Origin of the sequence: Pantoea sp. SIMBA_079, from assembly GCF_046940275.1 — a bacterium.
GTDB lineage: Bacteria > Pseudomonadota > Gammaproteobacteria > Enterobacterales > Enterobacteriaceae > Pantoea > Pantoea borealis.
In genome coordinates this window covers 285,213-400,555 of sequence record NZ_JAWRYR010000002.1, presented here as the reverse complement: position 1 = coordinate 400,555, position 115,343 = coordinate 285,213, and the positions used below count along the sequence as shown (strand labels likewise).

93 protein-coding genes and 1 pseudogene (1 of these 94 only partly in view) are annotated in these 115,343 nt (G+C 55.5%); 52 read left to right on the top strand and 42 right to left on the bottom strand.

Annotated elements, in window-relative coordinates:
* The first annotated feature begins 189 nt into the window (after positions 1 to 189).
* Genes iolE through SB719_RS05690 form a run of 3 tightly spaced genes read left to right on the top strand, consistent with a single transcriptional unit; the run spans position 190 to position 3,346 of the window.
* Entirely contained in the window at positions 190 to 1,110 is a 921-nt protein-coding gene (gene iolE / locus SB719_RS05700; RefSeq protein ID WP_412159031.1) for a myo-inosose-2 dehydratase, read from the top strand.
* Positions 1,107 to 2,282 carry a Gfo/Idh/MocA family protein gene (locus tag SB719_RS05695; RefSeq protein WP_412159016.1) on the top strand — a complete coding sequence of 392 codons (1,176 nt, stop codon included), beginning with the start codon at positions 1,107 to 1,109 and terminating at the stop codon, positions 2,280 to 2,282. The genes iolE and SB719_RS05695 overlap by 4 nt, the downstream gene beginning before the upstream one ends.
* A 23-nt stretch (positions 2,283 to 2,305) precedes the next feature.
* Complete coding sequence (locus SB719_RS05690) at positions 2,306 to 3,346, top strand: Gfo/Idh/MocA family protein (protein WP_412159015.1); 1,041 nt, start codon at positions 2,306 to 2,308, stop codon at positions 3,344 to 3,346.
* 314 nt (positions 3,347 to 3,660) lie between these two features.
* Here SB719_RS05690 and SB719_RS05685 read toward each other — a convergent pair whose 3' ends face one another.
* Positions 3,661 to 4,056, bottom strand: a complete 396-nt coding sequence (locus tag SB719_RS05685; RefSeq protein WP_065647310.1) for a prolyl endopeptidase — start codon at positions 4,054 to 4,056, stop codon at positions 3,661 to 3,663.
* Positions 4,057 to 4,154: 98 nt separating this feature from the next.
* On the opposite strand from SB719_RS05685, the gene SB719_RS05680 reads away from it, so the two are divergent.
* Positions 4,155 to 4,574 (top strand): bleomycin resistance protein, encoded by a 420-nt coding sequence (locus SB719_RS05680; RefSeq protein WP_304231477.1) that lies wholly within the window; start codon positions 4,155 to 4,157, stop codon positions 4,572 to 4,574.
* A 367-nt stretch (positions 4,575 to 4,941) separates the two neighbouring features.
* A complete protein-coding gene (locus tag SB719_RS05675) occupies positions 4,942 to 5,799 on the top strand; it encodes a manganese catalase family protein (RefSeq protein WP_065647312.1) in 858 nt (285 codons plus the stop codon).
* Between the two features lie 692 nt (positions 5,800 to 6,491).
* On the opposite strand, the gene SB719_RS05670 is transcribed toward SB719_RS05675, so the two are convergent.
* Positions 6,492 to 6,899 carry a MarR family winged helix-turn-helix transcriptional regulator gene (locus tag SB719_RS05670; protein WP_065647313.1) on the bottom strand — a complete coding sequence of 136 codons (408 nt, stop codon included), beginning with the start codon at positions 6,897 to 6,899 and terminating at the stop codon, positions 6,492 to 6,494.
* An 82-nt stretch (positions 6,900 to 6,981) separates the two neighbouring features.
* Between SB719_RS05670 and SB719_RS05665 the strand changes: the two genes are divergently transcribed.
* Positions 6,982 to 8,751 carry a chloride channel protein gene (locus SB719_RS05665; RefSeq protein ID WP_412159014.1) on the top strand — a complete coding sequence of 590 codons (1,770 nt, stop codon included), beginning with the start codon at positions 6,982 to 6,984 and terminating at the stop codon, positions 8,749 to 8,751.
* Between the two features lie 35 nt (positions 8,752 to 8,786).
* Here the strand turns inward: SB719_RS05665 and SB719_RS05660 are convergent, their stop codons facing one another.
* Positions 8,787 to 9,263 (bottom strand): glutathione peroxidase, encoded by a 477-nt coding sequence (locus SB719_RS05660; RefSeq protein WP_292968831.1) that lies wholly within the window; start codon positions 9,261 to 9,263, stop codon positions 8,787 to 8,789.
* A 138-nt stretch (positions 9,264 to 9,401) separates the two neighbouring features.
* Here SB719_RS05660 and SB719_RS05655 point away from each other — a divergent pair, with 138 nt between their 5' ends.
* The gene (locus tag SB719_RS05655; RefSeq protein ID WP_293004734.1) at positions 9,402 to 10,283 is read left to right on the top strand and encodes a LysR family transcriptional regulator; all 882 of its coding nucleotides are present in this window, start codon (positions 9,402 to 9,404) and stop codon (positions 10,281 to 10,283) included.
* Between the two features lie 25 nt (positions 10,284 to 10,308).
* Here SB719_RS05655 and SB719_RS05650 read toward each other — a convergent pair whose 3' ends face one another.
* On the bottom strand, positions 10,309 to 10,917 hold the full coding sequence (locus tag SB719_RS05650) for an NAD(P)-dependent oxidoreductase (protein ID WP_412159013.1): 609 nt from the start codon (positions 10,915 to 10,917) through the stop codon (positions 10,309 to 10,311).
* 267 nt (positions 10,918 to 11,184) lie between these two features.
* Here SB719_RS05650 and SB719_RS05645 point away from each other — a divergent pair, with 267 nt between their 5' ends.
* Positions 11,185 to 11,463 carry a putative quinol monooxygenase gene (locus tag SB719_RS05645; protein ID WP_292968826.1) on the top strand — a complete coding sequence of 93 codons (279 nt, stop codon included), beginning with the start codon at positions 11,185 to 11,187 and terminating at the stop codon, positions 11,461 to 11,463.
* Between the two features lie 119 nt (positions 11,464 to 11,582).
* Positions 11,583 to 11,789 (top strand): type II toxin-antitoxin system MqsA family antitoxin, encoded by a 207-nt coding sequence (locus SB719_RS05640; RefSeq protein ID WP_065647318.1) that lies wholly within the window; start codon positions 11,583 to 11,585, stop codon positions 11,787 to 11,789.
* A 34-nt stretch (positions 11,790 to 11,823) separates the two neighbouring features.
* Here SB719_RS05640 and SB719_RS05635 read toward each other — a convergent pair whose 3' ends face one another.
* From SB719_RS05635 to treZ, 6 genes are all read right to left on the bottom strand, one after another.
* Complete coding sequence (locus SB719_RS05635) at positions 11,824 to 12,153, bottom strand: hypothetical protein (RefSeq protein ID WP_065647319.1); 330 nt, start codon at positions 12,151 to 12,153, stop codon at positions 11,824 to 11,826.
* Positions 12,154 to 12,207: 54 nt separating this feature from the next.
* The gene (locus tag SB719_RS05630; protein WP_292968823.1) at positions 12,208 to 12,564 is read right to left on the bottom strand and encodes a hypothetical protein; all 357 of its coding nucleotides are present in this window, start codon (positions 12,562 to 12,564) and stop codon (positions 12,208 to 12,210) included.
* Between the two features lie 343 nt (positions 12,565 to 12,907).
* Positions 12,908 to 14,503, bottom strand: a complete 1,596-nt coding sequence (locus SB719_RS05625) for a methyl-accepting chemotaxis protein (RefSeq protein ID WP_412159012.1) — start codon at positions 14,501 to 14,503, stop codon at positions 12,908 to 12,910.
* Positions 14,504 to 14,677: 174 nt separating this feature from the next.
* Positions 14,678 to 16,753 carry a glycogen debranching protein GlgX gene (glgX, locus tag SB719_RS05620; RefSeq protein WP_065647322.1) on the bottom strand — a complete coding sequence of 692 codons (2,076 nt, stop codon included), beginning with the start codon at positions 16,751 to 16,753 and terminating at the stop codon, positions 14,678 to 14,680.
* A gap of 60 nt (positions 16,754 to 16,813) precedes the next feature.
* Complete coding sequence (gene treY / locus SB719_RS05615) at positions 16,814 to 19,309, bottom strand: malto-oligosyltrehalose synthase (RefSeq protein ID WP_412159011.1); 2,496 nt, start codon at positions 19,307 to 19,309, stop codon at positions 16,814 to 16,816.
* Positions 19,306 to 21,090, bottom strand: a complete 1,785-nt coding sequence (gene treZ, locus SB719_RS05610) for a malto-oligosyltrehalose trehalohydrolase (protein ID WP_293004726.1) — start codon at positions 21,088 to 21,090, stop codon at positions 19,306 to 19,308. Before treZ ends, treY begins: the two co-directional genes overlap by 4 nt.
* Positions 21,091 to 21,415: 325 nt before the next feature.
* Between treZ and SB719_RS05605 the strand changes: the two genes are divergently transcribed.
* Complete coding sequence (locus tag SB719_RS05605) at positions 21,416 to 21,625, top strand: CsbD family protein (RefSeq protein ID WP_065647325.1); 210 nt, start codon at positions 21,416 to 21,418, stop codon at positions 21,623 to 21,625.
* Between the two features lie 114 nt (positions 21,626 to 21,739).
* Here SB719_RS05605 and SB719_RS05600 read toward each other — a convergent pair whose 3' ends face one another.
* From SB719_RS05600 to SB719_RS05590, 3 genes are all read right to left on the bottom strand, one after another.
* Complete coding sequence (locus SB719_RS05600) at positions 21,740 to 23,023, bottom strand: MFS transporter (RefSeq protein WP_412159010.1); 1,284 nt, start codon at positions 23,021 to 23,023, stop codon at positions 21,740 to 21,742.
* Positions 23,024 to 23,152: 129 nt separating this feature from the next.
* A complete protein-coding gene (gene proP, locus SB719_RS05595; RefSeq protein WP_065647326.1) occupies positions 23,153 to 24,586 on the bottom strand; it encodes a glycine betaine/L-proline transporter ProP in 1,434 nt (477 codons plus the stop codon).
* Between the two features lie 378 nt (positions 24,587 to 24,964).
* Positions 24,965 to 25,855, bottom strand: coding sequence for an oxidoreductase (locus SB719_RS05590; protein ID WP_412159009.1), 891 nt, complete (start codon positions 25,853 to 25,855; stop codon positions 24,965 to 24,967).
* A 238-nt stretch (positions 25,856 to 26,093) separates the two neighbouring features.
* Between SB719_RS05590 and SB719_RS05585 the strand changes: the two genes are divergently transcribed.
* The gene (locus tag SB719_RS05585) at positions 26,094 to 26,801 is read left to right on the top strand and encodes an OBAP family protein (RefSeq protein ID WP_065647328.1); all 708 of its coding nucleotides are present in this window, start codon (positions 26,094 to 26,096) and stop codon (positions 26,799 to 26,801) included.
* 114 nt (positions 26,802 to 26,915) lie between these two features.
* Complete coding sequence (locus tag SB719_RS05580; protein WP_304231498.1) at positions 26,916 to 27,548, top strand: alanyl-tRNA editing protein; 633 nt, start codon at positions 26,916 to 26,918, stop codon at positions 27,546 to 27,548.
* Between the two features lie 54 nt (positions 27,549 to 27,602).
* Here SB719_RS05580 and SB719_RS05575 read toward each other — a convergent pair whose 3' ends face one another.
* Together SB719_RS05575 and SB719_RS05570 are read right to left on the bottom strand one after the other, a co-directional pair.
* Complete coding sequence (locus tag SB719_RS05575; protein WP_412159008.1) at positions 27,603 to 29,417, bottom strand: glycoside hydrolase family 15 protein; 1,815 nt, start codon at positions 29,415 to 29,417, stop codon at positions 27,603 to 27,605.
* Between the two features lie 76 nt (positions 29,418 to 29,493).
* Entirely contained in the window at positions 29,494 to 30,387 is an 894-nt protein-coding gene (locus SB719_RS05570) for an SDR family oxidoreductase (protein ID WP_065647331.1), read from the bottom strand.
* 301 nt (positions 30,388 to 30,688) lie between these two features.
* Between SB719_RS05570 and fdhF the strand changes: the two genes are divergently transcribed.
* The 6 genes and pseudogenes from fdhF to SB719_RS05540 all read left to right on the top strand — a co-directional run bounded on the left by fdhF (position 30,689) and on the right by SB719_RS05540 (position 38,144).
* Positions 30,689 to 33,661, top strand: a complete 2,973-nt coding sequence (fdhF, locus tag SB719_RS05565) for a formate dehydrogenase subunit alpha (protein ID WP_065647641.1) — start codon at positions 30,689 to 30,691, stop codon at positions 33,659 to 33,661.
* Positions 33,661 to 34,146, top strand: coding sequence for a DUF1641 domain-containing protein (locus tag SB719_RS05560; protein WP_412159007.1), 486 nt, complete (start codon positions 33,661 to 33,663; stop codon positions 34,144 to 34,146). Before fdhF ends, SB719_RS05560 begins: the two co-directional genes overlap by 1 nt.
* The gene (locus SB719_RS05555; RefSeq protein ID WP_304231500.1) at positions 34,139 to 35,506 is read left to right on the top strand and encodes a cytochrome ubiquinol oxidase subunit I; all 1,368 of its coding nucleotides are present in this window, start codon (positions 34,139 to 34,141) and stop codon (positions 35,504 to 35,506) included. Before SB719_RS05560 ends, SB719_RS05555 begins: the two co-directional genes overlap by 8 nt.
* Before the next feature lie 7 nt (positions 35,507 to 35,513).
* On the top strand, positions 35,514 to 36,461 hold the full coding sequence (locus SB719_RS05550) for a cytochrome d ubiquinol oxidase subunit II (protein WP_314689500.1): 948 nt from the start codon (positions 35,514 to 35,516) through the stop codon (positions 36,459 to 36,461).
* A gap of 195 nt (positions 36,462 to 36,656) precedes the next feature.
* A pseudogene (locus SB719_RS05545) lies at positions 36,657 to 36,773 on the top strand (alpha/beta fold hydrolase); the annotation flags it as partial.
* A 255-nt stretch (positions 36,774 to 37,028) separates the two neighbouring features.
* The gene (locus SB719_RS05540) at positions 37,029 to 38,144 is read left to right on the top strand and encodes a glycoside hydrolase family 5 protein (RefSeq protein WP_412159006.1); all 1,116 of its coding nucleotides are present in this window, start codon (positions 37,029 to 37,031) and stop codon (positions 38,142 to 38,144) included.
* 33 nt (positions 38,145 to 38,177) lie between these two features.
* Here SB719_RS05540 and SB719_RS05535 read toward each other — a convergent pair whose 3' ends face one another.
* The 3 genes from SB719_RS05535 to SB719_RS05525 form a co-directional block, all read right to left on the bottom strand.
* Positions 38,178 to 41,906, bottom strand: coding sequence for an FAD-dependent oxidoreductase (locus SB719_RS05535; RefSeq protein ID WP_314689505.1), 3,729 nt, complete (start codon positions 41,904 to 41,906; stop codon positions 38,178 to 38,180).
* Between the two features lie 516 nt (positions 41,907 to 42,422).
* A complete protein-coding gene (locus SB719_RS05530; protein ID WP_314689508.1) occupies positions 42,423 to 43,568 on the bottom strand; it encodes an amidohydrolase in 1,146 nt (381 codons plus the stop codon).
* A gap of 221 nt (positions 43,569 to 43,789) precedes the next feature.
* The gene (locus SB719_RS05525; protein ID WP_065647338.1) at positions 43,790 to 44,191 is read right to left on the bottom strand and encodes an H-NS family nucleoid-associated regulatory protein; all 402 of its coding nucleotides are present in this window, start codon (positions 44,189 to 44,191) and stop codon (positions 43,790 to 43,792) included.
* A 619-nt stretch (positions 44,192 to 44,810) separates the two neighbouring features.
* Here SB719_RS05525 and fhuE point away from each other — a divergent pair.
* The 9 genes from fhuE to SB719_RS05480 all read left to right on the top strand — a co-directional run bounded on the left by fhuE (position 44,811) and on the right by SB719_RS05480 (position 55,576).
* Positions 44,811 to 46,985 carry a ferric-rhodotorulic acid/ferric-coprogen receptor FhuE gene (gene fhuE / locus SB719_RS05520; protein WP_412159005.1) on the top strand — a complete coding sequence of 725 codons (2,175 nt, stop codon included), beginning with the start codon at positions 44,811 to 44,813 and terminating at the stop codon, positions 46,983 to 46,985.
* A 639-nt stretch (positions 46,986 to 47,624) separates the two neighbouring features.
* The gene (locus tag SB719_RS05515) at positions 47,625 to 48,824 is read left to right on the top strand and encodes a glycosyltransferase (protein ID WP_412159004.1); all 1,200 of its coding nucleotides are present in this window, start codon (positions 47,625 to 47,627) and stop codon (positions 48,822 to 48,824) included.
* A 188-nt stretch (positions 48,825 to 49,012) separates the two neighbouring features.
* Entirely contained in the window at positions 49,013 to 50,008 is a 996-nt protein-coding gene (locus tag SB719_RS05510; RefSeq protein ID WP_412159003.1) for an MsnO8 family LLM class oxidoreductase, read from the top strand.
* Positions 50,009 to 50,176: 168 nt separating this feature from the next.
* Positions 50,177 to 51,487, top strand: coding sequence for an LLM class flavin-dependent oxidoreductase (locus SB719_RS05505; RefSeq protein WP_304231514.1), 1,311 nt, complete (start codon positions 50,177 to 50,179; stop codon positions 51,485 to 51,487).
* Between the two features lie 20 nt (positions 51,488 to 51,507).
* The gene (locus SB719_RS05500; protein ID WP_065647342.1) at positions 51,508 to 52,440 is read left to right on the top strand and encodes an ABC transporter substrate-binding protein; all 933 of its coding nucleotides are present in this window, start codon (positions 51,508 to 51,510) and stop codon (positions 52,438 to 52,440) included.
* 9 nt (positions 52,441 to 52,449) lie between these two features.
* Positions 52,450 to 52,959 carry a GNAT family N-acetyltransferase gene (locus SB719_RS05495; RefSeq protein WP_065647343.1) on the top strand — a complete coding sequence of 170 codons (510 nt, stop codon included), beginning with the start codon at positions 52,450 to 52,452 and terminating at the stop codon, positions 52,957 to 52,959.
* 10 nt (positions 52,960 to 52,969) lie between these two features.
* Positions 52,970 to 53,896, top strand: a complete 927-nt coding sequence (locus SB719_RS05490; protein WP_065647344.1) for an amino acid ABC transporter permease — start codon at positions 52,970 to 52,972, stop codon at positions 53,894 to 53,896.
* Positions 53,880 to 54,674 carry an amino acid ABC transporter ATP-binding protein gene (locus SB719_RS05485; protein ID WP_412159002.1) on the top strand — a complete coding sequence of 265 codons (795 nt, stop codon included), beginning with the start codon at positions 53,880 to 53,882 and terminating at the stop codon, positions 54,672 to 54,674. The genes SB719_RS05490 and SB719_RS05485 overlap by 17 nt, the downstream gene beginning before the upstream one ends.
* A complete protein-coding gene (locus tag SB719_RS05480; RefSeq protein WP_304231518.1) occupies positions 54,674 to 55,576 on the top strand; it encodes an ABC transporter substrate-binding protein in 903 nt (300 codons plus the stop codon). Before SB719_RS05485 ends, SB719_RS05480 begins: the two co-directional genes overlap by 1 nt.
* On the opposite strand, the gene SB719_RS05475 is transcribed toward SB719_RS05480, so the two are convergent.
* Entirely contained in the window at positions 55,570 to 56,964 is a 1,395-nt protein-coding gene (locus SB719_RS05475; RefSeq protein ID WP_412159001.1) for a putative bifunctional diguanylate cyclase/phosphodiesterase, read from the bottom strand. The genes SB719_RS05480 and SB719_RS05475 overlap by 7 nt on opposite strands.
* A gap of 337 nt (positions 56,965 to 57,301) precedes the next feature.
* On the opposite strand from SB719_RS05475, the gene SB719_RS05470 reads away from it, so the two are divergent.
* The 4 genes from SB719_RS05470 to SB719_RS05455 all read left to right on the top strand — a co-directional run bounded on the left by SB719_RS05470 (position 57,302) and on the right by SB719_RS05455 (position 62,456).
* Positions 57,302 to 57,862: a non-canonical purine NTP pyrophosphatase gene (locus tag SB719_RS05470; RefSeq protein WP_065647348.1), complete on the top strand. Its 561-nt coding sequence runs from the start codon at positions 57,302 to 57,304 to the stop codon at positions 57,860 to 57,862.
* Positions 57,859 to 58,653, top strand: coding sequence for an SIR2 family protein (locus SB719_RS05465; RefSeq protein WP_065647349.1), 795 nt, complete (start codon positions 57,859 to 57,861; stop codon positions 58,651 to 58,653). The genes SB719_RS05470 and SB719_RS05465 overlap by 4 nt, the downstream gene beginning before the upstream one ends.
* A 71-nt stretch (positions 58,654 to 58,724) precedes the next feature.
* A complete protein-coding gene (locus tag SB719_RS05460) occupies positions 58,725 to 59,048 on the top strand; it encodes a YebG family protein (RefSeq protein ID WP_065647350.1) in 324 nt (107 codons plus the stop codon).
* A 1,467-nt stretch (positions 59,049 to 60,515) separates the two neighbouring features.
* The gene (locus tag SB719_RS05455; RefSeq protein ID WP_412159000.1) at positions 60,516 to 62,456 is read left to right on the top strand and encodes a methyl-accepting chemotaxis protein; all 1,941 of its coding nucleotides are present in this window, start codon (positions 60,516 to 60,518) and stop codon (positions 62,454 to 62,456) included.
* A 39-nt stretch (positions 62,457 to 62,495) separates the two neighbouring features.
* On the opposite strand, the gene cybB is transcribed toward SB719_RS05455, so the two are convergent.
* The gene (gene cybB, locus SB719_RS05450) at positions 62,496 to 63,035 is read right to left on the bottom strand and encodes a cytochrome b561 (RefSeq protein ID WP_065647353.1); all 540 of its coding nucleotides are present in this window, start codon (positions 63,033 to 63,035) and stop codon (positions 62,496 to 62,498) included.
* Between the two features lie 120 nt (positions 63,036 to 63,155).
* The gene (locus SB719_RS05445) at positions 63,156 to 63,953 is read right to left on the bottom strand and encodes an SGNH/GDSL hydrolase family protein (RefSeq protein ID WP_065647354.1); all 798 of its coding nucleotides are present in this window, start codon (positions 63,951 to 63,953) and stop codon (positions 63,156 to 63,158) included.
* Between the two features lie 574 nt (positions 63,954 to 64,527).
* Between SB719_RS05445 and SB719_RS05440 the strand changes: the two genes are divergently transcribed.
* From SB719_RS05440 to SB719_RS05430, 3 genes are all read left to right on the top strand, one after another.
* Complete coding sequence (locus SB719_RS05440) at positions 64,528 to 65,655, top strand: acyltransferase family protein (RefSeq protein ID WP_304231522.1); 1,128 nt, start codon at positions 64,528 to 64,530, stop codon at positions 65,653 to 65,655.
* Positions 65,656 to 65,875: 220 nt separating this feature from the next.
* Positions 65,876 to 67,858, top strand: coding sequence for an autotransporter outer membrane beta-barrel domain-containing protein (locus SB719_RS05435; RefSeq protein WP_304231523.1), 1,983 nt, complete (start codon positions 65,876 to 65,878; stop codon positions 67,856 to 67,858).
* A gap of 117 nt (positions 67,859 to 67,975) precedes the next feature.
* Positions 67,976 to 68,506: a DUF2058 domain-containing protein gene (locus tag SB719_RS05430; RefSeq protein ID WP_304231525.1), complete on the top strand. Its 531-nt coding sequence runs from the start codon at positions 67,976 to 67,978 to the stop codon at positions 68,504 to 68,506.
* Positions 68,507 to 68,518: 12 nt separating this feature from the next.
* Here the strand turns inward: SB719_RS05430 and SB719_RS05425 are convergent, their stop codons facing one another.
* Together SB719_RS05425 and SB719_RS05420 are read right to left on the bottom strand one after the other, a co-directional pair.
* Positions 68,519 to 69,205 carry an RluA family pseudouridine synthase gene (locus tag SB719_RS05425; protein WP_314687770.1) on the bottom strand — a complete coding sequence of 229 codons (687 nt, stop codon included), beginning with the start codon at positions 69,203 to 69,205 and terminating at the stop codon, positions 68,519 to 68,521.
* Between the two features lie 51 nt (positions 69,206 to 69,256).
* Complete coding sequence (locus tag SB719_RS05420) at positions 69,257 to 70,555, bottom strand: glycoside hydrolase family 10 protein (RefSeq protein WP_304231742.1); 1,299 nt, start codon at positions 70,553 to 70,555, stop codon at positions 69,257 to 69,259.
* Between the two features lie 139 nt (positions 70,556 to 70,694).
* On the opposite strand from SB719_RS05420, the gene SB719_RS05415 reads away from it, so the two are divergent.
* On the top strand, positions 70,695 to 71,015 hold the full coding sequence (locus tag SB719_RS05415) for a hypothetical protein (protein ID WP_065647360.1): 321 nt from the start codon (positions 70,695 to 70,697) through the stop codon (positions 71,013 to 71,015).
* A 29-nt stretch (positions 71,016 to 71,044) separates the two neighbouring features.
* On the opposite strand, the gene gabP is transcribed toward SB719_RS05415, so the two are convergent.
* Both gabP and gabT read right to left on the bottom strand, forming a co-directional pair.
* The gene (gabP, locus tag SB719_RS05410) at positions 71,045 to 72,439 is read right to left on the bottom strand and encodes a GABA permease (protein WP_065647361.1); all 1,395 of its coding nucleotides are present in this window, start codon (positions 72,437 to 72,439) and stop codon (positions 71,045 to 71,047) included.
* A gap of 100 nt (positions 72,440 to 72,539) precedes the next feature.
* Positions 72,540 to 73,796, bottom strand: coding sequence for a 4-aminobutyrate--2-oxoglutarate transaminase (gabT, locus tag SB719_RS05405; RefSeq protein ID WP_065647362.1), 1,257 nt, complete (start codon positions 73,794 to 73,796; stop codon positions 72,540 to 72,542).
* A gap of 109 nt (positions 73,797 to 73,905) precedes the next feature.
* Here gabT and SB719_RS05400 point away from each other — a divergent pair, with 109 nt between their 5' ends.
* Positions 73,906 to 75,420, top strand: coding sequence for a PLP-dependent aminotransferase family protein (locus tag SB719_RS05400; protein WP_206099876.1), 1,515 nt, complete (start codon positions 73,906 to 73,908; stop codon positions 75,418 to 75,420).
* A gap of 49 nt (positions 75,421 to 75,469) precedes the next feature.
* On the opposite strand, the gene SB719_RS05395 is transcribed toward SB719_RS05400, so the two are convergent.
* The 3 genes from SB719_RS05395 to SB719_RS05385 form a co-directional block, all read right to left on the bottom strand.
* Positions 75,470 to 76,936: a pyridoxal phosphate-dependent decarboxylase family protein gene (locus SB719_RS05395; RefSeq protein WP_412158999.1), complete on the bottom strand. Its 1,467-nt coding sequence runs from the start codon at positions 76,934 to 76,936 to the stop codon at positions 75,470 to 75,472.
* 12 nt (positions 76,937 to 76,948) lie between these two features.
* Complete coding sequence (locus SB719_RS05390) at positions 76,949 to 78,331, bottom strand: diaminobutyrate--2-oxoglutarate transaminase (RefSeq protein WP_065647364.1); 1,383 nt, start codon at positions 78,329 to 78,331, stop codon at positions 76,949 to 76,951.
* Positions 78,332 to 78,544: 213 nt separating this feature from the next.
* On the bottom strand, positions 78,545 to 79,300 hold the full coding sequence (locus SB719_RS05385; protein ID WP_304231532.1) for a prepilin peptidase: 756 nt from the start codon (positions 79,298 to 79,300) through the stop codon (positions 78,545 to 78,547).
* 460 nt (positions 79,301 to 79,760) lie between these two features.
* Between SB719_RS05385 and arnB the strand changes: the two genes are divergently transcribed.
* The 10 genes from arnB (at position 79,761) to SB719_RS05335 (ending at position 90,482) form a co-directional block, all read left to right on the top strand.
* Positions 79,761 to 80,909, top strand: a complete 1,149-nt coding sequence (arnB, locus tag SB719_RS05380) for a UDP-4-amino-4-deoxy-L-arabinose aminotransferase (RefSeq protein ID WP_304231534.1) — start codon at positions 79,761 to 79,763, stop codon at positions 80,907 to 80,909.
* Positions 80,899 to 81,885 (top strand): undecaprenyl-phosphate 4-deoxy-4-formamido-L-arabinose transferase, encoded by a 987-nt coding sequence (gene arnC / locus SB719_RS05375; protein WP_304231536.1) that lies wholly within the window; start codon positions 80,899 to 80,901, stop codon positions 81,883 to 81,885. Before arnB ends, arnC begins: the two co-directional genes overlap by 11 nt.
* A complete protein-coding gene (gene arnA / locus SB719_RS05370; RefSeq protein WP_304231537.1) occupies positions 81,882 to 83,861 on the top strand; it encodes a bifunctional UDP-4-amino-4-deoxy-L-arabinose formyltransferase/UDP-glucuronic acid oxidase ArnA in 1,980 nt (659 codons plus the stop codon). The genes arnC and arnA overlap by 4 nt, the downstream gene beginning before the upstream one ends.
* Entirely contained in the window at positions 83,858 to 84,748 is an 891-nt protein-coding gene (arnD, locus tag SB719_RS05365; RefSeq protein WP_304231539.1) for a 4-deoxy-4-formamido-L-arabinose-phosphoundecaprenol deformylase, read from the top strand. The genes arnA and arnD overlap by 4 nt, the downstream gene beginning before the upstream one ends.
* A gap of 13 nt (positions 84,749 to 84,761) precedes the next feature.
* Positions 84,762 to 86,417, top strand: coding sequence for a lipid IV(A) 4-amino-4-deoxy-L-arabinosyltransferase (gene arnT, locus SB719_RS05360; protein WP_412158998.1), 1,656 nt, complete (start codon positions 84,762 to 84,764; stop codon positions 86,415 to 86,417).
* Positions 86,414 to 86,746, top strand: a complete 333-nt coding sequence (gene arnE, locus SB719_RS05355; protein WP_304231542.1) for a 4-amino-4-deoxy-L-arabinose-phosphoundecaprenol flippase subunit ArnE — start codon at positions 86,414 to 86,416, stop codon at positions 86,744 to 86,746. The genes arnT and arnE overlap by 4 nt, the downstream gene beginning before the upstream one ends.
* On the top strand, positions 86,743 to 87,117 hold the full coding sequence (arnF, locus tag SB719_RS05350; protein ID WP_065647372.1) for a 4-amino-4-deoxy-L-arabinose-phosphoundecaprenol flippase subunit ArnF: 375 nt from the start codon (positions 86,743 to 86,745) through the stop codon (positions 87,115 to 87,117). Before arnE ends, arnF begins: the two co-directional genes overlap by 4 nt.
* Positions 87,118 to 87,239: 122 nt before the next feature.
* On the top strand, positions 87,240 to 88,061 hold the full coding sequence (locus SB719_RS05345; RefSeq protein ID WP_412158997.1) for a TIM barrel protein: 822 nt from the start codon (positions 87,240 to 87,242) through the stop codon (positions 88,059 to 88,061).
* Between the two features lie 25 nt (positions 88,062 to 88,086).
* On the top strand, positions 88,087 to 89,097 hold the full coding sequence (locus tag SB719_RS05340) for a Gfo/Idh/MocA family oxidoreductase (protein WP_412158996.1): 1,011 nt from the start codon (positions 88,087 to 88,089) through the stop codon (positions 89,095 to 89,097).
* A 146-nt stretch (positions 89,098 to 89,243) separates the two neighbouring features.
* A complete protein-coding gene (locus SB719_RS05335) occupies positions 89,244 to 90,482 on the top strand; it encodes an aromatic amino acid transporter (protein WP_065647375.1) in 1,239 nt (412 codons plus the stop codon).
* 40 nt (positions 90,483 to 90,522) lie between these two features.
* On the opposite strand, the gene uraH is transcribed toward SB719_RS05335, so the two are convergent.
* The 8 genes from uraH to malE all read right to left on the bottom strand — a co-directional run bounded on the left by uraH (position 90,523) and on the right by malE (position 98,875).
* Entirely contained in the window at positions 90,523 to 90,936 is a 414-nt protein-coding gene (uraH, locus tag SB719_RS05330; RefSeq protein ID WP_071668326.1) for a hydroxyisourate hydrolase, read from the bottom strand.
* 131 nt (positions 90,937 to 91,067) lie between these two features.
* Positions 91,068 to 92,171: an NADH:flavin oxidoreductase/NADH oxidase gene (locus tag SB719_RS05325; RefSeq protein WP_292968738.1), complete on the bottom strand. Its 1,104-nt coding sequence runs from the start codon at positions 92,169 to 92,171 to the stop codon at positions 91,068 to 91,070.
* Between the two features lie 344 nt (positions 92,172 to 92,515).
* Entirely contained in the window at positions 92,516 to 93,358 is an 843-nt protein-coding gene (locus SB719_RS05320) for a class I SAM-dependent methyltransferase (RefSeq protein ID WP_412158995.1), read from the bottom strand.
* Positions 93,346 to 94,626, bottom strand: a complete 1,281-nt coding sequence (locus tag SB719_RS05315) for a YcaO-like family protein (protein ID WP_412158994.1) — start codon at positions 94,624 to 94,626, stop codon at positions 93,346 to 93,348. The genes SB719_RS05320 and SB719_RS05315 overlap by 13 nt, the downstream gene beginning before the upstream one ends.
* Entirely contained in the window at positions 94,604 to 94,735 is a 132-nt protein-coding gene (locus SB719_RS05310) for a hypothetical protein (RefSeq protein ID WP_412158993.1), read from the bottom strand. Before SB719_RS05310 ends, SB719_RS05315 begins: the two co-directional genes overlap by 23 nt.
* Positions 94,736 to 95,193: 458 nt before the next feature.
* Complete coding sequence (malG, locus tag SB719_RS05305) at positions 95,194 to 96,084, bottom strand: maltose ABC transporter permease MalG (RefSeq protein WP_293005591.1); 891 nt, start codon at positions 96,082 to 96,084, stop codon at positions 95,194 to 95,196.
* A 9-nt stretch (positions 96,085 to 96,093) separates the two neighbouring features.
* Positions 96,094 to 97,626: a maltose ABC transporter permease MalF gene (malF, locus tag SB719_RS05300; RefSeq protein ID WP_304231561.1), complete on the bottom strand. Its 1,533-nt coding sequence runs from the start codon at positions 97,624 to 97,626 to the stop codon at positions 96,094 to 96,096.
* Positions 97,627 to 97,684: 58 nt separating this feature from the next.
* On the bottom strand, positions 97,685 to 98,875 hold the full coding sequence (gene malE / locus SB719_RS05295) for a maltose/maltodextrin ABC transporter substrate-binding protein MalE (protein ID WP_304231563.1): 1,191 nt from the start codon (positions 98,873 to 98,875) through the stop codon (positions 97,685 to 97,687).
* Between the two features lie 361 nt (positions 98,876 to 99,236).
* Between malE and malK the strand changes: the two genes are divergently transcribed.
* The 3 genes from malK (at position 99,237) to malM (ending at position 102,715) form a co-directional block, all read left to right on the top strand.
* The gene (gene malK / locus SB719_RS05290) at positions 99,237 to 100,361 is read left to right on the top strand and encodes a maltose/maltodextrin ABC transporter ATP-binding protein MalK (protein WP_065647383.1); all 1,125 of its coding nucleotides are present in this window, start codon (positions 99,237 to 99,239) and stop codon (positions 100,359 to 100,361) included.
* A 26-nt stretch (positions 100,362 to 100,387) separates the two neighbouring features.
* The gene (locus tag SB719_RS05285) at positions 100,388 to 101,689 is read left to right on the top strand and encodes a maltoporin (protein ID WP_040113487.1); all 1,302 of its coding nucleotides are present in this window, start codon (positions 100,388 to 100,390) and stop codon (positions 101,687 to 101,689) included.
* Positions 101,690 to 101,803: 114 nt separating this feature from the next.
* Positions 101,804 to 102,715 carry a maltose operon protein MalM gene (malM, locus tag SB719_RS05280; protein WP_412158992.1) on the top strand — a complete coding sequence of 304 codons (912 nt, stop codon included), beginning with the start codon at positions 101,804 to 101,806 and terminating at the stop codon, positions 102,713 to 102,715.
* Positions 102,716 to 102,803: 88 nt separating this feature from the next.
* Here malM and malQ read toward each other — a convergent pair whose 3' ends face one another.
* Entirely contained in the window at positions 102,804 to 104,864 is a 2,061-nt protein-coding gene (gene malQ / locus SB719_RS05275) for a 4-alpha-glucanotransferase (RefSeq protein WP_412158991.1), read from the bottom strand.
* Between the two features lie 2 nt (positions 104,865 to 104,866).
* A complete protein-coding gene (malP, locus tag SB719_RS05270; protein WP_412158990.1) occupies positions 104,867 to 107,269 on the bottom strand; it encodes a maltodextrin phosphorylase in 2,403 nt (800 codons plus the stop codon).
* Between the two features lie 275 nt (positions 107,270 to 107,544).
* On the opposite strand from malP, the gene malT reads away from it, so the two are divergent.
* The 3 genes from malT to SB719_RS05255 all read left to right on the top strand — a co-directional run bounded on the left by malT (position 107,545) and on the right by SB719_RS05255 (position 111,786).
* Entirely contained in the window at positions 107,545 to 110,247 is a 2,703-nt protein-coding gene (gene malT / locus SB719_RS05265) for an HTH-type transcriptional regulator MalT (RefSeq protein ID WP_412158989.1), read from the top strand.
* Positions 110,248 to 110,326: 79 nt separating this feature from the next.
* Positions 110,327 to 110,854 carry a phenolic acid decarboxylase gene (locus SB719_RS05260; RefSeq protein WP_065647388.1) on the top strand — a complete coding sequence of 176 codons (528 nt, stop codon included), beginning with the start codon at positions 110,327 to 110,329 and terminating at the stop codon, positions 110,852 to 110,854.
* A gap of 200 nt (positions 110,855 to 111,054) precedes the next feature.
* Entirely contained in the window at positions 111,055 to 111,786 is a 732-nt protein-coding gene (locus SB719_RS05255; protein ID WP_065647389.1) for a YoaK family protein, read from the top strand.
* A 480-nt stretch (positions 111,787 to 112,266) separates the two neighbouring features.
* Here the strand turns inward: SB719_RS05255 and SB719_RS05250 are convergent, their stop codons facing one another.
* The 4 genes from SB719_RS05250 to SB719_RS05235 form a co-directional block, all read right to left on the bottom strand.
* On the bottom strand, positions 112,267 to 112,572 hold the full coding sequence (locus tag SB719_RS05250) for a HigA family addiction module antitoxin (RefSeq protein ID WP_293005611.1): 306 nt from the start codon (positions 112,570 to 112,572) through the stop codon (positions 112,267 to 112,269).
* Positions 112,573 to 112,705: 133 nt separating this feature from the next.
* Positions 112,706 to 113,899, bottom strand: coding sequence for a formaldehyde dehydrogenase, glutathione-independent (gene fdhA, locus SB719_RS05245; protein WP_065647391.1), 1,194 nt, complete (start codon positions 113,897 to 113,899; stop codon positions 112,706 to 112,708).
* 371 nt (positions 113,900 to 114,270) lie between these two features.
* A complete protein-coding gene (locus tag SB719_RS05240; RefSeq protein ID WP_293005582.1) occupies positions 114,271 to 115,083 on the bottom strand; it encodes a Brp/Blh family beta-carotene 15,15'-dioxygenase in 813 nt (270 codons plus the stop codon).
* On the bottom strand, positions 115,080 to 115,343 hold the 3' portion of the coding sequence (locus SB719_RS05235; RefSeq protein ID WP_065647393.1) for a bacteriorhodopsin. Its footprint extends 450 nt past the window's final position; only the last 264 of its 714 coding nucleotides appear in the window; its start codon lies beyond the right edge, outside the window — the gene reads right to left on this strand; it ends in the stop codon at positions 115,080 to 115,082. Before SB719_RS05235 ends, SB719_RS05240 begins: the two co-directional genes overlap by 4 nt.

Genomic DNA, 115,343 nt, shown 5'->3' with positions numbered 1-115,343 from the left:
TGAGGGAGCCGTTATTCTGAATCTTATCGAATAACAGGTGACTGCTCTGGGTAATCTTATAGCGGTCACACTTTGATTATTTAGCATCAGCCCTTCATATAAATGATGGTTTTACCTCATTGAACCGATAACGGTTACGCTGATGCTCTCCTTATAGTGCTCTCACATTGACCTGTAAGGAGGGATATCCTGATGAATTCACGTATTCAGTTAGGTGTCAGCCCGTTAAGCTGGACCAATGATGTTTTGCCCGATCTGGGCGACACTATTTCCCTTGAAATCTGCCTCAAACAGGCCGCGTCTGCTGGCTATCAGGGTATTGAACTGGGCAGGAAATTCCCCCGGACGCACGCTGCATTGGCCCCGTTACTGCATGAGGCCGGTCTTCAGCTCGCTTCAGGCTGGCACAGCGGTTTTCTTGCCGATCGCAGCGTTGCTGAGGAAGCCGCGGCCGTACATTCACATGCAGAGCTACTGAAAGCGTCGGGTGCCAACGTCATGGTTTATGGCGAATGCGGCAGAATGCCAGGCGCTCATCCGCTGGACAAACCCCTGTCTTTTTCTCCGGCCTTATGCAGTCTGAATGTTGATGATTATGCCCGCAAGGTCAGCGAGTTTGCCGACATTCTGCTTAGCCGGTACGGCCTGAAACTGGCTTATCATCATCATCTGATGATGCTGGTTGAACAGCATCATGAACTGGATGAATTTCTGACAAAAACCTCCGAGAGCGTCGGTCTGGTTCTGGATTCGGGGCACGCTATCGCCGCTGGAGTTGATCTGAAACAGATAACAACGCGGTTTGGCCACCGCGTAGTGCATATACATCTGAAGGATATCCGTGCTGATATTCTTCATCGGGTGCAGAAGGAAGATCTCAGCTTCAATGATGCGGTACGTGCCGGACTCTTCACTGTGCCGGGTGAAGGCTGCATTGATTATTCTTCGCTAATTGATTTTGTTACGCATTCAGACTATCGGGGCTGGCTGATTGTCGAAGCCGAACAGGATCCGCAAAAAGAAGAGCCGTTTGCTGCCGTCTCCCGGGCATTTCGCTGGACACAAAACACTTTTCTACTGTCCCTGCCAGCAGAGGAAATCGCACAATGAAAGAAAAACTCAATATTGGTTTAATCGGATCGGGTTTCATGGGGCAGGCGCATGCTGATGCTTACCGCCGTGCGGCAATGATCTATCCCGATCTGCCAAAACGTCCTCATCTGTATGCACTGGCCGATCAAAATCAGGCGCTGGCTGACGCAAATGCCACGCGCTTCGGTGCAGAAAAAGCATATGGAGACTGGCGGGATTTGATCAACGATCCACAGGTAGATGTAGTGGATATTACCTCGCCAAATTATCTGCACTATGAGATGGCGCTGGCCGCGATCGCGGCCGGCAAGCACGTGTATTGTGAAAAGCCACTGGCCGTCAGCACCGAAGAGGCGCTGCAGATGACGCTGGCTGCAGAAAAGGCGGGCGTCAAAACGATGGTAGCATTTAACAACATTAAAACCCCGGCAGCCCTGCTCGCAAAACAGCTTATTGAGAATGGCGATATCGGTATACCGATCCGCTTTCGGGGCACCTTTGATCAGGGCTTTTATAACGATCCGCAACTTCCCTGGTCCTGGCGCTGCTCTAAAAAGCTGGGTGGCAGCGACTCACTGGGCGATCTGGGCGCCCACACCCTTTCAGTCGCGCAGTTTTTGATGGGGGATATCAGCGAGGTGACAGCCAGCGCACAAACTTATTTACGTCAGCGCCCGGTTCCCCGGACGGATGCCGGTTATGCCAGCCGCATTGATGAGCAGGCAGAATGGCGCGAGGTCGAGAATGATGACCAGGTTCAGTGCCTGGTGAGCTTTGAAAGCGGTGCCAGCGGCGTTGTTGAGTCTTCACGCCTGTCCGCCGGACGCATTTTTGGTGTGTTCTGGGAAGTTTCCGGAACCGGGGGCACTATTTATATGGATGGTGAACGTTTCAATGAGCTGCAGGTGTATCGCTTCAGTGACGACAAAAACGATCGCGGCTTCAAAACCTTGTATGCAGGCAGTCAGATCCCGGCTTATGCAGGCTTCTTCGGCTTTGATTTTGGTGGCGGCGGGCTCGGTTATTTTGATGTGAAAGTCATTGAAGTCCACGACCTGGTACAGGGAATTTGCAGTAAAGACGATTGCTATCCGAACTTTGCCTTTGGCCTGCAAAATCAGCAGATCCTGACCGCTATCGAGCAGTCCATTGCATCCCGTCAGTGGGTTGCTGTGGCAGATAATCGCTAAATCAGCGCTGAAAAGGAGTCACTATGTTCCCCTCTTTTTTACCCGTTCCGCGAATACCTTCTGAAACGTCTGTACCCGTACTGCGCTGGGGCATTATTGGCCCCGGCTGGATTGCTGAACATTTTGCCCGCGCACTGAAAGAACATACCGGGCAGCATCTGGTTGCAGTATCAGGAAGAAACAGAGTAAAAGCCCAGGCATTTGCTGAACGCTGGGCAATACCATCAGTTTTCAGCAATCCCGATGAAATGCTGGCAGTGGACGGTCTGGATGCGATCTACATCGCCACACCGCATAACCATCACTTTCCGGATGGCATGAAAGTGCTCAGTGCAGGCAAACATGTACTGATTGAGAAGCCTCTGGCTCTGAATGCCAGAGAGGGAGCGGCCCTGCAGGCACTGGCCCGGGAAAAAAGCCTGCTGTGCATGGAAGGAATGTGGTGTGACTTTACGCCAAAATATGATGTTCTGCGTCAGCTATTAGCAGATGGCGTATTAGGCGACCTTCATACTCTGACCGCCGATCATGGTGAGTTTTTTACGCAGGATCACCGCATTTTTAACGCCGATCTGGCCGGCGGACCAATGCTGGATCTGGGTAGTTATCTGGTTTCGCTGAGCGTAATGGTGGCAGGCGCGCCGGTTCGCGTTCAATCCAGTGGACAGCCGGCACAAGGCAATGTTAACGGACAGGCTTCGATGCTGTTTGAACATGCCAGCGGCATGCATTCCGTTCTGAACACAACCTTGTTCAGCAATACTCCAGGCGGTGCAGTGATTGCCGGGCGCGATGCTACCCTGGTTCTGGCGGGACAATTTTACGCGCCCGGTGGTTTTGTACTCACCTCAAGCCAGGGCAATCATTCACTGTTCTGGGAAGAACCTGCCAACCGCTACACGCAGCTGTATCATGAGATCCAGCATTTTTCCTGGTGTGTGGGGCAGGGATTAAACGATTCCCCGGTTCGGCCTTTATCCACATCACTCATGACCCTGACAGCGATGGATAAGGTGAGAGGACAGCTGGGGATCGTTTTCAATGAAGAACGCGGAAACGTGTGACAACAGGGGTTGAGGATCAGCAGCACCCGCAGCTTATCCTCACAGGAGTGGTCCTGATTTTTTCCGGAGTATCCTGCCATCGGGCATAGCATTCTGCTTGCCCGGAATTTTGCCGCAGCGCCTGCGACCGCCTGAGCTTACAGGATTAAGCCGGTAAATCAGCAATGTCTTCCTTATTCAGATACTGATGGCAACGGCCAGCTTAACTCAACAGGCTTACTTATCATTCGCGCAGCGAGAAAAGCCGATGGCAAAATGGTGACGACAGGGTTTTTCTGCCACATCAAATATAACCTTCCGGCCACGACTTTCTCTCAGCCTTTGCCCCAGTGCATATTCTGGATAACAACTCTGTATCGATCTCTATCTTCAAAGGTAACGCCATTGCGATCCCAGTAAGGATTAAATGATTTAACTCTGATGAAGCCAGCCTCATCCATATTTATACAGGTGGTTTGCCAGCTATCTTGCCCGGGAATGTACAGAATCAGGAGATCTTCATGTGAGGGTGAAGGCAGCACCGGATGATCATGGCACTGGGTAAACTCAAGGTGCCAGGATAACCCCTTCAGTCCTAACATGTATCCGCTGAATCCATCGTGGTTTGTGAAATCACCGATTTTTTCTAACCCAAGACCGTTACAGTACATTTCACAGCTTTTGCTGAGTGCGGTGACAGGTCTGGCTATCCTCATATGCTGCAATACCATAAATACCTTCTTTTATGTTGGCTTACCCTGGCATTCTGGCAACGAATTCTGTGAAAGCCATCGGGTGTATGCTGCTATAGTCAAAAAAGGATCAAGAAATGACTGAATCAAACAAACCTTACTGGAACCGAATGGTTCCCGAGCTGACCGTAACAGATCTGTCCGCGTCCCTGAAATTTTATATCGAAGTGGTTGGCTTTAGCATCATCATCAGACGCATGGAGCCAGATTTTGCCTATATCAATCTTGGCGAGGCGCAGCTAATGCTTGAGCAATATCATCCGGACGGATGGAATACGGCAGAACTCGTCAGACCGCTGGGACGCGGTGTAAATTTCCAGATAGAAGTGGATGACGTTGACCAGATATTCGCTCGTGTAAATACCCACAGCGTAACGTTATATCGGGGTCTCACCGATAACCACTACAGTACTGGCGAAACAACCGCCTGTCAGAGAGAATTTCTTGTGCAGGATCCGGATGGATACCTTCTGCGTTTCAGCCAGTATATTGAGTAGCACTCCTGCCGTTTTTCACGAACCTCTGCCGGCGTTCAGCGTTAACATGATAATACGCCCGCACCTGCAGACGTGCTCAGCCCTGATGATTTTGTCGTGCATACATGCCTGTGCACTGAGATCATGATTCCCGGGTGTATGCAGACCAGTTCCATACAATGATTTACAACAAAATCATGCGAAACGACACGGGACAGCAGGCGTGCCAGACGCAAGTTTTGATGCTGGTTTGTAGCCCGCATACGCGGTAAACGAGTTTTTCAACCACTCTTACAAACGGAAATGTGTCTCGTTACGCTTTATTTATCTGATTTCTCCAGCCAGGCTTTTTCCTGCATAACGTTTCTTAACCGACCAGGAGAAAGACATGTTCCATCATTCATCCAAAATGCAGTTCCCTGTACGCGTAGAAAAGCCAAATCCGGAATTTGCCATGCTGCTTCAGCAGGCGATAGGGGGCGTGGAGGGAGAGATACGTGTAGCAATGCAATATTTTTTCCAGGCCATGGGTGCCCGGGGCGATGCACGCATCAGAGATCTTCTGATTTCCACTGCAACAGAAGAGCTGAGCCATATTGAAATGCTGGGATATGCTGTTGCTCTGAACCTCGAAGGCGCGCCGCTTTCGTATCAGGAAGAAACAGCGAAAGATCCGGTAATGAACGCTATTCTGGGCGGTATGAATCCCCGCCATGTTCTCTCTTCCGGACTGGCCGCGATGCCGGTAAATGCCAACGGGATGCCTTTTGATATGAGTCACATCTACGCTTCCGGTAATGTGGCTGCCGACATGCTGGCGAATGTCACCGCTGAAGCAACCGGGCGTGTACTTGCAACCCGGCTGTACAATCTTACCGAAGATAAAGGCATGAAAGATTTCCTTGCGTTTCTGATTGCGCGCGACACGATGCATCAGCAACAGTGGCTGGCCGTGATTGAAGAAATGGGGGGACTGAACGCTTCACTTCCCATTCCAAACAGCTTCCCGCGAGGCAATGAAGCAGAAGAGCACGCTTATTATTGTCTGAATACTTCTCTGGACAAGCCTCTTCCCAAAGGTCGCTGGAGTGAAGGCCCGGCTTATGATGGGTACGGTCAGTTCACGGCTAAAGAGCAGCCGGATATTCTGGGAGATGAGCCAGTGCTGGGTAAAGCGCGTCCGGGCTCAGGTGCACAGCAGGAACAAATTGACGGGACGGTTCCGCCTGCAACCGGAGCTGTGTAGAGCTATTTTCATTCCTCATGACTTTATGCTGTAAAAAGGGTTTCAGGGCTGCATAGCAGCCCTGCTTTGTTATAGCCATCTTCAGGTTACCGCTATTTTAATGCTGAGGTATGGTTTACCGCGAGAAAGATAACTGTTTTACAGCCCATTATTTATCAGGGAGTCGTAAACAATTTCCTGCTTTATTTAAGAGCGCAGCCGCGTGTACTCGTCTTTATATCAGCTTCAGGCACACAGTCGGGTATATTCAGTTCAGTGTCTTCTGATATTTCAGGTAAGAACATGGCGAAATGTCGATCGGATTCACTGCGTTCGCAATCACATATGACATCATCCTCACCCGCACCTTCATCAATTTTAGAAAGAATCGTTTCAGCTTTCTTTGAGAGGTCGTGAATTTTTACGGCTCGGCTGGAACGGCCTCATCCTTTCTGGCAGTGGCAGTAGGCTAATTCCTGACGTTACAGTACTGAACTACAGGTTAGCAACAATACGCATTGTGCAGATGCAGTGTTATCACCGTCTATTTTTGTCAGCCAGTTCAGGGTTATGAATCATGTCACAGCTCATCCTGACTGACTTATTGCTAACGGATCACAGGATGGGGCTGTCAATCCTGCAAAGTGATGCCAAAAAGATTGAGGGGCCAGAGGTAAATACACTGGCTGAGGCGCACACGCCCCTCTGCATTACTAACAGAACTGATTTATCATCGACAGCAGCATCGGTTTTAAATTACTCAACTCCTCCAGATGCGCCAGCGAGAGTGACTCCAGCAGCTGCTCTGCCTCCGGCGTCAGGCGCAAAAACATTTTACGTTGATCGGCCTGATCCGGCTCGCGCAGCACCAGTCCCGCCTCTTCGAGGCGACTCAGCAGGCCGGACGCACTGTGCGGCTTCAACATCAGACGATCTGCCACATATCCCACGGTGGCGTTGCCCGGCGAGCTACCCCGAATTGTCAGCAGAGCCTGATGTTGTTGCGGCGTCAATCCTGCGTTACGTGCCTGAGTTTCGCTGAATGCCATGAACGAACGCAGAGTAGCGCGAAAATCAGCCAGCAGCGCGTAATCGGCATCTTTCATTTTAGAGTGTGACATGCTGAAACCCTTTCTGTATTGAATTTATATCGCATTGCGATGTAAATTGCGCGTTTTTGAAAATGTAATGAGGAGTAATAAGATGCGGGATACGTTGTCTGGTTCCCCACATCGGCGCACGCTTTCTGACTACAGCGTCACCGCGCGCGTGATTATACTCGCGCTAATGGCCATTCTGATAGGAACCGGCGGCGCGTTTGGTGCCATTGTGCTGCTGCACCTGATCGCCCTGATGAGCAATCTGTTCTGGTATCACCAGTTTTCGTTCAGCGAGAACGTCATGCCGGGCAGCGCCGGAACGCTTCATATTCTTGCGGCGCCAGTACTGGGCAGCCTGATTATCGGGATTATGGCGCGTTTTGGCTCAGAAAAAATCCGCGGTCACGGCATTCCGGAAGCCATTGAAGCCATTCTGTACAGTGAAAGCCGGATGTCGCCCAGGGTAGCCGTGCTCAAGCCGCTCTCTTCGGCCATATCGATTGGCAGCGGCGGTCCGTTTGGTGCGGAAGGGCCTATCATTATGACCGGCGGCGCAATCGGTTCTTTATTCGCTCAGTTATTTCACCTCAGTGCAGCTGAGCGTAAAACGTTGCTGGTAGCAGGGGCAGCGGCGGGCATGACCGCCATCTTTAACGCGCCCGCTGCGGCAGTATTGCTGGCGCTGGAGGTGTTGCTGTTTGAGTGGAAGCCGCGCAGTTTTATACCGGTGGTTACTGCAGTACTGGTCTCCTGGTGCTGGCGCGATGCGCTGACTGGCACCGGCGCCATTTTTCCTTTTGCGTGGTCATCGCCACTGCAACCCCTGCAACTTATCATGGCGGCGGGCACTGGCATACTCACGGGAACAATCGCAGTGGTGCTGTCGAAGAGCCTGTACCGTATTGAAGAGTGGTTTCATCGGCTGCCCGTTCACTGGATGTGGTGGCCCGCGCTGGGCGCAGTGGCTGTTGGTGCCGGCGGCATAATTCAGCCACGGGTATTAGGTGCGGGATACGGCAGTATTCAAAATCTGCTGGATGGTTCCCTGGCGCTCAACATTATGGTTTCACTGCTACTGGTAAAAAGTATTGTCTGGCTGATATCTCTGGCTTCGGGCACCTCTGGCGGCGTGGTAGCGCCGCTGCTGATCATGGGTGGCGCGACGGGTGCCCTGGTGGCTCATCTGCTGCCTGGCTACGGCGGAATGCTGGCAATGGCAGGCATGGCCGGGATCCTGAGCGGCGCAATGCGTGCACCGCTGACGGGCACGCTGTTTGCGGCTGAAGTCACAGGGCATTTTGATCTGCTGCCGGTAGCATTAGCGGCCGCCGTGGCTTCTTATGCGGTGAGCGTTTTGATGATGCCACGCTCTATCTTCACCGAACGTCTGGCGCGCCGGGGACACCATATTGTGCAGGAGTATGGTACCGACCTGCTGGAAACAACCAGAGCGCGACAAATTATGACCGACACGCCCGCCACTTTACCTGCTTCAATGCCGCTGAGTCAGGCCATCGCGATGATGAGCGATCTGCGTGCCCATCATCATTATCCGGTGGTTGATGCGCAGGGCAGGTTTATCGCCGTGGTATCGCGCAAAGAGATGCTGCACTGGCAGCAGCAAGACAGCGACACCACGCTGCAGATGCTAATGGGCGAAAAGCCGCAAATCAGCGCTCATTCTGACACCTTATGCAGTCAGATTGCCGACCATTTTTTCAATGAGGAAACGGGAATGGTCGTGGTCACAGTCGCGGAGACCGGACAGGTAACAGGCGTGATCACCCGCCATGATATTTTCCGTGTACGTTATCTGGCAAAGAAGACAGAAAATCACAAAATGAAATACCTGCGGTTACGCAAATCAGACTAATGAGTGTGACGGGCTGAATAAGCAGCCGCGTTGTTTTACAAAGCCGCAAGGATGGCCGCCTCCATCTTCGCCGGTGGGGTGATGGGGGCAAAACGTCTGAGTGGCTGGCCGTCACGGCCGATAAGAAATTTGGTAAAATTCCATTTGATTCGTCCGCCCGGCATGCCGGGCAATTCCGTTTTCAGATACTGAAACAGCGGATGGGCTGCGGCTCCGTTAACATCAATTTTTTCAAACATCGGGAAGCTTACCCCGTAATTGATATGGCAGGTCTGCGCGATGTCATCGGCACTGCCGGGCTCCTGCTTACCAAACTGGTTACAGGGAAACCCCAGTATCACCAGCCCCTGCGCCGCATATTGTCGCCAGAGTGCTTCAAGACCGGCATACTGGCGCGTAAATCCGCAGTGGCTGGCGGTATTCACTACCAGAACCAGCTTGCCCGCGTAGTCAGCCATTGAAACCGGCTGCCCCTGCAGGCGGGTGGCCGAAAATTGATAAAAAACGGTCATGCTGGTTCCCTCAGATCTGAACACATTCTGCGATGATATCATCAACATCCTGCGTGGATCATAGCTGGTTAATGATAATCAGACGGTACACTCTGAAAACAGGCATACTTCAGGCGCAGTGTTGCATGAGGTGAGTGAATGGACAGAATCACAGCGCTTATTGTATTTGCTGAGACGGCAAAGCGCGGGAGCATTACGGCAGCAGCAGAGCATCTGGGCCTGTCACGGGCCATGGCATCACGCTACATTACGCTCATGGAGGAGTGGACAGGTTCGCGCCTGATGCACCGGACAACGCGTAAACTCAGCCTGACCGTCGCCGGCGAGCAGGCGCTGCTGCTGTGTCAGGAAATCAGGACGCTGGCAGACGCACTGACAGCGATGGGCCCGGGTATTAGTGCCGTTCCGGGAGGCAAACTGAAAGTTACCGCTGACGCCCTGTTAGCCGAGTGTTGCCTGACGGGCATGCTGATCGATTTTCTGCAGATTTACCCGGAAATACAGGTTGATTTACAGATTGTGGGCAGGACACTCGATCTGGCAGAGGAGGGTATCGATCTCGCTATCCGTATCGCCGGCACGCTTGCCCCAACGCTTTACGCCCGACACCTTGGGTATTGCTCTTCGGTACTGTGCGCCAGTAAAACCTATCTGGATAAGCATGGCACGCCCGGCAGCCTGCGCGAGTTGCAGGATCATAACTGTCTGACCTACACCTATTTTGGTCATGCATGGCGGTTTCATCATGAAAATGAGGTGATCGATTTGCCCGTAACAGGCAGTATCAGCACCAATGAAGCAGCGATATTGCTGAAAGCGGTAAAAATGGGAGGCGGAGTGGCTGTGCTCCCGCTGTTTGCGGTGCAGGAAGAGATTGCAGCGGGCAGGCTACTCAGACTGCTGCCGGAATATGAACCCGATCGGCTGACAGTCAGTGCCGTTTATCTGACGCAGAAAAAGATGCCGCAGGCGCAGCGCGTGCTGATTGACTATCTGGTAAAGCACCTCAGGCTGCCCTGAGGTGCGTTTGTTTTTTGAGCGGCTATTAATAACCCACGGTAAAACGCTGATTAACGTGCGCCGGTGTTTCAATCTCATCAGCCATCGCAACGGCATAATCTTCAAACGAAATGCTGCTGCCCTGCTCATTGGTCAGCAGCGTATCTTTACCCAGACGAAATCTGCCGGTGCGTTCGCCAGCCGTGAACAGCGCTGAAGGTGAAAGAAAAGTCCAGGTAAGATCATGCTGTGTGCGGAGCTTCTCCAGAAAGCGTACGCCTGCCTCTGCTTCCGTTTTGTAGATCTCCGGAAAGGTCGGGGTATCGATCACTTTCACGCCCGGTGCAACTTCCAGGCTGCCTGCGCCGCCAACCACGTAATAACGTTTTACACCTGACGCTTTTACCGCGTTAATCAGTTTATCGGGATCGCTGGCGGAGAAGTGCACCGAGCTGATCGCGACATCGTGTCCGGCAAGCACACCAGCCAGGGTATCCGGATCATCGATATCACCAGTGGCCGGGATAACGCCTTTTGCCGGGGCAATCTTGTCTGCGTTGCGCGCGATAGCCGTTACGGTGTGGCCGCGTGCGATCAGTTCATTAAGGATGCGTGAACCCGCCTGTCCGGATGCGCCAATCAATGCAATGTTCATTTTGCTGCTCCTGAGTTGTATCGGGCCTCTGAGGCCGTGTGCTGACACCACACACTCTATCCGTGCGCAGCACAGGGATAAACAGCCTCCCGGGCGACAAACTGTTGCATAAACTGAACGAATCATATGCAGACCAGGGTATCTGCTGGTCGGCAGGTTGCTGTTCTTTTTTATTAAAAAAAGCGGCAAAACAGCGGCTTTGCACGCTGGATGCCTGTAAGGTCTTCTGACCGACACAGTCAAAACGTAATGAAAAGAGGCGAGGTAATGATGATTAAGCTCACCGGACGTCTGGTATGCAAAAATGCGGAAGAGATAGCGCAGGTTCGCCAGTACCTGCCTGAACATCAGGAACTGACGCGACAGGAAACCGGGTGCGTCTCTTTTGAGGTCACAGAAACGGCCGACCCGCACATCTGGAATGTTGAAGAGCGGTTTACAAGTCAGGCTGCATTTGATGCTCATCAGATCAGAACCCGTGCGTCACGCTGGGGCAGGGAGACGCAGGCAATTACACGGGAGTATGAAATTTCTGAAATTACGTAATTTTATGGCTCTGTCACACAGTGTTGATGCTAATGCCGCATAATCTGGTCAGCGGTTGCCAGCCGGGTTCATCTCTGTCGGCTATGCTTATCTCACCGGTTTAAAAAGGGAGTCATGACATGAAATGTCCGGCATGTGGATCTGAAGCTTTTGTTTACGACACGCGAGACGTACCGCTTAATACGGGTAATCCGGATGATATCGTACCTGATGTAAAAGGCAGCCATTGTATAGCCTGTGCACAGGTGATTATGGATAAGGCCGAGGCTGATTCTTATCTGGAAAAAGTCAATGCGCTGGAAGCTGCATCCGCTCATACCGACTGATTTGGAGAGCCCGCATTCTGCGGGCGCTTTTGCGTTATATCCACACCAGCTTAAATTCCTCAATATCACCAAGCGCAGCGCGAAAGGCCGCTTTCAGGCTTTCAGGCTGTGCCGGATGAGTCCAGAACGATGTTACGTGATACCGATCATTCTGGTCTCTTATGCGCTCTACCTGCACCGTTGCGATAACCTTATGCCGCATAAACCCTTCAACATTTGACGTTCTGGCTTCCATTAGCGCAATGCGTCGTGTTCTTACATCATAAATAACATGGCAGGGCGTGCCGGCTGCGTTAAACGAGGCAACCCGTTTAAAACAGCGCGCTATCGTATCGGGACTGTAGGAGAAGGGGATCAGGGTCATAAGTCGCTCCTTATTACCCGCGCCTGACGGGCTAATTCAGCATAAGCTATCTGCCTATAAGCCTACCAGCGTGATCCGTTTCTTTGTCGCAAGTGCCTTATAAAGTGCCGTTGCCAGACAACACGGCTCAACAAAGCCGACGCCTGATAGCGCGTCGTCCGGCTCAGCCCAAAACGACTTGATGCGAAGCACGGTGTTAATTCCGCCCACGCGCTCAAGCTCCAGCGCTGCCAGGGTACGGTAGCGCGTCTCGTGTTCTGCCTGCTCGCTGTCCATCTTAATCACGCTGGCACCAGGGGCCATACTGTTATAAATAACGTGGCAGCGTATGCCGTTCAGGTTAACGGTATCAATGACTTCATGATGAACCGGCAGGGCTTCTGTAGTACAGGGTACGGGCACAATAAACATAACAGCTCCCTCTGACGTGGAATTTTATTATGCAGCCAGCATAGGCTATCTCTTCGATGCGTAAAGGTACTGTTTTTGAAGGTAAAACAAGAGCGGGGGCGTGATGATTACAGCTGTTATCGCTACCTCTGGTTTTTACTGGTACTAATGGACAATAAAGCCTGGTGACTTTACCCGGGATAAGCGCGGATTTGACTTAAAAAGAACCCGCACGAGGCGGGTTAACTATTCCAGTATTTACCATCTTCATGCGCGCATGCATCCTGTGTACAGTGCGCGCTGAACAGATTACTGCTTAAGTCTTAAGCTAACTTTAAGATTATTCTTTGTCCGAAACGATCCATTACGAGAATGCAAATGCCGGGGTGACGGGCGAAACCGGCGTGATTTCGGGCGCGGCGGCAAGAACAAACTTCGCCGCCAGCTGGCTGAGCATCTCCGCCTGATCCTGCAGCGACTGCGAGGCGGCAGAAGCCTGCTCTACCAGCGCCGCGTTCTGCTGCGTCACGTCATCCATCTGATTGACAGCCTGCTGAACCTGCATGATGCCCTGACTCTGCTCAACGGCGGCGGCGGCAATCTCGCTCATCAGGGTACTGACCTGATGAATGGTCTCGTTCATTACCTGCATATTCTGGCTGACGTGGCTGGCCTGTGTGGCGCCGGCCTCAGTCAGACGATGCGCGTCATCAATCAGCACTTTAATTTCCCGTGCCGCAGAGGTTGAGCGCTGCGACAGGTTACGTACTTCGCCTGCCACAACAGCAAAGCCTTTGCCATGTTCGCCGGCGCGTGCGGCTTCGACAGCTGCGTTCAGCGCCAGAATATTTGTCTGAAAAGCAATTCCTTCAATCAGCGAGACAATATCGGTGACTTTACGTGAGCTGCTGCGGATATCATCCATGGTGGTCAGCATGGTGCTGAGTGACTGGCTGCTTTGCTCTGACAGCGTACTGGCATGTTCTGACAGGCTGCTGGCCTGACGGGTATTGTCGGCCGTCTGACGTACGGTTTCCCCCAGCTCGGTCATGCTGGCTGCGGTCTGCTCCAGCGAGGCCGCCTGCTCTTCTGAACGCGCCGAGAGATCCTGATTACCGGCGCTGATTTCTGCCGCGGCTCCGCTGACTGAACGTGAGGCGTACTGCACGGCTGCCAGCGAGGTTGCCACGTTACCTATCAGGGTGTTGAACGCCTGGGCCATATTCCCCACTTCATCGCGGCGCGTGGCGTCAGCGCTCAGCGTCAGGTCGAGCGTGTCACTGGCGCGCAGCATAATCCGGCCCGCGTTGCTCAGGCTGCGACGAATGCGCAGGACTGTCAGGGTAGCGAAAATACCAAAGACAATGACCGTTGCAATCACGCCAGCGAGGGTGGCCCACAGGACATGATGGAACGTTGTGCGGTTGGCGGCGCGCAGCGCGTTGCTGATACTGATGTTCAGTTCCAGCTGCTGCTGATAGCCGCTGATAAGCTGCCGGATAGCGGCACCAATCCCCTGTTCGCCCTCAATCAACGCCAGGCTGACCGTATTCTGATGCTGACGTGACGCGCTGAGAAAGGCGGGCAGACTCTCGTTTACACGCTGCAGGCTGGCATAAGCGACTTCGGTGAGACGCTTATCCTCTTCGCCCGATATGTCATGCGCCAGATAATCATCGGTTTGCGTTTTCAGCAGCCCGAGCTGTTTATGAATGCTGCTTTCCACTGCCGGCTGTGCGCGCTCATCAGGCTGAGACTGATGTTTATACAGCAGCAGCGCCAGCTGGTTGCTCTGATCCACCAGCTCACTGAGATTTTTTATCGAAGGGATGGCATTGTCCTGCACGAATTCAAAGCGATCCTGAAAGCCGGAGAGCAGCGAGATGGCCAGAGTAGCCTGTAATATAATCGCGCCGAACAGCATAGAGAAGGTAAGCAACAGGCGTTGCGAGATGGTCATATTATTATCCTTGATAGCATACACCCCGGCGGAAAGGCCTACAAAGCACAGGGTCGATGAAGGTTCATCGGCAGCAGGATAAAATAGTTAAGCGTTTTTTCGTGACGGTGTGAACAGGGATCACAACAGGCAGGTAAAAGCGCGGAGCTGACGATCAGCTCCGCGGAAAGTGCATTACGGACGACGGAACAGTGCCAGACTACGGCCTTCCAGTTCGAAATCCTGCTCCTGAGTGATGACCAGCCCTTCGTTGGCGGTCTCAGAAGTGGTCAGCTCCAGTACCCAGCCGCCTTCACCAAACTGCGGAATGCGGAACGGTACGTTACCTTCAAACGGGTTAAACAGCATCAGCACGTCATGCCAGATACCGTCTTCCGGCTGCAAATCAGGACGGCCGATGTAGACGCCCAGCGTGGAGCCTTCCTCCCACTGCTCCGACTGCTGAAAACCACCGCCGGCGTTAAACCATTTGATGTCCATACCGTCGCGCCAGCTTTCACGGCGCAGCAGCGGCTGCTTAGCACGCAGGGCAATAACGCGTCTGGTAAATTCACGCAGCGCATCAGCCGACGGCGGCAGGTTTTCCCAGTGCAGCCAGGAGATATCGCTATCCTGGCAGTAGCCATTATTATTGCCCATCTGACTGCGGCCAAACTCATCGCCCGCCAGCAGCATCGGCGTACCGTGAGAGAACAGCAGCGTGGCGAGGAAGTTACGTTTCTGACGCTCGCGCACCGCGATAATTCCCTCATCTTCGGTTACGCCTTCAGCACCGTAGTTATAAGAGCGGTTATCGTTATGACCGTCGTTATTATCCTCGCCGTTGTCGTCATTGTGTTTCTCGTTGTAGGAAACCAGGTCATTCAGCGTAAAGCCGTCATGGGCGGTGATGAAGTTGACGCTGGCCCACGGGCGACGACCGCGCTGATCGTAAAGATCGCCGGAGCCGAGCAGGCGTGCGGCGAAATCGGTAGAGACGTTGTCGCCTTTCCAGTATTCACGCACCGTATCGCGATATTTGTCGTTCCACTCTGCCCAGCCCGGCGGGAAGCCGCCAACCTGATAGCCACCGGGACCGATATCCCACGGCTCACCGATCAGCTTGAGTTTAGACAGCACCGGGTCCTGCGTCACCGCATCAAAGAAACCACCGCGCTGATCGAAGCCCTCCGGCTCGCGGCCCAGGATGGTGCCGAGATCGAAACGGAAACCGTCAATATGCATCGACTCCGCCCAGTAACGCAGCGAGTCAGTCACCAGCTGCAGTACCCGCGGATGCGAGGTATTTACCGTGTTTCCGGTACCGGTGTCATTAATATAGTAACGATGCTGGTCCGGCAGGGTGCGATAGTAAGAGAAGTTATCGATACCCTTAAAGGAGAGCGTCGGGCCAAGCTCGTTACCTTCAGCGGTATGGTTGTAGACCACATCAAGGATCACTTCGATGCCGGCATCATGGAAGCTGCGCACCATATCGCGAAAGCCCTGAATGCCGCGCGGACCAAAATAACGTGTAGCGGGTGCAAAAAACGCCAGCGAATTGTAGCCCCAGAAGTTTTTCAGGCCTCTGTCCAGCAGATGCTGATCGTCCGGGAACCAGTGTACCGGCAGCAGTTCTACTGACGTGATACCCAGGCTTTTGATGTAATCCACCGTGGCTTTATTACCCATGCCATCGTAGGTGCCGCGCATGTTTTCCGGGATTAGCGGGTTGAGCTGTGTGAAGCCCTTAACGTGGGTTTCATAGATCAGCGTCTGAGACCAGGGAATGGAAGGCCGGTTCTGATCCTGCCAGTCAAACTCATTCGGGTTTACCACCCGGCATTTAGGCGTAAACGGACCGCTGTCGCGGCTGTCAAACGTTAGATCTTTATCTTCATGCAACAGTTCGTAAGCAAAATGCGCTTCGTTCCAGTCGATATCGCCCTGCAGTTCCCGCGCATACGGATCGATCAGCAGTTTATTCGGGTTAAAGCGATGACCGTTTTCCGGATCATAAGGTCCGTGCACGCGATAGCCATACAGCGCACCCGGCTGCAGGCCTGGCACATAGCCGTGCCATACTTCATGCGTATATTCCGGCAGATCAAAGCGGGCAATCTCATGCTGACCGCTCGGATCATACAGGCAGAGTTCAACCCGCTCAGCATGTGCGGAGAACAGGGCGAAGTTAACGCCTTCCCCATCAAAGTTAGCGCCGAGCTGGTACCCTGTACCAGCCGTAATCTCAACAGGCTTACCGTTTGACATTTAATCCTCTCCATTCAGTGAACAGATATGCAGGCATAACTTCAGTTCCATCAGTCAGGGTTAGCTGCTGAGCAGGACCAGCGGTGCGCTGTAGTTCAGGTTTTCCAGCGCGATGCTGTCGGTGATAGCGTAGGTTTCTCCATTCAGAACGTTTAGCCACTTGCGGTGCGCCAGCGTTTCACTCAGCGCAACCGAGACGTCTGCCCACTGGGCATCAGCAAAGATCAGGCGCGGAGCAATTACAATCAGTGCACCTGTTTCAGACTGACGGGCATAGGCCACCACTTTTTCTGCATGTTCACCGCTGGCCTGCAGCGCTTCATAGTCGCCAAAACGAAAGAGCGCAGCGTGGTCGCGGCGCAGATGAAGCAGGCGCATAACCACCTGCTGTTTCAGGCTGCCGCTCAGCCAGCCCTGCTGACTGATAAAGTCAGGGAAGGCGTCCGCATCAAGCTGGCTGACCAGCGTTTCAAAATCGGGTTCGCGGCGGTTATCCGGATCGACCAGGCTGAAATCCAGCGCTTCGCAGCCCTGATAGATATCAGGCACGCCGGGTGCCGTGAGTTTGATCACCGTCTGGGTAAAGCTGTTCACCAGACCGGCGCGGATAAACGGCTGCAGCGCCTGGGCAAAATCCGTGAGAAATGCAGCGTTTTCTGCAGCGAACAGATGACGCACGTAATCCAGTACGGCGTTTTCATAGGCTTCATTACTGTCTGCCCAGTCGGTGCGCAGCTTCGCTTCGCGCAGCGCCTTTTCCACAAACGGAATAAAACGTTCGCACAGCGCGTCAAGACCAGCGCGATCGTCCGGCTGCAGCGTCGCAGGCCAGACACCGGCCAGCGCCTGATAGAGCATCCACTCAACGGCAGGCTCCGGGGCCGGACCGTCTGCCAGCTGCTGTACGTGGTCCTGATTGAGCTGCTGCCAGCGCGTTACGTTCTCTGCCCACTCATCAGGCGCTTCGCTCAGGGTATAGAGACGCGCGCGCGCATCCTCGCCACGCTTAGTATCGTGCGTCGAGGTGCTTGAGATAGCATCAGGCTGGTGCTGCAGACGGGTCTGCATCTCCTGATGAAAATGCGCCAGTGAAAAGGCATGCGGCAGCGGTTCTGCGCCCACTTCATTAATCGCAAGCGCCACGTGATTACGGAAAAACAGCGTATCTTCAACCGATTTCGCCATCAGCGGTCCGGTGAGCTGCTGGAAGCGGGCGCGGAACTCTGCCGCCAGCGCTTCACCCTCTTCGCTGACCGCACCCAGCAGCAGCGCCTGCAGGAAACTCAGGGTAGCAGGGGACGCGCTATGCTTTACGCCCTCAAGCACGCTCAGCAGACGCTCTTCGCCCGCCAGCGGCATACCTGCTGCCTGACCATAAGTGCGGTAGACCGGGAAGGCGATAAGCAGCTCGCGCAGCGCCACGTGCAGCTCCGCTTCACCAAAATTGCGGTGCTCCAGCCCGGCGGCATCGGTTGCCAGCGAGAGCAGCCGGCTGAATTCGCCCGCAAAGTTACGGTCCACCATTAGCTCGCGTGCCGCGCGCAGGCCGGCTTCAACATCATTGCGCTCGCGCGTGGCTGACTCATAGGCCAGACGAAGGGTATCGATGTGCGTATCATCAATCAGGACGTGTGACAGCGCCGCAATAAACTCATAACCGGTTGTACCGGAGATGGGCCACTCTTCCGGCAGCTGTTCGCCGTCGGCAAGGATCTTTTCTACGGTGATGTAGCATTCGTCGCCGGCAGCCGTGCGGAGCTGCTGCAGATAACCCAGTGGATCGGCGAGGCCATCCACGTGATCGACACGCAGACCGCTGACCGCGCCGCTGCGCACCAGCGACAGGATAAGCCGGTGTGAATCTTCAAAGACCACCGGGTCTTCAACGCGCACGCCTGCCAGACCGGTGATCTCGAAAAAGCGGCGGTAGGAGAGTGCGCTGCGCGCTTCACGCCAGTTCATGAGCTGCCACGGCTGCTCCTCGTGCAGCTGAGCAATGGCGGCGGGATCCGTCAGCGCCAGCAGCTCTGCTTCACGCCCCTGCCAGCTCGCAGGCGTCAGGGGATAGTAGCTGTCGAAATACGCCAGCGCCGGTTTACCGCTCTGCGGATCGGCTTTAATCGTGATATCACCTTTTTCCAGCACCCGGTCAAAATCATCACCGAGGAACGGCAGCGTCAGCTTGCGCGACCAGTCAATATCAAAATAGCGCGCGTACTGGCTCTCCTGTCCATGTTCAATCACATCGCGCCACCAGGCATTCTCCAGCGAAGCCGCCATATGGTTAGGCACAATATCGAGGATCAGCTCCATGCCGGCGCTCTGCAGCGCAGCACTTAGTCGATCAAAGCCCGCTCTGCCGCCGATAGCCGGATCAATTTCGTTGGCGTCGGTTACGTCGTACCCGTGCGTTGATTCTTTCGTCGCGGTAAAAATAGGGGAAGCATACAGATGGCTGATACCCAGCTTCTGCAGGTAAGGCACCAGTTCCGTTGCACGATCAAACGTCATGCCGTTGCGAAACTGAATGCGATAAGTGGAGGTCGGGATAGTCATGCTGCTGCTCCTGGTGCCAGACGGACAATGATGGCGTTTTGTGCGAGTTCGTGGTGCTCCTGCGGCCAGGCAAACAGGGTGTCGCCTGGCATATCAGGAAGTGCCTGAGCGGTGTTGCCCAGATTAAAGGCCATAGAGAGCGTGCCCTGCGGGAAACGCCACTGCACGGCAACGTAGCCGTCACCGGTCGCCAGCACCTGACCGCTATGACCGCCTGCCGTCGCCAAAAGCGGCACCAGATGCTGCTGACGCAGGGAGAGCAGCGTGCGCGTCAGCGTCAGCCAGGCTTTCCCCTCGCTGCTGGTGGTTTTCGTCCAGTCCAGCTTTGAACGCTGGAATGTCTCCTCCGCGTTGGGATCCGGCACGTCGTCGTCATGTCCGGCATGGCCGGTAAACTCACGTGCGCGTCCTTCACGCACCGCTTTCGCGAGATCGCCGTGAAAGTCGGTAAAAAACAGAAATGGATTGGTTTCGCCATACTCTTCGCCCATGAACAGCAGCGGGATATGCGGTGACAGCAGCAGAGCCGAATAGAGCACTTTGGTGCGCGCCTCTCCGGCCAGAGAGATCAGGCGATCGCCCTGTGCGCGGTTGCCCACCTGATCGTGGTTCTGGATAAAATCAACAAACGCCACAGGGGGCTGACCGGCGCTTGGTACGCCGCGCGTCTCTCCGCTCTGGGCCGAAACCTCGCCCTGATAGGCAAATCCTTCGGTCAGAATACGCGCCACCTTTTTCTCCGGCGCATCGGCAAAATCCTGGTAGTAGGCGTGAGTTTCACCGGTTGCCAGCACATGAATAGCGTTGTGAAAATCGTCGTTCCATTCCCCGCTGAAGAGCGGAGTATTGCCCTGTTCATCGCGCGGATGCAGGAAAATCACGTTACGCGAGTCTTCTGTAGTGAGGTGTGCCGGACGATCCGGGATTTCACGGCGGATGCGCTCTGCAATATCAATCAGCACATGTTTATCTGAACTGTCTTCAATCTGATCGATGGCGTCAAAACGCAGACCGTCAAGGTGATACTCTTTCAGCCAGTAGAGCGGTGCCTCTGAGATGTAGCGGCGAGCCGCATCCACATCGTAGGCGATCCCGGCACCCCAGGGGGTCTGGCGCTCTTCATGGAAAAACTGCGGAGCCAGCAGCGGCAGATAGTTGCCTTCAGGACCAAAGTGATTCAGCACAATGTCCAGCACTACGGAGAGATTAAGGGCATGGGCCGCATCAACAAACGCTTTGAAGTCATCCGGGCTACCGTAAGCAGTATGTGGCGCATAGAGCAGGACGCCGTCATACCCCCAGCCGCGATTACCGCCAAACTGCGACACCGGCAGCACCTCAATCATGGTGATCCCCAGCTCAGCCAGCAGCGGCAGTTTTTCAATGGCTGCACGGAAGGTTCCTTCGGGCGTAAAGGTGCCGATATGCAGCTCATATACCACCGTTTCGTGCCACGGTCGGCCCCGCCACTCAGTCTGCTGCCAGCGGTAGCTTTGCGGATCAATCACCAGTGACGGGCCGTTTACCTCTGCTTTTTGCGCCCGCGCAGCCGGGTCCGGTACCACGCTGCCATCGGCCAGCACATAGTGATATTCTGCACCTGGCTTGACTCCCGTCTGCGACAGAGAGTACCAGCCATCTTTTTCCGCCTGCATAGGATAATCAGTGCCGTTCAGGCGCAGGACTACCTGCTGCTGACCGGGCGCCCAGAGACGAAAACGCACGGTGCCGTCAGCAAGGATTTCAGCACCCCAGGATTTTTCCAACGTTGTGGATTCCATTCTATTGCCTCGTTAAGCCCCGCGCGGGGCAATGGACGACATCAAGCGATTTGCATTCCCGAAATCATTTACTCTATGAAATAAAAGACTAATCACCCCGGTAATGAAGAAAGGTCTCAGGTAAAGTGCTGAGTACCCTGAAAATCATAGCCTATATTTAGAAATATAAGGCCGGGCACGCTTTAAAGTCGCTGCAGAAGTAAATTTTCCTATTTGTGCGGCAGAACATTTATTTTTTGCCGTCATAGGCTACGGTTATGGTTACGCATGTAAGCGATGCGCAAATAAAGCCAGACGGCTTTCACCGTCAAACAGGAGAGCACTTATGAACGAAGATCGCATCAGTGGAAACTGGAAGCAGTTCAAAGGAAAAGTGAAAGAGAAATGGGGTCAGCTGACTGACGACGATATGGACGTTGCCGATGGCAAACGCGATCAGCTGCTGGGCCGCATTCAGGAACGTTATGGCTACGGTAAAGATCAGGCAGAAAAAGAGCTGAAAGACTGGGAAGATAGCAACAAATATCACTGGTAAGTTTCAGCTTCCCGGCACGCCCGTGCCGGGATATTTTGTTTCAGCCCTGCCTGATTTCCTGTCTGCCAACGCAGCTCCTTCGATATTTTTCACGCTGGTACTGATTTGCCCCTCTTATAATGAGCGCCTGTGATCGTCTTTATTTAAACTCAGCAGCGCGATAAAACTAATCAGCGCGGTCATCATTACATACCACGCCGGAATATCCGGGTTGCCGGTCTGTTTAATCAGACCCGAAATAATTAAGCCGGCGCAGCCGGAAAATAAGGCGTTGGATAAGGCATAGGCAAAACCCAGGCCGGTATAACGCACCCGCGTGGGAAACATCTCTGCCAGCATGGCAGGTCCCGGCCCGGCCAGCATCCCCACCAGCGCACCGGCTACAAAGACGCTCAGCGCTTTGGTCAGCAATCCGGAGGCCGGATTTTGCAGCAAGCTAAGCAGAGGAAGGGCGAAGATCAGCAGCATAAAGGTGGCAATGAGCATAATGGTGCGCCTGCCAATGCGATCGCTCAGCCAGCCGGCGGGCAGAATCGTGGCGGCAAAACCGAGGTTTGAGATCACGGCAATAAGCAGCGCCTGATTAAAACCGGTATGCAGCGTGATTTGCAGATAGGTTGGCATGATCACCAGATAGGTGTAGCCAGCGGCTGACCAGACCATCAGGCGGCTGATGGCAAGCGTAATGGCGCGCAGCGTGGCAATAAAAGAAGCGCGTTCCGGCTCTGCCTGCTGACGGACAGCGCTGAACTGCGGTGATTCATCGAGTCCGGTCCGCAGCCACAGCGCTACAGCGCCCAGCGGCAGCGCCAGCAGAAACGGCAGCCGCCAGCCCCAGTCAAACATCGCATCTTCGCCAATGAGCAGCGGGAGTAACGCGACGGTGGCGGCACCTGCAAGCAGGCCACACGCCACCGTCAGCGACTGCCAGGCACCATACAGCCCCCGTTTGCCCGGCGGTGCGGCTTCCGTCATCAGTGACACCGCGCCACCATACTCTCCGCCAGCAAACAGGCCCTGCAGAATACGCAGCAATGTCAGCAGTAATGGCGCGGCGATGCCGATAGCAGCATAGTCCGGCACCAGCCCGATAGCGGTTGTTACCAGCGTCATCATGACCAGTACACCAATAAGCACCGGCTTACGCCCGTGACGATCGCCAAGCCGGCCAAAAATAATCGCCCCGAGCGGACGAAAAAAGAACGCTACGGCAAAGGCGGCCCAGGTCAGGATCACGCTGGTGTCTGCGTTCTCATCCGGCAGCTGAAAAAAGTGTCTGGCAATAATTGAAGCCATAAAGCCATAAACGGCAAACTCATACCATTCAATAAAATTGCCAACCGAACCGGCGATTAAGATACGTCGATGTGCGGACGCCATGTGTGCAGCTGCAGGCATAGCATTTCCTTATAAAAGATAAAATGGAGGAAGCAACAGAGCGGCATTAAGGCATACATCTCAAAGCGATGTCTGTGAGGCACACGGAAGAGCGGACAAAAAAAAGGCCACCCGAAGGTGGCCAGCGTATCAGGCAGGTTTTTGCTGCTTTTTATGTTTGCGCTGCCGGCGCAGCTTATCAATCAGGCGATGCGCTTCCGCTCTGGTTGCAACCGCAGGCGAGGATCCTTTCAGCGGCTTACGCGCCGTTTCGCTCAGCGTCAGTACCGTCAGCAGGCCGATAACCCCGGCACCCATCATATAGTAGGCCGGCATCATTTTGTTGTGCGTGGTATCCACCAGCCAGGCGGTAATCAGCGGCGTGGTACCACCAAACAGTGACACGGAGAGATTGAAACCGATCGCCAGCGCGCTGTAACGGATATCGGTTACAAACAGCGCCGGCAGGGTAGCAGGCATGGTACCGCTAAAGCAGGTGTGCAGCAGACCCAGAATCGCCAGGCCGGCAAATACCCAGTACATATTACCGGTGCCCAGCAGCATATAGGCAGGGATGGCCAGCACAATCAGGCCCAGCGCGCCAAAGCCAATAACAGGTTTGCGGCCGAGACGATCGGTAAAGTAACCCCACATCAGCGTCAGTGGCATCATGATAAACATCACAACCATGACCAGCAGCAGGCCGGAGAGTTCGCTCAGACCAAGGATACCGGTGAGGTAACTTGGCATATACGCCGTCAGCATATAGTTGGAAACGTTGAACAGCAGCACCAGCCCGATACATTTCAGTAACGGTTTGCTCTGGGTGCGCAGCATCTGCCACAGCGTCAGCGGCGGCTTGTTATGCTCCATCTCTTCGCGCTGATCCATATGATCTTTAAATGCCGGCGTCTCTTCCAGTTTCAGGCGAATGTAGAGACCAAACAGGCCGAGCGGTGCAGCCAGAAAGAACGGAATGCGCCAGCCCCACGACATCATCTCGTCATGCGGCAGATACGCAATCATCCCGGTCACCAGGCTGGCCCCCAGCAGATAGCCCGCCAGCGTACCGAACTCCAGAAAGCTGCCCATAAAACCGCGTCGCTTGTCGGTTGAGTACTCGGCAATAAAAGTCGCCGCACCGCCATATTCACCGCCGGTTGAGAACCCCTGAACCAGACGGGCCACCAGCAGCAGAATCGGCGCCGCGATGCCGATACTGGCATAGCTCGGGATCAGGCCAATGCAGAACGTGCCAATGGACATCATCACCATGGTAAAGGCGAGAACTTTCTGCCGGCCGAAGCGATCGCCCAGCGGCCCGAACACCATACCGCCAATCGGACGTACCAGAAACGCAGCGGCAAAGGTACCAAATGACGCGATGAGCTGTGCGGTGTTACTGGCATCAGGAAAGAAGACCTGGCCAATAATCACGGCCAGATAGCTGTATACCCCAAAATCGAACCATTCCATGGTATTACCGAGAGCGGCAGCGCCAACGGCGCGTTTTAACAGTTTGTTATCGATGACGGTAATATCATCAACAGTGAGATCGGGTTTATTTACTGTTTCAGTGCTCATAGGCTTCCTTTGACAATGAAATAAAAGCGATCTTATAGCTTTCGCAGCCGGTTATTGCAGGGTGGAAAAGAAAGCTATAAGAGGCCGAAAGGCGGACACCTTAGGAGATAATTTTTCTTTACGCAACTTTGTGATGTATATCACTGGCAATAAGCGTAGCGCTGAAGTAAAGAACTGTCAAAAAGCGCGACGGCGGGATAACAGGTTATCGCGTTAATTGAGATTACAGAGAGATAAGACGCGATATTATGCTGGTCACCGAGCCTGTCTGGGCAGAAATATCGTAAACCAGAGATATTACTCTGTGATATACCGGTGGACAAAAAAACGTCATTAATTGACAGCTGCGTCAACTGCTGTCAGCTAATGTCAGGATAATTATCCTGGCCCTTCGCTTGCTGCCGCCAGCAGTGGCACAATAATGTCACTCAGCGGCGTAGGCACACCTTTGCGGCGTCCATACCGCTGTATTACGCCGTTGCGGCACTCCCATTCCAGCGGGCGTCCGGCTTGCCGATCGGCAAGAATAGAGGTGCTGAGATCGGCAGGCGCGCTCTGCAAACCCGCCAGAATATCATGCGTGACACTGTCACTTAGGGTTGCTCCGCAGGCGCGCGCCACACCCAATGCTTCATTGAGATAAGCCAGCGCCAGTTCAGCAATGTCATGGCGGCTAAACATGCCTGCCCGGCGATTTGTCAGCACCATCAGTCCCGCTACCGCATTCTGTAACAGCTTGCGCCACGCCACTGAGTGAAAATCAGCGCTGAGGTCGGTACTGCAGCGCGTACCCGACAAAGCAGCCGCGATGCTGGCTGCAGCTGGCGTATCGGGCAGCGTCAGGCGTGGCCGGGCACGCAGCCATACAGAAGCGTCCGCTTCGCGCTGCGCCGGAAACCAGACCACCGAAGGCATAACCTGAGCACCGCATACCAGTGGCTGCAGCTGCGCCTGCTGCTCAATCCCATTTTGCAGCGCGCACACCACGGTATTCTCATCACATAACCTCTGCAGCCAGCCCGCGCTCTGCGTTACCTGGGTGGTTTTTACCGCAACAAACAGCAGCGCAACGGGTCGGCTGATGGCGGCAGGATCGATCAGTACCGGGCCGGGCACCCGGATTTCGCCTTCGTCATGCCGCAGCGTCAGGTGGGCGTGCGGCGTACGGCCACAGAGCAGCGGCAGACGCCCGGCTTCATACAGGGCAGCAGCGATGGTGGTGCCGATAGCGCCAGGGCCGAGCAGTGCAACAGAGGGATAATCTGACATAAATGAAACTCCGGTTTACGCTGATATTCTGCTGATGGCAGAAGAAGAGGAGTGATAAGTATTGTTCACGCCCGTGCAGTTAACCGCATAAAGCGCGGTAAAACGGATCTCTTATTACAGCTCTGTTACGGCTTCTGTTTTTATCGGGCAATTCAGTGACGTAATTGTTCCCGCCGCTGCGCTGGCATCCTGATTCATATTAACTATGGTTATCACTCAAAGAATAAAAGGATGATCTATGCGTAATCTTATTTTGAGTGGATTCACCGTATTATTGCTGTCAGGATGCGGCGCAAATAACAGTGCGTCACCGGTCAACGCGCCCGGTGCGCCCGTAGCGGGTAAAACAGCCCTGCTGGAGAGCGGTGCGGCGGCACTGCAATCCCGTCCACCGATTGATGCGATTAATACCTATCTGGATGGATTCCACTACTACTGTGGCGATAAACAGGGGCAGATGGAAGCGCATCACTATGTCACTATTCTGAACGATGATGTGATGCAGGCGGTAATTTTTGACGGCAACAAAAAAGACGCCAAGCTGATGGGCGTTGAATATATCATCAGCGAGCGGCTGTTTAAGCAGCTTCCGGCGGGTGAGAAGAAATACTGGCACAGCCACCGTTATGAAGTGAAATCAGGCTCTCTGATTGCACCGGGCATTCCGGATGCCGCTGAACATGCGCTGATGGGTAAAATTGTAAATACCTACGGGAAAACCTGGCATACCTGGCATACTGACCGCGACAAAACGCTGCCGCTGGGTGAACCGGCGCTGATGATGGGATTCACCGCCGACGGACAGATGAACCCGGCGCTGCTGCACGATCGCGATCGGCGCTTTGGCGTGGACACACAGAAAATTCGCGCGGCGCGCGCCGATCTTGACGCGCATCCGGTGGCCGCAGGCGCAGATAACTGCCAGCGTGTACATCAGGCGCACTGATCGCCGTTAAGCACATCCGCAGCGTTCGCGCTGCGGATTTTTTTCGCCTGTTGCACCCAAACCAGGTTAAAAAAGAGAGATCGCTTTTCTCTGCTGTAAGGAACCAGACGCATTATGACGCTCAAACGTTATTTCACCAGCGACCAGCTGACGCTTACCACCCGGGTATTGTGCTGTGAACCTCAGGATGATGGCCGGTTTCGTATCCTCCTCACTGAAACGCTGTTTCACCCGCAGGGCGGCGGCCAGCCCTCCGATCGCGGCACCCTTGCCGGTGCAGCCATGCTGCAGGCACTGCAGGAGGGCGATGATATTGCACACTATACCGATCGGGCAGTTGAGCCGGGCGAGGCGGAGCTGGTGGTGGATGGCGAACTGCGGGCGCTGCACTCACGTTATCACTCAGCGGGGCATGTGATTGCTTATGCCGGAGAGGTGTTTGGCTGGCGCGGCTATAAAGCAAACCACCGGCCGGGCGAAGGGCGCATTGTGTTTACCGCGCTGGAGCAGGCTGAACCGGTCACAGCAGAGGCGCTGACGCAGCACGCAGCGGCGCTGGTGGCGGGTAACTATCCCCGCCTGCTGGGCGAAGAGGGGGGTAAACGAATGGTGAGCTGGGGCGAACTGACCCCTTATGCCTGCGGCGGCACGCATGTGCTGCATACCGGAGATATTGGTGACATTGTGATTGGCAAAGTGAAAGAGAAAAAGGGTGAACTCACGGTACAGTATAGCCTGAGTCACTAAGCAGCATGAGGGGGCGGCTCCGTTTCCCCCCATGCCTGCAGCGCCGGCCGTGTTTCAGCCATGATCCGTCAGCGACTGTGCCGCGCAGATCAGCGCCAGATGACTGAGCCCCTGCGGCATGTTGCCGCGCCACTCATCCGTGCGGACATCAAACATCTCATTAAAGGTTTCGACGTTACCACGCTGGCAGAGTTTGCCGAGGATCTCTTCCATCGCCTGCTCTGCCTGCGGGACGTCACCCACCGCGGCCAGCGCCTCTACCAGCCAGAAAGAGCAGGCAATAAAGGTGCTCTCTTCCTGTTCCACGCCGGAGTAGCGATACACCATTGCGCTGTTATGTCCGAGATCCTGACGGATCGCGCGATAGGTGGCGCGCATGCGGTCCGGGTTAACCTGGTTGCCATAACGGTGCATCAGCGCCAGCGCCGCATCCAGTTTATCTTCGCTGTCGGGATAGAACAGATAAGCCTGTCTGGTTTCGCTCCAGCAGTGCGCCTCCACCCACTCACTGATGCGATCGCGCTCGCGCTGCCAGCGCTCGAGCCAGGTCGGCTCAATATGTTTCGCTTTCGCCAGCGCTACGGCACGATCCAGCGCCAGCCAGCAGGCCATCTTGGAATGGGTATAGTGATGCTCATCGGGCAGCTCCCAGATCCCGCAATCTTTCTGACGCCATGAATCAGCGCAGTGGTTTGCCAGCTCACCCAGCATGCGCGAGGTCGAGAGATCGAGCACGTGACCAGCCTGTATAAACAGATCGGCGGTGGCAAGCATGTCGCCATACATACTGAGCTGGAGCTGATCGTGCGCGTTATTGCCGATGCGCACCGGCTGTGAATGGTGGTAACCGCGCAGCGGCGGATAAGATTCAGCCGGGACTTCATCCCCTTCAAGGGTATAGCAGGCGCGCAGCGCGGTACCGTGACGAATAATCGTTTTTGATAGCCATGAGAACGCCGCCTTACAATCTTCCAGCGCACCCAGAAAAACAAAGGATTTGATGATCAGGCAGGCGTCGCGCACCCATGCGTAGCGATAGTCATAATTTTTTTCGCCGCCGATACCTTCCGGCAGGGACGTTGTGGCTGCTGCCGCCAGGGCACCGGTGGGAGAGTACCAGAGGAATTTCAGCGACAGCGCCGAACGCCGTACGTGCTGTTCATAGCGTCCCTGATAACTCAGGCTGCGCGTCCAGTCGCACCATGCAGTGTGGCTGGTTTCTATACGGGTATCGATAGCGCTTAAATCCGGCACCGCCAGCGGCTCGCGCTCGGTGACCAGCAGGGCAACCAGCGCATGGCTGCCGGGCGAGGTTTTAAGCGTGGCGGTGATACGTTCATCGCCCCGTTCCGTCACTTGCCACGCGTCGCTGGTGCGCAGCATCGCCATCAGATCAGCAATATGATAAACGTCGCCCTGTTCAGTGCAGTCACGCCACGGCGAGCAGGTTTCAGCCAGCGTACCAAAGCGTAACGTCAGCGTCAGCTCAACGTGACCCTCAACGCCTTCGACGCGCCGCGCCAGCTCACTCCACGGCAGACGACCGGCCAGCGTACTGTTTAATGATTCAGTCAGCAGGACTGAACCCTCTGCGGTAATAAACGTCGTTTCCAGCACGTTGCTGTCAGCACGATAAGCGCGCTCGGTGCGGAAAGGAGCAGCGGGCACAATCTGGAAAAAGCCACCAATCTCCGGATCGAGCAGGCGGTCAAATAGCGGAGCGGAGTCAAGATTAGGTGCACACCACCAGTCGATAGCGCCATCCGGTGCGATAAGCGCAACGGAACGGCCTTCACCAATGGCCGCGTAATCTCCGAGGCGCGCAAACCCTTTTTCGCGCATCGGCGACTGCAAAATCTGGTTATTCATCATGCTTCCCTGTCAGCTGAAACGACAGCGTGGCTGCCACAGGGGCAGCCACGCTGGTATCGGGCAGAATGTGCAATTACAGCGTGCCGGTACCGCCGTCTGAGCACCATACCTGGCCTGAGGTGAAGCCATTGAGATTTTCAGCAAATGTCACATACAGCGGGGCGATTTCCACCGGCTGGCCTGGACGGCCCATCGGTGCGCCGGAACCAAACTGCTGCAGTTTCTCTTCAGGCTGACCGCCACACGCCTGAAGCGGGGTCCAGTAAGGACCGGGCGCGACAGCGTTAACGCGGATTTTCTGTTCCGCCAGCTGTTTGGCCAGCGCTTTAGTAAAGGCAGCAATGGAGGCCTTGGTCTGCGCATAATCAAGCAGAATTGCGCTTGGTTCATACGCCTGAACAGAAGACGTATTTATAATAGACGCACCCTGTGGCAGATATTCCAGCGCGGCTTTAGTGATCCAGAACATCGCATAAACGTTGGTCTTAAAGGTTGCATCAAAATCTTCCGTAGAGAGCGTACGGATTGACTCATTAAATTGCTGGCGTCCGGCGTTATTAACCAGAATATCCAGACCATCCAGTTTTTCAGCGGCTTCTTTTACCAGCTGCTGACAAAATGATTCTGAACGGATATCGCCCGGAATAGCGATGGCTTTACGTCCTTCAGCTTCAATCAGCTTTACCACTTCCTGCGCATCTGACTCTTCAGCTGGCAGATAGTTAATGGCAACGTCTGCGCCTTCACGAGCGTAAGCGATAGCCACGGCGCGGCCGATGCCTGAATCGCCGCCAGTGATCAGCGCCTTACGTCCGGTCAGACGGCCTGAGCCGCGATAGCTTTTTTCACCGTGATCGGGAAGCGGATCCATCTTGCTGGCTAAGCCTGGAAAATCCTGCGACGGCGTGTTGAACGGTGGCTGCGGATATTCATTGGTGATTAGCGTTTTGTTAGTGAACGAATTCATAACGGGCTCCTTGTACAGTGAACGTGTAGAAATAAGCCTGGCAGAGATGTGATATTTGTCACGTAAAAAACCGCGAATGAATTTTATTTGTGCAATAACCACGCAGCGGAGAAAGTTATTTTTCCTTACAATTTCACTAACGTAATGATTATTTATTGCCTCTTAGTCCACTTTTATAAAATAAGCGAGTCGGTAACATTGCAGAGCAGAAATTTAGCTCTAAGCTCATTGAATAATTCTAATAAATATCCGGGCTTTTGCCGGGATTAACATAATGAGCACTGTCGTCAACGAGGCGAAAATGAGCGAAGCACACTGTACCATTATTTATAACGGGGAACGGCTGAGTGGCGCAGCGGATCAACCGCTGATCGATTTTCTGCAACAGCAGGGAAAAAAACTGCCGCATGTCTGCTATCACCCGGCGCTGCCGCCGCTGCAAAGCTGTGACGTCTGCTGGGTCAGAGCTGATGGAGAACAGGTACGTGGCTGTACCTTACGTACATATGAAGGCTTACAGGTGGTGAGTGAAGGTGCAGAACTGGCTGCCGCACAGCAGGAAGGCATGGATCGGATCCTGAATCGTCATGAACTCTACTGTACCGTTTGTGAGCACAATACCGGCGACTGTACGCTGCATAATGCGGTAGCCGATATGCACATGCCCATTCAGTTCTATCCCTATGAACGCAAACCCTATAACAAAGATCACAGCAATCCGTTTTATACCTACGATCCCGATCAGTGCATTCTCTGTGGCCGCTGCGTGGAAGCGTGCCAGAACGTAGAGGTAAATGAGACCCTTTCCATCGACTACAGTGCAGAGCACCCGCGCGTATTGTGGGATGGCGGGACGGAGATTGCCGGCTCAAGCTGCGTCAGCTGCGGTCACTGCGTCACTGTTTGTCCCTGCAATGCGCTGCTGGAGAAAACCATGCAGCCCGATGCCGGTCCGTTTACCCGCATGGATGAGGATCTGAAGCGACCATTTATTGATGCCATCAAAAAAATGGAGAAAAGCATCGGCATGGAGCCGATAACCGGCATTTCCCTGATCGATGACGCTTTACGCAAAACTGAAATCAAAAAAACCAAAACGGTCTGTACTTACTGCGGCGTTGGCTGCAGCTTTGAAGTCTGGACGCGCGATCGCCATATCCTGAAAGTCCAGCCGGTCGCTGAGGCGCCGGTAAATGGCATCTCTACCTGCGTGAAAGGCAAGTTTGGCTGGGACTTTGTTAACAGTCCGAACCGTCTGACCACGCCACTTATTCGCGAAAATGGAGCATTCCGGCCTGCCACCTGGGAAGAGGCACTGAATCGGGTAGCTGAAGGGCTGCGCGCCGTTGCGCATCAGCATGGCGGCGCAGCGATTGGTTTCATTGGCTCCAGTAAAGCCAGCAATGAAGAAGCCTATCTGACCCAAAAGATTGCGCGCCTGATTTTTGGCACCAACAATGTCGATAACTCTTCACGTTACTGTCAGAACCCGGCTACTCAGGGGCTATTCCGTACCGTGGGTTATGGCGGCGATGCCGGTACGCTGCGCGATCTCCAGCAGACCGATCTCATCATTACCGTGGGCAGTAATCTGGCAGAAAATCATCCGGTATTCGCCTCACATATCAAGCAGAGCCATAAACATCGCGGACAGAAGCTGCTGGTAGTGGATCCGCGTAAACATGAGATGGCGGAACGCGCCGACTGTTATCTGCGTATCCGGCCCGGTACCGATATGGTATGGGCGTCAGCGATGGCGAAATACATGTTCGATCATCACTATGCGGACGATGCATTTCTGGCTGAACGGGTAAATGATGTTGACGCTTACCGCGCCTCGCTCGCGCCGTTTACGCTCGACATGGCGAGTGAAATAACCGGTCTGAGCGTGGACGCGCTGACAGAGGCAGCAGAGATGATCGGTCAGGCTAACAGCGCCTGTATTCTCTGGGCAATGGGTATCACGCAGCACAGCCACGGTGCGGATGCCAGCACGGCGCTCTCTAATCTGCTGCTGGTCACCGGTAACTACGGCCGGCCTGGCACCGGCGGCTATCCGATGCGCGGACATAATAATGTGCAGGGCGCCAGCGACTTTGGCTGTCTGAGCAATGTTTACCCCGGCTACGAAAGCGTAACGGACGATGCGGTGCGGGAGAAGTGGGCGCAGGCGTGGCAGGTTGCGCCGGACGCGCTCTCTGATGAAGAAGGGCTGGATAACTTCCTGATGATTGAGCACGCTCACGATAAGCGGCTGCGCGCCATGTACATTATCGGCGAAGATACCGCTTTTTCAGATGCGAATTCCACGAAAGTGGATGAAGCATTCAGCCAGCTCGATTTTATGGTAGTGCAGGATATTTTCATGAGCAAAACCGCGCGCTATGCCGATGTGGTCTTGCCCGGCTGCCCGAGTCTGGAGAAAGAGGGCACTTTCGTTAATACCGAGCGCCGTATCCAGCACTTCTCGCCGGCGTTTGCTCCGCTGGGTGAGAGCCGGCCCGACTGGCAGATCCTGACTGACCTTGCGGCACGTCTTGGTCATCGCTGGGACTATCCGAATCCGGGCGCCATTATGGCTGAGGCAGCAGGCATTGCGGATCTGTTTGCCGGCGTCAGCTATGAACAGCTGGTGGGCTGGCAGTCGCAGCTCTGGCCGGTTAAAGCAGATGGCAGCAGTACGCCGCTGCTCTACACCGACGCGTTTGCGTTTCCGGATGGTAAAGCGCGTCTCTATGCACTTGAATGGCAGCCACCGGCAGAGCAGCCAGACACAGAGTACGATCTGCTGCTAAACAATGGCCGCATGCTGGAGCATTTTCAGTCGACAAATCAGACAGGACAGGGTGGACGCATCATGTCGCTGTCGCCTAACTGGTTTGTGGAGATTTCACCACAGCTGGCGAAAGAAAGGCAGCTACAGGAGGGGGACTGGGTTGAAATCCGTTCACGGCGCGGCGTGCTGGAGGTGCCGGTGGTTGTTACCGATCGTGCAGCAGGCAATGTGCTGTTTATTCCGATTCACTACGGCAAACCTGGCGTCAACGGTCTCACCGGCAATCATCATGACCCGGATGTCAATACGCCGGCGTATAAAGAGATTGCGGTCAGCCTGCGTAAGCTGGCGCGTCAGCCCCAGCCGCACCCATTGCCGCTGCACAACTTCCGTCACGGACAGCGCACGCCGCTTGATCACCTGCCGATTGAGGTGAAATGGCAGCAGCCGGAATACCGTTTACCCCCTGAACATGTTTCGCACCCGGAGAAAAGCTAATGGCCGAACCGCTGGACTACCAGCCTGAACCTGCGCGCACAGAACCCACCGCGCAGGAGTCGCTCAACACGCTGCTGGAAAATCTTCATCAGCACGGTTTTCTGCGTCTCGCTAATGATGTGGTTAAAGCGAACAACGATATTGGCAAGATCCTCGCCGGGGGACTGAATCGTCCTGGTACTCAGAACGCGATCCAGAACATGTCGCTGCTGTTTATGATGCTGAGTACTATCCCGCCCGAGCGGTTTAATCATGTGCTGCTGGCGGTGCGTGACGCCCTGGTGGCGATGAAACCGGCGACGGAGTCTGTGCAGCAGGAGAAAGCGGCGCCCGGCATCAGAGGGGTGATGAAACTGCTGAATGATGAAAAGCTGTGGCAGGGGGTGCGCCCGCTGCTATCGGCACTGGAGGCCTTTTCGCACGAGATGCAGAAAGAAGAGGAGACCCCGATTACCCGCTACAGCGGTAAGCCGACCCGTGAGTAGCCAGGAGTGGGTGCTGCTGATTGCCCGCGGTCAGTTTGCGCTGACCATGGGCATGCACATTACGCTGGCGGCGCTGACGCTGGGCCTAGCGCCCTTCCTGGTCTGGTTTGAAGCGCGCTGGCTGTGGGGAAAACGTCCTGAGGCGCGGCAGGCGCTGCAGTTCTGGATAAAAATATTTGCCCTGACCGTGGCTATCGGCACGGTCTCTGGCGTGGTGATGGAGTTCCAGTTTGGTACGCACTGGTCCGGACTGGCGTCGCGGGCGGGCGGCGTGCTCGGCCCGCTGATGCTTTATGAAGTGCTGATTGCGTTTTTTCTTGAATCAGCCCTGACCGGCGTCATGCTGTTTGGCTTTGATCGGGTTAAGCCCGGCGTTCATTTTACCGTGACCTGCTTTGTTGCACTTGGCGCAGTGCTGAGCGCGTTCTGGATCCTCGCGGCTAACTCCTGGATGCAGACGCCCGCTGCCTTTCATCTGGCCGATGATGGTCGTCTGCTCCCCGACAGCGCGTGGACCCTGCTCGCTGCTCCCTCTTTTGGCTGGCGTTTTGCCCATATGCTGCTTGCCTCCATAATAAGCGTCAGCTTTCTGCTCGGCGGCGTAGCCGCGTGGCGCTTACGTCGCCGGCCTGATGAAGCAGCAAGTCGTCTGATGCTGCGCAGTGCGCTGACGATAACGCTGCTGGCGCTACCGGCACAGATTGTGGTGGGGGATTTACACGGTGAGAATACGCGCACCTGGCAGCCGGCAAAGCTGGCGGCAATGGAGGGAAGCTGGCACGCGCCGCCGCCAGGTGAGGGAGAGCCGCTGCGGCTGTTTGCCATCCCGGATCAGCACGCGCAGCGCAACCACGCTGAACTGGCGATCCCGGCAATCGGCTCGCTCTATCTGCGCCACAATCTCACCGGGCACATTAGAAGTCTGAGTGATTTTCCGGCAGAAGCGCAGCCGCCGGTGCTACCGGTATTTTTTGCGTTTCGCCTGATGGTGGGGTGTGGACTGCTGATGCTGGTGGTCAGTCTGACGGCAAACCTGCAGCGCTGGCGCGGCCGCTTATACCATTCACCGCGCCTGTTGCGTCTGCTGACGCTGATGTCGCCTGCCGGGTTTATGGCGCTGCTGGCCGGATGGGTGGTCACTGAAATGGGACGTCAACCCTGGACGGTTTATGGTGTGATACGCACTGCTGATAGCCTTTCACCGCTGTCGCTCAGCAGTACGCTGGCGATTTTTGTCGCGATCGTGCTGGTCTATACGCTGGGTTTTGCGCTTGGTCTGATCTATTTAGTGCGCCAGATTAACGCCCCGCTGTCTGATGACCCAGAGGTGCTGGCCGAGCGCGTTGAAACGCCGGCCTGAGGAGATAATGATGCTTGCCGACCTTTCTGCAGCCGTGCTGATCTTTTCGCTGCTGATGTATCTGGCGCTGGATGGCACCGATCTTGGCGTGGGCATGCTGTTTTACGCGTTTGATACGCCACAGCAGCGGCAGTGGATGGCGCACAGTTTGTTGCCGCTCTGGGATGCCAATGAAACCTGGCTGGTCCTGATGGCAGGTGGCATGCTGGCCCTCTTTCCTGCGCTCTATAGCCTGCTGCTGCAGACGCTGATGGTGCCGGTATTTCTGCTGCTACTGGCACTGTTTCTGCGTGCGCTGGCACTGGCGTATCGCGCGCAGGTCAGCGCTGCCTGGCGCGTCTGGCTCGATCGTCTGATGATAATCAGTTCGCTGGCGGCGGCCTTTCTGCCCGGCTGGATAAGCGGGCTAATCCTGGTTTCGCGTCCCCCCGCCGGAATTGTCATCGATCTTTCACTGGCACCGCTGCTGTGTGGTGCTGGCGTGGTGGCGGTAGATTTGCTGCTGGGCTGCTGCTGGATTTGCTGGCGTCTGGGTGAGACGGCAGGAGAACGCGCCCGGTCATTTGCCGTGCTGGCATGGACCTGCACGGTAATCTGTCTGACAGGAGTCATATTGCTGGAGCCGACGCTATGGCAGCTGAGCTGGCAGCGCGAACCAGGCCAGCTGATCCTGATGGCTATCCCGCTTCTGATTGTGCTTCAGGCCATATTACTCTGGCGCGAAGCGATGGTAGCACTGCTGATGATAACGTTGCTGCTTATCGGCGCAGTGGTCACTGCTCTGGCGTTCGGGCTCTATCCCTGGCTACTGCCGTTTCAGCTGCAGATACAGGAAGAAGCGTCATCGCCGGTAACGCAGGGCATGGTGCTGACCGGTATGCTGATTTTCCTGCCGCTGACGCTGCTCTACCACAGCTGGTCCTTTTGGGTATTCAAACGCCGGCCACACCACTGATGTATATGGCTGATCTGCCGGCACAGGTATAAGCCTGATTTCCTGCAGCGTGCCGGTGTGCAATGCACTGGCACAGCCGGCTAAACCTCAGTAAACGCAATTGTGCATGACAGAAGAGTCTGCTAATTTTGGAATCGTTCATTTCCTTATTTTAATGCCTGATACAGAAGCCATCTGCCGCAGCAGATAAATGCGGCAAGGCACCCTGTGCAGGCAGCGCTTGCCGATCGTTACTGGATTATTGCCCCCGATCTGCCGGGGCAGGGAGAGTCAGACAAGCCGTTAACCGGCTATGACACGCTGTCACTGGCCAGAACAGAGCAGGTTTAACTGCACGGCAGAGGCGTCTGAGCGGAGGCGGGCTGAACACGTTGCACCAGCCAGGCGTGAAAGGATTGTGAGTGTCTGGCAGGCGAAACATTCACAAAAAATAACACCAGCCAGCGCGGTTTTATCGCTATAAATGCAGCCAAAAAAGAAGGTGTTTTTGTGCGTGCATGTATAGCAATTATCACTCTGTTTTCGATACTCATCCTGTCCGGTCGGAACGCCACGGCGGCAGACGCGATGGCGTTCTGGTCAGCACCCCGGCAGGGGGCTAACAGCTTTAACCGGCTGCCACCGGACAGCGCGTATTTTACAGCCCTGCGCGGCTATGGTGCCAGCTGGGTACGGCTCTCCTGGGATAAATGGCCCACGCAGCAGCGCGACTTTTTACTGGGTAACGCAGACGATTATCGCGGGCTGGATGACGGCGATCTGCAGACGCTCATCCGCACACTTGACCGCGCCTGGGCGGCGGGCCTGCACGTGGTTATTACGCCTCTCTCTCTGCCCGGCATGCGCTGGGCGCAGAATAATGGGGGCAAATTTGACGATCGGCTCTGGCAGGATACGGTCTGGTGGGAAACCAGCGTGCGCTACTGGCACGATCTGGCTGCCGCTCTGCGCGATCATCCGGCTATTGCGGCCTATAACCTGATCAATGAACCCGCGCCGGAAAAAAATGGCGGGCTTGCGGAACACGCCAGCAGCGAGGCTATGGCGCGCTGGTACCAGCAGCAGCGCGGCGGAAGCCGCGATCTGCCGGGGTTCTATACCAGGGTAATTGCCGCTATCCGTGAAGTGGATGCGGTCACACCCATTATGGTCGACAGCGGCTGGTATGCGGCCGCTGATGCGTTTGATTACTGGCCTGGGGCGCTGAGCGATAAACGCATACTTTATAGTGTGCACATGTATGAACCCTATGCTGCGACCAGCGCGCCTAACGCCCGGCGTAAACAACCCTGGCCCTATCCGGGCTATGTGCCGTTTGGCGGCGGAATGCAGCAGTGGGATGCAGCGCGCATCGCGGACTATCTGGCCCGGCCCTTTAACTGGGCCGCGCGTAATGGGATCGGTAAGCAGCAGCTGGTGATCGGCGAATTGGGCTGCGTGCGCACGCTGGCCGGGTGTACACAGTACCTGGAGGATGTTCTGACGGTGCTGGACAGCTATCACGCACACTGGGCGTTCTATAGCTTTCGTGAAGATAGCTGGGACGGCATGGATTATGAACTGGGACGTCAGAAGGTCCCGTGGCGCTACTGGCAGGCGGCAGAAAAAAACCTGCCTGATCCCCTGCCGCGCAGCGCCACTAAAGAGTTTGAGCCCATCCGCAAGCGGCTGGCCCGTCAGTAAAGCACGCCAGGCTTTCAGGCCTGGCGTGCCGCATCAGGCGATGGTTTTACGATTACTGAGCAGATCTTTTACGCTCTCCGCCACCCGCTTACCCGCCAGAAAAGCGTGATCGGAGTTGTAATACTCCCATTCACTGTAACGGCCGGCCAGATGAATACTCTGCGTAGCCAGCCAGCTGCGGATCAGCGCAACATTGGCACTGCGCGCATGGTCATAAACTACATAGGCGTAAGGCATATTCACGATGCTGCTGGTAAGGATCTCATCATCCTGATTAATAATGCCCACCCGGATACAGTCATCGATGCAGCGCTGGATCAGCGCCTCACCCTCACAGGGCAATGGCTGGTCGTCACGCCAGGTAATTTCACAGGTCAGGCCAAATCCGCCCGGCGGGTTACAGTGCGGGCTGGCGTTACCCTGCAGAAAAATACGGTGGAACAGCGTGTCACCCGGATAGTAGATCCAGTGCTTTTCACTGATGGCCGGCCGTCCGATGCCGAGGTTAACGCAGCAGACTGAGGTATGGCGCAGCTGAGAGGCCGCCTGCTGTACCGCCTGCGGCGCGCGTGCGCCCATCAGGCGCACCAGTTCCGGCAGGGGCAGCGTGCTGATAAGCTGGTCATACTGCAGATGCCGGCCATCGCTGAGCGTGACGCTGCGCGATTGTGGCTGAATCTCTGCTACCGCCGTGCCGGTTTCCAGCGTACAGGTAAGATGGGGCAGAAAGCCGTTCATCAGCGCCTGAAAACCGCCGCGCAGCGGATAGCCGAAGCGTGCGTTAGGCCCAACCGGTTTATCCAGCGGCGCGAGTGCACCGCTAACAATCTGCGCCAGATCGGGCAACGGTACGCGACCGCCCAGCCATGAGGTCTCCATACTGGCCAGCGGCGTTTTCCACAGTTTACGGTTATAGGGAACGGCAAAATGACGGGCGATGCCTTTGCCCCAGACGCGATAGATAAAGTGTTCAAAATCTTCGTTGTTATGCTGTTCAGTAATGCAGCTCTCATCGGCTATCACTCCGTCGGCGCAGCAGTCGCGCGATGCGTCCACGGCAGGCAGCACGGCGGTCTCGTTTTCAGCTGCGCCGTAGCGCGCTTCAATTGCGCCCAGCACACACTCACCGATCACCTCCGCAGGCAGGCCGTGCAGCGCTGACTGGAACGGATAACGCGTATAGACATCGTGGCTGTAGACCCAGGCTTCACGCATCTGCCAGTGCTGATTTTCCCCCAGCAGCAGGTCATACAGTTCCAGCACGTAGGGATCGTTAGAGAACATGATGTGGCCGGCATAGTCGAAGGTAAAACCTTTATCTTCTATTGAGCGGCACCAGCCACCCGGTGATTCGTTTTTCTCAAGTACGACGGCACCTTTGCCATAATGATAACCGGCACTGAGACCGGTAGGGCCTGCGCCGAGGATGAGGCATTCAACCGGATGCAGCGTGGCCGGCTGCGTGCGTTCAGCGTGTACAGCGGGCTGAGCCGCTGGCTGCGCTGGCCGGCGTTTGATGGCGCTAAGGTGCTGCTGCATCTGCGCCACTGTATTATCCCACGACGTTGCAGCCACTATGGCAGCCATTGCTTCATCCTGCATATGACGCCGTTCAGCGGTCAGACGCAGGGCGTGTTCGCAGCCCTGAATAAACGCTTCCGGTGAATCTGCGATGGTTACAATGTCCGCATAGTGACGGGCTACATCAGCGATTGCAGTACTGACAATCGGCAGCTGCGCCGCCATGTACTCCAGTACCTTCGTCGGGCTGATATAGCGCGTTGACGCGTTCAGCGCGAACGGCATCAGACAGACATCCCAGCCGGCCAGAAACTGCGGCAGAGCGGCATAAGACTGCTGGCCGAACCAGTGCAGATTTTTACGCTGCGGCAGCGTCGCAGGATCGATCTTTACCACCGGCCCCACCATGATGATCTGCCAGTCAGGGTGTGCGTCAGCCAGGGCGGTGACCAGCGGCAGATCCATGCGCTCGTCAATGACGCCGTAATAACCGAGACGCGGTTTAGGCAGAAACTGCTGTAGCGGATGGCCGTTGCTGCGATCGAGCGCCTGCGCAAAATGCCCGGCATCCACGCTGCTGGGAAAACAGTGAACGCGCGGATGACGATCTTTTTTTGCTTCATACAGGCTGCGTCCGCCGGTGAAAACCAGGTCGGCGCGGCTCAGAAGGGCTGATTCGCGCTGCTGCAGCTGACGCGGCGCCTGATCAAAAGCGGACAGCTCATCCATGCAGTCATAAATGATCCCGCGGCTGTTAAACGCGCTAAGCAGCGGCAGCGCCATGGGCGTGTAGAACCACACCAGCGGTTCTGCGGCAGGCTCCAGCAGATTGCTGAGCAGCGGCTGCAGTAACGCAATCTGGTCGTCATGAAAACCGGGGGCGTGTATCGGCGTATGCGGCTCGACCACGGTGACATTAGCCGCAGGCTGCGAGGTGCGTAATCCGGCTTCACCTCCCTGATAAACCGGCTCTTCGATAAAAATAATCCGGTGGTGCTGTGCAAGGCGTGAGAGCACATGCTGCGGCCGCTGAAACACAAACCCCCAGCGCAGATGACTAAATACCACCAGTACAGATTGATTCATGACGAACTCCTTTGGCCCAGCGGCCGGTGTGAGAAACCCCTGAAAACGCGCGAGTGCGCGTTGTGATTGCCGCAGCGCGGCAGCGTAAGTGTGGTTAAGTAAGCGGACTTTCTGCGGATCGACATCCCACAGGCCGCTATGCGGCCAGTGCGTAATGTTTTCCCAGAGAGGCCGATCAATAATGGGATAGAGACAGATACCGCGAATGTCACAGCCCGCCAGCTGCGCCTGTGCGATCTGGCCGGTGATATGGGTCAGCCACGCCGCGCGGCCGCTCCCGACATGGCTGGTTTCCGCCAGCAACAGGGGGCGCTGATAGCGCGCCGTGAGGCGGGCAAGCATGTCGGATAACGGACTACGCCGCGCATCATCCAGATGCCACTCCAGCCGCTGGCCGGTCTGCGCCAGCCACTGATTACCGTGGTAATAGTTGGCTCCGATCAGATCCAGATAGCGCGGTGACCCGCCCAGCTCCGGTTCACGCAGCCCTGCCAGCATGTCCCACGCCTGATACTGCGCATCCGTCAGGGCGGCGGCGTGCTGCTGCGCGTGGTCGCTGTCATCATCCGCCACCACGTGAATGATGGGATCGCAGTGCAGAAAGCGCGCGCGCGGGTCGACGGCCAGGATGGCATCGCAGCCCGCCAGGGCAGCCCGCACCAGCTGACGCTTGATGGCATCGGGGTCGCTATGGGCGCTGTCACCAAACAATCCCACTGAAATGCCCCAGGCGAAAAAAGAGAGCTCGTTAATCGGTGAGTAAACCGGGGGATCGTCGCGGTAAAACCCGGTCAGCCAGGTCGCAACCTGATGGCAGAATTGCGCAAACCGCGGCACAAATTCAGGTGAAAACAGGGTGAGATCGGCAGGCCAGCCATAGTGGCTCAGCGTCCAGTTCACCTGAATGTTGTGTTCTTCTGCCGCCTGCATGCAGCGGGTAAGCCGGGCAAACGTGCGCTGAGGATCGGCTTCAGCCAGCCGCCAGCCGACGCTTTCACGCACTGAACGGATATCAAATGCAGCAAGCGCGGCATAATCAGTTGCAATATGCACGTCGTGCGCATTAATTGCATTCATATCAAGTGTAATCCCGGCGGGATTAATATGGTCGGCACCCTCAAACCCGGCCTGCCAGAAGCTGGAAAATGGCAACATTGAATTCTCCTGGAAAAACAGGACAAAACAGCAGCCCTGCAAAGTAAATTACAGGGCCAGCTTTAATTAAAATTTATCAGGGCTGTGACTGGATAAATAAAAAGGCTGCCGGCGGGTTACATCACAAAGTCAGGGCAGCGGTAAAACTTTTTAAAAGTTGTTTGAAGAAATTATAGTCAGGCACCGGGTTTCAGCAACTCTGTGAAGTTGCTGGAAAAAAAGCAAAGCGGCAGCGAATGCTTTGCTTTATTAGCCGCAAAAAACCTTTTATTCGGAGAATAAGTTTATTTATCAACGGGTACAGATAACAGCTGATGTGGCAACGTGTCAGCAGTGAATGATTAATTCGCCGAGGGTTTTTATTCACGCTTACCGTTTTTTAATCCGGGAAATAGCTGCTGCTGTTTTCAACACGTTGAATGACTTAATAATTACACCTGCCATTTTTTACCTGTGGTATTTTTTAACTTAATGTTTCCGGCAACGACTGTGCATCAGAAAAAATTGCATGGCGTATTAAACCGGTCGCTGAGCAAAAGCCGTATCGGCCAGCGCGGCAAGGTAGCGTGCTGCAGGTAACAGCACATCATCATTGATGCGAAACGCAGGGTGATGCAGAGGCCAGGCTTCACCGGTACCAATCATGATAAATGCGCCAGGTATATATTGCTGATAATAAGAGAAATCTTCGCCAATCGGTGTGGCGGGAATTTCACGCGCGTCCAGCCCGTTGAGCGTGGCCTGATGCAGGGCAAACGCAGTCCAGTGCTTATCATTTATCACGGCGGGCGGCCCCGCCTGCCAGCTGATCGTTATTTCGGCCGCAAAAGCAGCGCTGATACCGTTAACCAGTTCACGGAAGCGTTGTTCAATACGCTCGCGTGTGCCAGCAGAAAAGGTACGGACGGTGCCCTCCAGCCACGCGCTTTCCGGGATAACATTCCACGCGCTGCCGCTGTGGAGCTGCGTAATTGAGAGCACAGCATTCTCTGCTGAAGGGGTATTACGGCTGATCAGCGTCTGGGCTGCAGAGACAATCTGCGCGGCAATCACAACAGGATCGTTACCCTGATGCGGATGTGCGGCATGGCTGCCGGTGCCGCTGATATGCAGGACAAAGCGGTCAACGGCGGCAGTCAGCGCGCCCGCCCGGCTGCCGGCGACGCCTGCCGGCAAAGTGGGATCGTTATGGATCCCAAAAATGGCAAAAGCATCCTGCAGGGCACCGCTGGCAAGCACCGCAGGTGCGCCTTTACCGGTCTCTTCTGCAGCCTGAAAAATAAAGCGCACCCGGCCTGCCAGCTGCGCTTCGCGTGATTTCAGCAAAATCGCTGCGCCGAGTATTGCCGCGCTGTGAAAATCGTGACCGCAGGCGTGCATAATTCCGGGATGCTCTGAACTGAATTCTACTCCGGACTGCTCTTCTACAGGCAATGCATCAATGTCGCCCCGCAGTACTACCAGTGGACCGTTTTCGGGACCCACTTCGGCGACCAGTCCGGTTGTCAGCGCTACCGGCAGAATGCGGATATTCTGCGCCTCAAGCTGCTGACGAATTCGCGCGGTGGTGGCAAATTCCTGGTTTGATAGTTCAGGGAAGCGGTGCAGCTCCTGACGGAAAGCAATCAGCTGTTCATTTAACGGGGTTAACTCTGACGACATAGCCTGTTCCTTGCTCACGATTACGCTGCGCGGCGTGCAGCACACATTATCCGGAGAAGGTAACAGCAGAGAGAGGTGTAGCTATATCTCAATACCCGCAATGGTATTGTGATAAGTGAATAACTGCAGCGACTTAACAGCTCAGAACTATTAGAAACAGAGGAGAGAGTGGCGAAACCAGCCCCGGGGAAATGAGGCTGGAAAATATTACTGTCAGCCGATCAGATTAAAAAATCGTCCAGTGATGCGCCTGCATCGACAGCACTTTTAATCGGAGAAGGCGTACGGCCCTGACCCGTCCACTGCTTTTCATTACCGTCTTCATCGGTATATTTATACTTGGCCGGACGCGGCGCGCGTTTAGCCTTGGGTTTAGTTTCTGACTGGTTTAATTTCGCAAGTTCACTAATATCAATGCCGTCATTCATCAGCATCTCTTTGTATAACGCCAGCTTTTCTTCTTTTTCACGCTGAGCAGCATTATCTGCTTCAGCTTCTTCACGGCGCTCTGCAACTACCACAGCGAGCTTTTCCAGCATCTCATTTAATACCGCTACTTCAATATCACGCGTCTGAGCACGCAGTGTACGAAGATTATTCAATGCCTTTAGTGCATCGCTCATGAATATAACCCTTATTACTGATATGAAAATTTTAAAGCGCGCATTCTACGATAATTTTTTTGAAATTAAAATATGCATTGAGGCGCGAAATCCGCTGTTCCGCGTAATTATCAGACTCATTGAGTTATCACCCGCTTAGAAAATTCATCTTCTGCAAATTGAATATTTAACAGACATTAAAGTCTATAAAGCGCTCACGCCACGCAACGGGCAGATTAATCCTCACGCGATGGCATCGGGCGTGTGCAAAGCGTTGATGGGTCACCTGCTTTTCCCGGGGCCAGCCAGCGTGTTTCTGTCGCGTTTTGTAATACGTTACCCCGGTAACCGCGCAGGTTGTCGAGATAACCCACCGATAAACAACCTTACTTGCTGAAAATCCATCCTTTTTACTGGAAAGGAAGCGGGCAGAAGCCGTAACAATTTCTTGCAATAGTAATCTTAATGAGTATATTTCTCATTTGTTTTCTTAACTGCGCCTGCCGCCGTCGCAGACATATCCGGGTGAAAACTCGCTGCTGCCCGGCCTATGTTGCGCACCATTCCCGTCAGGAGGCCTGTCTGATATGACCGGCAGGGTGCTCTGACAGATAAACGAAAATGAGAACTAAGGATTGCTATGTCTTTTGAACCGATGCGCGTGCGGGCCGCGGCTGCTAAGGCACAACCTGTGCTGAAATTGTCATTACTTGCGATGCTGGTTGCAGCGGGTGTGGCGCAGGCGGCGGAACAGACCCTGATGGTGGAAACCAGCGCGTCTGACGGGGAAAATCAGAATGCCCGGGATTACAGCGTACCGGTAACGCGCGCAGGCACAAAAATGGCGCTGACGGCGCGCGACATCCCTCAGTCGGTATCGCTCATCAGTAAACAACGCATGGCCGATCAGCAGCTGCAGTCGCTGAATGATGTCCTGTCCGACACGACCGGTATCCGGGGTGTTTCTGCGGATATGGATCGTACCAGCTACTACTCACGCGGCTTTCTCATTGACAACTACATGGTAGACGGGATCCCCACCGCATTCGCATCACGCTGGAACCTGGGCGATGCGCAGACTGATATGGCGCTTTATGAGCGGGTTGAGGTGGTGCGCGGCGCGACCGGTTTACTCACCGGGCCTGGTAATCCTTCTGCGTCAATCAATATGGTTCGTAAGCACGCTGACAGTAAAACGCCCACCGGATCGCTGGAAGCGAGCTACGGCAGCTGGAATAAACAGCGCTATGTCGCCGATCTCTCTGCGCCGTTAACGCCAGAGGGTAACGTACGCGGTCGCGTGGTGGCAGGCTATGAAGATAAAAACAGTTTCATCGAACGCTACGGTTTTGAGAAAAAATTCATTTATGGCGTGATAGACGCCGATCTGACTGACAGCACCACGCTTTCGGCAGGCTACGAATTTACGCAGGTCGATACCGATTCGCCGATGTGGGGTGGGGCACCACGCTGGTATACCGATGGCAGTCAGACGCATCTGCGTCGCGGCTACAATACCGCGCCGGAGTGGGCTTACAATGATAAAGAGAACCGCAAGGTTTTCGTTAACCTGCAGCAGAATTTTGATAACGGCTGGAATATTACGCTCAACGGCACGCATAACGAAATGCTGCTTGATAGCAAGCAGATCTATCTTGACGGGTATTTCAATAAAGTGACCGGGACGGGCAGTTCCGCTTACGCCAATTACCCGGTAGTCGGGGGAACCGGTTATAACACCGGTAAGCGCAAAGTGGATGCCGTAGATGCCTTTGCCAGTGGTCCGTATGAGCTGCTGGGACGCCAGCATCAGCTGATGCTGGGGGTTAACTACAGTCGTCAGGATAATAAATATTACAGCGCCTGGACCAATATATCCGCTGCTGAACTGGGTAATTTCAACAACTTCAACGGCAACTATCCGGAGCCTGACTGGTCACCGCGCGAACCGGCGACCGACAGCCAGCTGGTGCGGCAGAAATCGGTCTATATGGCCACGCGCCTGACGCTCGCCGATCCGCTGCATCTGATCCTCGGGGCGCGTTATACCAACTGGAACCGTCAGGGCATCACCTCTGAACTGGAAGAGAACAATACCACGCCTTATGGCGGTCTGATCTGGGATATCAATGAGGCCTGGTCAGCGTTTGCCAGCTACACCTCGGTTTTCCAGCCGCAGGATAACCTGGACGCCGGCGGCAGCTTCCTGACGCCGATTGTCGGTAAAAATTATGAAGCCGGGGTCAAATCAGACTGGTTTGACAGCCGTCTGACCACCACGCTGTCTGTGTTCCGCACCGAGCTGGATAATGCGCCGGTTGATACCGGGCGTTTCAGCGACAGCGGGAGCGCTATTTATGAAACCACTGATGGTGTTGTCAGCCGCGGCGTTGAGTTTGAAATCAACGGCGCACTGACCGATAACTGGCAGATGACGTTTGGCGGCACGACCTATATAGCGAAAGACAGTAAGGGTGAGGCTTACAACTCACAGCTGCCCCGTACCTCTTTCAATCTGTTTACGCAGTATCGCATACCTCAGTTCGATAAACTGACGCTGGGCGGCGGCGTTAACTGGCAGTCTAAGACCTGGAAAGATATTGGCGGACCTGAGGGTAACGGAAACTGGCGTGTACGTCAGGGAAGCTACGCGCTGGTTGACCTGTTTGCCCGCTACGACGTGACAAAAAATCTCTCATTACAGGCCAATCTGAAAAACCTGTTTGATAAAGAGTATGATGAAAATGTAGGCAGCAGCGGCATCGTTTATGGCGAACCGCGCAGCTACTCGGTGACGGCAAGTTACCGCTTCTGATCCCAACAGGCGCGTTCAGGCGCGCCTTTTCTCCGCTCACAATTAATGATTTTTCCTGATTGAAATCGCGAAGAGCCGGGCCGCAATGCGCAATCGGGCCGGAAAAATAGCGTAGTACCCGGATAAAATAACGCGCCTTACTGTTTAACACGGTTATGGGTTAACCCGTGCGTTTTGTGCAAAACAAAAGCAGCTATTTTTCAGTACATTTTGCCAAAGCCCGGTCATTTCATCTGCAAATCCAGCTAAGCAACTGAATAATAAAAATAAAGACAGTAGAGCGTTGCCCTTTACTCAGTACAGGATTTTGCCCTCATTATCAGACAACAGCAGCTTTGCTAATATTATCAAAGTTAATGGAATAACCTTTAAAGGAGGATGGGTAAAAATTTATTGATAACATTTTCTATGCAATTAAGCGGCAGTATTTTAATTAGCTTGCTATCAATCATTACGGTAACTTTAAAAGTAGTCGTAAAAATAACTAATACAAAATAACACGCTGAAATGTTTTTCGGGGAATAGTCTGAATAACAAAAGAGGAGGCTAATAAAGCATTATACTCGTCAGGCGATCTGCAATTTTAACTTTTTTGAATGCCGGGTTTGTAGTGCTTAAAGTTTATGGCCGGAGTATAAAATGAAAATCATCATTAGCGGCAAGGGATATCCCGAAAAAAGAAATATTGTTACGGATGTTAAAAAAACGTATATCGATTTTCACTCCAGAAATATCTGGACGTATATCAACGCGTTCCGTGGGAAAATTCTTAAACGCAATAAATTGTTTATTTTTTCTGCTCCGCTATGGTCTGCAGGAAACGATAAAAAAGTCGTGCATCTTTTTAACGAGGTGGCCACCAGCCGGGGACGCTGGGTTTCAACATTTGAAACAGAGCTGCCGCGGGTATTACCCGTGCCGGGCGTCGCCAAAACCGCTAATCCACTGTTAAAAAAACTCATGCGCCATGTTGCAGCACCGGACTGTGCCGGCATTATTGCTATTTCAGAAGCAACGCGAAAAATTGAGTTGAAACTGCTGGATGCATTTCCCATCGAACGGGAAGCGATTGCCGACAAACTGCATGTGCTGCATCCGCCGCAGCCGGTCCTCTATGAAGGCGGACGAGCCCCTGCGGCCGATAAAATGGTATTTACCTTTGTCGGCAACGAGTTCTATCGTAAAGGCGGGGCAGAAGTCGTGATGGCTTTTTCCGAACTGATGGATGAAGGCGCGATATCAGCCGATCAGATCAGCGTTAATCTGATCGGTGACATCAAAAAACAGCATAATATTGCGCATCATGAATGGCAGGATGATGCCGATTTCCATCATCAGATTGAAACCCTGATAGCAGAGCGTTCGGTGTTCACCCATCATACGGGATTACCGAATGATGCCGTGATGCAGCTGCTGCGCAATACGCATGTCGGATTGCTGCCAACCTGGCAGGATACCTACGGCTTTTCCGTACTGGAAATGCAGGCGTGCGGCTGTCCGGTAATTACCACTAACGTCAGAGCACTGCCGGAAATTAATCCGGCACAGAGCGGGTGGCTTATCAACTGCCCGCTTAACGACATGTTCGAACTTAATGTTGACACCCTGGCAGAGAAAATGGCGCTGCGCATATTAATCGTGTCGCAGCTCAAGGCGCATATTAAAGCGATTCTGGAAGACAGGATGCGCGTGGCCGATTATTCAGCAGCAGCCGTAAACAGGATCCGCCAGCATCACGATCCGGATAAATTTAACCGCGCGCTTTCGGCTATTTATGGTGCAAAAGATACGCGCAGTTCATTTGACCGCAGCGAGGCAGGCACGCTCAAACGCTCTTAATCTGCATCCAGCTTTTAACCTTTCTTTAATCTGACTCCTGCATTTCCTGCAGGAGTTTTTTTATTTCTGTTCCGGTCAGCCGGGTGATATGCGCAAAACAGCAATAGAACTAACAATATGATGTTTTACGTAATGGAATCATCGCCTGCAAACTAAACGCCATATTCATCAGGACAAGGACAGGGCGTATGTCTTACCAATTAAGCGTGCTCGATAAGTCGCCGGTTGCGGCAGGAGAAAATGCGATACAGGCCCTGGCGCGCTCGCTCAAACTGGCGCAGCTGGCTGAGAAATGGGGCTATAAGCGCTTCTGGGTTGCAGAACATCATAACAGCGAGCAGCTGGCCAGTCCGTCACCTGAATTGCTTATCGCCTGGATTGCCGCGCAGACGCGCACCATTCGCGTCGGCTCTGGCGGCGTTATGCTGCAGCACTATAGCCCCTATAAAGTTGCAGAAAATTTCAACCTGCTGGCATCGCTGGTACCGGATCGCATCGATCTCGGCGTCGGCAAAGCGCCCGGCGGGTTGCCGCTTTCAACGCGTGCGCTACAGCTGGGGGTAAAGCAGAGTGAAAAAGGCAGCTTTGCTGAACAGCTTGCACTGCTCGACAGCTGGCTGACCGCATCACCCTCTGCTGATGAAGAGACGCTGCGCGCCACGCCCCAGCCGCCGCGTCCCGCCAGCCGTTTTTTGCTGGGTGCCAGCGACGCGAGCGCAGAGCTGGCCGCAGAGATGGGCTGGCAGCTGGTTTTTGCTGCACACCATAACGGCGATCCGCTGCAGATGGCGCGCGTCCTGCAGCACTACCATGAACGCAGTCGCAGCGGTCGTGCGCTGGTCGCGGTTCAGGTTGTCGTTGCGGATTCGCCGGCAGAGGCTGAACTGCTTACCGATGCGCTGCGGCTTTATCACGTCAGTATTAAAAATGGCCCGGCGGTGACCGTTGCCAGTCTGGAGCAGGCTGAGCGTTATGTGCGTCAGGGTGAATACACAGATTACGTGATAGAACCGCGCACACCGTCACTGCTAAAAGGAACTGCTGCGCAGGTACATGCTCAGCTGGAGTCGATGCACCACCGTTATGGCATTGACGAATTTATTATCGATACGCCACTCGCCGATGAAGCTGCCCGGTTTAAATCACTGGAGCTGCTGGCCACTGCGCGTATGGCTACGGTTTAAGGAGAGCGTAATGATCCGCTCCGCTTTTCTTATCCGCTTCTCTTTCCGGCATTTGCGTGAGCGATGTTGCCCGGCACAGCGCTGATTCTGTCTGCATAACACCCTTTAACTTTTTTTCGCCCGGCATCCTTCGCGCTGCCGACGGCTCTGCTTTGTCAGGAGTTTATAATGAGTAAAAGAGAATTACGCCTCGGTACAATGCTGCACGGCGCGTCGGGTAATATGTCCGCGTGGCGTCATCCGGCTGCGCAGGCGGACGCCAGCATCAGTTTTGACTACGCCAGAAAAATTGCGCGCAAGGCGGAAGCGGGCAGGCTTGATTTTCTGTTTGTTGCTGACGGTCTTTATATTAATGAAAAATCGATCCCGCACTTTCTCAATCGCTTTGAACCGCTAACGCTGCTGTCAGCGCTGGCGGCCGTGACGAAGCATCTTGGGCTGGTTGGCACCGTCTCTACCTCTTATAGCGAGCCTTTCACCATTGCCCGGCAGTTTGCCAGCCTCGATCACCTCAGCGGCGGTCGTGCCGGCTGGAACGTAGTGACCTCTCCGCTGGAAGGATCGGCAAAAAATTTCTCACGGCAGCAGCATCCGGAACACGCGCTGCGTTACCGGATTGCGGATGAGTATCTGCAGGTGGTGAAAGGCCTGTGGGACTCCTGGGAAGAGGGGGCCTTTGTGCGCGACAAGCGCAGCGGTCAGTTTTTCGATCCGGCAAAGCTGCATACGCCCGATCACCGCGGCGATTTCTTTCAGGTGCAGGGGCCGCTGAATATTGAGCGTACGCCGCAGGGGCGGCCGGTGATTTTCCAGGCCGGCGCCTCGGGTGACGGGCGCCGGCTCGCCGCACGCCATGCGGATGCGATCTTCACGCATCATGCAAATCTGGACGAGGCGCAGGCGTTTTACCGGGATGTTAAACAGCAGCTGGCTGATAACGGACGCGCTGCGGAAGACCTGCATATTTTTCAGGGCGTCAGCGTGATCGTTGGCGATGATGCCGCTGATGTTGAGCAGCAGTATCAGGCTACCGCGCAGCTGGTCTCAGTGCCGGATGCGCTTAATTATCTGGGGCGGTTCTTTGACCACCATGATTTCTCACGCTATCCGCTGGATAAACCTTTCCCCGAGCTGGGTGATATTGGCCAGAACAGCTTCCGCAGCACCACCGATGAAATAAAACGCAATGCACGCGTGCGTGGTCAGACGCTGCGCCAGGTTGCGCTGGAAGCGGCCACGCCGCGTCCGCTGTTTCACGGCACGCCAGAACAGGTTGCCGATGGCCTGCAGCACTGGTTTGAGCATGAAGCCGCCGATGGTTTCATTATCCAGGGCGGTACGCCCGACACGTTTGAACGTTTTGTCGATCGGGTTATTCCGCTGTTGCAGGCGCGCGGGCTAAGCCGGCGCGACTATCCGGGCACCACGCTGCGCGCCAGTCTGGGGCTGCAGACCCCCGTTAATCAGTTCACATCATAAGAATGATCAGGATGCATACGATGCAGAGAAAATCATGGATAGCACTGCTGTTAGTGGGGCTGAGCAGCGCAGCCGTGGCAGAAAACGTAGCCGTCAACGGGCAGCAGGTCAGCGTGGAGGCGAATAAGACGCCCATTAATACCGCTAAAAATGCAGCGGCGATCGCGCAGATCCCGGCCGGACACCGGTTTGCTGTACCTGGCGCGTTTACCGTGGCGGTGGCCGCCCTTAATTCCCCTCCGCTTACCGTGTTCAGCGACGACAACAAAACGCTGCTGGGCAGCGAAGTGGATATAGCGCGTCTGGTGGCGGACAGCCTTGGCCTGAAGCTCAACGTCGTGCCGACCTCCTGGGAAGACTGGCCGCTCGGCGTGGCGTCCGGCAAATATGACGCGGCGATCACCAACGTAACCGTCACAAAAGCGCGCAAAGAGCGTTTTGATTTTGCCACCTACCGTAAAGACTCGCTTGGCTTTTATGTGAAAAAGAGCAGCCCGATTGTTTCGCTCAGCAAAGCGGAAGATATCGCCGGCCTGCGCATTATTGTCGGCTCCGGGACCAATCAGGAAGCGATCCTGCTGGCGTGGGATCAGCAGAATCGCGCAAAAGGCCTGAAGCCGTTTATCCCGGTTTATACCAAAGATGACGCTGCGCAGACGCTCTCACTGCAGGCCGGACGCGCGGACGCTTACTTTGGCCCCAACGTTATCGGGGCCTGGAAAGCGGCGCTGAACGGGCAGACCAGGCTGGCGGGCAGCGTGGATGGCGGCTGGCCAAAAGCGGCACACATCGCGGTGACGGTGAAAAAAGAGAGCGGGCTGGTGCAGCCAGTCAATACGGCACTGAACGGCGTAATGCAAAACGGCGACTACGACAAGGTGCTGAATCGCTGGGGCGAAGGAATCGAGCGACTTGACCGTTCGGAAATCAATCCACCGGGCCTGGGTGACTAAGGGGACAATATGCATTTTTTTCGTGACGTTTCACCCGCAGCGGCAGAGCTGCAGCCGATTATCGCTGGTCTGTTTGGTGAATATGCTGCCCGCTACGGCGATTTTTTCAGCAGCCAGAATGAAGTGGAGCGGGATGAGTGGTTTTTACCTGCGCAGGGGGGCCTGTTCATTGTACTGGAGCGGGAGGGCGAAATTATCGCCATGGGCGCCTACAAGCGCTATGACGCACAGACGGCGGAGCTGAAGCGCATCTGGACGCGTGCCGATCTGCGCCGGCAGGGGCTGGCCTTGCTGATCCTGCAGGAGCTGGAGCGCCGTGCGCTGCGCGCCGGCTATCAGCGTGTTTACCTGACCACCGGTTTCCGTCAGCCCGAGGCGGTACGCCTTTATATTGGTTACGGCTACCAGCCACAGTTTGCCCTGCTGGAAGATATGGAGGTTTATGGTCTGCCGCCGCACGATGGCCGCCTGCGCTTTCTGAAGATAATGGATGTCCACGCTGCGGCGCAGGCGAGCTGAGGAGTAAAAAATGAGCGAAACGCAAAAACTGACCGTGGTACCGGCACGTTATCCGGCGCGCAGCCTGGGCGCGGTGGCAGCGCTGTTTATTCTGGCGGCGGTGGTAGATTCCATCGCATTCAATCCGCGCTGGGAGTGGGGCGTATTTGCGCGCTGGTTTTTCGACCCGGTGATCCTGAACGGGCTGGGGCAGACGCTGCTGCTGACGCTGGCGGGCACCGTACTGAGCCTGATTTTCGGGGGGCTGCTGGCGCTGGCGCGGCTCTCCTCCTCATGGCTGCTGAGCACGCTGGCGTTTGGCTATATCTGGCTGTTCCGCTCGCTGCCGCTGATTGTGGTACTGATCATTCTCTATAACTTCTCCTATCTCTACGACACCTTATCGCTGGGTATTCCGTTTACGCCCTGGTCGTGGGGTCACTTTCAGACGATCAATGTGCTGGGCCAGTTTCCGGCGGCGGTGATTGGCCTGACGCTGGTGCAGAGCGCCTATAGTGCAGAGATTATCCGCGGCGGGTTTCTCGGTGTGGATCAGGGGCAGTTCGAGGCTGCATCAGCGCTGGGGCTCTCTTCTTCGCGCCGGACTTTTCGTATCATTCTGCCGCAGGCGCTGCGCGCGATCATTCCTACCACCTTTAATGAAATCATCAGCCTGGCCAAAGGCACGTCAATGGTTTACGTGCTGGCAATGCCCGAGCTGTTTTACACCATTCAGATGATCTACAACCGCACGCAACAGGTGATCCCGCTGCTGATGGTGGGCGCGGCCTGGTATCTGATTATCACCACGGTGCTGTCGCTGCTGCAGCACAGCGTTGAGCGCTCACTGGCGCGCAGCGTAACCCGCGAGGCGCCGCCATCGCGCTGGCGGCAGTGGCGTAACCGTTACTCAACCCCTGCTGTTATTGAGGAGCGCACTCATGTCCGAAGCCATTGATTACCGCCCGTCCTGTACTGCCGGGGCTGTCACAATCACCGGCGTCAGTAAGTCGTTTGGAAAACACAAAGCGCTGGATGCCGTGTCGCTGTCGCTGGCACCGGGATCCGTGACGGTTATTCTCGGGCCATCCGGCTCCGGCAAGTCCACGCTGCTGCGCACCATCAATCATCTGGAGCGGGTCGATGAGGGCTTTATTCAGATCGATGATGACTACATCGGCTATCAGCGTCGCGGCGATAAACTCTATGAACTTAAAGAGCGGGCGATACTGCGTCAGCGGGTAAATGTCGGCTATGTTTTTCAGAACTTCAACCTTTTCCCGCACCTCACCGTGCTGGAGAATCTGACAGAAGCGCCGATCGCGCATCGACAGCTTTCGCGGCGCGCGGCCATTGAACGCGCCGGTGAGCTGCTGGACACGGTAGGGCTGCGGCATAAAGCCGACGCCTGGCCGCGCCATCTCTCGGGTGGCCAGCAGCAGCGTATCGCGATTGCGCGCTCGCTGATGCTCAATCCGCGCGTGATGCTGTTTGATGAGCCGACGTCGGCACTGGATCCGGAGCTGGTGGGTGAGGTGCTGGACGTCATTAAAAAGCTGGCGCGCTCCGGTACCACGCTGGTCATCGTGACGCATGAGATTGGCTTTGCACGTGAAGTAGCAGATAACGTGGTGTTTATGGTTGACGGACGCGTGGTTGAGCAGGGCAGCAGCGTGCAGGTGCTGAATCAGCCGCGTCACGAGCGCACCCGACGTTTTCTGGCGCGGGTGCTGTGATGACGCGGTTCATACTAATGCTGGTGGTATCCGGCCTGCTGTTTTCAGCCGCGCAGGGCGCGGCGCTGGATGCGGCTGATAATGAAACGGCGATTCATATTGCCGCCGATCCGCAGGCGATAGCCAGAATTCCGGCAAACTATGCGTTTGTTCATCCTGGCTTTCTGACGGTCGCGACCAGCGCCACTAACTCACCGCCCATTGGATTGTGGGCGTCAGATAACAAAACGCTGATTGGCAGCGATCCCGATCTGGCGCGGCTGATGGCTGAAAGCCTGGGTCTCAGGCTCAGACTGGTTCCTGCGTCGTGGGAGGAGTGGCCGCTGGGCATCAGCGCGGGACGTTATGATGTGGCCATGTTTAATATCGCCGTAACCGAAGAGCGTAAGCGCAAATTTGATTTTGCTACTTACCGGGCTGACAACCACGCCTTTGCCGTCCGGAAAGGGAGTGATATCACTGCGATTACCGGACGGCAGGATGTTGCAGGCCGGCGCATTATTGTCGGATCCGGTACTAACCAGGAGAAGATCCTGCTGGGCTGGGATGCGAAAAACCGCCAGGAGGGATTAGCACCGGTGCAGCCTGTTTATCTTAATGATGACGCCTCTGCCACGCTCGCGCTGTTGTCCGGACGCGCGGATGCCACCTTTGGCCCACAGGCGGTGGCAGCGTGGAAAGCGGCATCACGCGGGCAAACGGAGGTTGTTGGCCACGGTCCGTACCGGGCATGGGTAGCGGTCACCACCAAAAAGGGCAACGGGCTGGCTCCGGCGCTGCAGCAGGCGGTCAATCATGCCATTGCCAGCGGGCAGTATCAGCAGGTGCTGACACGCTGGGGAGAGCAGGATGAAGCGGTAGCGCAGTCGCAGATCAACCCGCCGGGCATTGTTTATCAGTAGGGACGGGTCGCACCGCGGCCCCGTTTCTCGCCCTGATATTTTTTCACCCAGCTTACCACCTCTGCCGCCGGCAGAGGCCGGGCAAAGTGATAGCCCTGAAAAAACTGGCATCCCCGGCTGCGCAGGTAGTGAAACATCTCTTCGCTTTCAACGCCTTCAGCCAGCACGTTTAATCCCATTTCGCGCGTCAGCTCAATCGTTTTATGTACCACAATAGCGGCTGATTCATTGTCAAAAATATGCATAATCAGGGACTTATCAATTTTGATATCGTCAATCGAAAAATCGCTAAGCGATTTCAGCGATGAGTAACCGACGCCAAAATCATCAATCGCCCATTTTACGCCGAGCTGGCTGAAATGCGCGATAACGTCGCCGATATGCTGCTGATCGTAGATAAACGTGCTTTCGGTGATCTCAAATTTAAGCCGCTGTGGCTGGATCCTGTAACGCGAGAGCAGCAGCAGGGTTTCCGCGGTGAAGTCGCGATGCATCAGCTGCAGTGGACTGATATTAACAGAAAACACCAGTTCGCCGGCGTGCCGGAGGCGCTCCCAGGCCGCGATGTGCTGCAGCGTGCGCTCCATGACCCAGTGACCAATCTCAATCATCAGGCCACTTTTTTCCGCTACCGGGATAAAAACGTCCGGTGAAATAAACCCTTTAACCGGATGTTTCCAGCGCAGCAGCGCTTCAAATCCGGTCAGGTGCTTACCGGCATCCACTTGCGGCTGAAAATAGAGCTCCAGCTGCTCCTGAGCGATGGCGGCGGAGAGTTCGCGTTTTATCAGGTCAGTTTCAGAGTAATCACCGCGAAAGGTCAGGGCGGTCAGCAGCAGAGAGATCATGGGAACAATACAGTTAACGATGTAGAAACTGGCTTCCGCCGGCAGCGTAAAATGAAACGATCCCTGCTGCCAGGTCAGGCCGGTCAGGGTAAAAATGAGGTAACAGGCGAGGCAGATTAGCGGAAATATTTTGCTGAGATAGCGCGGCTGCTGTCGCAGGACGAGTGCTGAGCCAATGGTCAGCGCGATCAGATAATTACAGGCCGAGGGTTTAACGGCAGGATGGTCATTATCCAGCAGTAGCAGAGCTGTAATGATAAACAGCAGTGCATGCGTGACGATCGCCAGATGCCGCTGCAGTTTGCCGTGAAAGGCAACGGCGCAGATATAGAGGCCCAGCGCCACGCCCAGATAGTAGAGCGACGGTATTGCCGGCGAACGGCTATGGGCGTTAAGCAGCGCCATATAGAAGCCTGAGGTAGTGCTGGCCACCCCCGCAATCAGCAGCGTAAAGCGCAGCTTCTTTTCTGCGCTCTCTCCCTTCAGGCTAAAGGGCAAATTACGTACGCGCGAATAGCCCGCAGTCAAAAACGCGATCATCACTCTGCTCTGTAATTGATTAGTTTTATTGTATTCAGGAACGCTATCTTAGCGCTAAGCGAGACGGCTGTCATAGCGCTTTTTCTGCGCGTTGATCTGCTCCGGAGATTTGACATTGGAGATGATATTTATGCGTGGCGGGGGGTTATCACGCAACTTTTCACGGAAGCGAACCGCTAACTGCCTGCGCTTAATTGCGCGCGCGGTTGTCCCTTCTCCCGGTCACGGAGTAGAATCATTCAGGGCACAGCTTGATGTGCTAAACATAACAACAGGCGAAAAACAGCCGGATCACCTTACTAATGCAGTTTAACCCTACTTAATATTACTGGTTGCAATGAAAATTCGTTTCTTATCGGCTAACGAGCTCAAACTCTCTGAAGTGCGTACCATCCTTGAACCGGTAGGGGTGGAAGTGGTGCCTATCGCCCGGCGAATTGAAGAGATTCAGACGGAAAATGAGGTTGAACTGGTACGCGATAAGCTGACCAAAGCGTTTTCCATTATCGGGCGGCCGCTGTTTGTCGAGCATACCGGCCTGTTTCTGGACGGGCTTAACGGTCTGCCAGCCGGACTGACGCGCATCTTCTGGAGCCGGCTCAATGCCGACCGCTTTACCAAACTGGTGCGCGGCCTTGATACCCCCTGCGTGACGGCAAAAACCATACTGGGGTATTGCGATGGCCGTAAGATGTATCAGTTTGAGGGACAGCTGCGTGGTCGCATTGCGCCAGAACCGGCCGGGCCGCAGGAGTTTCAGTGGGACTGCGTGTTTATCCCGGAAGGGCATACACAGACCTTTGCCGAAATGGGGGATTTAAAAAATGAGATCTCCAATCGACGGCTGGCACTGGATCGCTTTGCCGCGTTTCTCAAAACCGCGCGGGGGTATGTATGAAGCCGGAACTTAAACGCGCCTATGATGCCGGCAAACTGATCCTGTTTGCCGGCGCCGGCATCTCCCGCAATTTCGGTCTGCCGGAGTGGCATGAGTTAATTGCTCATCTGGCAAAAGAGCTGGGCTACGATCCTAAAATATTCAACACCTACGGCACGCATCTGTCACTGGCGGAATATTACAAACAGCGCAAAGGCTCACTGGGGCCGCTGCGCAGCTGGATGGATCGCGAGTGGCACCGCCCCGATATCGACGTGCGCAGCTCCGAAATTCATACCATGATCACCCAGGGTAATTTTTCGCGCATCTATACCACCAATTACGATCGCTGGCTGGAAATGGCTCATGAAGCCCACAACGTACCTTATAGCAAAGTGGCTAACGCCGCCGATCTCGTCTCACTGACCGAAGATAAGCGCCATATCATTAAACTTCACGGTGATTTTGACGACGATACGTCGATTGTGCTGGATGAGAGCAGCTACTTTGAGCGCCTCTATTTTGATTCTCCGCTGGATATCAAACTGACGCACGACGTGATGGGCAACTCTGTGCTGTTTGTTGGCTACAGCATCAGCGATTTTAATATCCGTCTGCTGTTCTACCGGCTGACGAAAATGTGGGGACGCACCGGTCTCGCTACCGCCCGGCCTAAATCGTATCTTTTTACCAATCGCAATAATCCGGTGGCCAAAGAGGTACTCGGCCAGTGGGGAATTGAGATGATTGTGTCAGAAGAGGACGATCCGCGAAAAGCGCTGGCAGCCTTTCTGGAGGAATTACTCGCCTGAACCACAGGCAGGCTTGCTCATCGCTGCATAACAGAATATACTGTATATAAATACAGTTAATGAGGTGCATCATGGCAGTCGAAACCAAATACGTTGTAGTCAGAAAAGGTGAAGAGAAGATGACGTTTGCCAGTAAAAAAGATGCCGATGCCTGGGATAAAATGCTCGATATGGCAGATGCCTTTACCGACTGGCTGCAGCAGATCAAGCCAGAGCTGGCGGATGCAGAAGCGGAAACCTGGGGCATGCTGCTGGCAGAGCAAAAAGACGCGGTGCAGCATATTCTGCGTACCAGCAAACTGCCTGACGCAGCTGCAGACAAAGATGCTAAACCTGACGTGAAAGAGGCGGAATCTGCCCCTGAAAAAAAAGTGCGCGCGGTTAAAGCGGCCTGATTGTTGTGATGCACCCCGGCGCCGTCTTTGTGACGGCGTTTTGCTGTCGGGGATTAAGCTTTGATTTGATAGCGCGTGCTGCGACCACCGCCCGGGAGTTTTCCAGACAGCTTTTTGCCACCCGCCCTGTTCAATACCAGGTTGCCGTCGCTTGACTCACCTTTAACACTTTCTGATTAAGCATGAAAAAGCCCGGCGTACGGGCCGTTTATCAGTGTGAAAAGAGTGAGAAGGTGCCTGAGTAGTAGCTTACCATCCAGACAATATAAACCAGCCACACCAGTAAAAGTCCGGTTAACCCCATTTTACCTGTCATTGTATGCTCCTGTGATTGTAAGGGCGGAAAGTCTGCAGGAGATACGTTGACAGCAGTTGTACGCCGGGATCTTGCGCCAGATCAACCCGCCAGTGAAATAGGTGATTAATTTCGCAGGGGCGGCACGCACCGAACCCTGTAGGGGCGGCATTTATGCCGCCCTGGTTACGTCACGCACCGAACCCTGTAGGGGCGGCATTCATGTCGCCCAGGCTGCGCCACGCGCCGACCCCTGTAGGGGCGGCATTCATGCCGCCCTGGCCGCGGCACGCACCGAAACCAGGGTCGCATGAATGCGACCCCTACGGGCAATAATCTGCAGGTGCGGCACGCACCGAACCCTGTAGGGGCGGCATTTATGCCGCCCAGGCTGCGCCACGCGCCGAACCCTGTAGGGGCGGCATTCATGCCGCCCTGGCCGCGTCACGCACCGAACCCAGGGTCGCATGAATGCGACCCCTACGGGTATTAATCTGCAGGTGCGGCACGCACCGAACCCTGTAGGGGCGGCATTTATGCCGCCCAGGCTGCGCCACGCGCCGAACCCTGTAGGGGCGGCATTCATGCCGCCCTGGCCGCGTCACGCACCGAACCCAGGGTCGCATGAATGCGACCCCTACGGGTATTAATCTGCACGGGCGGCACGCACCGAAACCAGGGTCGCATTAATGCGACCCCTACGGGCATATCTGCAGGAGCGTCACGCACCGAGCCCTGTAGGGGCGGCATTCATGCCGCCCTGGCCGCGGCACGCACCGAACCCAGGGTCGCATGAATGCGACCCCTACGGGTATTAATCTGCACGGGCGGCACGCACCGAACCCAGGGTCGCATGAATGCGACCCCTACGGGCATATCTGCAGGAGCGTCACGCACCGAGCCCTGTAGGGGCGGCATTTATGCCGCCCTGGCCGCGGCACGCACCGAAACCAGGGTCGCATTAATGCGACCCCTACGAATAATAATCTGCAGGGGCGGCATTTATGCCGCCCTGGTCACATTGTACGTTACTGGTCTCTGAATGTTTTTTAATCTTATCGGGTATGCCATCAAGTTCAGCACGATCGGGCCGATAGAGTGATAAAGGATCGCTGGTGGCCCAGGACGTGGCGCAACTATTGCACTGCTTTGCTAACCCCAGGAGCGCCATCATGGCCACACACGCACGTATAACGAAAAAAATGCGTACCCGTACTCAAATGCTGCTGACGGGCGCCGTCACCATTACCTGTGGCTTTGCCATCACCATTGGCGTGCTCAGCTGGCAATCCAGCAGAGAACAGAAGTCGCTGGCTGAAAACTACCTGCAGCAGATTGCGCAGAGTCAGGCGTTGCAGATTCAGCAGGAGCTGAGCTATGCGCGCGATGTTGCGCACAACCTCGGACATAGCCTGATTGCGCTGCCGGCGGCAGGCATCAGTGACCGGAAAGTGGCGGACCAGCTTCTTATCTCCGCGCTGCGTGATAATCCTGACTACCTCTCTGTTTCAGTCATATTTGAACAAAATGCGTTTGATGGCCGCGATGCGGAGTTTGCCAGCCAGTCAGGTGCGGCGCCTCAGGGGCGCTATGCTTACTTTGTCGATCGCGACGGCAGCGGCAGCTTCAGGCTGCATCCTCTGGCCTCCATACTGACGCCGGGCCAGGGCGATTACTATCTGCTGCCGCAGAAAAGCCGTAAGGATACGCTGATTGAACCCTACAGCTACGCCTACAATGGCGTACCTGTGTTGCTCACATCTGTGGCCACTCCCATCATCAGCCAGGGCAAACTCTGGGGCGTAGTGACCTCTGATATCTCACTGGCGGCGCTGCAGGCGCGCGTTAATAAGATCAGGCCCTGGGAGGGCAGTGGCTATGCGATGCTGCTCTCCAGCGGAGGCAAGGTAGTCTCCTATCCTGACCAGACACAGACCGCGAAACGCTGGCAGGGAGAGACGCACGCGTTCAGCCGGGCCGTTACTGAACAGTATGACGCCATACTGGGTGAAGCAGCGCTGATAACCTGGCAGCCCGTTACTATCGGCAGCAGTGACCAGCACTGGTACCTGGGCATCGTTGCTCCGGTGAGCAAAGTCATGGCGGCGGCACATCGTCAGCTGATACACGCGCTGATTCTGATGCTTATCAGCATCGTTACCGTAAGCGTGCTGCTGGGATGGGTATTTAGCCGCAAAGTCCTTAAGCCGGTTGGCGGCGAGCCGTCAGAAGCCACGGCTATTGCGCTGGCGGTTGCCGGAGGCAGGCTTAATAATACTATTCCGCTGGCATCGCAGGATAGCAGCAGCCTGTTCTATGCGCTGCATACGATGCAGACACAGCTGCGGGATATGGCGGGTCAGATTCAGGATGCCAGCGCGTCAGTGCGACAAGGCGCAGGTGAAATCGCCAGCGGCAACCTCGATCTCGCGTCGCGTACAGAAGAGCAGGCGGCTGCGCTGGAGCAGACCGCGGCCAGTATGGAGCAGATCACCGCCACAGTGAAACACAACGCAGCGAACGCGCATCAGGCAACCACGCTGACAGAAAACGCCACGCATATTGCCAGCCGCGGTGAAACGCTGGTGGGAGAAGTTGTGCAGACGATGGCGCAGATAGATAACAGCGCGAAAAAGATTGGCGACATCACTGCCATTATCAACAGCATTGCATTTCAGACGAATATTCTGGCACTGAACGCGGCGGTGGAAGCCGCCCGCGCAGGTGAGCAAGGACGCGGTTTTGCCGTAGTAGCCTCTGAAGTGCGTAACCTGGCACAGCGCAGCGCCGGCGCGGTAAAAGAGATTGCCGCGTTAATCGAGGAGTCCGGGCAGCATGTCAGCAACGGCGTCGGACTGGTGCAGCGGGCGGGTAAAACCATGACCGAAATGACGCAGGCGGTCAACTCAGTGCGCAGTATCATTGATGAGATTGTTATCGCCTCTGATGAACAGGCACGCGGCATCAGCCAGGTCACCATTGCGGTGAATGAGATGGATGGCGCGACGCAGCAAAACGCGGCGCTGGTTCAGCAGATGTCGGCGGCAGCAAGTTCCCTTGAGGATCAGGCGGCGCAGCTCGCGCATACGGCCGCACGCTTTACATTAAGCTAGCCGACGCGCCCGGCAGCGTGCCGGGCGCGCGAAAAGCCATTAACGCGGTTTGCGCGCGGGCATCATACGCAGCAGCGTATTGTCTTTAAACAGATAGTGATGCGCCAGCGCCGCCAGCGCGTGAAGACCGATCAACCAGTAACCCAGCGGCACCAGCGTTTCATGCCAGTCAATCAGCGTATCAGCCAGGTCCGGATCGGGCGCTGCGCTGACCGGCATCGGAATGCCAAAAATCCACCAGTCGCGGCCAAGCCAGAATCGGGAAAGAATGCCCAGCACCGGCAGGGTAATAAACAGCAGATAGATCGCCAGATGGGTAAGATGTGCCAGTCCGGTCTGCCAGTGAGCAGGCTTTGGCACAATAGCTGGCGTACGGTGACGAAACCGCATGACCAGTCGTGACAGCATCAGCAGCAGCACGCAGCTGCCGGCAGAGAAATGCGTCACCACCATGAAGAGACGCTGCCAGGAGCCGCGCGGCGCCAGGCCGCGGAACTCCATGGTGCAATAAGCGAGAACAATTAAAATAAAGGTCAGCCAGTGAAGCAAAATCTGCGCAGGGGCATATTTTGTGCTCATCATTCCATTCCATTCGGTACGAAGCGGTAGTGCTACAATAGCCGAAAGCAGAGTGAAAAAAATGCCCTTTCTGCGTCATCCTGACCTGAATGATATTACTGCAGTGCCGCAGGCTAAAACTCAGCGCCGGGCAACCTGCTGTGCATCATTACCGGACTTACCGGCTGCCGCAAGCTCATCATTGAAACGGGCGGTCAGAACGGAGTAGGTCTCCTCAGCTTTCATGCGATAGAGCTTTTCAGAGGGATGAATACAGTCAGGTGACATCAGCGACTGCCACTCTTTCATCTGCAGAATACGCTGATACTGCCGTGCCAGCGGCAGCGACTCGGCGCGTGCCAGCGCGTCGAGTTTGGTGACATAAGGCGCAACGTTCCACTTCTTTGCCCCCCCGCAAATCGGATGCGGTTCCTGTAACACGACCTGTTTACCCTCCTCGCGGGCAATAGCGATCAGCTCCGTCATCACCTTAGTATACTGGTCCGGACTGACGATATATTTGGCTTCGGTATCTTTAAAATGGAAGTGTCGCGCATCGTTAGTCGCGAAGTTCAGCAAAATTATTTTAGCGGGCGAGCGCTGCATTTCTTCACGCCAGCTTTTATTCTTTTTATAAAAGTATTTCGGGTGCAGTAAATCCATCGCCTGAGCCGAAGCGGCTCCCTTATTTACCACACGGATGCCCGGACCATACTTTTCGCCAAGCCATTTATTTATCAGGGCAATCTCATTGTCTTTGATGTTGATGTTATGTTGTTTGCCATTCTCTCTGACAGCCATTGCCCCCAGCGTGCTTGAACCACCGTAAGCTTCAATAATAAAGTTATTACTGGTATCAGGCGCGTTCGCCCATGCGCTATTTTGCAGGACAAATCCGGTAACCAATAATGAAGCAAAACGAATCAGTGAATAAGGCATAGCAAATTTCCCGCCTGGTGAGGCTCAACAATATTTAATGGATCGGTTAATGAAAGAGTGAAATGTAACCATAACAGCTGTGATACAGGTCATACAATCTTAAAGCGTGAGGAGAAAACCAAAATCAGGTTAATTCTTAAACTCTGGTAATAACGTTGTGAAATGATTTTTCTAATCAGCAGGATAGGCAGGGGTACTGTTATAATTCATGGTCCTGATATTTAGCGGCAAGCGCAGCGTATTCTGCTGATTCAGAACAACCACGCTAAACCTTTTCATCAGACGTCTCAGTCAGAATCTGACGCCGGAAAAGCGCTCAGGCCAGGAGCACGCTGACTCTTCGCTAAAAAAAGATGCTGACGGCGTAGCGTGGAGCCCGCATAACGCATTAACTCTCTAACAGTTTCAAACAGATAACGCTGCTTTACTGAACAGGTCCGTAAAAATGTTACAACTTTTACACAATAGCGAAATTCCTAATCGTTAATCATAAGAATGTATACAGAATTTTCTGGTATTACCTGACCCACGATTAACTTATATTTCGCTCACAATCCCCATCAAGGTATGCGATGTGAAAACACAATCCTTTTTGTCCAGCCGAAATATCGGTCTGGATCTGCTGCGTGCCGGGTTAATTCTGGAAGGTGTCTTGTTACATGCTTCAAGAAGTTTACCCGGTGAAAACCCCTGGTATTATACGGCGCAGCGCGATCCTGCTGAGATATTTATTGCGCTGGTAAGTATGTTTCATACGTTCAGGATGGAAGTGTTTTTCTTTTTATCGGGGATGTTTTCCGCCCTCATTATTCTTCGTAAAGGGCAGCAGTTTTTTACCGAGAATCGTCGCAAACGCGTATTAGTTCCGCTTATTTCAGCCTATTTGTTTATTCCGCCGCTGATGTATTTTATCACTGGTCAGATAAATGACAGGCCTTACTCGCTGGAAGGCTGGCTGAACAGCTACACCATGATGCACCATTTGTGGTTTCTGGTTTCGTTAAGCATCATGTCACTCGCTGTACCTGGCAGCTTTTATCAGTGGAGCGCGCGCCAGTTGGGTAAACTCTCGCTGCCCATGCTGATTGCGCTGCTGGTTGTGCTGGGTAACGCCTGTTTCGTGCTGAAATTCCTGGTCAAAGGGCGCGGTGAATTTGTTGAGCTGATCCCGATTACGGCACGTTTCCTGGTCTACTACACGGCGGGCTATGCGCTGTATATCAATCGCGAAAAGATTGCGCATTACGCGAACAGCAAACTGATGAACAACTGGCTGATTGCCGCGCTGGTGGCTGCCGTCTGGGCAGGCTGCTACTACATTGCGCATAACCATATTAGCGGTGTGGTCAAGTATGTGCCGGTAATAATGGGCAGCGTGCTTTCAGCCATGCTCTCTTACTGGATGGTATTCACCTTTGAAAAAATTCAGGTTAAAGAGAACCGCATACTGACCGCTATCGTGGATTCAGCCCTGATCATTTATCTGCTGCACTATCCGGTGGTGATCGCCTTCTCCTGGCTCATTGATGACTGGCTGCCTGCCAACTATGCCGTGCTGTATGTGCTGATTGATTGTGCCATTGGTATCGGGCTGAGCGCCGTCTGCTACTGGTTTATCAAACGCTCACGCGTGGCCTCTATGATGTTTGGCCTGAAGCCAAAAGCGAAGAAAGTGCCGGTGCCGCTCGAAGCCCGCATGTGATCCGTTTCACCCGCCAGCGCGTCAGCTGGCGGGTACGGTATTATCCCGCCCTGAACCCCATTATTCTGACGTATACCGCAAAACCCCGGTCACAATCTGGTAAATGCCTTTCTCAATGTCTACACCTTTCCTGCAATACCACCCCGCCTGCGGATGAGCCGCATGCGCATTCCGCCTGTTTAGTCGCCAGCGTGGCGATCGGGTATTTCAGGAGTCAGATATGCGTCATTCCCGTTTTACACCTTCGGCACTTGCCGGTGCCATTGCTCTGACTGCCGTTGCCGCAGCACCTGCTTACGCCTGGGATAGCCTGACTGTATTTGGCGATAGCCTGAGCGACAGCGGTAATGTGGGTCGCTTTACATATGATGGTGCACGGCATCCCCTGTATGACGACATTCTGGCAGCTGACCTCGGCCAGTCACTGCGGCCTTCATCGCAGGGCGGCAGTAACTATGCAGAGGGCGGCGCAGTCACCGTGCCGGCGCTTAACCCGGCGTTAAATACCCAGGATCAGCTTGCGCGCTGGCTGCAACTGAATAACGGTCGCGCGCAGAGCAATGGCCTTTATATTCACTGGGCAGGGGCTAATGATATTGCGGCGGCGGTGCTGGCAAATCCGCTGACCGCGCCGCAGACCGTTGCTGTCAGCGCCAGCGCGGCAACGGCACAGGTCAGAACGCTGCTGGATGCGGGAGCCGGCGCGGTGATTGTGCCCAACGTGCCCCAGCTCGGCACAACGCCGTTAATGGTTGAGACAGTCATTCAGCTGATTAGTCCGCTGGGTGATTCAGCGCTGCAGGCAGCGTTTCAGTCACTGAACGCGACGCCGGTGCTGAGTACGGCTGCCCGCGAGCAGGCTATTCAGACCGCATTCAGCCAGGCGGCGGGTGAAGTGTCGGCGATCCCTGCCGTACGCGAGGCGCTGGCGCAGCAGCTGTTTGCGCTCTGGCAGGTATTGAGTGAGCAGGTGACGGCACTCTCTGACGGCTTTAATCAGCAGGAGGAAGCGGGGCTGGCCGCGCTCAGAGGCAATATCGTGCGTGCTGATATTGCCGGCCTGCTCAGTGAAGTGATTGCCGATCCTGCGCGCTATGGTTTGACCAATACCATTGGGATGGCCTGTCCGCCAGGCACATCCGCTGCGGAGTGTACCTCTGCCACGCCAGGCTTCAGTGAGGCGCAGCGCTTTCTGTTTGCTGACCGGCTGCACCCCTCACCGGCGGTACATGCAATGATTGCGGATTACATCCGCTCGATTCTTGAGGCCCCGGCGCTGGTCTCGTCACTGACCGCCGCCCCGACGGGGCTGGCCCGTGATATGCAAAATACGCTGGAGGGACATCTGCAGCAGCAGCGTCAGCAGACGCCGGATGCCGGTGAATTTAGCGTGTTTGGAGGCTATGCGGGACAGCACGCTGACTATCGCGGTGGCGATCGGCTGACGGGCGATGCCACTCGTGCCAGCCTGACGCTGGGGATAGGGTATCAGCTGACCGATAGCTGGCAGGCGGGGTTGCTGCTGTCACGCAGCGATCAGCGCCAGCATCCTGACGAGCGTTACACCTACAAGCTGCGCGGCAATCTGGTGGCGCTCTACAGTCAGCTGACGCTGTTTGACCAGGGCTGGATCAATGCAGATGTGCACTACGGCGATCTCAGCTATGACAGCATTGAACGCCGTATTCACATCGGGCCGGCCACCCGTACAGAGCAGGGGAACAGCAGTGGTAAACTGCTTGGTTTTCGTGTGCAGAGCGGCTGGGATTTTCCGCTGACTTCCCATCTCTCTACCGGTCCGGTTGTGCGCTATGCACTCGATTACACGCGCGCCGGTGGCTACCGTGAAAACGGAGACAGCAGCACCGCCATGCGTTTTTCTGATCAGACCCGGCACACGCAGACTGGCGCAGCTGGCTGGCGCATCGACACCTCGCAGTGGCCGGTCAATCCGTGGGCGGAAGTTACCTATAATCGCCAGTTTGGTGACGCTGAGAGCAGCGTTCGCGGTGGGCTGAAATCAACCCGCACGGCTTTCACCCGCACGGTAAGCAGCGGTGATAATAACTGGCTGGAGGCGGCAGCGGGCGCCTCTGTGCCGCTGACAGAAACCGTCAGCGCGTTTACCGGCGTTTCTGCTATCAGCGGCAATAGCGATCGGCGGCAGATAACATGGAATATAGGCCTTAACGCCACGTTCTGAAGGTGAACAGGGCACCGGCTGCCGCAGATATCCGCAAAAGCGGATGCGGCTGTCCGGTACAGCCCGGTGAATAACAGGTATAATCTGCCAGATTAGCCAACAGATTCAGGATCGGAAATGTCTAAACTTACGCTACAGGAGCAGATGCTCAAAGCCGGATTAGTCTCCAGCAAAAAAATGGAAAAGGTGCAGCGTACGGCTAAAAAGTCACGCGTGCAGGCGCGTGAAGCGAAACAGGCCGTTGAAGAGAACAAAAAAGCGCAGCTTGAGCGTGATAAGCAGCTTAATGACCAGCAGCGTCAGGCGGTGCTGGAAAAAGAGTATAAGGCGCAGGTAAAGCAGCTCATTGAGATGAACCGTATTACGACTGGACGGGGTAATATCGATTTTAATTTTACCGATAACAATCTGATCAAAAAAATCACCGTTGATAAAGCCACGCAGGCGCAGCTTATCAACGGCCGTCTGGCCATTGCCCGTCTGGTTACGGAGAAAAGCGATTACGCGATTATTCCGGCCAGCGTGGCGGATAAGATCGCACAGCGCGATGCCAGCGCGATTGTGCTGAACAGCGCACTGAGTCAGGAAGCGCAGGATGAGGATGATCCGTACGCTGACTTTAAAGTGCCGGATGATCTGATGTGGTAAGCAGTCTGGCGTTCAGAACGGAGCCGGCAGCTGCAGATGCAGCGGCTGCTGGCTGACCGGATGAACAAACCGGATCGCACTGGCGTGCAGCATCAGGCGCGTCGCCTCTTCCGTGCCCGGTAACCGCCGGCCACCATAAAAGTCGCAGCCCAGAATCGGATAACCCAGCAGCTGACAGTGGAGACGCAGCTGGTGGGTACGCCCGGTTTCGGGCATCAGCATCACACGCGTGAGCGGCAGCCCGTCAGGCTGATAAACGCGTGCCGTGACCTGATAGCGCGAGCGCGCCGGTTTACCCTTAACCGGACAGACTGACATCAGCGGAAAGTGCGCGGGATCTTTTGCAATCGGCGCATCAATCACGCCTTCATCGCAGGGCAGATGCCCGCACAATAGCGCGGTATAGATTTTTTCAACCTGTCGCATACTGAACTGCGCGGAAAGCGCAGCGTTGATGGCTTTGCTCCGGGCGATGATCATCAGGCCGGATGTGCCGAAATCGAGCCGGTGCACCAGCGAGCAGCCCGGGTAGCGCTGCAGCATCCGGTAATGCACTGAATCACTGTTTTGTGGGTTTTTACCGGAGAGGCTCAGCAGACCGGCGGGCTTACCTATCACCAGCAGGTGTTCATCCTGCCAGATAATAGTAATCTTTTCATGGCACGGCGGCGCGATAAACGCGTCAAAATCAGCAGTCATAGCGCATCTGTATTGGGCTAACGGATGCTGATGATAGCGAAACCGTGTGCATCAGTCGCGGCTTTTCCAGCGCTGCTGCAGATAGCGTACTGCTTCCTGCGTCTGCGGCTGTGACAGATACCCCTCGCGGAAGAGGATCGTGCCATCAACATCCGGCAGCGACTCATTCAGCTCAATCTGCTTTTTCAGTTCGGGTACGCCTCCCTGACGCGTCCAGTCGGGCTCCATTTTAGACGCCACGCCCACTTTATAGAGCGCAACGCCAATGTAGAGACGCACCGGTGTTGGACGAACTACGTCTGCCCACCAGCGGGTCAGCACGTCATAGCGTGCTGCTGCGCGGGCAAACGGCCAGTAAAGCTGAGGGGCGATATAATCCAGCAGACCACGCTGTACCCAGAGGCGTGTATCAGCGTAAGCCTCATCGTAAGCTGCGGCACCGCGCGTATCGGAACCGGCCGGGTCGTGAGAGAGATTACGCCACACGCCAGCCGGGCTGACGCCAAACGCCACGTCGGGCCGCAGTTTTTTTACCGTGCGCGAGACCTGCTCAATCAGCTGTAGCGTGTTATTACGCCGCCAGTCAGCTTTAGTGGCGAAACCGGCGCCATATTGACGAAAAGTCGCGTTGTCATTCAAGGGAGAGGCCGCAGTTTCGGTGTAGAAATAGTCGTCAAACTGCACGCCATCCACGGCGTAGTGCGAAACCACTTCAGCCACAATACTGGTGATCCAGTCGCGCACGTCGGGAATACCCGGATCCAGTACCAGCCGGTCGCTCGCGGTGCGGATCCAGCCGGGATGCAGAACATAGACGCTGGCAGGCTGCTGTGTCAGCGTGCGCTGCAGTTCGCGCAGGGTACCGGGTTTGACGTTGGTCGAGACGCGATAGGGGTTAAACCACGCGTGCACTTTTATGCCCCGCTGATGCGCTTCTTTCAGCAGAAATGCCAGCGGATCGTAGCCAGGGTTTTCTCCGATATGGCCGGTCAGCGTATCGGACCAGGGCAGGATTTTTGAGGACCAGAGCGCGGTGCCGTCAGGCTTGACCTGGAAAAACACCGTGTTGATCCCAAGCTGCTTTAACTGGTCCAGTCTGGCGATAAGCGACGCCTGCTGCAGACGAACACGTTCAGCCGGCGCGGCCGTCACCGATGTCACCGGCGGCCAGTCGAGGCGTGAAACAGTCGTGAGCCATACGCCACGCATCGGCTCGCGCGGCGCGTCCGGGGTGAGCGTAACCGGTGGCTTTGCCACGGGTGGCAGCGGCGTCACCAGCGACTTAGGCGGTGTGCCGGCACAGCCTGCCAGCAGCAGTGCCAGCGCGCCGGTGCGCAGCAGCGCTGTCAGATGAAAACGCGATAAACAGGCTATGGTAAACTCCCTTTATAAACGGCTAAGTCTGGCGCTGCCATTTTCAGGGCGTGCGTCAGAAAGTCAACCTTAACGGATGGTGAAGTGCCACCGTCCACGCGTGAGAATAAAAAATATGCAATATGAAGATCTCTATCGCCGCATCGGACAAATTCTCTACAGCTGCGGTCCGGAAGGCGCCCGACAGCTGACGGTACAGGCTGAGCTGTTTGCTGACGAGGAGGGAGGGCAGTATCAGTTTAACTATCTGGATGAGCAGGGTGAACCTGACTGGTTTGAGCCTGATGCGCGAGCCATTAGCGATCTGACTGACGCACTGAAAGCGTTTCAGCACTATTTCGTTGAGCATGAGCTGTCGCCAGGACAGCCCGTCTGGACACACTGCGTGGTGAAAATTGATGTGCCGGAGTCGGCTCTCAGCATTGACGTTTACTGAAACCGGGCATCCCTGCCCGGAACCGTGACTCAGGAACGAACGGCTACCATTCTGGCGTGGCGGCGCGCCGCGCGTTTGCGGTGTACCAGCCGGCTGGCAGCCAGCACCAGCAGCGTCAGAATAGCGGTGGCGATGATCTCCGGGCGATGCTGCTGATTAAACAGCATCGAGCCGAGCACGCCGATGATAAATACAATGGTCGCCCAGGTGAGCCCCGGAAAGAGCCACATGCGATAGCTCAGGGTCTCGCCACGCGCCTCGCGTTTTTTGCGCAATACCAGGTGAGAGGCCGCAATCACCAGATAGACCAGCAGCGCAATCGCGCCCGAGCTGGCCAGCAGGAACTCAAAAACGGCGCTGGGTGCCACATAATTAGCAAACACCGCCAGAAACGCCGCTGCGGTTGAAAGTAATACGGCAACCCACGGTGTACCGCTGCGCGTGGTACGCGAGGCGGCAGCAGGTGCATCCTGACGACGCGACAGCGAAAACAGCATACGCGAGGCGGTATAAAGCGCTGAGTTCAGGCAGCTGCATACGGCAATCAGTACCACAATATCGACAATAAGACGCGCATGAGGAATGTTCATTATCTCCATCGCGGTCTGATAAGAACCATTCTTCATCAGCGCCGGACTGTTCCAGGGCACCAGCGAAATCACCAGGAAAATTGACAGCAGATAAAACAGGGCGATACGCCAGATCACGGAGTTAGTCGCCTGAGTAATCTGCTTTTTCGGTTCGCGCGACTCCGCTGCGGCAATCGTGACAATTTCCGTGCCCATAAAAGAGAACATTGTGGTCAGAATGGCGGCCAGCACGGCGCTGATACCGTTCGGCATAAACCCTCTGGTATCCCAGAGATGCGAGATCCCCTGCGTGTTGCTGCCGGGCAGCAGGCCAAATACCGCCAGGCTACCTGCCACCAGAAAGCCGACGATCGCGACCACCTTCAGCAGAGCAAACCAGAACTCAAACTCGCCATAGTTTTTCACGCTGAACAGATTGCTGACGGTAAGAAACGCCGTGATCGCCAGAGTATATTCCCAGACGTCCACCTGCGGAAACCAGCCGTGCAGAATAGTGCCGGCGGCGTTCGCTTCAAGCGGGATCACCAGCACCCAGAACCACCAGTAGAGCCAGCCGATAGTGAAACCGGCCCAGCGCCCCAGCGATTTGTCAGCATAGGTGGAAAAAGAGCCGGAATCAGGCGAAGCAACGGCCATCTCCGCCAGCATACGCATAATCAGCACCACCAGCGTACCGGCGGCAATATAGGCGAGCAGCACCGCCGGCCCCGCTTCGGCGATAGCGTGCCCGGAGCCCACAAACAGGCCGGCACCGATAACGCCGGCAATAGAAAGCATCCTCACGTGGCGCGGCTTCAGGCCTGGTGCCAGTACGTCGGCATTCTGAGCGGTCATAGTTTTTTCTCCGAATCGTCTCTCAGGCGACGCACCGCGCCGCCTGGCGTGAAGGTGGACAGTCTGGCCTGCAGCGGACAGGCCAGAGGTGCAGCGCGGCTTAACGCTGCGGAGTGAGCAAACCGCCCAGGATATCGAGCGCCTGGCGAAACTGCGCATCCGGAATGGTCAGCGGATAGAGGAAGCGGATGACGTTACCGAGCGGTCCGCAGGTCAGCAGCAGCAGCCCCTGTGCCATCGCCTGTTGCTGCAGCGTCTGCGCAGTCTGCGCATCAGCAAACTCTACGGCAACCATCGAACCCAGCGCGCGGATATCGGTGATAGCCGGCTGCGTGGCGCGTGCGCCCTGCAGGAATTCAGTCAGTGCGGCACCAAGCTGTACGGAGCGTTCGCAGAGCTGCTCTTCGGCAATAACATCCAGCACCGCGTGCGCTGCCGCAATAGAGAGAGGGTTACCGGCATAGGTTCCCCCCAGGCCGCCAGGGCCGGGCGCATCCATAATTTCTGCGCGGCCACTCACGGCAGAGAGCGGCATTCCCCCTGCGAGGCTCTTTGCCATGGTGATCAGGTCAGGCTCAACGCCATAGTGTTCCATGGCAAAGATTTTACCGGTACGGCCAAATCCGCTTTGTACTTCATCAGCAATCAGCAGGATCCCGTGCCGATCGGCCAGCGCGCGCAGCTGCGTCATGAATTCAGGTGGCGCGATATGAAAGCCACCTTCGCCCTGGACCGGCTCCAGCACAATCGCGGCCACATCCTGCGGAGCGATATCCTGCGTAAAGAGGTCATGCAGACTTGCCAGCGCATCCTCCGTGCTGATGCCGGTAACGCTGTTTGGGTAGCGGGCATGGAACACGGATGCAGGCATCGGACCAAAGTCGCGCTTATACGGCGCCACTTTGCCGGTCATCGCCATGGTCATAAAGGTGCGGCCATGAAACGCATTGCCGAAGGTGATAATACCGTGGCGCCGGGTGGCGGCGCGTGCAACTTTGACGGCATTCTCTACCGCTTCAGCGCCGGTGCTGAAAAACGCGGTTTTCACTTTTCCGGTAATCGGCACCAGATCGTTGATGCGCTCCGCCAGCGCAACATAGTTCTCATAAGGCGTGACCTGGAAAGCGGTATGGGTAAATTTTTCTAACTGGTCTTTGATGGCCTGCACGACGCGCGGATGACGATGACCGGTGTTCAAAACCGCGATTCCGCCGGCAAAGTCGATCCAGCTATTACCCTCAGTGTCATGCAGCGTGGCGTTCTCTGCCTGCTCAACAAACCACGGACACAGATTGCCGGTGCCGCGTGGCAGAGCATCATCTTTACGTTGTTGCAGCTGGCTGTTTTTACCTTCCATAACCTTTCCTTAGCGATAAGCTTCTTTACAAATCACGACAAACACGCTTATTTATGCCTGCAGCGGCACAGGTTGCCAGAGCCAATTCAACGAAAAAGGATGGAGCCAATTGCGGAGTTTGTATGCCGATCATGTATTGGAGCGCCTGCAGTTTGTCGCGGAAGGCACGCTGCAGCAGCGGCTGCTTATTTGCATGCAGCAGGCGATTGCTGAAGGTATTTTTCCGCGCGCCTCGCGCCTGCCCGCCACGCGCGATCTGGCCCGCGAGCTGGCGGTATCGCGCAATACGGTGCTAAACGTGTATGAAAATCTCATTGCGCAGGGTTACGTTACGGCCCGTACCGGCAGCGGTACCTGGATTGCGGAGACGCTGCCGGAGGGATGCCTGAACAGCCCGCAGCGCGTTCCTGAGTCTGCCGCTGTGCTGACCAAACCCGCTGCGCTGTCGCGGCGAGGCGCAACGCTGCTCGGACATGCCAACGCCTCGCCGTGGCAGTGGGGCGCGTTTGTACCGGGCGCGCCCGATGTGCGTCAGTTCCCGCATAAGCTGTTCAGTCAGATCCAGGCGCGACTGAACCGCGATCCGGAGATAGAACGGCTGATTTACAGTAGCAGCGGAGGCTGTCCGCAGCTGCGTCAGGCGCTGGCGGAGTATCTCAGCGTGGCGCGTTCGGTGCGGGCAGACGCCGACCAGATTATTATTACCGAGGGGGTACATCAGGCGGTGGATCTGGTGACACGCGTGCTGTGCGACGCGGGCGACCCGGTCTGGATCGAGGAGCCGGGCTACTGGGGAACGCGTAATCTGCTGCGGATTAACGGTCTTAAAATCCAGGCGAAAGCGGTAGATGAACAGGGCATTATTCCCGATCTGCCCTCGCGCAGTAAGCCGCCAAAAATGATATTTGTGACGCCGTCACATCAATATCCGCTGGGCGTGCATCTCAGCCTGGAGCGCCGCAGACAGCTGCTTGATCTGGCGCGGAAACATAAAAGCTGGCTGGTCGAAGATGACTACGACAGTGAGTTTCGTTTTTCCGGCCAGCCGTTTCCGTCGCTGCAGGGCTTTGAGGCAGATGCACCGGTTATCTATATGGGCACCTTTTCTAAAACGCTCTATCCGGCGCTGCGGCTCGGCTATCTGGTTGTCCCTAAAGCGCTGGCTCAGCCGTTGCGGCTGGCGGCGGCGGAGCTTTATCGTGGCGGTCATCTGCTGATCCAGCGTGCGCTGGCAGAGTTTATTCAGAAAGGACACTACATGGCGCATATCCGCCGCATGCGGAAGCTCTACAGCCAGCGGCGGCAGTTCCTGACCGGACTTATTGCCCGTTATCTTGGCGAAGCGTTTCTGCCGGCGGTGAACCATCAGGCGGGTCTGCATCTGGTGCTGCCGCTGCCGCAGGGGTGCGATGACGTCGCGATTGCTGCGCTGGCGCTAAAGCGCGGCGTGAAGGTGCGTGCGCTGTCGCAGTATTATATGCACCCGCAGGAGAAACGCGGTTTATTGCTGGGATATGCCTGCGTTGACGAGCGTCAGTGTCAGGATGCGTTTGGCGCGCTGAAGGGCTGTCTGCTGGAGGCGGGAGTGATAACGCGCGGAAGCGGCCCGGAAAATCCGGCATAAAAAAAGCCGGCCACCCGTGAAGGGTGCCGGCCAGATTTCAGCGGGATAATCAGGCGCTCAGCAGCTGATCGGCCGTTTTTTCCACCAGTGCCAGTAGCAGCTTAATATCATCCAGCGTGACGGTGGGATTCAGCAGCGTCAGCTTCAGACAGGTGACGCCCTGATTCTCGGTCACACCTACGTTAGCGCGGCCCGACTCCAGCAGAACATCGCCGATGCGCTGGTTAAACAGCGCAATCTGCGCAACGTCAGTGAGCTGCTGCGGACGATAACGGAACAGCACGCTTGCCAGCTGCGGCTGCATGACCAGTTCCAGACGCGGGGTGGCTTCAACATACCGTGCCACTTCCTGCGCCAGAGTGACGCCGTGGTCGATAATCGCCGCATACTGTTTCTGACCCAGCGCTTCCAGACCCATCCACAGCTTCAGCGCGTCAAAGCGGCGCGTAGTCTGCAGCGATTTAGAGACCAGGTTCGGTACGCCCGCTTCTTCATCAAACTCGGAGTTGAGGTAGGCCGCCTGATAACGCATCAGTTCATAATGACGCGCATCCTTCAGCAGAAACGCGCCGCAGCTGATGGTCTGGAAATATTGCTTATGGAAGTCCAGGGTAACGGAGTCCACCCTATCCAGACCATCCAGATAGTGACGATACTTCTCTGACAGCAGCAGCGCGCCGCCCCAGGCCGCATCCACGTGAACCCAGATATTACGTTCAGCGGCGATGGCAGCGATTTCACGCAGCGGATCGATAGCGCCTGCGTCGGTGGTTCCCGCCGTAGCAACAATCGCCAGTACCTGTTCGCCGTTCGCTTCAGCCTGCGCCAGTTTGGCCTGCAGATCGTTGACGTCCATGCGCGCAAAGTCATCGGACTTTACCTGAACCACTGACTGATAGCCGTGGCCCAGCAGCGCCATGTTCTTCTGCACCGAGAAGTGCGCGTTTTCAGAACAGAACACTTTCATCTTACGCAGATCGCCGGTGATACCATCCTGCTGCACCGAGTGGCCCTGACGGGCAAAGAACGCATCGCGAGCCAGCATCAGGCCCATCAGATTGCTCTGGGTACCGCCGCTGGTAAAGACGCCGGCGTCTCCGGCAGCGTAACCCACCTGAGCACGCAGCCATTCAATGAGTTTGACCTCAATGATGGTCGCTGAAGGGCTCTGATCCCAGGAATCCATGCTCTGGTTCGTGGCGTTGATCAGAACTTCGGCGGCCTGGCTTACCACCAGGCTCGGGCAGTGCAGGTGCGCCACACACTGCGGATGGTGCACTGACAGACTGTCTTTCAGGAAATACTCAATCGCGCGCTCAATCGCGGCCTGGTTACCCAGGCCGTCAGGATTGAAGTCAAGCGCAATGCGCTCGCGCAGTTCGGCAACCGTTTTGCCCTGATACATCTCAGGCTGCTGCAGCCACTGCACAACCGCGGCGCTGCTCTGGGCAATCGCCTGCTGATATGCCTCAATGCTCTGCGCGGAGGCGGCCAGAATCGGATTCACTTCACTCATTTACTTTTCCAGTCAAACAGGTTTGACGCCAGCGCCCAGCAGCGCCTGCTCAAATTTATCCAGGAATACGGCCAGCTCTTCGTTAGTGATAAGCAGGGACGGCAGCAGGCGCAGCACAGAACCGTGACGGCCGCCGCGCTCCAGAATCAGGCCCGCTTCGAAGCATTTCTTCTGCAGCAGCGCAGAAAGCTCGCCATCTGCCGGGAAGCTGCCCATGTGGTCAGCCGGCTCATCGGGCTTAACGATTTCAATACCAATCATCATGCCCATGCCGCGAATGTGACCGATAACCGGGAAGCGCTGCTGCATCTCTGCCAGCTGTGCTTTCAGCCACTCACCCTGTTCAGCGACTTTTGCAGCAATATTCTGCTCAGTCAGCACTTTCAGGGTAGCCAGACCGGTTGCCATCGCCAGCTGATTGCCGCGGAAGGTACCGGTATGGTGGCCCGGTGACCAGGCATCGAACTGCTTTTTAATGCCCAGCACAGCGAGTGGCAGGCCACCGCCAACCGCTTTTGACATCACGATGATGTCTGGTTCAATGCCGGCGTGTTCAAAGGCGAAGAATTTACCGGTGCGGGCAAAGCCTGCCTGAACTTCGTCCAGAATAAGCAGAATGCCGTGCTCCTGCGTGACTTTGCGGATGCGCTGCAGCCACTCAGCCGGAGCCGGGTTCACACCGCCTTCACCCTGAACCGCTTCCAGAATAACGGCTGCCGGCTTACGCACGCCGCTTTCTACGTCGTTAATCAGGTTGTCGAAGTAGTAGGTCAGCGCTTTCACGCCTGCGTCACCACCGATGCCCAGCGGGCAGCGATACTGGTGCGGGTAAGGCATAAACTGCACTTCCGGCATCATGCCGTTAACCGCTTCTTTTGGTGACAGGTTGCCGGTTACGGCGAGCGCACCGTGCGTCATGCCGTGATAGCCGCCTGAGAAACTGATAACACCGCTGCGGCCGGTAACTTTTTTCGCCAGCTTCAGTGCAGCCTCAACGGCGTCCGCCCCCGATGGGCCGGTAAACTGCAGGCAATACTCTTTGCCCTGGCCAGGCAGCAGAGAAAGCAGTGATTCAGAGAATTGATCTTTCAGCGGTGTGGTCAGATCAAGAGTATGTAACGGCAAGCCGCTGGTAATGACATTTTGGATGCTCTGCAGAACATCAGGGTGGTTATGACCAAGTGCCAGCGTCCCTGCGCCAGCCAGACAGTCAAGATATTGCTTATTCTCAACATCCGTAATCCACACGCCGCTGGCTTTAGCGATAGCTAAAGGCAATTTGCGCGGGTAACTCCTGACGTTTGATTCAAACTCAGCCTGACGGGCTAAGAATGCGTCGTTGTTTCCGTTGAATGAGCTGGCACCAAAATTATCAATACGGACTTTATCCGTCATCATATCTCTCCTTCAACCGGGGCTCGCAGTGGCTGGCCGATTGACTAATTGAACAAAAAAGTATCAGTAATGTAAAAAGCGCGGCCAATATAGAGCCTTTTTACTGACATCACAATGATTAATTTTGTGTAGAATTGTTTATTCTTTTCATATACGAATCATAACGTTGGACAGAAACTGGCCGTTGTTATTTCTCTGCTAAAACGGTCAGGTTCAAATTATTGAATGAATAAAGAGACTTATGCCCGCCAGTGAAAGCCATGGACCAAACGGGATAAGGCGGCCAGGCTGCTGAAAACGCCATAATCTGACAAAGGTCACAAAAATCAGCGCGCTGCCACTGGCCATAATCAGCAGCACTGGCAGTGACGTCAAACCAAGCCAGGCACCCAGTGCCGCCAGTAATTTGGCATCTCCCTGTCCGACACCGGACTGGTTTCTCAGCAGCTGATAACACCAGCCAGTAAAACGCATCACGCCATATCCGGCCGCAGCGCCTGTCACCGCATCATGGAGCGTGCCTGGTAATACATCAGCGCTATGCAATAACAGGCCGAGCCAGAGCAGCGGCAGCGTAATCGCATCCGGCAGCAGCAGATGCGTCATATCGATAAGGGAGAGCGCCAGCAGTGCCCATGCCAGCAGCAGTGCGGCAATGAGCCGGCTGTCAGCGGGCAACAGCACGATCAGCAGCAGGGAGAGCAGGAGTGTCGCGATCTCAGTAGCCGGATAACGGCAGCCGATCGGACTATGGCAATCGCGACACCGGCCGCGCAGCAAGAGCCAGCTCAGCACCGGAATCATGTCATACCAGCGCAGGGCGCGTTCACAATGTATGCAGCAGGATGAGGGCGTCAGCAGTGAGGTGAGCGTGGCCGCCTGTGCGATATGCCGCGGTAACCGATACACGACAACATTAATAAAGCTGCCAACGGCCAGCGTCAGCAGGGTAACCAGCAACATCACCATATCGTCTTCCTGCTCTCATCATGTCATTAGCCTGCGAGCAACCTACCTCATCCTCTGGGGTAACGGGAGTGACAATACTCATTTTCAGTAACTTGCAACGATCGTTGCGCGCCGGGTTCAGAAAAACAGCGTATCAAACCCGAATAACCGCTGCGCTTTTTGCTGCATCGCGCCCGGCACAATTATCAATCAATCCTCAACGTTGAAGAAGTTGGCTGCATAATCACCGCAAATTTAATGTTGCGTTAAGTTTTGCTGCTTATGGTGATTACGCAGGAAAAAATAGCAGGCTGGCTAATGATTTGGCAGGCCGCATCAGGAAGCGATAAACCCGGCAGCAGACAAAATGTCATGAGGTTTTTCGACTGAATGCGTTGAAAGTACGTTGAGGTTGCGCGTGATAGCTGATGCAGGCTCTGGCCCTGCATCTGTATCAGAGCATAATTGATAAGGTGGATTTATGTCTTTCTTACCCTTTTCACGCCCCGCTTTGGGCGAAGAAGAGCTGGCTGCCGTCAGGGCGGTATTTGCTTCTGGCTGGATTACCACTGGCCCGAAAAATGCCGAACTGGAGCAGGCTTTCTGTGAGCTGACCGGAAATCAGCATGCCATTGCCGTGAGTTCAGCCACCGCCGGCCTCCACGTCACGCTGCTGGCGCTGGGCATTCAGCCCGGAGATGAGGTCATTACTCCTTCACTGACCTGGGTCTCTACACTCAATATCATTACGCTGCTGGGGGCCACGCCGGTCATGGTCGATGTTGATCGCCATACGCTGATGGTGACAGCAGAACAGATTGACGCGGCGATCACGCCACGCACCCGCGCGATTATTCCGGTGCATTACGCCGGTGCGCCGGTTGATCTTGCGTCAATCTGTGCGCTGGGCGAGCGCTATGGCATCCCGGTAATCGAAGACGCTGCACACGCAATCGGCTGCCACTATGGCAGCCAGCATGTCGGACAGCGCGGCACGGCAATCTTTTCACTGCACGCCATCAAAAATATTACCTGTGCCGAAGGCGGGATTGTTGTGACGGATGATGGTGACCTGGCCGACCGGATACGCAGCCTGAAGTTTCACGGACTGGGCGTGGATGCCTGGGATCGCGATACGCACGGGCGAAAACCGCAGGCAGAAGTGATCGCGCCTGGTTTTAAATACAATCTGCCGGATATCAACGCCGCTATTGCGCTGGTCCAGCTCGGCAAACTTGCCGATATCAACCGCCGTCGCCGGACGATTGCGCAGCGTTACCTGCAGGCGCTGGCGGATACGCCTTTTCTGCCCCTGAAACAGCCTGACTGGCCACATCTGCATGCCTGGCATCTGTTTATCATCCGCGTCGATGAAGCCACCTGCGGCATCAGTCGCAATGCGCTGATGGAGGCATTGAAAGCAGAGCAGATCGGCACCGGCCTTCATTTCCGTGCGGCGCATACGCATAAATATTACCGGGAACGTTATCCGCATCTTAGCCTGCCTGACACGGAATGGAACAGCGAACGTATCTGCTCGCTCCCGCTGTTTCCCGATATGCAGGATGAGGATGTGAGCCGGGTAATCAACGCGCTGCGCACGCTGGCAGGAGGCCATCATGCTGGATGAAAAACCGATTCAGAAAATCTCTGTGGTTATTCCGGTTTATAACGAAGAGGAGAGTTTGCCCGAGCTGGTACGCCGTACCAGCGCGGTCTGCAGCACGCTGGGCCTGAACTATGAGATCCTGCTGGTGGATGACGGCAGCAGCGACCGCTCGGCGCAGATGATCGCCGATGCTGCTGACATGCCAGGAAGTCACGTAGTGGGCGTTCTGCTTAACCGAAACTATGGTCAGCACTCGGCGATAATGGCGGGCTTCGCACACGTGTCGGGCGATCTGATCATTACACTGGATGCCGATCTGCAGAACCCGCCGGAAGAGATCCCGGCACTGGTGAAGGCGGCGCAGCAGGGCTATGACGTGGTCGGCACCGTCCGCCAGAACCGGCAGGATAGCTGGTTTCGCAAACGCGCCTCACGCGCCATCAATCAGCTGATCCAGCGCGTCACCGGCAAAGCGATGGGCGATTACGGCTGCATGCTGCGCGCCTATCGCCGGCACATTGTCGACGCCATGCTCAACTGCCATGAACGCAGCACCTTTATTCCCATTCTGGCCAATACCTTTGCCCGCCGCACTATCGAACTCCCGGTCGCACACGCTGAGCGTGAATTTGGCGATTCCAAATACAGCGTCATGAAGCTCATCAATCTGATGTATGACCTGGTGACCTGTCTGACCACGACGCCGCTGCGCCTGCTCAGCATCATCGGCAGTCTGATTGCGCTGGCGGGCTTTGCCTTTTCAATACTGCTGGTGATCTTACGCCTGTTTTTTGGCGCCAGCTGGGCCGGCGACGGCCTGTTTATGCTGTTTGCGGTGCTGTTTATTTTTGTCGGTGCGCAGTTTATCGGGATGGGCCTGCTGGGCGAGTACATCGGGCGTATCTACAACGATGTACGCGCACGGCCGCGCTATTTCATTCAGCGGGTGATCCACCCGCAGCACGAAACCTCTCAGGTTCAGGAAATCAAATCATGAAAACAGTTGTTTTTGCCTATGCGGAAATGGGTTGCGCAGGAATCAATGCGCTGCTGAAAGCGGGTTTTGAGATCACAGCGATCTTTACGCACACCGACACCGCTGCAGAGAGCCATTTTTTTGATTCCGTCGCACGCCTCGCCGCTGAGCGCGGCATTCCGGTGCATGCGCCTGAAGAGGTTAATCATCCTTTATGGCTTGAACGTATCCGGGCACTGGAGCCTGATTACATTTTCTCATTTTATTACCGGGCGATGCTGAGCGACGCTATCCTGGGATGTGCGGCGCAGGGGGCGTTCAACCTGCACGGCTCGCTGCTGCCTGCCTATCGCGGTCGCGCACCGCTTAACTGGGTACTGGTTAATGGCGAAACGGAAACCGGCGTGACGCTGCATCGTATGGTGAGCCGGGCCGATGCCGGTGACATTGTCACGCAGGAGCGGGTCACTATTGATGAACAGGATGATGCGCTGACGCTGCACCGTAAGCTGGTCGCCTGTGCCACGCAGCTGCTGGAAGGTGCGCTCCCGGCGCTGAAGCGGGGTGAGGTCGTTGCCCGGCCGCAGGATGAGCGGCAGGCCACCCGCGTGGGACGCCGTACGCCGGAAGATGGACGTATCCGGTGGGAACAGAGCGCACGGCAGGTGAATAACCTGGTGCGCGCGGTCACCTGGCCGTGGCCCGGCGCATTTGCCTTTGCCGGTACGGTAAAGTTTATGGTGTGGAAAGGGCGTGTGCACACCGGCACGCCTGTTGCCAGAGCCGGGACCGTGCTCTCTGTCGATCCGCTGCAGGTCGCCTGCGGCGAGGGTGCGCTGGAGATTGTCACCGGCCAGTGTGATAACGGCGTGTTTATGAATGGCAGTCAGCTGGCGCAAAGCCTGGGACTGGTGCCCGGCGCGCTGCTTTACTCTGAGCCGGTGGCCGCTGTGAAACGCCGTACGCGGGTACTGATCCTCGGTGTGAACGGCTTTATCGGCAATCATCTGACTGAACGTCTGCTGCAGGATGATAACTTTGAGGTCTATGGGCTGGATATCGGCTCTGATGCGATAAGTCGTTTTCTCAGCGAACCACGTTTCCACTTTGTTGAGGGCGACATCAGTATCCACTCTGAATGGATTGAGTATCACATCAAGAAGTGTGACGTGGTGCTGCCGCTGGTGGCGATCGCCACGCCCATCGAGTACACCCGTAACCCGCTGCGGGTGTTTGAACTCGATTTTGAAGAGAACCTGAAAATCATTCGCGACTGCGTCAGGTATAAGAAGCGCATTATCTTCCCTTCTACGTCTGAAGTTTACGGTATGTGTACCGATCGGCATTTTGACGAGGATAGCTCCAACCTGGTCGTTGGCCCGATCAATAAACAGCGCTGGATCTACTCGGTTTCCAAACAGCTGCTCGATCGGGTGCTATGGGCCTATGGTGAAAAAGAGGGCCTGCGCTTTACGCTGTTCCGCCCCTTTAACTGGATGGGACCCCGGCTCGATAACCTTAATGCTGCACGCATTGGCAGCTCCCGCGCCATCACCCAGCTGATCCTCAATCTGGTAGAAGGATCGCCCATTAAGCTGGTGGATGGCGGGGCGCAGAAGCGCTGTTTCACCGATATCCGCGACGGGATTGAAGCGCTGTTTCGCATCATTGAAAACCGCAACGACAACTGCGACGGGCAGATCATCAATATCGGTAATCCGGAAAATGAAGCCAGTATCCGCGAGCTGGCGGAGCATCTGCTGACCAGCTTTGAACGTCATCCGCTGCGCGACCGTTTCCCGCCGTTTGCCGGATTTCGCGAAGTGGAAAGCAGCAGCTACTACGGCAAAGGGTATCAGGATGTCGAGCACCGCAAGCCGTCGATAAAAAATGCGCGCCGGCTGCTGAACTGGACACCCGACGTGGATATGGATACCACCATCGATAACACGCTGGATTTCTTTCTGCGCACCGTTGAACTGCAGGAGAAGCCATGAAAAAAGTGGGGCTGCGGGTCGATGTTGATACCTGGCGCGGCACCCGGCTGGGCGTCCCGGCGCTGCTGGAGCAATTCAGCCTGCATCAGCTGCAGGCGAGTTTTTTCTTCAGCGTCGGGCCGGATAATATGGGGCGCCATGTGTGGCGCCTGCTCAAGCCGCGCTTTTTCTGGAAAATGGTGCGCTCCCGCGCGGCGTCGCTCTATGGCTGGGATATTCTGCTGGCGGGTACCGCCTGGCCAGGGCGTCATATTGGTCGCGGCCAGGCGGACATTATTCGCGCCACCGCCGATCATCATGAAGTTGGCCTGCACGCCTGGGATCACTTTGCCTGGCAGACCTGGGCGGGCGTCTGGTCAGAACAGCGGCTGGCTCAGGAGATAAACCGGGGTAAGCAGGCGCTGGACGCGGTGACAGGTGACAGTGTCACCTGCTCGGCGGTTGCCGGCTGGCGTGCGGACAGCCGGATTATCGCCGCAAAAGAGCCCTTTCATTTCCGCTACAACAGCGACTGCCGCGGCAGCGGTCCGTTTATCCCGCTACTGCCTGACGGCACGGAAGGCACGGTACAGATCCCGGTCACGCTGCCCACCTGGGATGAAGTGGTGGGGCATCAGGTAAGCGCAGCACGCTTCAACGATTTTATTCTGGAGCGGATGCAGCATGCCGCAGGTACACCGGTCTATACCATTCATGCCGAAGTCGAAGGGATAGCTGCGCGCGACGCTTTCAGCAATCTGCTCGACCGCGCCCGGCAGGCCGGTATTCACTTCTGTCCGCTCAGTGAGCTGCTGCCTGCCGACCTTTCCATGCTGCCACGTGCCCCTGTGGTACGAGGCAGTATCGCCGGTCGGGAAGGGTGGCTGGGCTGCCAGGCTGCAAACTAAACAGGGCGTTCTGATGCGTACAGGAACAAAAACCACACTGCTTTTTATGCTCTTTGCGCTCTACTATCTGTTGCCGGTGCCGTTTCGCGACCTCTGGCAGCCCGATGAGCTGCGTTACGCGGAAATAAGCCGTGAAATGATGGTCAGCGGTAACTGGGTTGTGCCGCACTTTTTTACGTTGCGCTATTTTGAAAAACCTATCGCCGGCTACTGGATAAACAATCTGGGTCAGCTGGTGTTTGGCCACACTAATTTTGGCGTGCGCGCCGGCGCGCTGTTCAGCACCTTTGGCAGCGGCCTGCTGATTTTCTGGCTTGGATGCCGGATGTTTGCCAGTCGTAACGTCGCGCTGCTGGGCAGTGTTGTTTTTATGACCTCGCTGCTGGTTTATGGCATTGGCACTTACGCCGTGCTGGACCCGATTCTGATGCTGTGGCTGACGGGGGCAATGTGCAGCTTCTGGTATGCAGCTCAGGCACGCACATTCCGGCAACGGTTCTCCGGCTATCTGCTGCTGGGGGCGGCCTGCGGCATGGGGTTTATGACAAAAGGCTTTCTGGCACTTGCAGTCCCGGCACTGGCAATTGTGCCGTGGATGGTGTGGCAGCGTCGCGTTATGGAGCTGCTGCGCTGGGGGCCGCTGGCGCTGCTGACCGCCGTGCTGCTCAGCCTGCCGTGGGCGCTGGCGATAGCGCAGCAGGCGGGAGATTTCTGGCACTACTTTTTCTGGGTTGAGCATATTCAGCGTTTTGCTGAAGAGAATGCGCAGCACAAAGCGCCTTTCTGGTATTACCTGCCGGTGCTGGTTGCGGGCGCGCTGCCCTGGCTGGGGCTGCTGCCCGGCGCGCTGATAAGCGGCTGGCAGCAGCGCCGCCAGCAGGCAGGCATGCTCTATTTACTGTGCTGGGTCGTGCTGCCGCTGCTGTTTTTCAGTATTGCTAAAGGCAAACTGCCCACCTATATCCTGCCCTGTTTCGCCCCGCTGAGTCTGCTGATGGCACGTTATGCGCTGGGTAACAGCGCACGATTAAGCACCGCGCTGCGTCTCAACGGCTGGATAAACCTGCTGTTTGGCGCGCTGACCGCGCTGACGGTGATAAGCGTACTGGCGCCCTGGGGGCTGGCACACCGGCCGCTCTACAGCAGCGACGAGAAGCTGCGCGCCTCTCTGGCGGCGCTGGCGTTTACCGGCTGGGCGGTGGCGGCAGGTGTCAGTCTGCATACCCGGCGCTGGCAGCTGGCAGCGCTCTGCCCGCTGGCGCTGGCGCTGCTGGTGGGATTCGCCATTCCCGATCGAATACGGGACGCCAAACAGCCGCAGAACTTTGTCCGTAACATAGCGGATCAGCTTACGCACAGTCGCTATATTCTGGCAGATAACCCCGGCGTCGCCTCTGCGATTGCCTGGCAGCTTAAGCGCAGCGATATGATTTTTTATACGTCCAAAGGCGAACTGGAATATGGCCTCAGCTATGCCGATGCCCGGAAACGTTACGTTGCGGATGCAGATTTTGCCGACTGGCTGCGGATTCATCGCAGAAAGGGTGATGTCGCGCTGGTACTGATGCTGGATGCCGGACAGAAAACGCCCGATGCGGCGCTGCCGGTGCCGGATGAAATCTGGCAGCAGGGCCGGCTGGTCTGGTACGGATACCGCCACGCGCCATGAACCTGCTGCTGATTGTTCTGGTCAGCCTGCTCAGCTGTGCAGCTCAGCTGTGTCAGAAGCAGGCAGCGCTGGTGGCGTCAGACGCTCCGCGCAGGCGCATGGTGCTCTGGCTCGCGCTCAGCCTGCTGCTGCCTGGAATGGCGATGCTGCTCTGGTTGCAGGTATTGCGCAGTGTGCCGGTCAGCCAGGCGTATCCGATGCTCAGCCTTAACTTTGTGCTGGTTGCCGCAGCGGCACGCCTGATCTGGCGCGAAGCCTACACGCTGCAGCAGTGGCTGGGCACGCTGCTGATTGTCGCAGGGGTGGCTTTGATGGGGAGCCAGCTATGAAAGGCACCGGTCTGGCACTCTGCAGCGTGGTACTGGTGACGCTGGCGCAGCTGATGCTGCGCGGCGCGATGATGAGCTTTCCTGCGTTCAGCGCGCTGCTGCATGGCGGCGCGCGCCCTGCGTTAATGCTCTGCGCGGGCCTCGCCGCCTACGGGGTGTCGATGCTGTGCTGGCTTGTGGCGCTGCGCTACCAGCCGCTCAACCGGCTCTATCCGTTACTCAGTCTGAGCTATGTACTGGTCTGGCTGGCTGCTGTTGTACTGCCGTGGTTTCATGAGCCCTTTCGCTGGAGCAGTCTGGCGGGCGTGGTGCTGATTGTGGTGGGCTTACTGGTGATATCGCTGCCGCGCAGTAAAAAACCGGGCTGCTGATATGCACTCAGGCAGCACGATACAAGCTGATGTAAATCACTCAAAGAAGCAGCGGAGCCGGTCAGCCTGATGTTTTAGTATCCCTTCAGTTGCCTTCCAACCCGTACGCATCAGGACTGAATATGACCGGTAAACTAAGCAGCGACCGCCTCTGTATTAATCGCAAAATTGCCCCCGCCCTGAGCATCAGTGAATTTTTTGCGCTGGTGGCAAAGCTGGGGCTGCACAAGGTTGAACTCCGCAACGATATGAAAAGCGGCAGCGTGACCGACAATCTCGGCGGCGCACAGGTCAGCGCGCTGGCCCGTGAGCATGCCCTGACTATCGAAACCATCAATGCCGTTTATCCGTTTAATCAGCTCAGTGATGAGGTGCTGGAAAAGACCCGTAACCTGCTGAAAGACGCTGCGGAAAGCGGTGCAAAAGCGCTGGTGCTCTGTCCGCTCAACGATGGTACGCCGGTCAGCGACGCGCAGGCTATTGACGCCCTGCAAACCCTGGCGCCGCTGTTTGCGGAGCAGGGCATTCAGGGACTGGTTGAGCCGCTGGGCTTTCCGCAGAGCTCGCTGCGTTCAGCCGCGCAGGCGCAGCGGCTGATTAAACAGGCCGGGGTGCCGTTCAAAATTGTGCTGGATACCTTTCATCACCATCTCTATGAAGGCGCCGAAGCGGACTTTGCCGGACACGTCAATGTTCATGAGATTGGTCTGGTTCACCTTTCCGGCGTGACCGATACCCGTCCGGCTGCAGAGCTGACGGATGAAGAGCGCATCATGCTTAGCGCTGATGACAGACTGCAGACAAAACAGCAGGTTGCCCGCCTTGAAGAGATGGGTTACCGCGGTATCTATGCGTTTGAACCCTTCTCGTCGGTGATGGAGAACTGGAGCGCTGCAGAGATTGAGCAGCAGATCCGCAGCAGCATCGATTACCTCAACAGCTAACCGCGACCGGCTAAGGGAACAGACTATGACACTCAATATTGGCGTAATTGGTACCGGTGCAATCGGCCGTGAACATATCCGGCGCTGCAGTCAGGTGCTGCAGAACGCGCGCGTGGTAGCGCTGAATGATATCGATCGCCGTCAGTGCAAAGAAGTAGCAGCTGCGCTGCAGCTGCAGGCAGAGATCTACGACAGCGCGCACGACCTGATCAATGCGCCCGACGTACAGGCCGTGCTGGTGACCTCCTGGGGACCGACACATGAAGAGTTTGTGCTGGCCGCAATCAAAGCAGGCAAGGCTGTGTTTTGTGAAAAACCGCTGGCGGTCACAGCGCAGGGCTGCATGAATATTGTTGAAGCGGAGATGGCCGGCGGTAAAAAACGCGTGCAGGTCGGCTTTATGCGTCCGTATGACAGCGGGTATCGTGCGTTAAAGCAGGTGCTGGAGAGCGGTGAAATTGGCGCGCCGCTGATGCTGCATTGTGCACATCGCAATCCGGAAGTCGGTGACAGTTACACAACAGATATGGCGATTACCGATACGCTGATTCATGAGCTGGATGTGCTGCGCTGGTTACTGAATGACGATTACGTCAGCGCACAGGTGATCTGGCCACGCAAAACGCGCCACGCCAGTTCACATCTGAAAGATCCGCAGATTGTCCTGCTGGAAACGGCGCAGGGTACACGCATCGACGTTGAAATTTTTGTTAACTGCCAGTACGGCTATGACATTCAGTGTGAAGTGGTGGGAGAAAGCGGCATTGCCCGGCTGCCGGAACCGATGGCGGTACAGACGCGCAGTAACGCATCGCTCTCTGTGGCCATTCTGACCGACTGGAAAAAGCGCTTTATTGATGCTTACGATGTGGAGCTGCAGGCGTTCATTAACAATGTCCTTGCAGACGAGCTGACCGGGCCTTCTGCCTGGGATGGTTATGCGGCGGCGGTGGCAGCAGACGCCTGCGTCGCGGCGCAAAAGAGTGGTGACATTGTTCCGATTACCATGCCGCCCCGTCCGGCTTTTTATCAGTAATCCCGCCTAATCTGCGCGCCTGGCTTACGGGCGCGTCAGTGTCATCGCCTGATTACAGGCGCCGCAATCTTTTTTCCGCTTTGTGCTCTACATACTAGTACATGATGTGTATCATCCCGCCTTTGCTAATTTTCTGAGTCGTTTGAATGTCAGTACCTCAACTCACGTCGCGCCAGCCCTCAGTCTGGTGGGGCGCTATGATCATCTGTGGCACCGTCGTGGGTGCCGGCATGTTTACGCTACCCGTTGTTATGGCAGGAAGCTGGTTTGGCTGGGGCGTGCTGCTGCTGTTTATCAGCTGGGGCGCTATGCTGCTCTCCGGCCTGCTGTTTATGCGGGTCAGCCTGCATTATGCAGCCGGGGAAGGCTATGACACCCTTGTACGCGATCTGCTGGGACGCGGCTGGGCGATACTTAACGGTTTAAGCATCCTGTTTGTACTGGGGATTCTGACTTACGCCTATATTTCCGCCAGCGGTCCGGTCTATCAGCACTCCCTCAGTCAGCTGGGCGTACCGCTCACAACGGCCGGTGCAAAAATTGCGCTGACGCTGCTGGTTGCAGTGGTGGTGTTGCTTGGTACGCGTGGCGTGAGCCGGCTGATGACCTTCTGCGTGGTGGCAAAAATTGCACTGCTTATTTTGTTATTTGGCGGACTGCTGATGCAGGTTGACAGCGGCTCGCTGCTGCAGCCAGCGCCAGAAGGCAGCGCGTACTGGCCCTATGCGTTTGGCGTGCTGCCGTTCTGCCTGGCGTCTTTCGGGTATCACGGTAACATCACCGGTCTGGTCAGCTATTACCAGCGCGACCGTCGCAGGATCGCGCGTGCCCTGCTGCTCGGGACGCTGATATCGCTGGCGCTCTACCTGTTCTGGATCGTCAGTACGATGGGTAATCTGCCGCGCAGCGCGTTTCCGGCTATTGTTGCGCAGGGCGGTGACATCGCCGCGCTGATGGCGGCCTTAGGTACTCATCTGCAGGTGCCGGCATTAAGCCTGATGTTGTCGCTCTTCTCTCATTTTGCGGTTATCGCGTCGTTTCTTGGCGTCACGGCAGGATTGTTCGACTTTGTTGCCGACCGGATGGGATGGGGAGATACACCCGGAGCACGGGTAAAAACGGCGCTGCTGACGTTTCTGCCGCCGCTGCTGGCCTCCATTCTCTGGCCACACGGGTTCGTGGCGGCTATTGGTTACGCCGGTCTGTTTGCAACCCTGTGGGCAGTTCTGATCCCGGCCTTGCTGGCGTGGCGGGCAGGGCAGCGCTTCACCACGCATGAAAAATCGCCGCTGGCGATTACGCTGGTGGTGCTGTTTGGTGTGCTGAACATCGCCGCGTGGCTGCTGAGCTGGCTGGACTGGCTGCCGTTATTTGGCGCGAGCTGAAATGAGAACGCGCTGGTCTGAAGCCAGCGCGTTTTGAATATCAGTTACCGCGATAGGTTGAGTAACCATACTGGCTCAGCAACAGCGGGATATGGTAATGCTGATCGGTTTTTTCCAGGTTAAATATCACCGGAATTTCCGGAAAGAAAGTCTGCTGATTAACCGACTTATAGTACTCCCCGGTTTTGAACACCACACGATAAATACCTGACTGCGCCATTTTATCTTTTGGATAAAGTGCCGGGATCCGCCCCTGCGCATCCGTGGTGGCTTCTGCCAGCTTTGTCCAGTTATCGCCTGCTTTCTGATCCAGCTCCACTTTTACACCCGCAGTAGGGATACCGGTTTGCAGATTAAGCACGTGCACGCTGACCGGATTTTTCATGGTATCAGCGGCGGCGACGCCAGCAGTGCAAAGTAATACAGCAGAAAGCAGAAGGTGTTGAGGTTTCATTTCATCGTCCTTTAATGTGAATGCGTGAAATGAAGCATAAAGGTTAAAGGCCGGAGCGCCTTACTCTGGCCGCAATCTGTGAAATTTCCCAGAAAGCAGCGGCAGGCAGGCAGGCAGCCTGCCGCTACGGATTATTTACCGTTCTGTACCAGGGTGCCTTTCAGGCCGTGCGGCTCTGAACGCAAATATTGCGGCGGGGCTTTGACGGTGGCGCCCAGTTCAGCGGCGGCGTGCCACGGCCAGTGCGGATCCCAGAGCATACCGCGTGCCAGCGCGATCAGGTCCGTATCGCCGGTATGCAGGGCCTGTTCTGCCTGCTGTGGATCGGTTATCAGTCCGACGCCAATTACCGGGATATCCACTACTTTACGGATATCGCGTGCAAACGAGAGCTGGTAGCCTGGGCCGATATCGATCTCCTGATCGGGTGACAGCCCGCCGCTTGAGACATGAATATACGCACAGCCTGCGGCGGCCAGCTGCTGGCTGAACGCAATAGACTGCTCATTATCCCAGCCACCGGTTACCCAGTCAGTGGCTGAAATACGCACGCCCACCGGCACTGAGTCAGGCAGGGCATCACGTATCGCCTGAAAGACCTCCAGCGGATAGCGCATGCGGTTTTCCAGCGATCCGCCATACTCATCATCGCGCTTATTACTGAGCGGTGAAAGAAACTGATGCAGCAGATAACCATGAGCGGCATGCAGTTCAACCAGTTCAATTCCGATGCGCACCGCGCGCTGTGCGCTATCAACAAAGGCCTGCTTCAGACGCATCAGTTCTTCTTTACTCAGGGCATGTGGCGCCTGTTCACCCGACTGATAAGCCTCGGCGGAAGGTGCCACCGTCTGCCAGCCTCCCTGTTGCGCAGAGATCTGCTCGCCGCCTTCCCAGGGTACGGCACAGGAGGCTTTGCGCCCTGCGTGACCCAGCTGAATACCTATCGGCAATGTGGCCCATGGACGGATATCCTTCAGCACGCTGGCCAGCGCAGCTTCGGTCTCATCGTCCCATAATCCCAGATCGCCCGGTGATATGCGGCCGATATCCTCAACGGCTGTTGCTTCGATAATCAGCAGGCCGGCACCGGAGAGGGCGAGCTGCCCCAGATGGATACGGTGCCAGGCAGTGGCTTTACCCGCCTCAGCGGAGTACTGACACATCGGCGCAATAATAATGCGGTTCTCCAGCGAGAGCTGTCCCAGTTTTGTGGCGCTAAATAACAGACTCATCTTAACCTCATGTTTTCAGGGGATCTCAGGTGAAGTAAGTGTAGATGGTCATCAGCAAACGGAGGTTACGCGATGCAGGGATTCTGTTTCTAAGCGTTAAAGCGGGAAAAACTACATCATAGTTACAACATTCTTATGCTATTTAACTATTTTACATGAGACCACAGCAGTCGCATCGCCTGACAGGACCACCGATGGGCGCTGAATGAAGGCTCACATCTGAACGAGCAGAGATAACGATATACAGCTGCATCCTGCGGATCCGGCCAGAAGCGCTGGCCATAATGACACCGGGCGCGGATGGCAGGGCAATGCTGGTTTACTCCTGACAGCAATCCGGTCTTTTATGTTGCTTGCAATAAGTAGTATTGGAAAAAACCGGCAAAGCGTTCGCTATAACCGCTTGTCATCTTAAGAGCAATGTTTTTGCCCCTTACATAGTCAGCAATATCAATATTTACAGGGGTATGGCCAAAGATAATTAAGTAACCTTTTGTGTTAAGCAGCGTAATCAGCTTATCAATAACAGGGGCTGTCTGATCGTGTCTTATCACTTCATGATTAGCAAAGCGGCAAAAAATGATGTCGAACCTGGTACGGTCACTGGTTTGCATAAAGTCGCTGTGTGCAACATGCGGAAGCTGCTGCCTGGCTTTTGTAACCATTTTTTCAGCACGATCTGCAGCAAAATAGTTTAGCCGGGGAAGTTGCTCTTTTAATGAGGCAAGAAATGCTCCGGTAGAGCAGGCGGGGTCAAACACACGGCACCCTGGAAAAGCGATACCCTGAAGCAATTTCAGAGTATGTACCCGGAAATGCGCTTCCTGCCTGTCCAGCTTCTCCGGCGTATCAGCCATCTGGTTCCAGAATGATTCCGGGCATATAGCCTCATTACCCTGGCCATCCAGCGGCGGCCACGGAAAGTGAATATTATAATCCGGGCAGGCGGGGAGTAATTTTTCACGCCACGCCGGATCGTCCGGCACTCTGATGCCAAGGATTATTTCATCTTTAGTTTCATCCAGCGACATGAGTATGCCGCGTATCATCCCGGGAAGAATGATGCTATAGGCAGTGTCATGAATGAATGGCGTCCGTATGCCGGCAAAAAGTGATTCCTTTGTTGTCATGATAAAAATATCATGCCGCTCGCGATTCGGAACCCGAATGTAGATTATTTTACGCATGTCTGATCCTGATAATTCCGGCAGGGAATAACGACGTTACCCAACGTGACCAGGGCGAATCGCTCCATACCAGGCATGACAGCGCAGGCCAGTGACACGCCGGCAGGATCGCTGTCTATCTCTTTAAGCCATACAGGCAGCCCGGCCATTTCGCACGTGGTTATCAGAAAGTGCAGGTGTTCTTGCAAATCAAGTTCAGCTCGCTTTTCAGGCAGCGTAACATCCTCAGCAGCGAGACTGCTAAAATCGGCAATAAGAGATCGGTACAGTTTTTCATGCGTTTGCAGGTGCTGTTTGTGTTTTTCCAGCTCCTGATTAAAGGACGTAAAATTGTCGGCCAGTTTATGCAGCTGTACCAGTTCTTTTATAGCCCGGGCAGCGGCGTGATCGGCATAAACTGAACAGCCCGCTCCATAAATAGTTATCCCGTTACGCGGCTTACCCTTGCAGTACGCGATATAAACCGGAGGCAGTGCCGGCTCTGAGGCATCGATAATCTGCACGTCATCATCTAAAGCTGATTGAGCATCGTATAAAACACTCTGTAATGTAGGGGGTAATGAGTCAGTATTAACCGTGCGAATTTCTTTTTGTGTACCGTAGAAAAATGTTCTTGCCAGGAGAGTGCCTGTGCAGTGCCTTTCTATTACTTCGCCTATTGCGTGTATAGCTGCTTCAGTAAAACCATACCCTGCAGCGATGCCTGCATTGCTGGTATAACGGCGTGCTGCGTTATAATGGGTAGTGTCTCCCGGAAAAATATGGCTGAAATAGTCGCAATCGGTTAAGAAAAGCGGCCAGAGTAACGGTGCAAGGCGGTTTTTATTTGGAAATTCAACCGCGGCAATCATGGCGGGTGATGATTTCGCAAGAATCGTTAAGGGCAACATTCCACGAAGTTCCGGTTGCTGAATTATTGATTCAAATGGGTATAATTTGCCTGCCTCTCTGAGCGCCGGAAAGCTTCGATAATGCTCATAAGCTTCATAGAGTGCACCCACCCTGGCTTCCTCTGCATAGCCTTTACCGCACCCCGGCACTGGTTTTGTGCCATCCCCTCTGTTTAACAGAGTAACCATCACTGAGAGAGTATCACCAAAGTTGTCATTTTTTATCTGTATGCCCTGCCGGGTAAAATAATCTTCTATTGCCTTTTTTGACCGCGAGAGGGTGACAGATCGTTCAGGTAAAATAGCCATGAAAAATATCTCTATTAAAGCGGCACATAAATGTGCCGCTGAAATGTCAGTCTTCAGATTTACGTTCATCATCCGTCTGTGAAACGGATGCTAACACTTCCTGTTCTTCAATAGTGAGCACAGCTTTGTTTGCATTTTCACTATTGCTGTTGCTGATGCCTGAGTTTAAATACCCCATAATCATATTCCTTTATTAATAAACCGCCGATTGCGGTATGAATATATTTAATTTATGAGAATTTTAAATTCAAATCGCAAATAATAGAAATGTGCACCAGATCAAAGTATGTTTATTGAAGGTTTTTGCTATTTTATTAGTGTTTCTTGCGCATATATTGATCGGAAATTGTCTGATTACCGAAAAGTTAAATCATCTCTTATAAAGACGTTTTCTGACTGGTTGATAGTTAAGGGAATATTAGAAGCTGTAATTACGCTGGTATCCGTACATTTTATTAAAAAGTTTCCTGATTAAGTTGCATAAATCAATCATCTCTAAGTCTGATGCAGGGAAATATATTGGGATAAAATCTGTTGTTTTGCCTTTCTTACCAAAAAAAAGACGGCCCGGAGGCCGTCAAACGCCCCAGTGGTGGTTAAACACCGGGGCAGCGAGGTCACACAATGATGAAGAGGTTAGCCTTTGACGCCGCCTGCTGTCAGGCCGCTGACCAGCCAGCGCTGTGCCAGCAGGAACACCAGCGTGATGGGAATGGCAGACAATACCGCGGCGGCGGCAAAGTCGCCCCAGAGGTAATTCTGCGGGTTTAAATATTGCTGCATGCCAACAGCCAGCGTATAGCTGTTAACGTCCCGTAACAGTAACGAGGCAACCGGCACTTCGGTCACTGCGGCGATAAAGGCCAGAATAAACACCACGGCCAGAATCGGCACTGACAGCGGCAGCAGCACCAGACGAAACGCCTGCCACGGTGTGGCACCATCCAGCGCAGCCGCTTCTTCCAGCGAGCCGTCAATCGTTTCAAAATAGCCCTTGATGGTCCAGACATGCAGCGCAATGCCCCCCAGATAGGCAAAGATTACGCCGCCGTGCGTATTGAGTCCGAGGAAGGGGACATATTGTCCCAGCCGGTCAAACAGCGCATACAGCGCCACCAGCGACAGCACCGCCGGGAACATCTGAAAGATCAGCATCCCTTTCAGCAAGGTTGCGCGGCCGGCAAAACGCATGCGGGCAAAAGCGTAGGCGCAGGTGGTGGATAACGTGACAATACCCAGCGCGCTAATCGCCGCGATTTTCACTGAATTCCACAGCCAAAGCAGTACCGGGAAGGGCGGCGGCGTAACGCTGCCATCTGCATGGGTAACGCTGAAGCCCAGTGCCAGTTTCCAGTGCTCCCAGGAGATCTGATCCGGGATTAGCGATCCGGTTGCAAAATTGCCGGAACGCAGTGAAATAGCGACCACCATCAGCAGCGGAAACAGGATGCCGGCAATAAAAACCAGCAGCAGCAGATGCGTCAGCAGCAAACGAAGCTTTTGCGATTTGGGTTGAACCATTGCCATAATTTTTCCTCAGTCAAACTTCATGCGCACAGCTTTCAGGTTAATGACGGCGAGCGCCCCGACCAGCATAAAAATCAGCGTCGCAATAGCCGCAGCCAGGCCAAAATCCTGTCCGCCGCCGCCCTCAAACGCAATACGCCAGGTATAGTTAACCAGCAGATCGGTATAGCCAGCAGGCGTAGTAGTACCGATGCGATCCGGCCCGCCGTTAGTCAGCAGCTGCACCAGAACAAAGTTATTAAAATTGAAGGCAAAGCTGGCGATCATCAGCGGCATAAGCGGCTTAAGCAGCAGCGGCAGCGTAATGCGGAAAAAATTCTGCAGCGGACCTGCGCCATCCATCGCCGATGCTTCATAGAGATCGTCCGGAATGGCTTTCAGCAGCCCCATACACAAAATCATCATGTAGGGATAGCCAAGCCAGGTGTTCACAATCACCAGCATGGTACGCGCCAGCGCTGGATCGCTGAACCAGGCAGGCTGGACGCCAAACAGCGCATTGAGCATGACGTTAACTTCGCCAAAACTCTGGTTAAACAGGCCCTTAAAAATAAGGATGGAGATAAAAGCCGGTACGGCGTAAGGCAAGATCAGCATCACGCGGTAGATAGCCTTACCGCGCAGCGCTTCCCACTGCACCAGACAGGCCAGCACCATGCCCACTGCAACGGTCAGGATCACCGTGACCAGAGAGAAGATCAGCGTCCAGCCGAAAATGGCGAGAAACGGTTTCTGGATCCCTTCATCGGTAAAAACGCGCGCAAAATTCTTCCAGCCTGCGTTGACCGTAAAGCCCGGGCTAAGTTGTTCACTGTTCCAGCTGCCGTCGGCAGCTATCTGCTGGTAAAAACCCGTATCGGGATTAGCCTGATAGCGTTCGCCGGTTTGCTGATTTTTCAGCACACCCTGGCGCTCTGCAACATATAGCGGGCGGGTACCCGAGAACTGGCGTAACGAGCTCATCACCAGTTCACGCCCATCCGGCAACCGGGCACGGATCTGGCTCAGCGCCTGGCGGTGCGTGGTGATCACTTTCAGCGTGGCGCGCTGCGTGGCGGGCAGTGACGCCTGCTGCAGCGTCAGGGTCTGCGCGGCACCCAAATCAAACGGTGTGGAAACGTAGCGCTCACCGCTGCTGCTGTCGCTGAGCACCAGCTGCCAGCGCCGATCGGCCGGATAGAGTGCAAAATTCAGTCCTGCACCATCCTGATACTGCCTGCCAAGCAGCACCTGCTGCGCGCGTTCCTGCGAAAGCTGATTGGTACTGCTGTAATTGGTAAACGCGATAGCGATAGTACAGGCCAGTGGAAACAGCACAAAAATAGCCATGCCGGCCAGCCCCGGATAGACATAGCGCCACGCATAAGCGCGGCGGTTAGCATAAATCCAGATGCCGGTCGCACTGACGATCAGTGTCATGAGCGCAAACAGATATTCACCCTGCGCATACATCAGCACCAGCAGATAGCCGACTAACAGACAGCAGCCGCCAACCAGTGCGCCTTTCAGCATCCGGCTGTACCGTTCCGTTTTTCCTGACATGATTCGGAATTCCTCAACAGCTGATAAAAAGCCGGCCAGCGCCGGCTTCAGAGAAGGTTCACTTGTTCAGACGGGCCTGCGCATCTTTCAGCGCGGCGTCGACGCTCTGACGTCCTTTCAGCGCATTGAGTGTGGCGGTGCGCATGGCATACCAGAAAGCGGACATCTGCGGAATGTTTGGCATGATATCGCCATTCTGCGCATTGCTCATGGTGGCGGCGATACGCGGATCTTTCTCCAGAATGGCCTGATACGATTTCAGCGCCACGGCACCCAGCGGCTTATCTTTATTAACCGCTTCGAGTCCGTTATCCGTCAGCAGGTAGTTTTCCAGAAACTCTTTTGCCAGCTCTTTGTTAGGGCTGGCGGCATTAATACCGGCGCTCAGTACACCGACAAAGGTTTTAGACGGTTTGCCATTAAGCGTGGGCAGCGTGGTCACCCCGTAGTTGATACCGCTCTTGTCGATGTTGCTCCACGCCCACGGGCCATTAACGGTCATTGCCGTCTGCCCTTTATTAAACGCCGCCTCTGCTATCGAATAGTCAGTATCCGCATTCAGCACGTTGGCTTTGACCTGATCCACAAGGAACTGCATGCCCGCTTTCGCCCCTGCGTTATCCACGCCGGTATCTTTGATATCAAATCCACTCTGGGTAGGTTTGAAGGCGTAGGCACCGCCTGCCGCCAGCAGTGGCCAGGTAAAGTAGGGCTCCTGCAGGTTAAACATAATGGCGCTCTTGCCTTTGGCCCGCAGCTGCTTATCCAGATCGGCGATGGCTTCCCAGCTTTTTGGCGGCTCAGCGACCAGATCTTTGTTATAGATGAGCGAAAGCGATTCTACGGATACCGGGTAACCAATCAGCTTGCCGTTGTAGCGCACCGCATCCCAGGTAAAGGGAAACAGTTTATCCTGCACATTTTTATCGGGTGAAATTTCTGCCAGCAGGCCGGACTGTGCGTAGCCGCCAAAACGGTCGTGGGCCCAGAAAATGATATCGGGGCCATCACCGGTGGCGGCCACCTGCGGATACTTCTCCTCCATCTTATCCGGATGTTCCACGGTGACTTTGATGCCGGTCTCCTGCTCAAATTTTTTGCCAACCTCGGCCAGTCCGTTGTAGCCCTTGTCACCGTTGATCCAGATAACCAGTTTTCCCTCTTCGATTTTTGCCATTGCCGAAGCAGAGAACAGCACAGCGGAGAGCGCGGAGAGAGCGAATAAGCGCGAGACGGTTTTCATTGTCATAAGTCCATCCTGTAAACGAAAGCGGAAAGTAGCGTCCCGTTTATTGTCAGGTTCTGCCGTCGTGTTTCATCCTCCTGCTCTCTACGCCTGCGGGCATAAGTGCGTGATCGTGCCCGCAAAAACCGCGGTTTTTATGGGCTGGCGCACACTTTCCCACGCACTTTTCTGCGTCAGACTTCACAAAAATTTCTTCAGTGCGCAGCTGAGCGTCAGAGTTTATTCGTTCTCCTCCTCCTGACTCATCCCCCTTACATTCCTGTTCTGGTGGAGGATGTCAGCGACGCTTGCGGCTTTCATGATGAGCCACAGAATCGGCCAGTGGCCATAGCAGCCAGCAGGGTACGTTGAGAGGAAAAGTATTATGGCGAGCGTTGCGTTACGTCATGTCTCCAAAACATGGGGTGAAACCGAAGTTTCAAAAGATATCAATCTTGAGATTGCCGAAGGTGAATTTGTGGTGTTTGTCGGGCCATCCGGCTGTGGTAAATCGACCCTGCTGCGGATGATCGCCGGGCTTGAAACCATTACCAAAGGCGATCTGCTGATTGGCGGCAAGCGCATGAATGAGGTGCCGCCAGCCGAACGCGGTATCGGCATGGTGTTTCAGTCATATGCCCTCTATCCGCATCTGGACGTTGCCGAAAACATGTCCTTTGGCCTGAAGCTGGCCGGCGTCAGGCGTGCTGAGATCCAGCAGCGTGTAAATCAGGTAGCCGAAGTGCTGCAGCTGGCGCATCTGCTGGACAGACGTCCTAAAGCGCTTTCCGGTGGCCAGCGTCAGCGCGTGGCGATTGGCCGGACACTGGTGGCTGAACCGCGCGTTTTCCTGCTGGACGAGCCGTTATCCAACCTCGATGCCGCGCTGCGCGTCCAGATGCGCATCGAGATTTCGCGGCTGCATAAGCGGCTGAAGCGCACCATGATCTACGTTACCCACGATCAGGTAGAGGCGATGACGCTCGCTGACAAAATTGTGGTGCTCGAAGCAGGGCGCATTGCACAGGTTGGCAAACCGCTGGAACTTTATCATTACCCCGCCAATCGCTTTGTCGCCGGATTTATCGGTTCCCCCCGCATGAATTTTCTTCCGGTAAAAGTCACCGCCACTGCGATCGATCAGGTTCAGGTGCGGCTGCCCAATAATCAGCTGGTCTGGCTCCCGGTTGAAAGCACCGGTGTGCAGATTGGCAGCAACATGTCACTGGGTATCCGGCCTGAACATCTGCTCTCCAGCGACATCGCCGATGTCACGCTGGAGGGTGAAGTGCAGGTGGTTGAACAGCTCGGCAATGAAACGCAAATCCACATTCAAATCCCCGCCATCCGTCAAAACCTGGTCTATCGCCAGGAGGACGTGGTGCTGGCAGAAGAGGGCGCCCTGATGGGCATCGGCCTGCCGCCGGAACGCTGTCATCTGTTTCGTGAAGATGGCAGCGCCTGTCGCAGGCTGCATCAGGAGCCTGGTGTGTACCCTGCAAAACAATAAAAGCAATGATCTCAGGAGATAAATAAATGATAACTCTGCGCAAACTCCCCGTGGCGATCGCTATCGCTGCGGGTACCCTGTCCGCCTCCTCTATGGCGGTGGACTTCACCGGTTACGCCCGTTCCGGCATTGGCTGGACCGGCAGCGGCGGTGAACAACAGTGCTTCCAGGCAACCGGCGCACAAAGTAAGTACCGTCTGGGTAACGAATGTGAAACCTACGCCGAGCTTAAGCTGGGACAGGAAGTCTGGAAGGAGGGCGATAAGAGTTTCTATTTTGACACCAACGTTGCCTACTCCGTATCGCAGCAGAATGACTGGGAGGCAACTTCACCTGCCTTCCGCGAAGCCAACGTTAAAGGCAAAAACCTGATTGATGCTTTGCCGGGCTCTACTATCTGGGCCGGTAAGCGCTTTTATCAGCGTCACGACGTGCATATGATCGACTTCTACTACTGGGATATCTCCGGTCCCGGCGCAGGCCTGGAAGATGTTGACCTCGGCTTCGGCAAACTCTCTTTCGCCGCCACGCGCTCATCAGAAGCGGGCGGCTCCTACACCTTCTCCAGCGATCGCATCCGCGACTACGCAACCAGCACCGCGAACGACGTCTTTGATGTGCGCCTGGCGGGTCTGGAAACCAACCCGGATGGCGTGCTGGAACTCGGCGTCGACTATGGCCGTGCTAACGCGCGCGACGGGTATCGTCTGGAGGATGGCGCGTCCAAAGATGGCTGGCTCTTCACCGCCGAACATACGCAGAGCATGCTGAAAGGCTACAACAAGTTTGTACTGCAGTACGCAACGGACGCGCTGACCTCGCAGGGCAAAGGGCTGCCGCAGGGCACAAATATCAATAACGACGGCAAAATGTACCGCGTGCTGGATCACGGTGCCATATCGCTGGCCGAGCGCTGGGACCTGATGTACGTCGCGATGTATCAGAACACCGACCTCGATAATAATCGCGGCAACGAGTGGTACACCGTGGGCGTGCGCCCGATGTACAAATGGACGCCTATCATGAGCACGCTGCTGGAGCTGGGCTACGACAATGTGAAGTCGCAGCAGGTCGGCGATCGCAACGGGCAGTACAAAATTACCCTGGCCCAGCAGTGGCAGGCGGGCGACAGCATCTGGTCCCGTCCGGCGCTGCGCCTGTTTGCAACCTATGCCAAATGGGATGAGAAGTGGGGCTACAGCAAAAATGCGGATGGCAACCTGACCACGCTGGCCGCTGCTGACAGCACCGGTAACGGCCTGTTCACCAACAGCCGGGGCGACAATGACGAGTGGAGCTTTGGCGCACAGATGGAAATCTGGTGGTAAGCCTCAGCGTTACCCTGTAACAGAATGGCCGCACCCGTCGGTGCGGCTCACCGATTAGGCAGCGCCGGCCATTGCCTGGTGCCGGCGCTGCCTCCCGCTATCAGAGATAAAACGATGAAAAAAACGCTTACCGCGCTCTGCCTGAGCGCTGCGCTGCTGACCAGCGCCACGCTGCCCGCTGTTGCTGCTATTAATCTGGTGCCGCAGGATCTCTCCACCGCACCCGCCGTTTCGCCCGATAGCCTGCAGCGCCTGAACTGGCAACCTGCTGATACATCGCGTGCGGTGACAACCCTGCTGAGCGAAAGCGACAGCGGAAAGGCTCTGCCGGGTATCCGTGGTCCGGTAGCGGCGTATAGCCTGCCCGCTAACCAGGGTGAACTGACCGTCACGCTGAGCAGCGAGGTCGCTGACAACCGCGTGTTCGCGCCTAATGTTCTGGTACTTGATGAAAATCTGCGCCCAGCGGCCTGGTTCCCGTCGCAGTTCTTTGCTTATCAGCAGCCGGGCGTCATGAGCGCCGATCGTCTTGAAGGCGTGATGAAGCTGACCCCGGTACCGGGACAGCAGAAAATTTATCTGCTGGTCTTTACCACCGACAACGATCTGACACAGACCACCACGCTGGTCGACCCGGCCAAAGCCTACGCGAAAGGCACCGGCCATGCGGTCCCTGATATTCCCGATCCGGTTGCCACACACAGCCAGACCGGCAGGCTGAAGCTGAACGTCTCCACCAGTTCCGCATCCTCAATTCTGGTCGGCCCGCTGTTTGGTTCATCAGCGCCAGCGCCGGTTATGGTTGGTAATACCCAGCCGCCAGCGCCTGCTGCCGTGCGTCCCGCCTCTGCCGTGAAACCGGCGCCGCTGGAAAACGACACCGAAAGTTACTTCAATCAGAATATCCGTCAGGCGGTCAGCCAGGGCAACATTGATAAAGCGCTGAAACTTCTGAATGAGGCCGAGCGTCTGGGATCAACCTCCGCGCGGCAAACGTTTATCAGCAGTGTAAAAGGCAAGGGGTGAAACCGCCCCGCAGTGCTGAGTTGCAGCACCTGGTGCGCTACGGCGCACCTTTTTTATTGCAGAAAACGCCCCGGTCCGGGGCGTCTGATTAAGGGCGCTGCTGACGTATGCGGCTGACCTCCTGCAGCAGATGTGTAATCCCCTCATCCGCAAACATCGCCTCCAGTGACAGCCTGAGCTTGCGGCGCCAGTTCGGGTAACTATCAACCGTACCGGGCACGTTGACCGGCTGCTCCATATCGAGCCACTCCTCCGGCTGCAGACCAAGCAGCGCGCTGTTGCTGGCGGCCACCAGGCGGTGAACTGCCCGGTTTATCGCGCGGCGCATGGGCGCCCGCCCGCGCTGTCGCGGATAGCGGTGCGCCAGCGCGCCCTGCTGCTGCAGCGTATGCAGCAGCGCCTTTTTCGCCGCTGCGCGCTCGCGGTACAGACCCGCCAGAATCGCTTTATCCGGATAGAGTCCCAGTTTACTGCCGAGGGTTAAGTCATCACTCTGCCACCAGCCGCGCAGCGTGGGCATATCATGGGTGGTGACCACCGCCATTGCCTGCCGTGGCCAGGCTTCAGGCATCCGAAATGCGCGCTTTCCGGTCTGCTCAAAGTAGAGCACTTTATAGGAGTAGACGCCGCTGTCGCGCAGCTTAGCGACAATCGCTTCCGGCACGGTGCCCAGATCCTCACCAATCACCATACAGCGATGGCGCTGGCTCTCCAGCGCGAGAATGGCCAGCAGTGCATCCACCGGATAATGCACGTAGGCGCCCTTAGCGGCACTCTCATACTGCGGGATCCACCAGAGGCGCAGCAGCGCCATCACGTGATCGATACGCAGCGCACCACAGTCGCGCATGTTGGCCCGCAGCAGCTCGATCCACGGCGTAAACGCGCGCATCGTCAGGATCTGTGGATCCATCGGCGGCAGCCCCCAGTTTTGCCCCAGCGGACCCAGAATATCGGGTGGCGCGCCGACGCTGGCCTGAAGACAATAGAGATCGCGTTCGCGCCAGGTCTCCGCACCATCCTGAGCCACCCCTACCGCCAGATCGCGGTAGAGGCCGACCGGCATCTGTTGCGCACAGCATACGGCCCAGCACGCCGCGAACTGAGAGGCGGCCAGCCACTGCAGCCAGAGGTAAAAACGCACCTCGTCGCTGTGTTCAATGCGAAATGCCAGCACGGCAGCGCTGTCAGGGTGCTGATACGCTTCCGGCCAGCTTTTCCAGCCGAAGAGGGCGGGGTTTTTAGCGCGCTGATGCGCCTGCAAGGCATCGAACAGCGCCTGACTCAGCAGGCTCTGCCCGCCCGCTTTCACAAACGCATCAAATTCCTGCATGACCGGCTCATCCGGCGCACGTCGCCTGAACTGCCGCCAGGCGAGACGTAAGCCCTCCAGCTTTAACGCGGTAACAGCCGGATAATCCACCCACTCGCTGTCACGCGCGGCCGCAAGCCGCTGCTGCGTATCAGGCTGCTGCCACCACGCCTGCGCCGCATCACCGAGCCTGAAATCCTCCACGCTATTGATATCGATATAGAGCACGTTCAGCCAGCGGCGTGAAGAGGGGCTGTAAGGGCTGGCACCGTCAGGATTGGCCGGAAAGAGAGCGTGCAGCGGATTGAGTCCGATAAACGCACCGCCGCGCTGTGCGATCTCTGCTGCCATCCGGCGCAGATCGCCAAAATCGCCGATGCCCCAGTTATGCTGCGATCGCACCGTATAGAGCTGCACACAGCAGCCCCAGAGTTTGTCACCGGCCAGCAGTGCAGGAGGTTCGTAGCAGCGCGACGGCGCAATAATCAGGCTGCAGTGCGACAGCAGCACCGGCTGCGTCAGGGTCAGCTGGTGATAGCCTTCCGGCAGCGCCGGCAGCGTCAGCGTTTCATCAGGCTGACACTCACCTGACCAGCGCTCACCCGCTTCACTGGTCAGCTCCCATGTTGCCGCTGTGCTCAGCACCGGCTGTAATACGGCGGCTTCTCCGTGATGAAAAATCGCGACCGGGGGCAGCGCTGACGGCGTGGCAACTGGCGGCTGTATAACTGAGTGCAGCCATTGTGCGGTAGCTGCGGGAATACGCCGCGGTTTGCCGTGAGCGTCAATATATTCCGGCGCAATCAGCGTATCCGGGTTAAGGGTTGTCATTGTCATGTTTAGCGCGCCGCCTGCCAGATACGTTGCTGATAATCACGGATAGCGCGATCGGCGCTGAACATGCCGCAGCGTGCGGTATTCAGGATCGCCGCGCGGGTCCAGGCTTCGCTGTCAGCCCAGCGTTTTTCTGCATCCTGCTGTGCATTAAGATAGTGACGGAAATCGGCCAGTACCAGATAGGGATCGCCACCCTCCGCCCCGAGACTTTTTACCAGCGCGTCAAACGCAGTGCGATCGCCGTTGCTAAAGGTGCCATCTTCCAGCGCGGTCAGCACCTGATGCAGCTGTTTATCTTTCCTGCGCCACACCGCCGGGGCGTAGCCCGCTTTTTTCAGCGCGCTGACCTGTTCCACGGTATGGCCAAATATAAAGATATTTTCCTCACCCACCTCGCGGGCAATCTCCACATTAGCGCCATCCAGCGTACCAATGGTCAGGGCACCGTTCAGCGCCAGCTTCATATTGCCGGTGCCTGACGCTTCTTTACCGGCCGCAGAGATCTGCTCAGAGAGATCGGCCGCCGGGATCAGCCTCTCTGCTACAGAGACGTTATAGTCCGGGATGAACACCACTTTGAGCCGGTCGCCAACACGCGGATCGGCATTTACCGTCATGGCGACTTTATTGATGGCATAGATAATATTTTTTGCCAGCGCGTAACCAGGGGCGGCTTTTGCACCAAACAGCATCACGCGTGGCGTGACATTGGCCTGCGGATCGCTCACCAGCGTTTGCCACAGCGCAATGATATGCAGCAGCATCAGATGCTGACGCTTGTACTCATGCAGTCGTTTTATCTGTACATCAAACAGCGCGTCCGGATTGATCACAATGCCGGTTTTTTGCAGTACCCACTGCGCCAGATCGCGCTTGTTCTGCTGTTTGATGGCGCGATATTCCGCACGAAATGCCGCGTCTTCTGCCAGTGGCTCCAGCGCGCGCAGGGCGTCAAGGTCGGTCAGCCAGGGTGTATCCAGCCTGCGGTTGATAAGCGCAGCCAGTGCCGGATTGCACTGGTTGATCCAGCGCCGCGGCGTGACGCCGTTGGTCACATTGTGGAATTTTGCCGGCCAGAGTGCGTGATATTCCGGGAAGAGATCTTCTGTTACCAGTTTCGAGTGCAGGGCAGCCACGCCGTTAACGGCAAAGCAGGTCACCACACAGAGATTGGCCATACGCACCTGATGATTATGCACCACCGCCAGTCTGGCCCAGAGGGCGGCATTGCCGGGCCACTGCGCCTCAACCTGCTGCTTAAGCGCCGCATTGATCGTATTGATGATCATCATGTGGCGCGGCAGCAGGGTACGGAACAGCGTCAGGTCCCAGCACTCCAGCGCCTCCGGCATCAGCGTATGATTGGTATAGGCGAAGGTGCGCTGCGTCAGCTGCCAGGCGCGATCCCAGCTAAAGTCGTATTCATCCAGCAGCAGGCGCATCAGTTCCGGAATCGCCAGCGTGGGGTGGGTATCATTGAGCTGAATGACTTCGTGCCCGGCCAGCGTTTCAATAGGGTGACCCGCCTGCTGATGGCGGCGCAGGATATCCGCCAGCGAACAGGCGCACTGGAAATATTGCTGCATCAGGCGCAGTTTTTTACCCGCCTGATGGTTATCGTTGGGGTAGAGCACTTTGGTCAGTTTCTCTGCATCGATGCCCTGCTTCTCCGCCCGTAAAAAATCGCCGTTATTGAAACGCTGCAGATCAAACGGCTGTGCATGGCTCGCCTGCCACAGGCGCAGCGGCTGAACCACCCCGTTCTGATAACCGACTACCGGCAAATCCCAGGCTTCGCCCTGCAGCTGAAATGCCGGGATCCAGCGGGTTTTTTCCTGCCCGGTTTCCACCTTGCCGCCCAGATTGACCGTTACCGTCAGCGCTGCATTATGACGGAACCAGGGGTAACGATTTCGCCCCCAGTCATCCGGCTGCTCCTGCTGCGCGCCGTCGGTAAAATGCTGACGAAACAGCCCGTATTGATAGTTAAGGCCGTAACCGATAGCGGGCTGGCCGGTGGTTGCCATCGCATCAAGGAAACAGGCAGCCAGACGCCCCAGCCCTCCGTTTCCCAGCGCCGGATCGGTCTCCTGTTCCAGCACATCGCTTAGCGACTGCCCCTGCTGCTGCAGCAGGTCATTCAGCGCCGGATACCAGCCGAGATTAAGCAGGTTATTTCCGGTCAGCCGGCCGGTGAGAAACTCCATCGAAATATAGTTAACGTGGCGCTGCGGTCCCGTCGCCGGTTTTGCCGGCAATTCGGCCAGCAGTTCGGCCAGCGCACCGCTCAGCGCGTGCCACCACTGCTGCCGGCTCATGGCCTGCGCGTTCTGCAGGCCAAAGCGCTGCCACTGTCGCGTGAGTGCAGCAGAAAAACGGTCGGAATCAAAAGGTAACTGGGTCATGGCTTAAGCATCCGTCAAGGGAAGAGGTCAGTATGTAGTTTGCCTGCGCCGGTTGCGCCACTCCTCCTCCCCGGCACGATTCCGGCAGGAGGAGTGGGAGGGAGGAGAGGGTAAGGAAACTCCGAAAGCGTGACAGGAGTGTGATACTCCTCGCTTTTGTTAAGCCGCGCTGCTGAGTTCGCTTGCATTAGATGCGCGTATGGATAACGTGTATGTCGAATAATTACGAAGCGTAAAATAATACTGCGCAGACGTTAACGGAGGAGCGTGCGTCGATGTTGATCCCGTCAAAACTGAGTCGTCCTGTGCGCCATGACACTATGGTGATCCGTAGCCGTCTGCTGCAGAAACTGAATGCCGCTGCCGTTTACCGGTTGGTGTTAATTACCAGTCCGGCAGGGTACGGTAAAACCACGCTGATTTCGCAGTGGGCGGCAGAAAAGCGCGATCTCGGCTGGTATTCGCTGGATGAGGGGGATAACCAGCCAGAACGGTTTGCTGACTACCTGATTGCAGCGCTGCAGCAGGCCACTCAGGGCAGCTGCAGTCGCAGTGAATCACTGGCGCAGAAGCGACACTACGTGAATCTGAACGCGCTGTTCTCACAGCTGTTTATTGAGCTGGCCGACTATCAGCGCCCGGGCTGGCTGGTGATTGACGATTATCATCATATTACGAATCCGGTTATTCATGAGGCGATGCGCTTTTTTCTGAAGCATCAGCCAGAAAATCTGACGCTGGTTGTACTGTCACGCGGTCTGCCACAGCTGGGCATCGCCAACCTGCGCGTACGTGAACAGCTGCTGGAGCTGAGCAGTCAGCAGCTGGCCTTTACGCATGATGAGGCGAAACAATTTTTTGATACCCGCCTGCAGGCTCCTCTGCCCAGTGAAGAGAGCGGCCAGCTATGTGACGATGTGGCAGGCTGGGCAACCGCACTGCAGCTTATTGCTATTTCAGCCCGGCAGGGAGCAGGCTCTGCTCAGGACTCTGCACGCCGTTTATCAGGTATCAACGCCAGCCATCTCACCGATTATCTGGTAGAAGAGGTTCTGGATACTGTCGATGCTGATACCCGCCAGTTCCTGCTGAAGAGTGCGCTTCTGCGATCGATGAATGATGCCCTGGTGACCTGTGTCACGGGTGAAGATAATGGCCGCATGCGGCTGGAGGAGATTGAGCGGCAGGGGCTGTTTTTGCAACGCATGGATAATGCGGGTGAGTGGTTCAGCTACCATCCGCTGTTCGGCACTTTTCTGCGCCAGCGCTGTCAGTGGGAACTCAGCGCCGAGCTGCCGGCCCTGCACCGTGCTGCGGCGCGCGGCTGGATGATACAGGGCTTTCCGGGTGAGGCTATCCACCATGCCCTGGCGTCGGGTGATACTGAGATGCTGCGCGACGTGCTGCTGGAGCACGCCTGGACGCTGTTCAATCAAAGTGAACTGGCGCTGCTGGAGTCTTCACTGCGGGTGCTGCCGTGGCCGCTACTGCTGGAAAATCCAGAGCTGGTGCTGCTGCAGGCGTGGCTGATGCAGAGCCAGCATCGCTTTTCTGAAGTCAACAGTTTGCTGGCGCAGTTTGAGCAGCAGCGCTGCAGCGAGATGGATGCGTCCCTGCAGGGCGAGCTGCATGCGATACGTGCTCAGGTAGCGATTAACGATGGCAATGCGGAGGAGGCCGCGCAGCTGGCCCGCCTCGCTCTGCAGCTGCTGCCGGCCTCGAAAAGCTATAGCCGCATTGTCGCGACCTCTGTCCACGGTGAGGTCATGCATTGCAAAGGTGAGCTGGCTGATTCGCTGGCGCTGATGCGTCAGACAGAGCAGATGGCGCGGCATGAAGAGACCTGGCACTACGTGTTATGGAGCCTGATCCAGCAGAGTGAAATTTTGTTTGCTCAGGGATTTTTGCAATCGGCCTGGGAAATACAGGAGAAAGCGTTTCGTCTGGTCCAGGAACAGCATCTCGCCCAGTTCCCGCTGCATGAATTTCTGTTGCGTATCCGGGCGCAGTTATTCTGGGCCTGGGGCCGTCTTGATGACGCTGAACAGGCGGCGCGTGAGGGGATGCAGGTACTGCGCGGCTTTCCGCCGCAGCAGCAGATCCAGTGTCTGGGGCTACTGATCCAGTGCTCACTGGCGCGGGGCAATCTGGATAATGCCCGGACACACATTACCCGGCTGGAGAACCTGCTCAATAACGGTATATTGCATATCGACTGGAGCGCCAACGCGGACAAAGCGCGTATCCTTTACTGGCAGCTGACCGGTGATACTGCCAGCGCCAGCCAGTGGCTGCGCATCACCTCGCGGCCAGCCAGCGCCAACAATCACTTTCTGCAGGAGCAGTGGCGCAATGTGGCACGGGCGCAGCTGCTGGCGGGCGATCTGATTCAGGCGGAGGTTATTCTGGATGAACTCAATGAGAATGCGCAGACGCTTCAGCTCACCAGCGATTTTAACAGCAACCTGCTGCTGCTTAATCAGCTTTACTGGCAGACTCACCGCAAACCTGATGCCCAGCGGGTGCTGATTGCTGCCCTGAAACTGGCACGCAGTACAGGCTTTATCAGCCAGTTTGTTATTGAGGGCGAAATAATGGCGCAGCAGCTGCGGCAGCTGTTACAGCTTTCGGTGCTGGAAGAGATAGATGAACATCGCGCCCGCCGTATTCTGCACGAAATTAACAAATATCACCGTCATAAGTTTGCTCATTTTGATGAAGGCTTTGTCAGCCGTTTACTCAATCATCCTGATGTCCCGGAGCTGGTACGCACCAGTCCGCTGACGCAGCGTGAATGGCAGGTGCTGGGCCTGATCTATTCCGGCTACAGTAATGAGCAGATTGCCGGCGAACTTGATGTAGCAGCCACCACCATTAAAACCCATATCCGTAACCTCTATCAGAAACTGGGTGTTACGCATCGCAATGAAGCGATGCACGAGGCGCGATCGATGCTCAGGCTGATGGGATATGTGTAAAAACGATTAAGCAATACGCAATCTCACATTACACGCTATACCTTATCAGTACGCTTTTTTACCAATACTGAGGTGAAGCATGAGTTCAGTTGCATCCGCTACAGAGCAGGCTGGCGATCTCTCCGCGTTTATCGGAACCCACTTTGTTTATACCTATGACAACGGCTGGAAATATGAGTGGTATGCCCGCAACGCAACAACCTGCGACTATCGCATTCATCAGGGACTGGTAGGGGGACGCTGGGTTACTCATCAAAAAATGCATGCGGTGCAATTTGCACCCGGCATTTATAAAGTTGACTGGCATGAACCCACCGGCACCTGCGTAAGCCTGCTCTTTGACCTTGATCGTCAACTTATTCACGGTACGATTTTTTTCCCGCAGTGGATCGCCGGAGAAGGGCAGCACCCGGAAAAAACCATCTGTTATCAGAATGAATTTATTGAAGATATGCAGCGTTTTCGCGATGAAGGTCCCGCTTATCCTTATATCATTATCCCGGAATTTGCGCAGGTCACTTACATGAAAAATGAGGGGCCGGATAATGATGCCGTCATTAACATGGCACCCGGGCAAATGCCGGCAGATTACTTTGATAACAAATAACGCCAGGCACCGACATTACCGCTCTTGAGTGACAACGTCACATACCGCGGACAATGTCGGTTTTCTATATAAATTTTCATTTTCTGACATTATTAACTATTAAAAGCAGTTGGTTACAGGCATCCTCCCCAGACTTCGCTATTCTGAATAGTGCGCTACGCTAACATTGTGTTGCATTTACGCTGCGAGGAAAGAGAAGGATGCTGCTGAGAAAAAAGAAGATACGTTCGCACAGCGAAGATCGCCTGCTGGCGCTTACGCTGGCGACTACTGCAGGTATACTTAACGCCATGGCATTCGGTGCTTTTGGCTTTTTCCCTTCCCATATGACCGGTAATACCTCCCAAATATCTGCTGAAGTTTCAGGTTCCGATCTGCAGGATCTGCTGTTTCTGGCCGGGTTAATCCTGGCATTTGTTACCGGCTCAATGATCGCCCGCCTGACGGTTGCCTGGGGGCTCAGGCGCAATATCAGGACCATTTTTTGTCAGGTACTGTTCACTGAAGGTCTGCTTCTGCTGCTGACATCAGTCGTGGAGATCCTGTGGTACTCAGAACGGAACAACGGTGAAATTCTGGTGACGCTTGGCCTGCTGATGGGGATCCATAACTCCACGTCAACCCAGCTCTCTTCCGGTCGTGTACGCTCTACGCATGTAACCGGTACGCTGACCGATGCCGGTATTGCGCTGGGCTCTTTTCTGCGGGCAACGTTCAGCAGCAGTGAAGCGGGCGAGCGTCATCTGCATCGCAAACTTCTTTATACCCACCTTGTCACGATTTTCTCTTTTCTGACCGGGTGCGTGGCGGGCTATCTGCTGTTCCGGCGCTTTGGCTTTGACGCGATGGCGATGCTGGGCATCGCGCTTTCACTGATTGCAGCAGGCGGTATCGCCCGCACGCTGCACCTTACCGGCGTGCGCTTTTGGTAACAGAGCAGATTATGCAGCGCTCCGGCGCTGCTGTTTGCTGATAAAACCGGCAACGCTGGGTGAATTCTGCAGGGACACAGTGCTGCCAGCACACGCAGAATTCACGTAGCGTCGCCGTTTTTTTAGACATCACCATTCACGCTGTCTGCAATCATTCCGGCACCGGTTTTTTTTAGGTTCATATAAGTCCCATTATATGAAGTTATAGTGGCATAAGATGATTGTGCAATAACAGGCGCTGTTCTCGCTGAACACTACGCGGAAGAGTATTCAAACGTGATCGGTAAGGTATCGGGACACACACGCCGCGCGCGAATGATTTTCCCTGCAGCGTTCATCCGCAGGCAGGTTGCAACTGAAGAAAGATATCGTGTTCCACATATATCGTTCTGCTTAAGCTCTTGCCTTCAGTGAAACGGCGCGCGTGATAACGGAGTGTAATGAGCAATTAACACCAGCTGCTCACGTTGCCCACAGGCTTCAGTTGACACCCTGCAGCGGATCAGGCTTGAAGCTGGTATTCAGAACCGAGAGGTCAACAGTTTTGGCTGCCCGCTCTAAATCATAAGCGGCCTGAATGCGCAGCCACATCGCAGGCGTACTGCCAATTACGGCCGATAATTTGATCGCCATCTCTGGCGTTACCGCTGTTGCTCCCGATACTATTCTTGAAGCGGTGGAGGGGGCTACAGCTAAAGCACGCGCCAGCTCTCTGATACCGATCTCAAGATCTTCCATAATATCGGCAATGATTTCACCCGCGTGCGGGGGGTTGTGCATAGTCATTAATGATAATCCTCATAATTCAGAAGACGCCTTATTTAACATAATCATGATTATGCGCACTTAAACGCGTGTAAGGCACAGCGCATATTCGCGTGCGCCTTACACCTTGCCGGATAAGTTTATCTGCACCAGACTATTTTGCCGTCAGCATGCCATGCGGATCCAGCACATACTTCGCGGCTACGCCTGCGTCAAACTGAGCGTATCCCTGAGCCGCTTCTTCAAGCGGGATCACTTTGGCATTAACGATTTTCGCAATCGGCAGACGATCGTGCAGGATGGCGTTCATCAGCTGCCGGTTGTAACGCACCACCGGCGTCTGGCCGGTATGGAACGACTGCGCTTTAGACCAGCCGAGGCCGAACTTCAGGCTTAGCGAGCCTTCCTGTGCTGATTTATCGTGCGCACCCGGATCTTCCGTCACATACAGGCCCGGAATACCGATATTACCGGCAACGCGGGTGATCTCCATCATCTGATTCAGCACCACCGCCGGCTGCTCTTTACCGGAATGGCCGCGCGCTTCAAACCCGACGGCGTCAATAGCCGAATCCACTTCCGGCGTGCCGGTGATCTGGGCAACCATCTCTCCCAGCCGGTCATGCTGGCTCAGGTCGATCGGCACAAAGCCCATTTTCCTGGCGTGTTCCAGACGCTCTTTGTTGAAGTCACCTACCATCACTACCGCCGCACCGAGGATCTGTGCTGATGCCGCTGCGGCCAGGCCGACCGGACCGGCGCCTGCGACATAGGTGGTTGAGCCGACGCCCACACCCGCGTTGATCGCACCGTGAAAGCCGGTCGGTAAAATGTCTGACAGCATGGTCAGATCCAGAATTTTCGCCAGCGCCTGATCGCGATCGGGGAATTTCAGCAGATTGAAGTCCGCATACGGCACCATGACATATTTCGCCTGACCGCCTACCCAGCCGCCCATATCAACATAGCCGAACGCGCCGCCCGCCCGCGCCGGATTCACTGTCAGGCAGACACCGGTATCGAGTTCACGACAGCACCGGCAGCGTCCGCAGGCAACGTTAAACGGCACCGAGACAATGTCACCGACGTTAAGCATCTCAACGTCAGCGCCTTTTTCGATAATTTCACCGGTAATTTCATGGCCGAGCACCATACCCGCAGGCGCGGTAGTGCGTCCGCGCACCATATGCTGATCTGAGCCGCAGATATTGGTGGAGAGCACTTTCAGGATCACGGCATGGCCAATCTTTTTTCCGGCCGGATTAGCAAAGACCGGATCGGCAATATCCTGTACCTCGACTTTACCTGGCCCCTGATACACCACACCGCGGTTGGAATTTGCGCCCATAAAATCTCCATTATATGTTGATATACGTATTAACTGCCGGACACTTACGAAACCGTAAGATAATAAAGAGTGATGACGCGTTAAATCTAATACGCAATACTGCGTAATTAAACAGGGAATGGATTATGCGTGCCAGAGTTGTGACTGGCTTCATGAATGCAACAAGCAGCCATACAGAAAAAATCAATAATTACATAAAGATACGGATATTAATTTTAATATACCCGCGTTATGTCGCAAAATGGCAATACAATGTCGCACGGTGATACGCTATTAACTGAAACAGTTATTCTGGCAGGGAATTATCGTTATCTCTCCTGCCACTTTCTTTCTTATATTTGAATACAGGATAGCGTAATGAATGGCACGCATTATTTACTGCGCGGCGGTTTCTCAAACCACGGCGTGATCAGTAAATGCGGGATAGCGAGCGCGGCCAGCGCGGCAAACAGTGAACGCACGCCGGCGGTATCGGTGGGATGCATCATAAACATGATCAGTACCGCCAGCAAAATAGCCGCCGTCAGCACCGGCCAGACGGCACGCAGGTAGTCAGCGTAATGTCTGAACCCCAGCAAATCGCGCCGTTCGCGGGTCTGCGGTAGCGCATGCAGGATCAAAAAGCCCACGGAAAAGCCAACAAAAGGCGGCAGAAGCAGCAATGCCAGCGTCCCGGCCAGCAGACGCCTGTCGCGCCGCAGAATGCCTGTCAGCAACAGCGCTGCGGCGGTCAGGCCGCCCGCTATAGCCAGACCCGCGGTCACGCTATCCGGCATGGCAGATGCCAGCCCGGCCTGATGTAAAATCGTTCTGTACGCTGTCAGATGCAGCGCGGCAGGCGTTGCAATCAGACTGATGCCGCGCGCCAGCCGTTCAGCCAGAGAGCCGTGCGGCGCATCTTCCAGCGCAAAATGGATGGCAGAGGCCAGCAGAAAGCCCGGCAGCGCGATTGCCGGACGCCAGTGCCACCAGAACAGGCACAGCACAATCACTACGCCGTAACCCGCCAGAAAAGCGCACTGCTGTTCGCGCCTGACAATCTCAAGATCGCTTGCACCGTGCGCCATGCCGATAATGCCAATGGCCACGACGGCAAACAGCAGCTGAACCGGCAGCGGGCTGAAAGAGGCAGCCAGAGCTGCCCCCCAGAGTGTCAGCCAGCCGGTATGCTGCCGCAGGATCATACCCGCACGGCACCATCGCGTTTTGCGTAGCGCAACGCTTTTTCCAGATTCGCCGCCGCGTAAAAGGCGTAGAAAACTTTAGCGATAATATCGAGGATCAGAAATGCCCAGATTGAAGCAGGGTCAGAAATGATCTTCAGCCCTTCCGGCCCGATCAGAAATACCACCGGATAGATAAACCAGACCACCGTCAGCAGCGCCACGTTTTTGTTGTAGGCGCCTGCCAGTGCGCTGCCCCGCTCCGCCGCCATCGTACGCAG

Coding starts and splice junctions, on each gene's coding strand:
- SB719_RS05695 (WP_412159016.1), top strand. CDS start 1,107: ATGAAAGAAAAACTCAATATTGGTTTAATCGGATCGGGTTTCATGGGG.
- SB719_RS05690 (WP_412159015.1), top strand. CDS start 2,306: ATGTTCCCCTCTTTTTTACCCGTTCCGCGAATACCTTCTGAAACGTCT.
- SB719_RS05685 (WP_065647310.1), bottom strand. CDS start 4,056: ATGGTATTGCAGCATATGAGGATAGCCAGACCTGTCACCGCACTCAGC.
- SB719_RS05680 (WP_304231477.1), top strand. CDS start 4,155: ATGACTGAATCAAACAAACCTTACTGGAACCGAATGGTTCCCGAGCTG.
- SB719_RS05675 (WP_065647312.1), top strand. CDS start 4,942: ATGTTCCATCATTCATCCAAAATGCAGTTCCCTGTACGCGTAGAAAAG.
- SB719_RS05670 (WP_065647313.1), bottom strand. CDS start 6,899: ATGTCACACTCTAAAATGAAAGATGCCGATTACGCGCTGCTGGCTGAT.
- SB719_RS05665 (WP_412159014.1), top strand. CDS start 6,982: ATGCGGGATACGTTGTCTGGTTCCCCACATCGGCGCACGCTTTCTGAC.
- SB719_RS05660 (WP_292968831.1), bottom strand. CDS start 9,263: ATGACCGTTTTTTATCAATTTTCGGCCACCCGCCTGCAGGGGCAGCCG.
- SB719_RS05655 (WP_293004734.1), top strand. CDS start 9,402: ATGGACAGAATCACAGCGCTTATTGTATTTGCTGAGACGGCAAAGCGC.
- SB719_RS05650 (WP_412159013.1), bottom strand. CDS start 10,917: ATGAACATTGCATTGATTGGCGCATCCGGACAGGCGGGTTCACGCATC.
- SB719_RS05645 (WP_292968826.1), top strand. CDS start 11,185: ATGATGATTAAGCTCACCGGACGTCTGGTATGCAAAAATGCGGAAGAG.
- SB719_RS05640 (WP_065647318.1), top strand. CDS start 11,583: ATGAAATGTCCGGCATGTGGATCTGAAGCTTTTGTTTACGACACGCGA.
- SB719_RS05635 (WP_065647319.1), bottom strand. CDS start 12,153: ATGACCCTGATCCCCTTCTCCTACAGTCCCGATACGATAGCGCGCTGT.
- SB719_RS05630 (WP_292968823.1), bottom strand. CDS start 12,564: ATGTTTATTGTGCCCGTACCCTGTACTACAGAAGCCCTGCCGGTTCAT.
- SB719_RS05625 (WP_412159012.1), bottom strand. CDS start 14,503: ATGACCATCTCGCAACGCCTGTTGCTTACCTTCTCTATGCTGTTCGGC.
- glgX (WP_065647322.1), bottom strand. CDS start 16,753: ATGTCAAACGGTAAGCCTGTTGAGATTACGGCTGGTACAGGGTACCAG.
- treY (WP_412159011.1), bottom strand. CDS start 19,309: ATGACTATCCCGACCTCCACTTATCGCATTCAGTTTCGCAACGGCATG.
- treZ (WP_293004726.1), bottom strand. CDS start 21,090: ATGGAATCCACAACGTTGGAAAAATCCTGGGGTGCTGAAATCCTTGCT.
- SB719_RS05605 (WP_065647325.1), top strand. CDS start 21,416: ATGAACGAAGATCGCATCAGTGGAAACTGGAAGCAGTTCAAAGGAAAA.
- SB719_RS05600 (WP_412159010.1), bottom strand. CDS start 23,023: ATGCCTGCAGCTGCACACATGGCGTCCGCACATCGACGTATCTTAATC.
- proP (WP_065647326.1), bottom strand. CDS start 24,586: ATGAGCACTGAAACAGTAAATAAACCCGATCTCACTGTTGATGATATT.
- SB719_RS05590 (WP_412159009.1), bottom strand. CDS start 25,855: ATGTCAGATTATCCCTCTGTTGCACTGCTCGGCCCTGGCGCTATCGGC.
- SB719_RS05585 (WP_065647328.1), top strand. CDS start 26,094: ATGCGTAATCTTATTTTGAGTGGATTCACCGTATTATTGCTGTCAGGA.
- SB719_RS05580 (WP_304231498.1), top strand. CDS start 26,916: ATGACGCTCAAACGTTATTTCACCAGCGACCAGCTGACGCTTACCACC.
- SB719_RS05575 (WP_412159008.1), bottom strand. CDS start 29,417: ATGAATAACCAGATTTTGCAGTCGCCGATGCGCGAAAAAGGGTTTGCG.
- SB719_RS05570 (WP_065647331.1), bottom strand. CDS start 30,387: ATGAATTCGTTCACTAACAAAACGCTAATCACCAATGAATATCCGCAG.
- fdhF (WP_065647641.1), top strand. CDS start 30,689: ATGAGCGAAGCACACTGTACCATTATTTATAACGGGGAACGGCTGAGT.
- SB719_RS05560 (WP_412159007.1), top strand. CDS start 33,661: ATGGCCGAACCGCTGGACTACCAGCCTGAACCTGCGCGCACAGAACCC.
- SB719_RS05550 (WP_314689500.1), top strand. CDS start 35,514: ATGATGCTTGCCGACCTTTCTGCAGCCGTGCTGATCTTTTCGCTGCTG.
- SB719_RS05540 (WP_412159006.1), top strand. CDS start 37,029: ATGGCGTTCTGGTCAGCACCCCGGCAGGGGGCTAACAGCTTTAACCGG.
- SB719_RS05535 (WP_314689505.1), bottom strand. CDS start 41,906: ATGTTGCCATTTTCCAGCTTCTGGCAGGCCGGGTTTGAGGGTGCCGAC.
- SB719_RS05530 (WP_314689508.1), bottom strand. CDS start 43,568: ATGTCGTCAGAGTTAACCCCGTTAAATGAACAGCTGATTGCTTTCCGT.
- SB719_RS05525 (WP_065647338.1), bottom strand. CDS start 44,191: ATGAGCGATGCACTAAAGGCATTGAATAATCTTCGTACACTGCGTGCT.
- fhuE (WP_412159005.1), top strand. CDS start 44,811: ATGTCTTTTGAACCGATGCGCGTGCGGGCCGCGGCTGCTAAGGCACAA.
- SB719_RS05515 (WP_412159004.1), top strand. CDS start 47,625: ATGAAAATCATCATTAGCGGCAAGGGATATCCCGAAAAAAGAAATATT.
- SB719_RS05510 (WP_412159003.1), top strand. CDS start 49,013: ATGTCTTACCAATTAAGCGTGCTCGATAAGTCGCCGGTTGCGGCAGGA.
- SB719_RS05505 (WP_304231514.1), top strand. CDS start 50,177: ATGAGTAAAAGAGAATTACGCCTCGGTACAATGCTGCACGGCGCGTCG.
- SB719_RS05500 (WP_065647342.1), top strand. CDS start 51,508: ATGCAGAGAAAATCATGGATAGCACTGCTGTTAGTGGGGCTGAGCAGC.
- SB719_RS05495 (WP_065647343.1), top strand. CDS start 52,450: ATGCATTTTTTTCGTGACGTTTCACCCGCAGCGGCAGAGCTGCAGCCG.
- SB719_RS05490 (WP_065647344.1), top strand. CDS start 52,970: ATGAGCGAAACGCAAAAACTGACCGTGGTACCGGCACGTTATCCGGCG.
- SB719_RS05485 (WP_412159002.1), top strand. CDS start 53,880: ATGTCCGAAGCCATTGATTACCGCCCGTCCTGTACTGCCGGGGCTGTC.
- SB719_RS05480 (WP_304231518.1), top strand. CDS start 54,674: ATGACGCGGTTCATACTAATGCTGGTGGTATCCGGCCTGCTGTTTTCA.
- SB719_RS05475 (WP_412159001.1), bottom strand. CDS start 56,964: ATGATCGCGTTTTTGACTGCGGGCTATTCGCGCGTACGTAATTTGCCC.
- SB719_RS05470 (WP_065647348.1), top strand. CDS start 57,302: ATGAAAATTCGTTTCTTATCGGCTAACGAGCTCAAACTCTCTGAAGTG.
- SB719_RS05465 (WP_065647349.1), top strand. CDS start 57,859: ATGAAGCCGGAACTTAAACGCGCCTATGATGCCGGCAAACTGATCCTG.
- SB719_RS05460 (WP_065647350.1), top strand. CDS start 58,725: ATGGCAGTCGAAACCAAATACGTTGTAGTCAGAAAAGGTGAAGAGAAG.
- SB719_RS05455 (WP_412159000.1), top strand. CDS start 60,516: ATGGCCACACACGCACGTATAACGAAAAAAATGCGTACCCGTACTCAA.
- cybB (WP_065647353.1), bottom strand. CDS start 63,035: ATGAGCACAAAATATGCCCCTGCGCAGATTTTGCTTCACTGGCTGACC.
- SB719_RS05445 (WP_065647354.1), bottom strand. CDS start 63,953: ATGCCTTATTCACTGATTCGTTTTGCTTCATTATTGGTTACCGGATTT.
- SB719_RS05435 (WP_304231523.1), top strand. CDS start 65,876: ATGCGTCATTCCCGTTTTACACCTTCGGCACTTGCCGGTGCCATTGCT.
- SB719_RS05430 (WP_304231525.1), top strand. CDS start 67,976: ATGTCTAAACTTACGCTACAGGAGCAGATGCTCAAAGCCGGATTAGTC.
- SB719_RS05425 (WP_314687770.1), bottom strand. CDS start 69,205: ATGACTGCTGATTTTGACGCGTTTATCGCGCCGCCGTGCCATGAAAAG.
- SB719_RS05415 (WP_065647360.1), top strand. CDS start 70,695: ATGCAATATGAAGATCTCTATCGCCGCATCGGACAAATTCTCTACAGC.
- gabP (WP_065647361.1), bottom strand. CDS start 72,439: ATGACCGCTCAGAATGCCGACGTACTGGCACCAGGCCTGAAGCCGCGC.
- gabT (WP_065647362.1), bottom strand. CDS start 73,796: ATGGAAGGTAAAAACAGCCAGCTGCAACAACGTAAAGATGATGCTCTG.
- SB719_RS05395 (WP_412158999.1), bottom strand. CDS start 76,936: ATGAGTGAAGTGAATCCGATTCTGGCCGCCTCCGCGCAGAGCATTGAG.
- SB719_RS05390 (WP_065647364.1), bottom strand. CDS start 78,331: ATGACGGATAAAGTCCGTATTGATAATTTTGGTGCCAGCTCATTCAAC.
- SB719_RS05385 (WP_304231532.1), bottom strand. CDS start 79,300: ATGGTGATGTTGCTGGTTACCCTGCTGACGCTGGCCGTTGGCAGCTTT.
- arnB (WP_304231534.1), top strand. CDS start 79,761: ATGTCTTTCTTACCCTTTTCACGCCCCGCTTTGGGCGAAGAAGAGCTG.
- arnC (WP_304231536.1), top strand. CDS start 80,899: ATGCTGGATGAAAAACCGATTCAGAAAATCTCTGTGGTTATTCCGGTT.
- arnA (WP_304231537.1), top strand. CDS start 81,882: ATGAAAACAGTTGTTTTTGCCTATGCGGAAATGGGTTGCGCAGGAATC.
- arnD (WP_304231539.1), top strand. CDS start 83,858: ATGAAAAAAGTGGGGCTGCGGGTCGATGTTGATACCTGGCGCGGCACC.
- arnT (WP_412158998.1), top strand. CDS start 84,762: ATGCGTACAGGAACAAAAACCACACTGCTTTTTATGCTCTTTGCGCTC.
- arnE (WP_304231542.1), top strand. CDS start 86,414: ATGAACCTGCTGCTGATTGTTCTGGTCAGCCTGCTCAGCTGTGCAGCT.
- arnF (WP_065647372.1), top strand. CDS start 86,743: ATGAAAGGCACCGGTCTGGCACTCTGCAGCGTGGTACTGGTGACGCTG.
- SB719_RS05345 (WP_412158997.1), top strand. CDS start 87,240: ATGACCGGTAAACTAAGCAGCGACCGCCTCTGTATTAATCGCAAAATT.
- SB719_RS05340 (WP_412158996.1), top strand. CDS start 88,087: ATGACACTCAATATTGGCGTAATTGGTACCGGTGCAATCGGCCGTGAA.
- SB719_RS05335 (WP_065647375.1), top strand. CDS start 89,244: ATGTCAGTACCTCAACTCACGTCGCGCCAGCCCTCAGTCTGGTGGGGC.
- uraH (WP_071668326.1), bottom strand. CDS start 90,936: ATGAAACCTCAACACCTTCTGCTTTCTGCTGTATTACTTTGCACTGCT.
- SB719_RS05325 (WP_292968738.1), bottom strand. CDS start 92,171: ATGAGTCTGTTATTTAGCGCCACAAAACTGGGACAGCTCTCGCTGGAG.
- SB719_RS05320 (WP_412158995.1), bottom strand. CDS start 93,358: ATGCGTAAAATAATCTACATTCGGGTTCCGAATCGCGAGCGGCATGAT.
- SB719_RS05315 (WP_412158994.1), bottom strand. CDS start 94,626: ATGAACGTAAATCTGAAGACTGACATTTCAGCGGCACATTTATGTGCC.
- SB719_RS05310 (WP_412158993.1), bottom strand. CDS start 94,735: ATGGGGTATTTAAACTCAGGCATCAGCAACAGCAATAGTGAAAATGCA.
- malG (WP_293005591.1), bottom strand. CDS start 96,084: ATGGCAATGGTTCAACCCAAATCGCAAAAGCTTCGTTTGCTGCTGACG.
- malF (WP_304231561.1), bottom strand. CDS start 97,626: ATGTCAGGAAAAACGGAACGGTACAGCCGGATGCTGAAAGGCGCACTG.
- malE (WP_304231563.1), bottom strand. CDS start 98,875: ATGACAATGAAAACCGTCTCGCGCTTATTCGCTCTCTCCGCGCTCTCC.
- malK (WP_065647383.1), top strand. CDS start 99,237: ATGGCGAGCGTTGCGTTACGTCATGTCTCCAAAACATGGGGTGAAACC.
- SB719_RS05285 (WP_040113487.1), top strand. CDS start 100,388: ATGATAACTCTGCGCAAACTCCCCGTGGCGATCGCTATCGCTGCGGGT.
- malM (WP_412158992.1), top strand. CDS start 101,804: ATGAAAAAAACGCTTACCGCGCTCTGCCTGAGCGCTGCGCTGCTGACC.
- malQ (WP_412158991.1), bottom strand. CDS start 104,864: ATGACAATGACAACCCTTAACCCGGATACGCTGATTGCGCCGGAATAT.
- malP (WP_412158990.1), bottom strand. CDS start 107,269: ATGACCCAGTTACCTTTTGATTCCGACCGTTTTTCTGCTGCACTCACG.
- malT (WP_412158989.1), top strand. CDS start 107,545: ATGTTGATCCCGTCAAAACTGAGTCGTCCTGTGCGCCATGACACTATG.
- SB719_RS05260 (WP_065647388.1), top strand. CDS start 110,327: ATGAGTTCAGTTGCATCCGCTACAGAGCAGGCTGGCGATCTCTCCGCG.
- SB719_RS05255 (WP_065647389.1), top strand. CDS start 111,055: ATGCTGCTGAGAAAAAAGAAGATACGTTCGCACAGCGAAGATCGCCTG.
- SB719_RS05250 (WP_293005611.1), bottom strand. CDS start 112,572: ATGACTATGCACAACCCCCCGCACGCGGGTGAAATCATTGCCGATATT.
- fdhA (WP_065647391.1), bottom strand. CDS start 113,899: ATGGGCGCAAATTCCAACCGCGGTGTGGTGTATCAGGGGCCAGGTAAA.
- SB719_RS05240 (WP_293005582.1), bottom strand. CDS start 115,083: ATGATCCTGCGGCAGCATACCGGCTGGCTGACACTCTGGGGGGCAGCT.